Annotated in this window: 103 protein-coding genes, 6 tRNA genes, 2 other RNA genes and 2 pseudogenes (2 of these 113 running past the window's edge); 72 read left to right on the top strand and 41 right to left on the bottom strand. The window is 49.9% G+C overall.

The window, feature by feature from the left end; all coding sequences use genetic code 11:
• The 8 genes from nuoM to LVQ77_RS10465 all read left to right on the top strand — a co-directional run.
• Positions 1 to 607, top strand: partial view of an NADH-quinone oxidoreductase subunit M gene (nuoM, locus tag LVQ77_RS10500; protein WP_064512657.1) — the final stretch only. It extends 923 nt beyond the left edge of the window; 607 of the gene's 1530 nt are visible here — the last part of the coding sequence; its start codon lies off the left edge, out of view; its stop codon occupies positions 605 to 607.
• A gap of 6 nt (positions 608 to 613) precedes the next feature.
• The gene (nuoN, locus tag LVQ77_RS10495; RefSeq protein WP_232904401.1) at positions 614 to 2071 is read left to right on the top strand and encodes an NADH-quinone oxidoreductase subunit NuoN; all 1458 of its coding nucleotides are present in this window, start codon (positions 614 to 616) and stop codon (positions 2069 to 2071) included.
• A 110-nt stretch (positions 2072 to 2181) separates the two neighbouring features.
• Positions 2182 to 3618, top strand: a complete 1437-nt coding sequence (gene phrB, locus LVQ77_RS10490; RefSeq protein ID WP_232904400.1) for a deoxyribodipyrimidine photo-lyase — start codon at positions 2182 to 2184, stop codon at positions 3616 to 3618.
• Positions 3608 to 4351, top strand: a complete 744-nt coding sequence (locus tag LVQ77_RS10485; RefSeq protein ID WP_232867015.1) for a type 2 GTP cyclohydrolase I — start codon at positions 3608 to 3610, stop codon at positions 4349 to 4351. The genes phrB and LVQ77_RS10485 overlap by 11 nt, the downstream gene beginning before the upstream one ends.
• Positions 4352 to 4371: 20 nt before the next feature.
• Complete coding sequence (gene pxpB / locus LVQ77_RS10480) at positions 4372 to 5028, top strand: 5-oxoprolinase subunit PxpB (RefSeq protein WP_232904399.1); 657 nt, start codon at positions 4372 to 4374, stop codon at positions 5026 to 5028.
• On the top strand, positions 5022 to 5954 hold the full coding sequence (gene pxpC, locus LVQ77_RS10475) for a 5-oxoprolinase subunit PxpC (RefSeq protein WP_232904398.1): 933 nt from the start codon (positions 5022 to 5024) through the stop codon (positions 5952 to 5954). Before pxpB ends, pxpC begins: the two co-directional genes overlap by 7 nt.
• Before the next feature lie 17 nt (positions 5955 to 5971).
• Positions 5972 to 6763 (top strand): endonuclease VIII, encoded by a 792-nt coding sequence (nei, locus tag LVQ77_RS10470; protein WP_232867021.1) that lies wholly within the window; start codon positions 5972 to 5974, stop codon positions 6761 to 6763.
• 92 nt (positions 6764 to 6855) lie between these two features.
• Positions 6856 to 7650 (top strand): hypothetical protein, encoded by a 795-nt coding sequence (locus LVQ77_RS10465; protein WP_232904397.1) that lies wholly within the window; start codon positions 6856 to 6858, stop codon positions 7648 to 7650.
• A 55-nt stretch (positions 7651 to 7705) separates the two neighbouring features.
• Here the strand turns inward: LVQ77_RS10465 and LVQ77_RS10460 are convergent, their stop codons facing one another.
• On the bottom strand, positions 7706 to 8992 hold the full coding sequence (locus tag LVQ77_RS10460; RefSeq protein ID WP_064512639.1) for a citrate synthase: 1287 nt from the start codon (positions 8990 to 8992) through the stop codon (positions 7706 to 7708).
• A 337-nt stretch (positions 8993 to 9329) separates the two neighbouring features.
• Positions 9330 to 9488 carry a hypothetical protein gene (locus LVQ77_RS22470; RefSeq protein ID WP_502258295.1) on the bottom strand — a complete coding sequence of 53 codons (159 nt, stop codon included), beginning with the start codon at positions 9486 to 9488 and terminating at the stop codon, positions 9330 to 9332.
• Between the two features lie 279 nt (positions 9489 to 9767).
• Here LVQ77_RS22470 and sdhC point away from each other — a divergent pair, with 279 nt between their 5' ends.
• The 28 genes from sdhC to pnuC all read left to right on the top strand — a co-directional run bounded on the left by sdhC (position 9768) and on the right by pnuC (position 32494).
• On the top strand, positions 9768 to 10172 hold the full coding sequence (sdhC, locus tag LVQ77_RS10455; protein ID WP_064512637.1) for a succinate dehydrogenase cytochrome b556 subunit: 405 nt from the start codon (positions 9768 to 9770) through the stop codon (positions 10170 to 10172).
• A complete protein-coding gene (gene sdhD, locus LVQ77_RS10450) occupies positions 10166 to 10513 on the top strand; it encodes a succinate dehydrogenase membrane anchor subunit (protein ID WP_034458774.1) in 348 nt (115 codons plus the stop codon). Before sdhC ends, sdhD begins: the two co-directional genes overlap by 7 nt.
• On the top strand, positions 10513 to 12279 hold the full coding sequence (gene sdhA, locus LVQ77_RS10445; protein WP_120066214.1) for a succinate dehydrogenase flavoprotein subunit: 1767 nt from the start codon (positions 10513 to 10515) through the stop codon (positions 12277 to 12279). The genes sdhD and sdhA overlap by 1 nt, the downstream gene beginning before the upstream one ends.
• A gap of 15 nt (positions 12280 to 12294) precedes the next feature.
• The gene (locus LVQ77_RS10440) at positions 12295 to 13011 is read left to right on the top strand and encodes a succinate dehydrogenase iron-sulfur subunit (RefSeq protein ID WP_034458770.1); all 717 of its coding nucleotides are present in this window, start codon (positions 12295 to 12297) and stop codon (positions 13009 to 13011) included.
• Positions 13012 to 13226: 215 nt separating this feature from the next.
• Positions 13227 to 16034: a 2-oxoglutarate dehydrogenase E1 component gene (sucA, locus tag LVQ77_RS10435; RefSeq protein WP_151995323.1), complete on the top strand. Its 2808-nt coding sequence runs from the start codon at positions 13227 to 13229 to the stop codon at positions 16032 to 16034.
• A gap of 14 nt (positions 16035 to 16048) precedes the next feature.
• Positions 16049 to 17275 carry a 2-oxoglutarate dehydrogenase complex dihydrolipoyllysine-residue succinyltransferase gene (odhB, locus tag LVQ77_RS10430; RefSeq protein WP_232904396.1) on the top strand — a complete coding sequence of 409 codons (1227 nt, stop codon included), beginning with the start codon at positions 16049 to 16051 and terminating at the stop codon, positions 17273 to 17275.
• A gap of 107 nt (positions 17276 to 17382) precedes the next feature.
• Positions 17383 to 18549, top strand: coding sequence for an ADP-forming succinate--CoA ligase subunit beta (gene sucC / locus LVQ77_RS10425; RefSeq protein WP_034458764.1), 1167 nt, complete (start codon positions 17383 to 17385; stop codon positions 18547 to 18549).
• Positions 18549 to 19421, top strand: a complete 873-nt coding sequence (sucD, locus tag LVQ77_RS10420) for a succinate--CoA ligase subunit alpha (RefSeq protein ID WP_034458762.1) — start codon at positions 18549 to 18551, stop codon at positions 19419 to 19421. Before sucC ends, sucD begins: the two co-directional genes overlap by 1 nt.
• A gap of 1037 nt (positions 19422 to 20458) precedes the next feature.
• Complete coding sequence (gene cydA / locus LVQ77_RS10415; RefSeq protein ID WP_151995325.1) at positions 20459 to 22027, top strand: cytochrome ubiquinol oxidase subunit I; 1569 nt, start codon at positions 20459 to 20461, stop codon at positions 22025 to 22027.
• 15 nt (positions 22028 to 22042) lie between these two features.
• On the top strand, positions 22043 to 23182 hold the full coding sequence (cydB, locus tag LVQ77_RS10410; RefSeq protein ID WP_232904395.1) for a cytochrome d ubiquinol oxidase subunit II: 1140 nt from the start codon (positions 22043 to 22045) through the stop codon (positions 23180 to 23182).
• 14 nt (positions 23183 to 23196) lie between these two features.
• Entirely contained in the window at positions 23197 to 23310 is a 114-nt protein-coding gene (gene cydX, locus LVQ77_RS10405) for a cytochrome bd-I oxidase subunit CydX (RefSeq protein ID WP_064512614.1), read from the top strand.
• Positions 23310 to 23603, top strand: a complete 294-nt coding sequence (gene ybgE, locus LVQ77_RS10400) for a cyd operon protein YbgE (RefSeq protein ID WP_232904394.1) — start codon at positions 23310 to 23312, stop codon at positions 23601 to 23603. Before cydX ends, ybgE begins: the two co-directional genes overlap by 1 nt.
• Positions 23604 to 23750: 147 nt before the next feature.
• Positions 23751 to 24155: a tol-pal system-associated acyl-CoA thioesterase gene (gene ybgC, locus LVQ77_RS10395; protein ID WP_034458754.1), complete on the top strand. Its 405-nt coding sequence runs from the start codon at positions 23751 to 23753 to the stop codon at positions 24153 to 24155.
• Positions 24152 to 24838: a Tol-Pal system protein TolQ gene (gene tolQ / locus LVQ77_RS10390; protein ID WP_074391983.1), complete on the top strand. Its 687-nt coding sequence runs from the start codon at positions 24152 to 24154 to the stop codon at positions 24836 to 24838. The genes ybgC and tolQ overlap by 4 nt, the downstream gene beginning before the upstream one ends.
• A gap of 10 nt (positions 24839 to 24848) precedes the next feature.
• On the top strand, positions 24849 to 25280 hold the full coding sequence (gene tolR / locus LVQ77_RS10385) for a colicin uptake protein TolR (protein WP_064559844.1): 432 nt from the start codon (positions 24849 to 24851) through the stop codon (positions 25278 to 25280).
• Between the two features lie 86 nt (positions 25281 to 25366).
• On the top strand, positions 25367 to 26668 hold the full coding sequence (gene tolA / locus LVQ77_RS10380; protein WP_232904393.1) for a cell envelope integrity protein TolA: 1302 nt from the start codon (positions 25367 to 25369) through the stop codon (positions 26666 to 26668).
• A gap of 128 nt (positions 26669 to 26796) precedes the next feature.
• Entirely contained in the window at positions 26797 to 28089 is a 1293-nt protein-coding gene (gene tolB, locus LVQ77_RS10375; RefSeq protein WP_034458746.1) for a Tol-Pal system beta propeller repeat protein TolB, read from the top strand.
• A gap of 26 nt (positions 28090 to 28115) precedes the next feature.
• Positions 28116 to 28637, top strand: coding sequence for a peptidoglycan-associated lipoprotein Pal (gene pal / locus LVQ77_RS10370; RefSeq protein ID WP_064512605.1), 522 nt, complete (start codon positions 28116 to 28118; stop codon positions 28635 to 28637).
• Between the two features lie 9 nt (positions 28638 to 28646).
• Positions 28647 to 29441 (top strand): cell division protein CpoB, encoded by a 795-nt coding sequence (gene cpoB, locus LVQ77_RS10365; RefSeq protein WP_232904392.1) that lies wholly within the window; start codon positions 28647 to 28649, stop codon positions 29439 to 29441.
• A gap of 164 nt (positions 29442 to 29605) precedes the next feature.
• A tRNA-Lys gene (locus LVQ77_RS10360) sits at positions 29606 to 29681 on the top strand.
• Positions 29682 to 29695: 14 nt separating this feature from the next.
• A non-coding RNA gene (locus tag LVQ77_RS10355) (RtT sRNA) lies at positions 29696 to 29821 on the top strand.
• 44 nt (positions 29822 to 29865) lie between these two features.
• A tRNA-Lys gene (locus LVQ77_RS10350) sits at positions 29866 to 29941 on the top strand.
• Positions 29942 to 29956: 15 nt separating this feature from the next.
• Positions 29957 to 30082, top strand: a non-coding RNA gene (locus LVQ77_RS10345) — RtT sRNA.
• Between the two features lie 34 nt (positions 30083 to 30116).
• Positions 30117 to 30192, top strand: a tRNA-Lys gene (locus LVQ77_RS10340).
• 43 nt (positions 30193 to 30235) lie between these two features.
• Positions 30236 to 30311: transfer RNA gene (locus tag LVQ77_RS10335), tRNA-Val, on the top strand.
• A gap of 3 nt (positions 30312 to 30314) precedes the next feature.
• Positions 30315 to 30390 (top strand) — tRNA-Lys (locus LVQ77_RS10330).
• Between the two features lie 225 nt (positions 30391 to 30615).
• A complete protein-coding gene (gene nadA / locus LVQ77_RS10325; RefSeq protein ID WP_232867031.1) occupies positions 30616 to 31677 on the top strand; it encodes a quinolinate synthase NadA in 1062 nt (353 codons plus the stop codon).
• A 100-nt stretch (positions 31678 to 31777) separates the two neighbouring features.
• A complete protein-coding gene (pnuC, locus tag LVQ77_RS10320; protein WP_232904391.1) occupies positions 31778 to 32494 on the top strand; it encodes a nicotinamide riboside transporter PnuC in 717 nt (238 codons plus the stop codon).
• Here pnuC and zitB read toward each other — a convergent pair whose 3' ends face one another.
• Positions 32495 to 33427: a CDF family zinc transporter ZitB gene (zitB, locus tag LVQ77_RS10315; protein WP_232867034.1), complete on the bottom strand. Its 933-nt coding sequence runs from the start codon at positions 33425 to 33427 to the stop codon at positions 32495 to 32497.
• A gap of 121 nt (positions 33428 to 33548) precedes the next feature.
• Positions 33549 to 33920 (bottom strand): YbgS-like family protein, encoded by a 372-nt coding sequence (locus tag LVQ77_RS10310; RefSeq protein ID WP_151994519.1) that lies wholly within the window; start codon positions 33918 to 33920, stop codon positions 33549 to 33551.
• Between the two features lie 325 nt (positions 33921 to 34245).
• Here LVQ77_RS10310 and aroG point away from each other — a divergent pair, with 325 nt between their 5' ends.
• Positions 34246 to 35298 carry a 3-deoxy-7-phosphoheptulonate synthase AroG gene (gene aroG, locus LVQ77_RS10305; RefSeq protein ID WP_232866909.1) on the top strand — a complete coding sequence of 351 codons (1053 nt, stop codon included), beginning with the start codon at positions 34246 to 34248 and terminating at the stop codon, positions 35296 to 35298.
• A gap of 63 nt (positions 35299 to 35361) precedes the next feature.
• On the opposite strand, the gene gpmA is transcribed toward aroG, so the two are convergent.
• The 7 genes from gpmA to modE all read right to left on the bottom strand — a co-directional run bounded on the left by gpmA (position 35362) and on the right by modE (position 43155).
• Complete coding sequence (gpmA, locus tag LVQ77_RS10300; protein WP_064512586.1) at positions 35362 to 36114, bottom strand: 2,3-diphosphoglycerate-dependent phosphoglycerate mutase; 753 nt, start codon at positions 36112 to 36114, stop codon at positions 35362 to 35364.
• Positions 36115 to 36323: 209 nt separating this feature from the next.
• Positions 36324 to 37364 (bottom strand): galactose-1-epimerase, encoded by a 1041-nt coding sequence (gene galM / locus LVQ77_RS10295; RefSeq protein ID WP_232904390.1) that lies wholly within the window; start codon positions 37362 to 37364, stop codon positions 36324 to 36326.
• Positions 37358 to 38506, bottom strand: coding sequence for a galactokinase (gene galK, locus LVQ77_RS10290; protein WP_232904389.1), 1149 nt, complete (start codon positions 38504 to 38506; stop codon positions 37358 to 37360). The genes galM and galK overlap by 7 nt, the downstream gene beginning before the upstream one ends.
• A gap of 3 nt (positions 38507 to 38509) precedes the next feature.
• Positions 38510 to 39556 (bottom strand): galactose-1-phosphate uridylyltransferase, encoded by a 1047-nt coding sequence (gene galT / locus LVQ77_RS10285; protein ID WP_232866900.1) that lies wholly within the window; start codon positions 39554 to 39556, stop codon positions 38510 to 38512.
• Between the two features lie 9 nt (positions 39557 to 39565).
• The gene (gene galE / locus LVQ77_RS10280) at positions 39566 to 40582 is read right to left on the bottom strand and encodes a UDP-glucose 4-epimerase GalE (protein WP_232866898.1); all 1017 of its coding nucleotides are present in this window, start codon (positions 40580 to 40582) and stop codon (positions 39566 to 39568) included.
• Between the two features lie 235 nt (positions 40583 to 40817).
• Positions 40818 to 42287, bottom strand: coding sequence for a molybdate ABC transporter ATP-binding protein ModF (modF, locus tag LVQ77_RS10275; protein WP_232904388.1), 1470 nt, complete (start codon positions 42285 to 42287; stop codon positions 40818 to 40820).
• A 76-nt stretch (positions 42288 to 42363) separates the two neighbouring features.
• The gene (gene modE / locus LVQ77_RS10270; protein ID WP_232904387.1) at positions 42364 to 43155 is read right to left on the bottom strand and encodes a molybdenum-dependent transcriptional regulator; all 792 of its coding nucleotides are present in this window, start codon (positions 43153 to 43155) and stop codon (positions 42364 to 42366) included.
• 128 nt (positions 43156 to 43283) lie between these two features.
• Between modE and LVQ77_RS10265 the strand changes: the two genes are divergently transcribed.
• Positions 43284 to 43433, top strand: coding sequence for an AcrZ family multidrug efflux pump-associated protein (locus LVQ77_RS10265; RefSeq protein ID WP_064512573.1), 150 nt, complete (start codon positions 43284 to 43286; stop codon positions 43431 to 43433).
• Between the two features lie 32 nt (positions 43434 to 43465).
• On the opposite strand, the gene LVQ77_RS10260 is transcribed toward LVQ77_RS10265, so the two are convergent.
• On the bottom strand, positions 43466 to 44746 hold the full coding sequence (locus tag LVQ77_RS10260; protein ID WP_232904386.1) for a DUF445 domain-containing protein: 1281 nt from the start codon (positions 44744 to 44746) through the stop codon (positions 43466 to 43468).
• Positions 44747 to 44993: 247 nt separating this feature from the next.
• On the opposite strand from LVQ77_RS10260, the gene umuD reads away from it, so the two are divergent.
• Complete coding sequence (gene umuD / locus LVQ77_RS10255; RefSeq protein WP_232904385.1) at positions 44994 to 45350, top strand: translesion error-prone DNA polymerase V autoproteolytic subunit; 357 nt, start codon at positions 44994 to 44996, stop codon at positions 45348 to 45350.
• Positions 45350 to 46615: a Y-family DNA polymerase gene (locus tag LVQ77_RS10250; protein ID WP_232866911.1), complete on the top strand. Its 1266-nt coding sequence runs from the start codon at positions 45350 to 45352 to the stop codon at positions 46613 to 46615. Before umuD ends, LVQ77_RS10250 begins: the two co-directional genes overlap by 1 nt.
• Positions 46616 to 46706: 91 nt before the next feature.
• On the opposite strand, the gene LVQ77_RS10245 is transcribed toward LVQ77_RS10250, so the two are convergent.
• From LVQ77_RS10245 to LVQ77_RS10235, 3 genes are all read right to left on the bottom strand, one after another.
• A tRNA-Pro gene (locus LVQ77_RS10245) sits at positions 46707 to 46783 on the bottom strand.
• A 77-nt stretch (positions 46784 to 46860) separates the two neighbouring features.
• Positions 46861 to 48627 carry an LPS biosynthesis-modulating metalloenzyme YejM gene (gene yejM / locus LVQ77_RS10240; RefSeq protein WP_232904384.1) on the bottom strand — a complete coding sequence of 589 codons (1767 nt, stop codon included), beginning with the start codon at positions 48625 to 48627 and terminating at the stop codon, positions 46861 to 46863.
• A 19-nt stretch (positions 48628 to 48646) separates the two neighbouring features.
• On the bottom strand, positions 48647 to 48874 hold the full coding sequence (locus tag LVQ77_RS10235; protein ID WP_034458713.1) for a YejL family protein: 228 nt from the start codon (positions 48872 to 48874) through the stop codon (positions 48647 to 48649).
• 201 nt (positions 48875 to 49075) lie between these two features.
• On the opposite strand from LVQ77_RS10235, the gene yejK reads away from it, so the two are divergent.
• On the top strand, positions 49076 to 50083 hold the full coding sequence (yejK, locus tag LVQ77_RS10230; protein WP_151994509.1) for a nucleoid-associated protein YejK: 1008 nt from the start codon (positions 49076 to 49078) through the stop codon (positions 50081 to 50083).
• Between the two features lie 49 nt (positions 50084 to 50132).
• Here the strand turns inward: yejK and rplY are convergent, their stop codons facing one another.
• Both rplY and radD read right to left on the bottom strand, forming a co-directional pair.
• The gene (gene rplY, locus LVQ77_RS10225; RefSeq protein ID WP_034497069.1) at positions 50133 to 50417 is read right to left on the bottom strand and encodes a 50S ribosomal protein L25; all 285 of its coding nucleotides are present in this window, start codon (positions 50415 to 50417) and stop codon (positions 50133 to 50135) included.
• Between the two features lie 125 nt (positions 50418 to 50542).
• On the bottom strand, positions 50543 to 52303 hold the full coding sequence (gene radD / locus LVQ77_RS10220; RefSeq protein ID WP_232904383.1) for a DNA repair helicase RadD: 1761 nt from the start codon (positions 52301 to 52303) through the stop codon (positions 50543 to 50545).
• A gap of 185 nt (positions 52304 to 52488) precedes the next feature.
• Here radD and rsuA point away from each other — a divergent pair, with 185 nt between their 5' ends.
• The 3 genes from rsuA (at position 52489) to LVQ77_RS10205 (ending at position 55100) form a co-directional block, all read left to right on the top strand.
• The gene (gene rsuA / locus LVQ77_RS10215; protein ID WP_232904382.1) at positions 52489 to 53196 is read left to right on the top strand and encodes a 16S rRNA pseudouridine(516) synthase RsuA; all 708 of its coding nucleotides are present in this window, start codon (positions 52489 to 52491) and stop codon (positions 53194 to 53196) included.
• A 14-nt stretch (positions 53197 to 53210) separates the two neighbouring features.
• On the top strand, positions 53211 to 54407 hold the full coding sequence (locus LVQ77_RS10210; RefSeq protein WP_232866878.1) for a Bcr/CflA family multidrug efflux MFS transporter: 1197 nt from the start codon (positions 53211 to 53213) through the stop codon (positions 54405 to 54407).
• A gap of 345 nt (positions 54408 to 54752) precedes the next feature.
• The gene (locus LVQ77_RS10205) at positions 54753 to 55100 is read left to right on the top strand and encodes a YejG family protein (RefSeq protein ID WP_064512557.1); all 348 of its coding nucleotides are present in this window, start codon (positions 54753 to 54755) and stop codon (positions 55098 to 55100) included.
• 16 nt (positions 55101 to 55116) lie between these two features.
• Here the strand turns inward: LVQ77_RS10205 and yejF are convergent, their stop codons facing one another.
• From yejF to LVQ77_RS10160, 9 genes are all read right to left on the bottom strand, one after another.
• The gene (yejF, locus tag LVQ77_RS10200) at positions 55117 to 56706 is read right to left on the bottom strand and encodes a microcin C ABC transporter ATP-binding protein YejF (protein ID WP_232904381.1); all 1590 of its coding nucleotides are present in this window, start codon (positions 56704 to 56706) and stop codon (positions 55117 to 55119) included.
• Between the two features lies 1 nt (position 56707).
• A complete protein-coding gene (locus LVQ77_RS10195; protein WP_232904380.1) occupies positions 56708 to 57733 on the bottom strand; it encodes a microcin C ABC transporter permease in 1026 nt (341 codons plus the stop codon).
• Positions 57730 to 58827, bottom strand: coding sequence for a microcin C ABC transporter permease YejB (locus LVQ77_RS10190; protein ID WP_232904379.1), 1098 nt, complete (start codon positions 58825 to 58827; stop codon positions 57730 to 57732). The genes LVQ77_RS10195 and LVQ77_RS10190 overlap by 4 nt, the downstream gene beginning before the upstream one ends.
• A gap of 8 nt (positions 58828 to 58835) precedes the next feature.
• The gene (locus tag LVQ77_RS10185; protein ID WP_232904378.1) at positions 58836 to 60644 is read right to left on the bottom strand and encodes an extracellular solute-binding protein; all 1809 of its coding nucleotides are present in this window, start codon (positions 60642 to 60644) and stop codon (positions 58836 to 58838) included.
• A gap of 156 nt (positions 60645 to 60800) precedes the next feature.
• Positions 60801 to 62378, bottom strand: coding sequence for a cyclic di-3',5'-guanosine monophosphate phosphodiesterase PdeN (pdeN, locus tag LVQ77_RS10180; protein WP_232904377.1), 1578 nt, complete (start codon positions 62376 to 62378; stop codon positions 60801 to 60803).
• Positions 62379 to 62614: 236 nt separating this feature from the next.
• Positions 62615 to 63181 carry a bifunctional murein DD-endopeptidase/murein LD-carboxypeptidase gene (gene mepS, locus LVQ77_RS10175; protein WP_151994501.1) on the bottom strand — a complete coding sequence of 189 codons (567 nt, stop codon included), beginning with the start codon at positions 63179 to 63181 and terminating at the stop codon, positions 62615 to 62617.
• Between the two features lie 421 nt (positions 63182 to 63602).
• A complete protein-coding gene (locus LVQ77_RS10170) occupies positions 63603 to 64310 on the bottom strand; it encodes a phosphatase PAP2 family protein (protein ID WP_232904376.1) in 708 nt (235 codons plus the stop codon).
• A gap of 41 nt (positions 64311 to 64351) precedes the next feature.
• The gene (locus tag LVQ77_RS10165) at positions 64352 to 65332 is read right to left on the bottom strand and encodes a CobW family GTP-binding protein (protein ID WP_232904375.1); all 981 of its coding nucleotides are present in this window, start codon (positions 65330 to 65332) and stop codon (positions 64352 to 64354) included.
• A gap of 133 nt (positions 65333 to 65465) precedes the next feature.
• A complete protein-coding gene (locus LVQ77_RS10160; RefSeq protein ID WP_232904374.1) occupies positions 65466 to 66929 on the bottom strand; it encodes a mannitol dehydrogenase family protein in 1464 nt (487 codons plus the stop codon).
• Between the two features lie 210 nt (positions 66930 to 67139).
• On the opposite strand from LVQ77_RS10160, the gene uxuA reads away from it, so the two are divergent.
• Positions 67140 to 68333, top strand: coding sequence for a mannonate dehydratase (gene uxuA / locus LVQ77_RS10155; RefSeq protein ID WP_232866849.1), 1194 nt, complete (start codon positions 67140 to 67142; stop codon positions 68331 to 68333).
• Between the two features lie 141 nt (positions 68334 to 68474).
• Here uxuA and yeiP read toward each other — a convergent pair whose 3' ends face one another.
• Positions 68475 to 69047 (bottom strand): elongation factor P-like protein YeiP, encoded by a 573-nt coding sequence (gene yeiP, locus LVQ77_RS10150; protein ID WP_034497033.1) that lies wholly within the window; start codon positions 69045 to 69047, stop codon positions 68475 to 68477.
• A gap of 167 nt (positions 69048 to 69214) precedes the next feature.
• On the opposite strand from yeiP, the gene LVQ77_RS10145 reads away from it, so the two are divergent.
• Positions 69215 to 69469, top strand: coding sequence for a YkgJ family cysteine cluster protein (locus tag LVQ77_RS10145; protein ID WP_074391982.1), 255 nt, complete (start codon positions 69215 to 69217; stop codon positions 69467 to 69469).
• Here the strand turns inward: LVQ77_RS10145 and setB are convergent.
• On the bottom strand, positions 69466 to 70647 hold the full coding sequence (setB, locus tag LVQ77_RS10140) for a sugar efflux transporter SetB (protein ID WP_232904373.1): 1182 nt from the start codon (positions 70645 to 70647) through the stop codon (positions 69466 to 69468). The two genes, LVQ77_RS10145 and setB, sit on opposite strands and share 4 nt — an antisense overlap.
• Before the next feature lie 371 nt (positions 70648 to 71018).
• On the opposite strand from setB, the gene fruB reads away from it, so the two are divergent.
• From fruB to fruA, 3 genes are read left to right on the top strand one after another with little or no spacing between them, the layout of a single operon-like run.
• Complete coding sequence (fruB, locus tag LVQ77_RS10135) at positions 71019 to 72152, top strand: fused PTS fructose transporter subunit IIA/HPr protein (RefSeq protein ID WP_232904372.1); 1134 nt, start codon at positions 71019 to 71021, stop codon at positions 72150 to 72152.
• Positions 72149 to 73087: a 1-phosphofructokinase gene (gene fruK / locus LVQ77_RS10130; RefSeq protein WP_064554903.1), complete on the top strand. Its 939-nt coding sequence runs from the start codon at positions 72149 to 72151 to the stop codon at positions 73085 to 73087. The genes fruB and fruK overlap by 4 nt, the downstream gene beginning before the upstream one ends.
• A gap of 16 nt (positions 73088 to 73103) precedes the next feature.
• Positions 73104 to 74795 (top strand): PTS fructose transporter subunit IIBC, encoded by a 1692-nt coding sequence (fruA, locus tag LVQ77_RS10125; protein ID WP_232904371.1) that lies wholly within the window; start codon positions 73104 to 73106, stop codon positions 74793 to 74795.
• 48 nt (positions 74796 to 74843) lie between these two features.
• Here fruA and LVQ77_RS10120 read toward each other — a convergent pair whose 3' ends face one another.
• Positions 74844 to 75542, bottom strand: a complete 699-nt coding sequence (locus LVQ77_RS10120) for a transcriptional regulator YeiL (RefSeq protein WP_232866966.1) — start codon at positions 75540 to 75542, stop codon at positions 74844 to 74846.
• A 129-nt stretch (positions 75543 to 75671) separates the two neighbouring features.
• Here LVQ77_RS10120 and rihB point away from each other — a divergent pair, with 129 nt between their 5' ends.
• Positions 75672 to 76604 (top strand): ribosylpyrimidine nucleosidase, encoded by a 933-nt coding sequence (rihB, locus tag LVQ77_RS10115; protein ID WP_232866969.1) that lies wholly within the window; start codon positions 75672 to 75674, stop codon positions 76602 to 76604.
• Positions 76605 to 76718: 114 nt separating this feature from the next.
• On the top strand, positions 76719 to 77969 hold the full coding sequence (locus LVQ77_RS10110; protein ID WP_232904370.1) for a NupC/NupG family nucleoside CNT transporter: 1251 nt from the start codon (positions 76719 to 76721) through the stop codon (positions 77967 to 77969).
• Between the two features lie 81 nt (positions 77970 to 78050).
• Here the strand turns inward: LVQ77_RS10110 and nfo are convergent, their stop codons facing one another.
• Together nfo and LVQ77_RS10100 are read right to left on the bottom strand one after the other, a co-directional pair.
• Positions 78051 to 78908: a deoxyribonuclease IV gene (gene nfo / locus LVQ77_RS10105; RefSeq protein ID WP_064512821.1), complete on the bottom strand. Its 858-nt coding sequence runs from the start codon at positions 78906 to 78908 to the stop codon at positions 78051 to 78053.
• A 77-nt stretch (positions 78909 to 78985) separates the two neighbouring features.
• Complete coding sequence (locus tag LVQ77_RS10100) at positions 78986 to 80035, bottom strand: YeiH family protein (RefSeq protein WP_232904369.1); 1050 nt, start codon at positions 80033 to 80035, stop codon at positions 78986 to 78988.
• Between the two features lie 229 nt (positions 80036 to 80264).
• On the opposite strand from LVQ77_RS10100, the gene yieE reads away from it, so the two are divergent.
• From yieE to cirA, 5 genes are all read left to right on the top strand, one after another.
• Positions 80265 to 81131 carry a DNA-binding transcriptional regulator YeiE gene (yieE, locus tag LVQ77_RS10095; protein WP_232866977.1) on the top strand — a complete coding sequence of 289 codons (867 nt, stop codon included), beginning with the start codon at positions 80265 to 80267 and terminating at the stop codon, positions 81129 to 81131.
• Between the two features lie 150 nt (positions 81132 to 81281).
• The gene (locus LVQ77_RS10090; RefSeq protein ID WP_232866980.1) at positions 81282 to 81767 is read left to right on the top strand and encodes a hypothetical protein; all 486 of its coding nucleotides are present in this window, start codon (positions 81282 to 81284) and stop codon (positions 81765 to 81767) included.
• A 240-nt stretch (positions 81768 to 82007) separates the two neighbouring features.
• A complete protein-coding gene (locus LVQ77_RS10085; RefSeq protein ID WP_232904368.1) occupies positions 82008 to 83117 on the top strand; it encodes an SDR family oxidoreductase in 1110 nt (369 codons plus the stop codon).
• A 207-nt stretch (positions 83118 to 83324) separates the two neighbouring features.
• Positions 83325 to 84794 carry an amino acid permease gene (locus LVQ77_RS10080; RefSeq protein WP_232866985.1) on the top strand — a complete coding sequence of 490 codons (1470 nt, stop codon included), beginning with the start codon at positions 83325 to 83327 and terminating at the stop codon, positions 84792 to 84794.
• Between the two features lie 258 nt (positions 84795 to 85052).
• A complete protein-coding gene (cirA, locus tag LVQ77_RS10075) occupies positions 85053 to 87023 on the top strand; it encodes a catecholate siderophore receptor CirA (RefSeq protein ID WP_232866988.1) in 1971 nt (656 codons plus the stop codon).
• A gap of 576 nt (positions 87024 to 87599) precedes the next feature.
• Here cirA and fghA read toward each other — a convergent pair.
• Positions 87600 to 88430, bottom strand: coding sequence for an S-formylglutathione hydrolase (fghA, locus tag LVQ77_RS10070; RefSeq protein ID WP_232866991.1), 831 nt, complete (start codon positions 88428 to 88430; stop codon positions 87600 to 87602).
• 107 nt (positions 88431 to 88537) lie between these two features.
• Here fghA and LVQ77_RS10065 point away from each other — a divergent pair, with 107 nt between their 5' ends.
• From LVQ77_RS10065 to mglC, 7 genes are all read left to right on the top strand, one after another.
• Entirely contained in the window at positions 88538 to 89662 is a 1125-nt protein-coding gene (locus LVQ77_RS10065; protein WP_232904438.1) for a YbfB/YjiJ family MFS transporter, read from the top strand.
• A 125-nt stretch (positions 89663 to 89787) separates the two neighbouring features.
• The gene (folE, locus tag LVQ77_RS10060) at positions 89788 to 90453 is read left to right on the top strand and encodes a GTP cyclohydrolase I FolE (RefSeq protein WP_232904367.1); all 666 of its coding nucleotides are present in this window, start codon (positions 89788 to 89790) and stop codon (positions 90451 to 90453) included.
• Positions 90454 to 90472: 19 nt separating this feature from the next.
• Complete coding sequence (gene yeiB / locus LVQ77_RS10055; protein ID WP_232904366.1) at positions 90473 to 91630, top strand: DUF418 domain-containing protein YeiB; 1158 nt, start codon at positions 90473 to 90475, stop codon at positions 91628 to 91630.
• Positions 91631 to 91785: 155 nt separating this feature from the next.
• Complete coding sequence (galS, locus tag LVQ77_RS10050; RefSeq protein WP_064512461.1) at positions 91786 to 92808, top strand: HTH-type transcriptional regulator GalS; 1023 nt, start codon at positions 91786 to 91788, stop codon at positions 92806 to 92808.
• Positions 92809 to 93100: 292 nt separating this feature from the next.
• Positions 93101 to 94099 carry a galactose/glucose ABC transporter substrate-binding protein MglB gene (gene mglB, locus LVQ77_RS10045; protein ID WP_232866997.1) on the top strand — a complete coding sequence of 333 codons (999 nt, stop codon included), beginning with the start codon at positions 93101 to 93103 and terminating at the stop codon, positions 94097 to 94099.
• An 81-nt stretch (positions 94100 to 94180) separates the two neighbouring features.
• Complete coding sequence (mglA, locus tag LVQ77_RS10040) at positions 94181 to 95701, top strand: galactose/methyl galactoside ABC transporter ATP-binding protein MglA (protein ID WP_151994480.1); 1521 nt, start codon at positions 94181 to 94183, stop codon at positions 95699 to 95701.
• A gap of 20 nt (positions 95702 to 95721) precedes the next feature.
• Entirely contained in the window at positions 95722 to 96732 is a 1011-nt protein-coding gene (mglC, locus tag LVQ77_RS10035) for a galactose/methyl galactoside ABC transporter permease MglC (protein WP_064512455.1), read from the top strand.
• A gap of 69 nt (positions 96733 to 96801) precedes the next feature.
• On the opposite strand, the gene sanA is transcribed toward mglC, so the two are convergent.
• From sanA to ldtB, 5 genes are all read right to left on the bottom strand, one after another.
• Positions 96802 to 97521: an outer membrane permeability protein SanA gene (gene sanA, locus LVQ77_RS10030; RefSeq protein ID WP_034458641.1), complete on the bottom strand. Its 720-nt coding sequence runs from the start codon at positions 97519 to 97521 to the stop codon at positions 96802 to 96804.
• Between the two features lie 131 nt (positions 97522 to 97652).
• Positions 97653 to 98537: a cytidine deaminase gene (gene cdd / locus LVQ77_RS10025; protein ID WP_154154862.1), complete on the bottom strand. Its 885-nt coding sequence runs from the start codon at positions 98535 to 98537 to the stop codon at positions 97653 to 97655.
• Positions 98538 to 98667: 130 nt separating this feature from the next.
• Positions 98668 to 99363, bottom strand: coding sequence for a CidB/LrgB family autolysis modulator (locus LVQ77_RS10020; protein WP_232867003.1), 696 nt, complete (start codon positions 99361 to 99363; stop codon positions 98668 to 98670).
• Positions 99360 to 99761, bottom strand: coding sequence for a CidA/LrgA family protein (locus tag LVQ77_RS10015; protein ID WP_232867006.1), 402 nt, complete (start codon positions 99759 to 99761; stop codon positions 99360 to 99362). The genes LVQ77_RS10020 and LVQ77_RS10015 overlap by 4 nt, the downstream gene beginning before the upstream one ends.
• 195 nt (positions 99762 to 99956) lie before the next feature.
• The gene (gene ldtB, locus LVQ77_RS10010) at positions 99957 to 100877 is read right to left on the bottom strand and encodes a L,D-transpeptidase (protein ID WP_034458635.1); all 921 of its coding nucleotides are present in this window, start codon (positions 100875 to 100877) and stop codon (positions 99957 to 99959) included.
• A 228-nt stretch (positions 100878 to 101105) separates the two neighbouring features.
• Between ldtB and LVQ77_RS10005 the strand changes: the two genes are divergently transcribed.
• The gene (locus LVQ77_RS10005) at positions 101106 to 102701 is read left to right on the top strand and encodes an ABC-F family ATPase (protein WP_232865153.1); all 1596 of its coding nucleotides are present in this window, start codon (positions 101106 to 101108) and stop codon (positions 102699 to 102701) included.
• A gap of 49 nt (positions 102702 to 102750) precedes the next feature.
• Here LVQ77_RS10005 and LVQ77_RS10000 read toward each other — a convergent pair.
• Positions 102751 to 103580: pseudogene (locus LVQ77_RS10000) on the bottom strand (glycoside hydrolase family 31 protein); the annotation flags it as partial.
• Between LVQ77_RS10000 and LVQ77_RS09995 the strand changes: the two are divergent.
• Positions 103567 to 104126 (top strand): annotated as a pseudogene (locus tag LVQ77_RS09995) (substrate-binding domain-containing protein); the annotation flags it as partial. The pseudogenes LVQ77_RS10000 and LVQ77_RS09995 sit on opposite strands and share 14 nt — an antisense overlap.
• On the opposite strand, the gene moeB reads toward LVQ77_RS09995, so the two are convergent.
• Both moeB and moeA read right to left on the bottom strand, forming a co-directional pair.
• The gene (moeB, locus tag LVQ77_RS09990) at positions 104114 to 104875 is read right to left on the bottom strand and encodes a molybdopterin-synthase adenylyltransferase MoeB (RefSeq protein ID WP_232904365.1); all 762 of its coding nucleotides are present in this window, start codon (positions 104873 to 104875) and stop codon (positions 104114 to 104116) included. The pseudogene LVQ77_RS09995 and the gene moeB overlap by 13 nt on opposite strands.
• A gap of 2 nt (positions 104876 to 104877) precedes the next feature.
• Positions 104878 to 106110 carry a molybdopterin molybdotransferase MoeA gene (gene moeA, locus LVQ77_RS09985; protein ID WP_232865157.1) on the bottom strand — a complete coding sequence of 411 codons (1233 nt, stop codon included), beginning with the start codon at positions 106108 to 106110 and terminating at the stop codon, positions 104878 to 104880.
• A 394-nt stretch (positions 106111 to 106504) separates the two neighbouring features.
• Here moeA and LVQ77_RS09980 point away from each other — a divergent pair, with 394 nt between their 5' ends.
• From LVQ77_RS09980 to gsiD, 5 genes are all read left to right on the top strand, one after another.
• A complete protein-coding gene (locus LVQ77_RS09980) occupies positions 106505 to 107452 on the top strand; it encodes an isoaspartyl peptidase/L-asparaginase (protein WP_232904364.1) in 948 nt (315 codons plus the stop codon).
• Positions 107452 to 109302, top strand: coding sequence for a glutathione ABC transporter ATP-binding protein GsiA (gsiA, locus tag LVQ77_RS09975; protein ID WP_232904363.1), 1851 nt, complete (start codon positions 107452 to 107454; stop codon positions 109300 to 109302). Before LVQ77_RS09980 ends, gsiA begins: the two co-directional genes overlap by 1 nt.
• A 37-nt stretch (positions 109303 to 109339) precedes the next feature.
• Complete coding sequence (gene gsiB, locus LVQ77_RS09970) at positions 109340 to 110878, top strand: glutathione ABC transporter substrate-binding protein GsiB (RefSeq protein WP_232904362.1); 1539 nt, start codon at positions 109340 to 109342, stop codon at positions 110876 to 110878.
• 74 nt (positions 110879 to 110952) lie between these two features.
• Positions 110953 to 111873: a glutathione ABC transporter permease GsiC gene (gsiC, locus tag LVQ77_RS09965; protein ID WP_232904361.1), complete on the top strand. Its 921-nt coding sequence runs from the start codon at positions 110953 to 110955 to the stop codon at positions 111871 to 111873.
• Between the two features lie 2 nt (positions 111874 to 111875).
• The gene (gsiD, locus tag LVQ77_RS09960) at positions 111876 to 112787 is read left to right on the top strand and encodes a glutathione ABC transporter permease GsiD (RefSeq protein ID WP_232865162.1); all 912 of its coding nucleotides are present in this window, start codon (positions 111876 to 111878) and stop codon (positions 112785 to 112787) included.
• A gap of 97 nt (positions 112788 to 112884) precedes the next feature.
• On the opposite strand, the gene rimO is transcribed toward gsiD, so the two are convergent.
• Positions 112885 to 114198: a 30S ribosomal protein S12 methylthiotransferase RimO gene (gene rimO, locus LVQ77_RS09955; protein WP_232904360.1), complete on the bottom strand. Its 1314-nt coding sequence runs from the start codon at positions 114196 to 114198 to the stop codon at positions 112885 to 112887.
• A 207-nt stretch (positions 114199 to 114405) separates the two neighbouring features.
• Between rimO and LVQ77_RS09950 the strand changes: the two genes are divergently transcribed.
• Both LVQ77_RS09950 and LVQ77_RS09945 read left to right on the top strand, forming a co-directional pair.
• Positions 114406 to 114714, top strand: coding sequence for a hypothetical protein (locus LVQ77_RS09950; protein WP_232865163.1), 309 nt, complete (start codon positions 114406 to 114408; stop codon positions 114712 to 114714).
• Positions 114715 to 115343, top strand: the 5' portion of a protein-coding gene (locus LVQ77_RS09945) for a serine hydrolase domain-containing protein (protein ID WP_232904359.1). The gene runs 583 nt beyond the window's last position; 629 of the gene's 1212 nt are visible here — the first part of the coding sequence; its start codon is at positions 114715 to 114717; the stop codon falls past the right edge of the window.

Genomic DNA, 115343 nt, shown 5'->3' with positions numbered 1-115343 from the left:
AACCGATATCAAACGTCTGATTGCTTACACTTCCGTTTCCCACATGGGCTTCGTGTTGATTGCCATTTATACCGGCAGCCAACTGGCTTATCAGGGTGCGGTGATTCAGATGATTGCTCACGGCCTTTCTGCGGCCGGTATGTTCATCATCTGTGGTCAGATTTACGAGCGTTTGCACACTCGTGACATGCGTCTGATGGGCGGTCTGTGGAATAAAATCAAATGGCTGCCAGGTCTGTCGTTATTCTTTGCAGTGGCAACGCTGGGTATGCCAGGCACCGGTAACTTCGTTGGCGAATTCATGATTCTGTTCGGCAGCTACCATGTCGTGCCAATGATTACCATTATCTCGACCTTCGGTCTGGTCTTTGCCTCAGTTTATTCTCTGGCGATGATTCATCGTGCTTACTTCGGGAAAGCGAAAAGCGAAATCAGTGATAAACAACTGGCAGGCATGTCGCTGCGTGAGTTCTTTATCATCCTGTTGCTGGTGGTGTTGTTAGTCCTGTTGGGCTTCTACCCGCAGCCAATTCTGGATACTTCGCATGCCGCGATGAGCAATATTCAGCAGTGGTTTACCAGTTCAATTCCAACTACAAGGCCGTAATTCGCCATGACTATAACTCCTCAACAATTGATCGCGCTGCTACCGCTGCTCGTCGTCGGATTGACGGTGGTGGTTGTGATGCTCTCCATAGCGTGGCGACGCGACCATTTTGTCAATGCAACACTGGCAGTAATTGGCCTTAACGCCGCACTCGTTTCACTGTGGTTTGTGGGTCAGGCTGGCGCGATGGATGTCACGCCGCTGATGCGCGTTGACGGCTATGCGATGCTCTACACAGGACTGGTTCTGCTAGCGAGCCTTGCCACTTGTACGTTTGCTTACCCGTGGCTTCAGGGTTACACCGACAACCGCGAAGAGTTTTACCTACTGGTGTTGATTGCAGCACTGGGCGGTATTCTGCTGGCAAACGCCAATCACCTGGCAGCATTGTTCCTGGGTATTGAGCTGATCTCGCTGCCGTTATTCGGTTTGATTGGCTACGCCTTCCGCCAGAAAAGGTCGCTTGAAGCGAGTATCAAATACACTATTTTGTCTGCTGCAGCGTCTTCATTCCTGCTGTTCGGTATGGCGCTGGTGTATGCGGAATCTGGCGACCTGTCGTTTGTTAGCCTCGGTAAGAGCCTGGCAGACAACATGCTGCATGAGCCTCTGCTGCTTGCGGGTTTGGGGCTGATGATTGTTGGCCTTGGCTTTAAACTGTCACTGGTTCCATTCCACTTGTGGACACCTGATGTTTACCAGGGCGCACCGGCCCCTGTTTCCACTTTCCTGGCTACCGCCAGCAAAATCGCCATCTTTGGTGTGGTGATGCGTCTGTTCCTCTACGCGCCAGTTGGCGATAGCGAAGCAGTCCGTGTGGTACTGGGGATTATCGCCTTTGTCTCCATTATCTTCGGTAACCTGATGGCGCTGAGCCAGACCAATATCAAGCGTCTGCTTGGTTACTCGTCTATCTCACACCTTGGTTATTTGATGGTGGCGTTGATTGCACTGCAAAGCGGCAACATGTCGATGGAAGCGGTCGGCGTGTATCTGGCAGGTTATCTGTTCAGCAGCCTCGGCGCATTCGGCGTGGTGAGCCTGATGTCCAGCCCGTACCGTGGCCCGGATGCAGACTCGCTGTACTCCTACCGTGGTCTGTTCTGGCACAAGCCAATTTTGTCTGCGGTCATGACGGTGATGATGTTGTCGCTTGCTGGTATTCCAATGACGCTGGGCTTCATCGGTAAGTTCTACATCATTGCGGTAGGTGTGCAGTCTCACCTGTGGTGGTTGACTGGTGCTGTGGTGCTGGGCAGTGCGATTGGTTTGTACTACTACCTGCGTGTGACGGTGAGCTTGTACCTGAACGCACCGCAACAGCCAGGCCGTGATGCGCCAACTAACTGGGCGTTTACAGCTGGCGGTGTAGTGGTTCTGATCTCCGCCGTGCTGGTGTTGTTGCTTGGTGTTTACCCGCAGCCGCTGATTACGCTGGTGCGCATGGCAACACCGATGATGTAAGCCGTATTGGCATGAAATGAAAAGGCTACCTTTCGCGGTAGCCTTTTTTATTTCAATGAATTGCTACACTTAAGTACACTTTTAGCTTCGGCAAATAAAAATGGAGTTGTATGGCCACGCATCTGGTCTGGTTTCGTAATGATTTACGCATTAATGACAATCTGGCGCTGGCGGCAGCCTGCCGTGACCCTGGCGCTCGCGTGATGGGGCTGTTTATTGCCACACCTGAACAATGGCGACAACATGATATGGCGCCACGCCAGGCGCAGTTTCTTCATGGTCATTTAAATGCGTTACAAGCGTCACTTGCGGAGCGTGGCATCGAACTTTGTATCAGGCAAGTGCCTGATTTTACCGCTTCGATAGAGTGCCTTGCGCAGTTTTGTGAAAGCGAAAATATCGACGCACTGTTTTACAACTATCAATACGAGCTGAATGAGCGCCAGCGCGATCTGGCGGTTGAACGTGGCCTCGGTAAAAAAGTGATTTGCCAGGGTTTTGATGACAGCGTTTTGCTGGCGCCCGGAAGCCTCATGACTGGCAATCACGAGATGTACAAAGTGTTCACCCCGTTCAGCAAAGCGTTTATTAAAAGGCTGCGCGAAGGGTTGCCCGAATGCGTTGTGGCTCCGCGACCGCGTGGTGAGGCGCTTTCAGTGACGCCAACAGAGCCGTTTGATTATCCATGTGCGGAAATCGACTCCTCACTGTTTCCCATCGGCGAGCGGGCCGCTATTGCGAAATTACGTGAGTTTTGCCAGCATCCTGCGGCACTTTATCCCGAACAGCGTGATTTCCCTGCTATCGAAGGCACCAGCCGTTTGTCGCCGTATCTGGCGCTTGGCGTGCTTTCGCCGCGCCAGTGTTTGCACCGATTATTGAAAGAACATCCGCAGGTACTGGACGGTGGGAGCGGGAGCGTGTGGTTAAACGAGCTGATCTGGCGCGAGTTCTATCGTCATTTGCTGGTGGCGTATCCGAAACTTTGCCGCCATCAGCCGTTTATCCTATGGACAGACAACCTGTGCTGGCAACAAGATGAAATGCTGTTGGACGCGTGGCAGCAAGGGAAAACGGGGTTCCCGATTGTCGATGCCGCAATGCGCCAACTGAATACCACGGGCTGGATGCACAACCGCTTGCGTATGGTTGTCGCCAGTTTTCTGGTAAAAGATCTGCTTATCGACTGGCGATGCGGCGAACGCTACTTTATGTCACAACTGATTGATGGTGACCTGGCTGCTAACAATGGCGGCTGGCAATGGGCGGCCTCGACCGGCACTGATGCAGCACCTTATTTTAGAATCTTTAACCCAACCACCCAGGGCGAGCGATTCGATGGAAAAGGTGAATTTATCCACCAGTGGCTGCCAGAATTGAGTGATATACCTGATAAATACATCCATACCCCTTGGGTCTGGGCGGACAAACAACAATTGGAACTGGACTATCCGCGCCCGATTGTCGACCATAAACAAGCACGTATCGCGACACTCGCCGCTTATGAAGCGGCCCGTAAATCTGAAGAGAAAGATAATGAAAAATAGCGAACTGGAACGCCTGATTAACGAAAAACTCAACAGCGCTGCTATCAGCGATTACGCGCCGAATGGTTTGCAGGTCGAAGGGCGTGAAGAAGTCCGCAAAATCGTTACCGGTGTGACAGCAAGCCAGGCGCTGATTGACGAAGCGGTGCGCCAACAGGCCGATGCGGTGATTGTTCACCACGGGTATTTCTGGAAAGGTGAGTCGCCGGTGATTCGTGGGATGAAACGCAATCGCCTGAAAGCGCTGCTCAGCAATGACATCAATTTATACGGCTGGCATTTACCGCTTGATGCGCATCCACAGCTCGGTAATAACGCGCAGCTTGGAGCGTTGCTGGGGATTGAAACCAAAGGAGAAGTTGAGCCGCTGGTGCCGTGGGGGGAGTTTCCAACTCCGCTTTCGGGGGTAGAGCTGGCTTCGTGGATTGAGATGCGCCTTGGTCGTACACCGCTTTGGAGCGGTGATACTGGTCCTGAACAAATTCGCCGTGTCGCCTGGTGTACGGGCGGCGGGCAAAGTTTTATTGATAGCGCGGCTCGTTTCGGCGTTGATGCGTTTATTACTGGTGAAGTTTCAGAGCAGACGATTCATTCTGCACGTGAACAAGGTCTACATTTCTATGCGGCCGGGCATCACGCCACCGAGCGCGGCGGTATTCAGGCATTAAGTGATTGGCTGAATAGTGAGACAGATTTGGAAGTAACCTTTATCGATATTCCGAACCCGGCATAACGTCAGACTGAGGAGTAAAAGTGCAAAGAGCGCGGTGTTATCTGTTAGGCGAAAGTGCAGTAGTTCTTGAATTGGAACCACCTTTATCGCTGGAAAGCCAGCAACGAATCTGGGGATTAACCCAGCGTCTACTGGAATCTCCCGCTGTTTCAGAAGTTATTCCTGGGATGAACAACATCACTGTGGTGCTACGTGAACCGCAAAGCCTGGCGCTGGATGGTATTGAGCGGCTCCAGCGCTGGTGGGAAGAGAGCGAGGCCATGGTGGTTGAATCCCGCCGCATTGAAATTCCGGTCATTTATGGTGGCAGTTTTGGCCCTGATTTAGCCGAAGTCGCAGGGCATTGCGGCTTATCGGCAAGCCAGGTTGTGGAGCTGCACTCATCCGTTGATTACATTGTCTATTTTCTCGGTTTTCAACCTGGCTTTGCCTATCTTGCAGGCCTTGCTCCAACTCTTTCTATGCCGCGTCGAGCTGAGCCACGCCTGATGGTTCCTGCAGGCTCAGTAGGTATTGGCGGCAGCCAGACAGGTATTTATCCGCTGGCAACGCCTGGTGGCTGGCAGCTTATCGGCCAGACGCCCGTGAGACTCTTCAATCCGGCTGATGACGTGCCAACACTACTGGCTCCGGGAGATACCGTCCGCTTTGTGCCTCAAAAGGAGGGCGTGTGCTGAAAATAATCCGTGCTGGAATGCATATGTCGATACAAGACGCAGGGCGTTTTGGTTATCGGCAGTTGGGCGTTAGCCGCTGTGGTGCTCTTGATACTCCAGCGTTGAAAATTGCTAATTTGCTGGTGGGTAATGCACCCGATAGTGCCGCGCTGGAAATCACGCTAGGCCATTGCGTTGTTGAGTTCACCAACGATGGCTGGTTTGCATTGACTGGTGCAGGAAGTCACGCTGAATTGGATGGGCGTACAGTCTGGACTGGCTGGCGGCTACCGGTGAAAGCGGGCCAGCAATTAAGGCTAAAAGTGCCTGAACGAGGGATGCGTAGCTATCTTGCTGTTGCCGGTGGGTTGGATGTCCCGGAAATCCTGGGTTCTTATAGTACCGATCTTAAAGCGCAAATTGGCGGCATCGAAGGGCGTTTGCTCAAAGATGGCGATGAAATACCGCTATTACCGGCAACTCGACGGTTCCGGGAGTCGCGCGGTGTAAAGCAACTCTGGTGGGGGAACCGCATTCGTGCGCTGGCCGGCCCGGAATATCAGGAGTTTACACACACTTCGCAAGATGCATTCTGGCGTTTACCGTGGCAGTTAAGCCCACAAAGTAACCGCATGGGTTATCGCATGCAGGGGCAGCGGCTTGAGCGCACTACCGATCGCGAGTTGTTGTCGCATGGGCTACTGCCGGGAGTAGTACAGGTGCCACATAATGGGCAGCCTATTGTGCTTATGAATGATGCGCAGACGACCGGTGGGTATCCAAGAATTGCCTGCGTTATCGAAGCTGACATGTTTAATCTTGCGCAATTACGCTTAGGGGAGCCGGTTCATTTCGTGCAATGCACGTTGGAAGAAGCCCTGAAAGCGCGTCGTGAGCAGCAAATCTATCTTGAGCAACTGGCCTGGCGGCTGAATAACGAAGACTAATTTTCAAGGGCAAAGAGATGCCAGAAGGTCCAGAAATAAGGCGGGCGGCGGATAAACTTGAAGCCGCCGTTTTAGGTAAACCATTAACTGCGGCGTGGTTCGCCTTTCCTGAATTAAAAGTGTTTGAACAGGCGTTAGTCGGCCAGACAGTCGAGCGTATCGAAACGCGCGGCAAAGCTCTGTTGACGCATTTTTCCGGCGGTTTAACCCTTTATAGCCACAACCAGCTTTATGGCGTGTGGCGCGTGATTAACACCGGGGAAATGCCGGAAACCACGCGAGTCTTGCGCGTGAAATTGCAGACAGCCGATAAAGCCATTTTGCTCTATAGCGCTTCAGACATTGACATGCTCGACGCTGATGGTCTGGCGAATCACCCGTTTTTGCTGCGTGTTGGCCCGGATGTGCTGGATCTCACTCTCAGCGCGGAGCAGGTGAAAGAGCGTTTGTTGTCGACGAGATTTCGCAAGCGCCAGTTCAGCGGGCTGTTACTGGATCAGGCATTTCTCGCCGGATTAGGAAATTATCTGCGCGTTGAAATTCTCTGGGCGGTGGGGTTGCTGGCGCATCATAAAGCGCAGGATTTAACGGCTGAACAGCTCGAAAATCTTTCGCGCGCGTTGCTGGATATTCCGCGACATTCCTACAATACGCGTGGAAATGTGGATGAAAACAGACATCACGGGGCGATTTTTAGCTTCAAAGTCTTTCATCGGGCAGGGGAGAAGTGCGAGCGCTGCGGCGGGGTAATCGAGAAAACGATGCTTTCATCGAGGCCGTTTTATTGGTGCCCTGGTTGCCAGTATTAAATAATCGCGAAGATTGCGTTTATCTCACCGGGCAGAAATCGGGTATATTGGGACGCAGATCACAAAAAAACCTTACAGGAAGACGTTGCACTATGAGTTCTCGTTTCGCCCTGGCTGCTGTGGCAGCCGTTTTAGTCCTGACAGGATGCGCAAAATCGAAAACCGATGATCCGACGTCGGCTTTCGATTTCGGCTCCTCGCGCGTGACCGTGACGCATATCCCAACGAAAACCGACGATGGCACCACAATATACGTGACCGTGGATAGCAAGGATGCCGGTGCGCTGGGGACGGGTAAGAGTCTTGAGCTACAACTGCCAGAGGGCAAACATACAGTCGGCGGCTATGCCCGTACGTTAATTGGTCGCGTAACCATATCGCCTGTCGAAGTGTCGACATCGAGCGATGTTGTCAGCCACGTGACATATTCCATTGCGAATAGTAAACCGACATTTACCGTCCGCGCGTCAACTCCGGTTCCGAAACCTAAGTCAGAAACGATTCCGGTAGAATCTGTTCCGGTTATACAACAGCAAATTGAAGCGCCTGCCGCGACTGAACAAACGCAGGTTGCGCTACCTGCCACGGTCGAACAGACGCAGGTTACACCACCTGCCACGGTCGAACAGACGCAGGTTACACCACCTGCCACGGTCGAACAGACGCAGGTTACACCACCTGCTACGGTCGAACAGACGCAGGTTACACCACCTGCCACGACTGAACAGACGCAAGTGACAACACCTGCCGCGCCAGCAACGACGCAGGAAACTCAGTCGCCGAAAGTCACCGTACTGACGCCAACAACCCAGTCGCAGACCGAAACGCAAACATCGGCACCGCAGGGCGTGGACATCACCAATCTGACGGATAACCCGCAGGCATAACGCTGACCAAAAAAAACGCGCCTTTCGGCGCGTTCTTTAATTTCCAGAAACGAACTTATTTTTTCAAATCAGATTTGAAATCACGCTGTTCGTAGCCAGTATACAACTGACGTGGACGGGCAATTTTAATGCCGTCGTCGTGCATTTCATTCCAGTGTGCAATCCAGCCAACAGTACGCGCCATCGCGAAGATAACGGTAAACATGGAAGACGGAATACCCATTGCTTTCAGGATGATGCCTGAGTAGAAGTCCACGTTCGGGTAGAGTTTTTTCTCGATGAAGTACGGGTCGTTAAGCGCGATATGCTCAAGTTCCATCGCCACTTCAAGCAGGTTGTTATCTTTCAGATTCAGCTCTTTGAGAACTTCATGGCAGGTTTCACGCATTACTGTGGCACGCGGGTCGTAGTTTTTGTACACACGGTGGCCAAAGCCCATCAGGCGGAAAGAGTCATTCTTATCTTTCGCACGACGAACGAATTCAGGAATGTGTTCAACACTGCTGATCTCTTCAAGCATCTTCAGTGCTGCTTCGTTAGCACCACCATGTGCAGGTCCCCACAGGGATGCGATACCGGCTGCGATACACGCGAATGGGTTAGCGCCACTTGAGCCAGCAGTACGAACGGTTGATGTGGAAGCGTTTTGCTCGTGGTCTGCGTGCAGGATCAGAATTCGGTCCATTGCGCGTTCCAGAATTGGGTTAACTTCGTATTTCTCGCACGGCGTGGAGAACATCATGTTCAGGAAGTTACCGGCATAAGACAGGTCGTTGCGTGGATATACGAAAGGTTGCCCTATTGAATATTTGTAGCACATTGCTGCCATGGTTGGCATTTTGGACAACAGTCGGAACGCGGCAATCTCACGGTGGCGTGGGTTATTCACGTCCATGGAGTCATGATAAAACGCCGCCAGTGCACCGGTCACACCACACATCACAGCCATCGGGTGGGAGTCACGACGGAAACCGTGGAACAAACGTGTGATTTGTTCGTGGATCATGGTGTGACGGGTGACGGTGGTTTTAAATTCTTCGTATTGTTCCTGGGTCGGTTTTTCGCCGTTCAGCAGGATATAGCAGACTTCAAGATAATTGGAGTGTGTTGCCAGTTGATCTATCGGGAAACCACGGTGCAGCAAGATGCCTTCATCACCGTCGATAAAGGTGATTTTTGATTCGCATGATGCGGTAGAGGTAAAACCCGGGTCAAAAGTAAATACACCTTTAGAACCAAGACTACGGATATCAATTACATCCTGACCGAGAGTGCCTTTTAGCACATTCAGTTCCAGAGCATCATCACCGTTATAGGTGAGAGTTGCTTTTTTATCAGACATTTACGGTCTCCTTAGCGCCTTATTCATCAGACTGGGGGATGCCCGACTTGCCTATTCCCGTCATACTTCAAGTTGCATCTTTGTTGGCTTTCCTCGCTCACCCCAGTCACTTACTTACGTAAGCTCCTGGGGATTTGCTGCGTTGCCGCCTCGATGCCACTCGAATTATTTAGGAAATACATTCAAACCAAACGTGACGCATACCAGTTTTTTATTTGGCTCTCAGCTCTGTTTTGATATCAGTGTAACGCAGGGTACAGAGCAATGGGCGCTTGCAGGTAACACGAGCCACGCAGGTGAAAAAACAGCAAATCAGGGTGTTAGCAGTCCATATCATTCAAATCTGTGTACCACTAATAACGGTCCTGATTGATTGGGTCAATACCGATACACTGTTACATAACTTATTCTCAGGTGAAAGGCTGACCCTATAACTTTTGCGAATTATACGGCTTTTCTGGCATCGTTTGTAACAAGAATGTTTAACTTTTGTCAAATCAGATGATTAAAATTTAAAATAATGTTGTTATCGTGATCCTGCTCACTGTTCAGACCAAAAGCCCTTCAAACTATATGTAGGTTAATTGTAATGAATTTGTGAAGCGCCTATACTGCCGCCAGGTCTCCGGAATACCCTGCCACCGGGCGCCACCCAGCGTTGTAGCCAGCTTTTTGGCATCTGGATGTAGCTGTTTTTGCATGACGCACAGTTATAGAAAGTTCACGCTGTCTGACCCCGCCTGCAGATCCGGAGGAAGGAAACTATAAGAACAGCATGTGGGCGCTATTCATGATAAAAAATGCGAAAAAACAAAGACCTGTAAACCTCGATCTCACAACGATGAGGTTCCCCGTCACTGCAATCGCTTCCATCCTCCATCGTGTATCCGGCGTGATCACCTTTGTGGCTGTAGGCATCCTACTGTGGTTGTTAGGCCAGTCACTCTCGTCTCCAGAAGGCTTCCTTGTTGCGTCAGCAATAATGAGTAGCTTCTTTGTTAAATTCATTATGTGGGGCATCCTCACAGCACTGGCTTATCACGTTGTTGTGGGCATCCGCCACATCATGATGGACACCGGTTTGCTGGAAGAAACCCTGATAGCGGGCAAACGATCCGCAATGATTTCATTTGTTATTACTGTCGTGCTTTCACTTCTCGCAGGAGTCCTCGTATGGTAAGTAATGCCTCCGCATTAGGTCGCAATGGTGTGCATGACTATATTCTGGTTCGTGCCTCCGCCATCGTCATCACCCTGTACATCATTTATATGATCGGGTTCTTCGCTGTTACCGGCGATTTAACCTACGAGGTCTGGAGTGGTTTCTTCGGCTCCGCCTTCACCAAAGTGTTCACCCTGCTGACATTGTTCTCAATTTTGATCCATGCCTGGATTGGCATGTGGCAGGTGTTGACCGACTACGTTAAACCAGTGGCGATTCGTCTTGGCCTGCAACTTGTTATTGTTGTTGCACTGCTGGTTTACGTCATTTATGGATTCGTTGTGGTGTGGGGTGTGTAATGAGTTTACCAGTCAGAGAGTTTGATGCAGTCGTGATCGGTGCTGGTGGTGCAGGTATGCGCGCCGCACTGCAAATTTCACAAGGCGGCCAGACTTGTGCCTTGTTATCTAAAGTTTTCCCAACCCGTTCCCATACCGTGTCTGCGCAGGGTGGCATTACCGTAGCGCTGGGTAATACCCACGAAGACAACTGGGAATGGCATATGTATGACACGGTAAAAGGTTCCGACTATATCGGTGACCAGGACGCCATTGAATATATGTGCAAAACCGGCCCGGAAGCGATTCTGGAACTGGAGCATATGGGTTTGCCGTTCTCCCGTCTTGAAGATGGCACTATTTATCAGCGTCCGTTTGGCGGTCAGTCGAAAAACTTCGGCGGCGAGCAAGCGGCACGTACTGCGGCAGCGGCTGACCGTACCGGTCACGCATTACTGCACACGCTTTATCAGCAAAACCTGAAAAACAAAACCACGATCTTCTCCGAATGGTATGCGCTTGATCTGGTGAAAAATGCTGATGGTGCCGTGGTGGGTACCACCGCGCTGTGTATCGAAACCGGCGAAGTGGTTTATTTCAAAGCGAAAGCCACCATTCTGGCAACCGGCGGTGCAGGCCGTATTTATCAGTCCACCACTAACGCGCACATTAATACCGGCGACGGTGTTGGCATGGCGTTGCGTGCAGGTGTGCCAGTACAAGATATGGAAATGTGGCAGTTCCACCCAACCGGCATTGCTGGCGCGGGTGTACTGGTCACTGAAGGTTGTCGTGGTGAAGGCGGCTATCTGCTGAACAAACATGGCGAGCGTTTCATGGAGCGCTATGCGCCAAACGCTAAAGACCTTGCTGGACGCGATGTTGTTGCCCGCTCCATCATGATTGAAATCCGTGAAGGTCGTGGTTGCGATGGCCCATGGGGTCCACACGCCAAACTGAAACTTGATCACTTAGGTAAAGAAGTTCTGGAATCCCGTCTGCCGGGTATTCTTGAGCTGTCTCGTACCTTTGCCCATGTTGACCCGATTAAAGAGCCAATTCCAGTTATCCCAACTTGCCACTACATGATGGGCGGTATTCCGACCAAAGTGACCGGGCAAGCGCTGACGGTAAACGAGCAGGGCGAAGACGTTCTGATTCCTGGCCTGTTTGCCGTAGGTGAAATCGCCTGCGTATCGGTTCACGGTGCCAACCGCCTGGGCGGCAACTCGCTGCTGGATTTGGTGGTGTTTGGTCGCGCTGCGGGCATGCATCTGCTGGAGTCTATCCAAGAACAGGGCGAGCTGCGTGACGCAACCGAAGACGAAATTAATGCAGCACTTGAGCGCCTGAACCGTTGGAACGGCAACCGTAACGGCGAAGACCCAGTACAAATTCGTAAAGCGCTTCAGGAATGTATGCAGCACAACTTCTCGGTATTCCGCGAAGGTGATGCGATGGCCAAAGGCCTTGAGCAGCTGAAGCAAATCCGCGAACGCCTGAAAAACGCCCGTCTGGATGACACTTCAAGCGAGTTCAACACCCAGCGTGTTGAGTGCCTCGAGCTTGATAACCTGATGGAAACCGCTTACGCGACTGCTGTTTCCGCTAACTTCCGCACCGAAAGCCGTGGCGCGCATAGCCGCTTCGACTATCCGGAACGTGACGATGCAAACTGGCTGTGCCACAGCCTGTATCTGCCTGAGTCGGAAAGCATGACGCGCCGTGAGGTGAACATGCAGCCGAAACTGCGTCCGGCATTCCCGCCGAAAGTGCGTTCTTATTAATAGCGGAGCAAAGTGATGAAACTCGAATTCTCTATTTATCGCTACAACCCGGATGTTGACGATGCTCCGCGTATGCAGGAGTACACCCTGGAAGGGGAAGAAGGGCGCGACATGATGTTGCTTGACGCGCTGATGCAACTGAAAGAAAAAGACCCAACGCTGTCGTTCCGTCGCTCGTGCCGTGAAGGGGTTTGTGGCTCTGATGGTGTGAATATGAATGGCAAGAATGGCCTGGCTTGTATCACGCCAATCTCAGCATTGGGTAACGGAAAGCAGAAGATTGTCATCCGTCCACTGCCAGGATTACCGGTTGTGCGCGATCTGGTTGTGGACATGGGGCAATTCTATGCCCAATATGAGAAGATTAAGCCTTACCTGTTGAATAATGGGCAAAATCCACCGGCTCGTGAGCATTTACAGTCTCCCGAGCAGCGTGAGAAGTTGGATGGTTTGTACGAGTGCATTCTGTGCGCGTGTTGCTCGACCTCTTGCCCGTCGTTCTGGTGGAACCCGGACAAGTTCATCGGCCCGGCAGGGTTACTGGCGGCGTATCGCTTCCTGATTGACAGCCGTGATACAGAAACTGCAAGCCGTCTTGATGGTATGAGTGACGCTTTCAGCGTATTCCGCTGCCATAGCATTATGAATTGCGTCAGTGTTTGTCCTAAGGGATTGAACCCGACGAAAGCCATCGGCCACATTAAGTCGATGTTGCTGCAAAAGAGTGCCTAGCTTTTCGTTCCCTCTCCTTAAGGGGAGAGGGAAATAAATTGCAGGAAACCTTTAAAAACTGCCCTGTTGCGACAGTTTTTAAAGGTTCCTTCTCGAGTCGCCTGGAAAGGAAAAAGGCTCGTAGTTGTGAACCCCGGTAATGCGTACAACTTCTGTATTTTGTACGTAATAGTTATTCACGGCGAAATAAGCATAAAAATGCTTAAGGGATCACGATGCAGAACGGCGAAATGAAAGCCTGGCTGGATTCCTCTTACCTGGCAGGTGCAAACCAGTCCTGGATAGAGCAGCTCTATGAAGACTTCTTAACCGATCCTGACTCTGTTGATGCGCACTGGCGCTCAATGTTCCAGCAATTACCTGGAACCGGGGCCAGACCGGATCAATTCCATTCCAAAACACGTGATTATTTCCGTCGTCTGGCGAAGGATGCCTCACGTTATTCCACCGCAATCACCGACCCTGACACCGACGTCAAGCAAGTCAAAGTGTTGCAGCTGATCAACGCCTGGCGTTTCCGTGGGCATCAGGCTGCAAACCTTGATCCACTTGGTTTGTGGAAACAGGACGCGGTTCCAGATCTTGACCCCGCATTCCACAATCTGACTGATGCCGATCTTCAGGAAACCTTCAATGTAGGTTCTTTTGCCAGCGGCAAAGAGACCATGAAGCTTGCTGACTTGATTGATGCGCTCAAGCAGACGTATGGCGGTTCGATCGGTGCGGAATATATGCACATCACCAACACTGAAGAGAAACGCTGGATTCAGCAGCGCATTGAATCTGTGGTTGGGCACTCAACGTTTACCGTTGAAGAAAAGAAACGCTTCTTGAGCGAGCTGACCGCAGCAGAAGGCCTTGAGCGTTACCTGGGTGCGAAATTCCCAGGCGCGAAACGCTTCTCGCTGGAAGGTGGTGATGCACTGGTGCCAATGCTCAAAGAGATGATCCGCCATGCGGGCAAGAGCGGCACACGTGAAGTGGTTCTGGGCATGGCACACCGTGGCCGCCTGAACGTACTGATCAACGTACTCGGCAAGAAACCGCAGGAACTGTTCGACGAGTTCGCCGGTAAGCATAAAGAACATCTCGGCACTGGTGATGTGAAGTACCACATGGGCTTCTCATCTGACGTGGAAACCGAAGGCGGTCTGGTTCACCTGGCGCTGGCGTTTAACCCGTCGCACCTTGAAATTGTAAGCCCGGTGGTAATTGGTTCTGTGCGTGCACGTCTGGATCGTTTAGATAAACCAGGCAGCAACCAGGTTCTGCCAATCACCATTCACGGTGACGCAGCGGTTGCCGGGCAGGGCGTGGTTCAGGAAACGCTGAACATGTCCAAAGCGCGTGGTTACGAAGTGGGCGGTACCGTTCGCATCGTCATCAACAACCAGATTGGTTTCACCACCTCCAACCCTCTGGATGCGCGCTCCACGCCGTACTGTACCGATATCGGTAAGATGGTGATGGCACCGATTTTCCACGTGAATGCGGATGACCCGGAAGCGGTGGCGTTTGTGACCCGTCTGGCGCTGGACTTCCGTAACACCTTTAAGCGTGATGTGTTTATCGACCTGGTTTGCTACCGTCGCCATGGTCACAACGAAGCTGATGAGCCAAGTGCAACTCAGCCAGTGATGTACCAGAAAATCAAGAAACACCCAACGCCGCGTAAGATTTACGCCGACCGTCTGGAGCAGCAAAAACTGGCAACGCTTGAAGATGCCACCGAAATGGTGAATCTCTACCGTGACGCGTTGGATGCTGGCGAGTGTGTGGTGGAAGAATATCGCCCGATGAACATGCATTCATTTACCTGGTCGCCATACCTCAACCACGAGTGGGATGAGAGCTATCCGAACAAGGTAGAAATGAAGCGTTTGCAGGAATTGGCTAAGCGTATTAGCAGCGCACCAGAAACCGTTGAGATGCAGTCACGTGTAGCGAAAATCTACAGTGACCGTATGGAAATGGCGAATGGCGCGAAGAAATTCGACTGGGGTGCTGCTGAAAACCTGGCGTACGCCACACTGGTCGATGAAGGCGTTTCTGTACGTTTGTCCGGTGAAGACGTGGGCCGTGGTACGTTCTTCCACCGTCACGCCGTTATTCACAACCAGACTAACGGTTCGACTTACACACCGCTGCAACACGTTCACAACAGCCAGGGCGAGTTCAAAGTCTGGGACTCCGTGCTGTCTGAAGAAGCGGTGCTGGCGTTCGAATACGGTTATGCCACTGCGGAACCTCGTACACTGACCATCTGGGAAGCCCAGTTCGGCGACTTCGCTAACGGCGCTCAGGTTGTGATTGACCAGTTCATCAGTTCCGGCGAGCAGAAGTGGGGCCGTATGTGTGGCCTGGTGATGTTGCTGCCACACGGTTACGAAGGCCAGGGCCCGGAGCACTCCTCTGCACGTCTGGAGCGTTATCTCCAGCTGTGTGCGGAACAGAACATGCAGGTTTGCGTGCCTTCGACTCCAGCACAGGTTTACCACATGCTGCGTCGTCAGGCGCTGCGCGGTATGCGCCGTCCGCTGGTAGTTATGTCACCGAAATCTTTACTGCGTCACCCACTGGCGGTTTCCACTATGGATGAACTGGCTAACGGCACCTTCTTGCCTGCAATCGGCGAAGTTGACGAGCTGGATCCTGCTGGCGTGAAACGCGTGGTAATGTGTTCTGGTAAGGTTTATTACGATTTGCTGGAACAGCGTCGTAAGAACGGCCAGAAAGATGTGGCAATTGTGCGCATCGAACAGTTATATCCATTCCCGCATCAGGCGATGCAGGAAGTGTTGAAACCATTTGCTCACGTACATGATTTTGTCTGGTGCCAGGAAGAGCCGCTTAACCAGGGCGCCTGGTACTGCAGCCAGCACCATTTCCGTGAAGTAGTTCCATTTGGATCAGGTCTGCGTTACGCAGGTCGCCCAGCCTCCGCATCACCTGCGGTAGGGTACTTGTCCGTTCACCAGAAGCAGCAGCAAGATCTGGTTAATGACGCGCTGAACGTCGATTAATTAAAGGATAAAAAATGAGTAGCGTAGATATTCTAGTTCCTGACCTGCCTGAGTCCGTTGCCGATGCAACCGTTGCTACCTGGCATAAAAAACCGGGTGACACCGTGACCCGTGACGAAGTGCTGGTGGAAATCGAAACTGACAAAGTGGTACTGGAAGTACCGGCGTCTGCGGATGGTATTCTGGATGCTGTACTGGAAGATGAAGGTACAACCGTAACTTCTCGTCAAATTTTGGGCCGCCTGCGTGAAGGTAACAGCGCCGGTAAAGAGACTTCTGCGAAAACAGAAAGCAAAGAGTCTACCCCGGCACAGCGCCAGCAGGCTTCTCTGGAAGAGCAGAGCAATGACGCACTCAGCCCGGCTATTCGCCGCCTGATTGCAGAGCATTCTCTGGATGCTAACGCCATTAAAGGCAGCGGCGTCGGTGGCCGTATCACCCGTGAAGATGTTGATAAGCATCTGACCCAGGCGAAAGCGGCTCAACCTGCGGCAGCTAAAGCGGCTGTTGAAACTAAAGCTCCGGTTGCACCAATTGCTGGCCGTAGCGAGAAACGCGTTCCAATGACTCGCCTGCGCAAACGCGTTGCTGAGCGTCTGCTGGAAGCGAAAAACTCTACCGCCATGCTCACCACGTTTAACGAAGTGAACATGAAGCCAATCATGGATCTGCGTAAGCAGTACGGTGACTCTTTCGAAAAACGCCACGGTGTACGTCTGGGCTTTATGTCCTTCTACATCAAAGCGGTGGTTGAAGCGCTGAAACGCTATCCAGAAGTGAACGCTTCTATCGATGGCGAAGACGTGGTTTACCACAACTACTTCGACGTTAGCATCGCGGTTTCAACTCCACGTGGTCTGGTGACTCCGGTACTGCGTGATGTTGATACCCTGGGTATGGCTGACATCGAAAAACGCATCAAAGAGCTGGCAGTGAAGGGTCGTGACGGCAAACTGACCGTTGAAGATTTGACTGGCGGTAACTTCACCATCACCAACGGTGGTGTGTTCGGTTCCCTGATGTCAACGCCGATCATCAACCCGCCGCAGAGCGCGATCCTCGGTATGCACGCTATCAAAGATCGCCCGATGGCGGTTGACGGTAAAGTTGAGATCCTGCCGATGATGTATCTGGCGCTGTCTTACGATCACCGTTTGATCGATGGCCGTGAGTCAGTGGGTTATCTGGTAGCAATCAAAGAATTGCTCGAAGATCCGACTCGTTTGCTGCTGGACGTTTAGTTTTAAAGCATCACCTGCACTGTAGGCCGAAAGCTGCGCGCCATCTGGCATGAATAGCGCACCGGCCTACAGGTTTATAACGATTACCCTGAAGGATGATAGAACTCATGAACTTACACGAGTATCAGGCGAAACAGTTGTTTGCTCGATATGGCCTGCCGGCTCCAGTCGGTTACGCCTGTAATACACCGCGTGAAGCGGAAGAAGCGGCATCAAAAATTGGTGCAGGTCCGTGGGTGGTGAAATGTCAGGTTCATGCTGGTGGCCGCGGTAAAGCGGGCGGCGTGAAAGTGGTTAACAGCAAAGAAGACATCCGTGCTTTTGCTGAGCACTGGCTGGGCAAACGCCTGGTTACCTACCAAACAGACGCAAATGGCCAGCCGGTTCATCAGATTCTGGTTGAAGCTGCGACTGACATTGATAAAGAACTGTATCTTGGCGCGGTGGTTGATCGTAGCTCCCGTCGCGTAGTGTTTATGGCGTCTACCGAAGGTGGCGTTGAAATTGAGAAAGTTGCGGAAGAAACCCCGCACCTGATCCACAAAGTTGCACTGGATCCGCTGGCAGGCCCAATGCCTTACCAGGGCCGTGAACTGGCTTTCAAACTGGGTCTGGAAGGTAAACAAGTTCAGCAGTTCACCAAGATCTTTATGGGTCTGGCGAACATCTTCCTTGAGCGCGACCTGGCACTTATCGAAATCAACCCGCTGGTGATCACTAAGCAGGGTGACCTGGTGTGCCTTGATGGCAAACTGGGTGCTGACGGCAACGCGCTGTTCCGCCAGCCAGAGCTGCGCGAAATGCGTGACCCAAGCCAGGAAGATGCACGTGAATCTCAGGCTGCACAGTGGGAACTGAACTACGTTGCCCTGGATGGCAACATCGGTTGCATGGTTAACGGTGCGGGCCTGGCAATGGGCACCATGGACATCGTTAAACTGCACGGCGGCGAACCAGCAAACTTCCTGGACGTTGGTGGCGGCGCAACGAAAGAACGCGTAACCGAAGCATTCAAAATCATTCTGTCTGACGACAAAGTGAAAGCGGTTCTGGTGAACATCTTCGGCGGTATCGTGCGTTGCGACCTGATCGCAGACGGTATCATCGGTGCGGTTGCCGAAGTGGGTGTTAACGTTCCAGTGGTAGTACGTCTGGAAGGTAACAACGCGGAACTGGGTGCGAAGAAACTGGCTGATAGTGGCCTGAATATTATTGCAGCGAAAAGTCTGACGGACGCAGCGCAGCAGGTTGTTGCTGCCGTGGAGGGGAAATAATGTCCATTTTGATTGATAAAAATACCAAGGTTATTTGCCAGGGCTTTACCGGCAGCCAGGGGACTTTCCACTCCGAGCAGGCGATTGCATACGGTACGCAAATGGTTGGCGGTGTTACGCCAGGCAAAGGCGGCACTGAGCACCTCGGCCTGCCAGTGTTTAACACTGTGCGTGAAGCAGTAGAAGCAACTGGTGCGACCGCATCTGTAATCTACGTTCCGGCACCGTTCTGCAAAGACTCCATTCTGGAAGCAATCGACGCAGGCATTAAGCTGATTATCACCATCACCGAAGGCATCCCGACGCTGGATATGCTGACTGTGAAAGTGAAACTGGACGAAGCTGGCGTGCGCATGATTGGGCCAAACTGCCCGGGCGTTATCACCCCTGGCGAGTGCAAAATCGGCATTATGCCGGGTCATATTCATCTGCCAGGCAAAGTGGGTATCGTTTCTCGCTCTGGTACGCTGACGTATGAAGCGGTCAAACAGACGACTGATATCGGTCTGGGCCAGTCTACTTGTGTAGGCATCGGCGGTGACCCGATCCCTGGCTCTAACTTCATCGATATCCTGAAGATGTTCCAGGAAGATCCGAAGACTGAAGCTATCGTGATGATCGGTGAGATCGGCGGTAGCGCTGAAGAAGAAGCAGCCGCGTACATTAAAGAGCATGTCACCAAGCCAGTTGTTGGTTACATCGCAGGTGTCACTGCGCCGAAAGGCAAGCGTATGGGCCACGCTGGCGCCATCATCGCGGGTGGTAAAGGGACTGCGGACGAGAAATTCGCAGCGCTGGAAGCCGCAGGCGTGAAAACCGTTCGCAGCCTGGCTGATATCGGTGACGCACTGAAAGCTATTTTGCCTCAGTAAGCAGAACTAATAATAATTGTTCGACATGGTTGGCCGCTCAATGAGCGGCCTTTTTTATGGCCAAAATTTGTGGTCATCGATGACAGTATTTCCCAAACAGCCATTTATGGCCCCTTGAGTGATTTGGCTGCCTGAGCAGCTTAAAAAGCCGAAAGCCTCTCACTTCGACTTCTATCATCGCTACTGGAGCATGATTACTGGTGTGTAGAATATCAAAAAGTGACAATGGATGAAAATTCACTGTAACAACAATCGGCAAGGGGAGGGGGGCCAAACCTTTCTGCTCTCACATGCCGTCAGAATCGTATCTGGTAATGGCTAACGGAGCGGAATCTTACCGTTTTTTAAGGTTGGGGTTTTTAAGTAGTTTATGTTTTTAAGAACTACACTACTGAATACTAACCTTATCAAAAACAGCGTCTTGTTAAATAATGAAACATTAAAAGTAAATCAATTGTTAATTTTAGGTAAGAAAAGAAACAGCCTGATCAAAATAGCGCGTGAAGATAAAAAACCATCGCTGTTAACGTTCGGAATTTATTTTTTAACTTATCTGCAATAAATAGTTTTTGTTTATGGATATCATTTTCCCATTAACCTTAGTGATATCTTAAAAACATGTCATTAACATCAAATTTACTATTAATTTAAGTGGGAAACTAAATTAACAATCAGGGAATAAATTGCGCCAGATCAATATCTAAAACTGGCTAGTAGTATGCAAAACAGCGTAAATTGTTGCAGATCAAACTGGCTGTTAAGGGACATTTTCGCTATAAATTGATCACTGTCGAGAAACGTAAATAACACTAAGCAATTACCTATTTATTGTAGGGAAATTGCAGGGTAATATATTTGCGGATTATTTTTGGTTTTTATTAACGTGTTTGTAACCTTTCATCTTTCTTCGTTACATGCAAATAAAATGACGAAGGGATGAAGTCTGGAAGCTAATGTTTTTGTATTAGGGCATGCGTTGTGGTTTTCCTTACGGTTGGCCACGGTCGAAGTCTTCATGCGAAGAGCAAGGAGTCAAGATGTTGGATATTGTCGAACTGTCGCGCTTACAGTTTGCCTTGACCGCGATGTACCACTTTCTTTTTGTGCCACTAACGCTCGGTATGGCGTTCTTGTTGGCCATCATGGAAACAGTGTACGTTCTGTCAGGTAAGCAAATTTATAAAGATATGACCAAGTTCTGGGGCAAGTTGTTTGGTATCAACTTTGCTTTGGGCGTGGCTACCGGTTTAACCATGGAGTTCCAGTTCGGTACAAACTGGTCTTACTATTCACACTATGTGGGTGATATTTTTGGTGCCCCACTGGCCATCGAAGGCCTGATGGCATTCTTCCTTGAATCCACCTTTGTAGGTCTGTTCTTCTTCGGTTGGGATCGTCTGGGCAAAGTTCAGCACATGGCGGTAACCTGGCTGGTGGCACTTGGCTCCAACCTTTCAGCACTGTGGATTCTGGTCGCAAACGGCTGGATGCAGAACCCGATTGCTTCCGACTTCAACTTCGAAACCATGCGTATGGAGATGGTCAGTTTCTCCGAGCTGGTCCTTAACCCGGTTGCGCAGGTGAAATTCGTTCACACCGTAGCGTCTGGTTACGTATGTGGTGCGATGTTCATCCTCGGTGTGAGCTCTTACTACTTGCTTAAAGGCCGTGACGTTGCATTTGCGAAGCGTTCTTTTGCAATCGCTGCAAGCTTCGGTATGGCGGCAATCCTGTCTGTAATCGTGCTGGGTGATGAATCCGGTTACGAAATGGGTGACGTGCAGAAAACCAAATTGGCTGCTATTGAAGCTGAGTGGGAAACTCAACCGGCTCCAGCATCATTTACGCTGTTTGGTATCCCGGACCAGGACAAGCAGGAAAATAGCTATGCGATTCAGATCCCATACGCGCTTGGCATCATCGCCACCCGCTCTGTGGATAAGCAAGTTATTGGTCTGAAAGACCTGATGGTGCAACACGAAGAGCGTATTCGTAACGGTATGAAGGCTTATAGCCTTCTGGAACAGTTACGTGCAGGTTCTAAAGACCAGGCTGTTCGCGATAACTTTGAGTCAGTCAAGAAAGACCTGGGTTATGGTTTGTTGCTCAAACGGTATACCCCGAACGTCTCTGACGCGACGGAAGAGCAGATTCAGAAAGCAACTAAGGATTCTATTCCTCGTGTAGCTCCGCTGTACTTTGCATTCCGTATCATGGTTGGCTGTGGCTTCCTGATGCTGTTCATCATCGCGGCTTCGTTCTGGACTGTGACGCGTAATGCAATCGGCTCGAAAAAATGGCTGTTGCGTGCGGCGCTCTATGGTATCCCGTTGCCGTGGATTGCGATTGAATCTGGTTGGTTTGTTGCCGAATACGGTCGTCAACCATGGGCTGTTGGTGAGGTATTGCCAACTGCGGTTGCTAACTCCTCTCTGACCGTGGGCGATCTGATCTTCTCCATGGTACTGATTTGCGGCCTTTACACGCTGTTTATGGTGGCGGAACTGTTCCTGATGTTCAAATTTGCTCGCCTTGGGCCGAGCAGTCTGAAAACAGGTCGCTATCACTTTGAGCAGTCCAATGTGACCTCTCAGCCGGCACGCTAAGACAGGAGTCGTCAAATGATCGATTATGAAGTATTGCGTTTTATCTGGTGGCTGCTGGTTGGCATTCTGCTGATTGGTTTTGCAGTCACCGACGGCTTTGACATGGGTGTGGGCATGTTGTCTCGCATCATTGGCAAGTCTGACGTTGAACGCCGCATTATGGTGAACTCCATCGCCCCGCACTGGGATGGAAACCAGGTATGGCTCATCACTGCTGGTGGCGCATTGTTCGCTGCCTGGCCGATGGTTTATGCAGCTGCGTTCTCTGGTTTCTATGTGGCAATGATTCTGGTACTGGCTTCATTATTCTTCCGTCCGGTAGGTTTTGACTACCGTTCGAAGATTGAAGACATGCGCTGGCGTGGCATGTGGGACTGGGGCATTTTCATTGGTAGTTTTGTGCCGCCGTTGGTTATCGGTGTGGCGTTCGGCAACTTGCTGCAAGGCGTGCCGTTCCACGTTGATGAGTATCTGCGTCTGTACTACACCGGTAACTTCTTCCAGTTGCTGAACCCGTTTGGCCTGTTGGCTGGTGTCGTGAGCGTTTCCATGATCCTTGCTCAGGGTGCAACTTACCTGCAAATGCGTACTGTGGGTGAACTGCATCTGCGTGCTAAAGCCGCTGCGCAAATTTCAGCGCTGGTGATGATGGTGTGCTTCGCACTTGCTGGTGTTTGGGTGATTTACGGCATTGATGGTTACGCTGTGACTTCAGAGCTGAACCACCATGCAGCATCGAATCCGCTGACTAAAGAAGTCGCTCGTCAGGCTGGTGCCTGGATGGTGAACTTCAATAATATGCCGATTCTATGGCTCATCCCTGCTCTGGGTGTGATTCTGCCACTGTTGACTGTGCTGATGTCTCGTCTTGAGAAAGGCGCGATGGCATTCGTGTTCTCCTCACTGACTCTGGCTTGTGTCATTCTGACTGCCGGTGTGGCGATGTTCCCGTTCGTGATGCCTTCGAGCACCATGTTGAACGCTAGCCTCACCATGTGGGATGCAACATCCAGCCAGTTAACTCTGAATGTGATGACCTATGTTGCTGCGGTATTTGTACCGATCATTCTTATCTACACCACCTGGTGTTACTGGAAAATGTTCGGTCGAATCACCAAAGAGCATATCGAAAGCAACACCCACTCTCTGTACTAAGTAAGGAGCTGATTATGTGGTACTTTGCATGGATTCTGGGGACGCTTCTTGCCTGTGCTTTTGGCATCATTACCGCCCTGGCACTTGAGCATGTTGAAGCTGCTAAAGCCGGTAAAGAAGAAATTTGATGGAAGCAATTATCGCGAAGCTTTATGCGGTAATGGATAAGAGCCCTTTAAGGGCTCTTTCCTTGATAATGGCATTAGTTCTTGCCGTGTGTATATTTTGGGACCCGCCCCGCTTTGCGGCGAAAACCAGTAGTCTTGAAGTCTGGCATGGTTTTTTGCTGATGTGGGCTGTATGCACCGGCGTGATTCATGGCGTGGGTTTTCGCCCTCGTAAAGTGCTGTGGCAGGGGGTTTTTAGCCCATTACCCGCACAATTAGTCTTGCTGGCAGGACTGGCTATTTTCTTCTTCTGATGCTTCTTTAACCTCAGCGCATTTCACTTAAAATTTATGGGCTTTAACAAGCCCATAAATATTTACCTAACGTTTAATGCTACCCATTCCCAACCCCCATCCTCTTGCGTATAGTAGCAACGTTAAATTGCATTACCGGGATGTATTGTGAGTACAACGCTGTTTCGATGGCCGGTTCGTGTCTATTACGAAGACACTGACGCCGGTGGTGTGGTATACCACGCCAGTTATGTTGCTTTCTATGAAAGAGCACGCACTGAAATGTTGCGCCATCACCATTTTAGCCAGCAAGATTTGTTGGCAGAGCGCGTCGCCTTTGTTGTCCGCAGAATGACTGTGGATTATTTGGCGCCTGCCCGACTCGACGATTTACTCGAAATCCAAAGTGAAATTACATCGATGCGTGGTACCTCTATGGTATTTACACAGCGAATCGTCAATGCCGATAATCAGGTACTCAACGAAGCTGAGGTCCTGATCGTCTGTGTTGATCCACACCTAATGAAGCCTCGTGCGCTTCCCAAGTCTATTGTCGCGGAGTTCAAGCAGTGACTGACATGAATATCCTTGATTTGTTCCTGAAGGCAAGCCTTCTGGTCAAATTTATCATGTTGATTTTGATTGGTTTTTCCATTGCATCATGGGCAATCATTATTCAGCGAACGCGAATCCTCAATGCTGCTACTCGTGAAGCAGAAGCTTTTGAAGATAAGTTCTGGTCGGGCATTGAATTGTCCCGTCTCTATCAAGAAAGCCAGGGCCGCCGTGACAGTCTTGCTGGCTCTGAACAAATTTTCTATTCAGGCTTTAAAGAGTTTGCCCGACTGCATCGTGCTAATACGCACGCACCTGAAGCGGTCGTTGAAGGGGCATCTCGCGCCATGCGTATTTCCATGAGTCGTGAGTTGGAAACGCTAGAAACGCACATTCCTTTCCTCGGAACCGTGGGTTCCATCAGCCCGTATATCGGTCTGTTTGGTACGGTTTGGGGGATCATGCACGCATTTATCGCACTCGGTGCGGTGAAACAAGCGACATTGCAGATGGTTGCTCCAGGTATTGCAGAAGCACTGATTGCAACTGCAATCGGCCTGTTCGCTGCAATCCCTGCGGTTATGGCGTATAACCGCCTGAACCAACGTGTGAACAAACTGGAATTGAATTACGACAACTTCATGGAAGAGTTCACGGCTATCCTGCACCGTCAGGCTTTTACCAGCAGCGATAAGCAGTAAGGGGTAAGTCATGGCCAGACGTGGACGTGGGCGTGGTCGTCGGGAATTAAAGTCCGAAATTAACATCGTTCCTCTGCTGGACGTACTGTTGGTATTGTTGCTTATTTTTATGGCAACGGCTCCAATCATTACACAAAGCGTTGAGGTAGATTTGCCGGATGCGACAGATTCGCAGACGGTGAGCAGTAACGATGAACCGCCGGTCATTATTGAAGTGTCCGGGGTAGGGCAGTACAGCGTGGTGGTAGAGAAAGATCGTATGGATCAGTTGCCGTCAGAACAGGTTGTTGCGGAAGCACAACGTCGTTTGCAGGCAAATCCAAAAACGGTCTTTTTGATCGGTGGTGCTAAAGATGTTCCTTATGAGGAAATCATCAAAGCACTGAACATGCTGCACAGTGCAGGTGTTAAATCCGTCGGTCTGATGACGCAGCCAATCTGATCTATTCCTAAATAATTCATGTTGCAGCCAACGCCCCTGCAACTTGAAGTATGACGGATATATCTTGCTATATTTGGGAACCGATAGTGTCAAAGGCAACCATAGAAAACGATAAGCTCAAGCGCGCGATAATCGTCTCAGTGATCCTGCATATCATTTTGATTGCAATCCTGATTTGGAGCTCGTTTGACGAACACATCGACGCCAGTGCTGGCGGCGGTGGAGGTTCGGCTATTGACGCGGTCATGGTCGACCCAGGTGCAGTTGTTCAGCAGTACAATCGCCAGCAGCAACAGCAGGCGAGCAGTAAACGTGCGGCAGAGCAACGCGAGAAACAAGCGCAACAGCAGGCGGAAGAACTTCAGGAAAAACAGGCTGCTGAACAACAGCGTCTGAAGCAACTGGAGAAAGAACGCCTGGAAGCGCAGGAACAAGCGAAGCAACAAGCAGATCAGCAGAAGCAAGCGCAAGAAGCCGCGAAAGAAGCGCAGGAGCAACAGAAGCAAGCTGAAGCAGCGGCGGCGAAAGCCAAAGCAGATGCCAAAGCCCAAGCTGATGCTCAGGCCAAATCTCAGGCTGACGCTCAGGCGAAGGCTGCGGAAGAAGCGGCGAAGAAAGCTGCTGCAGATGCACAAAAGAAAGCGACTGAGGAAGCAGCTAAAAAAGCCGCTGATGCAGAGAAAAAAGCAGCTGCTGAAGCCGCTGCTGCGGCGAAAAAATCTCAGCAGGAAGCCGAGAAGAAAGCCGCAGATGCTGCAGCGAAGAAAGCTCAGCAAGATGCTGAGAAGAAAGCCGCCGCTGAAGCTGCTAAAAAGGCTGCTGATGCTGAGAAAAAAGCAGCAGCAGAAGCTGCCGCCGCCGAGAAAGCTGCGTCTGAAAAAGCCGCGGCCGATAAGGCTGCTGCTGCAAAAGGTGCTGCTGATAAGAAAGCTGCTGCAGATGCTAAGAAAAAGGCTGCTGCTGAGAAAGCCGCTGCCGATAAAGCTGCCGCTGCGGGCGTTGACGATCTATTTGGCGACTTGAGCTCAGGTAAGAATGCACCGAAAACGGGTGCAGGAGCAAAAGGTAATAGCGCAGCTCCGGCTGGGAAAGGGAATAATAAAAATAATGGCGCTTCTGGTGCTGAAATCAATGGTTACGCAGGTCAGATAAAAGCAGCAATAGAAAGTAAGTTTTACCAGGACCCTGCCTTTAGTGGTAAGACCTGTTCATTGCGCATAAAACTGGCTCCTGATGGTTTACTTCTTGATATCAAATCAGAAGGTGGCGACCCGGCCCTGTGTCAGGCTGCCATTGCGGCAGCACGTCTGGCGAAGATTCCGAAGCCGCCAAGCCAGGACGTTTATGAAGCTTTCAAAAACGCGCCTATCGACTTTAAGCCACAGTAAAATTTTCCTCGCGAAAGCGGGGAAAACTAACCAGGCTGTGTCACAGGGTTTTGGTAGTTTTGTGTATTTGAGTTTGTTAACATTCTGCTAAATTATCGTGGGCTTTGGGTCCAGATAAGGGAGATATGATGAAGCAGGCATTTCGAGTAGCTTTAAGTTTTTTAATGCTGTGGGCAGCAGTACTGCACGCAGAAGTCCGTATTGAGATCACCCAAGGGGTGGACTCAGCACGTCCAATTGGTGTTGCGCCATTTAAATGGGGAGGCCCCGGTGCCGCGCCAGAAGATATTGGTGGCATCGTTGCTGCAGACTTACGTAATAGCGGCAAATTCAATCCACTGGATCGTTCACGCTTACCGCAGCAGCCTGGCTCCGCTCAGGAAGTGCAACCGGCCGCGTGGACTGCTCTGGGTATTGATGCCGTTGTTGTAGGCCAGGTTACACCAAACGGTGATGGCAGCTATACCGTTGCTTACCAGTTGGTTGATACTTCTGGTGCACCTGGTACTGTGCTTGCGCAGAACTCCTACAAGGTGAACAAACAGTGGATTCGCTATGCTGGTCATACCGCAAGTGATGAAGTGTTTGAGAAGCTGACAGGCATTAAAGGTGCGTTCCGTACTCGTATCGCTTATGTGGTGCAGACTAACGGCGGCCAGTTCCCGTATGAACTGCGCGTATCTGATTACGATGGCTACAACACCAATGTTGTCAAACGTTCTCCTGAACCGCTGATGTCACCAGCATGGTCTCCAGACGGCAGCAAACTGGCTTATGTAACATTTGAAAGTGGCCGTTCTGCTCTGGTTATTCAGACTCTGGCGAATGGTGCAATTCGTCAGGTAGCTTCGTTCCCTCGTCATAACGGTGCGCCAGCATTTTCTCCAGACGGCAGCAAACTGGCCTTCACGCTATCTAAAACCGGTAGTATGAACCTGTATGTTATGGACATAGCTTCTGGTCAGATTCGTCAGGTAACTGATGGACGCAGCAACAATACAGAACCAACGTGGTTCCCGGATAGCCAGAATGTAGCTTATACCTCTGACCAGGCTGGGCGTCCGCAGATTTATAAAGTGAATATCAACGGTGGTGCTCCACAGCGTCTGTCCTGGGAAGGTCCTCAGAACCAGAATGCTGATGTGAGTTCCGACGGTAAGTTTATGGTGATGGTGAGCTCCAATAGTGGGCAGCAACACATCGCCAAACAGGATCTGGTAGCGGGTGGCGTACAAACTTTATCGTCAACGTTCCTGGATGAAACGCCAAGTCTGGCACCTAACGGCACGATGGTAATCTACAGCTCTTCTCAGGGGATGGGATCTGTGCTGAATCTGGTCTCAACAGATGGGCGTTTCAAAGCGCGTCTTCCGGCAACCGATGGTCAGGTTAAATCTCCTGCCTGGTCGCCGTATCTGTGATAATAAAATATTAAAGGATCAAAGAAATGCAACTGAACAAAGTGCTGAAAGGGCTGATGCTGGCACTGCCTGTTATGGCAATCGCTGCGTGTAGTTCTAACAAGAGCGCCAACAACGAGAGCGGCGAAGGTATGCTGGGCGCCGGCACTGGTATGGACGCTAACGGTAGCAATGGCAACATGTCATCTGAAGAACAGGCTCGCCTGCAGATGCAACAGCTGCAACAGAACAACATCGTATACTTCGGTCTGGATAAGTATGATGTTTCTTCTGACTTCGCTGCAATGCTGGATGCACACGCTAACTTCCTGCGTAGCAACCCATCTTACAAAGTGACCGTAGAAGGTCATGCGGACGAACGTGGTACCCCGGAATATAACATTGCCCTGGGTGAGCGTCGTGCTAGCGCTGTTAAGATGTACCTGCAAGGTAAAGGCGTTTCTGCAGACCAGATCTCCATCGTTTCTTACGGTAAAGAAAAACCAGCAGTACTGGGTCATGACGAAGCGGCTTACGCTAAAAACCGTCGTGCCGTACTGGTTTACTAAGAGAACTGCATGAACAGTAACCTCAGACATCACTTGTTGAGTCTGTCGTTACTGGTTGGCATAGCGGCCCCCTGGGCCGCTACTGCTCAGGCGCCAATCAGTAGTGTCGGCTCAGGCTCGGTCGAAGACCGTGTCACTCAACTCGAGCGTATTTCTAACGCTCATAGTCAACTTTTAACTCAACTCCAACAACAACTCTCTGATAATCAAAATGATATTGATTCCCTGCGTGGTCAAATTCAGGAAAGCCAATACCAATTGAATCAGGTTGTTGAGCGTCAGAAGCAAATTTTATTGCAGATAGACAGCCTTGGTAGTGGTGGTGCAGCAGCAGGACAAGCGGCTGGTAGTACCGATCAGGGGGCTGCAGCGGCAGCTACACCTGGTGCTGCAGCTGAAACACCAGCTGCAGCAGCCCCAGTGCAAGGTGGTGACGCTAACAGCGACTACAATGCGGCTATTGCCATGGTGCAGGATAAGTCCCGTCAGGATGAAGCCCTTGCTGCATTTCAGAGTTTTGTTAAAAAGTACCCAGATTCAACTTACCAGCCAAATGCAAATTATTGGTTAGGTCAGTTGAATTACAACAAGGGGAAAAAGGATGATGCGGCGTTTTATTTTGCCTCTGTGGTGAAAAATTACCCGAAATCACCTAAGGCTCCAGATGCAATGTATAAAGTCGGTGTGATCATGCAAGACAAAGGCGATACCGCAAAAGCGAAAGCTGTGTATCAACAAGTGATCAAACAGTTCCCAAATACCGAAGGCGCAAAGCAGGCTCAAAAACGTCTGAATGCGATGTAGTGTGTGCGGCCTGACCAGATATTGCTGCTTTTCTGGTCAAGCCGGACAAAACACAAGCCATTAGGTGATCTTGATCGAAATTCTTGTTGCGTCAAAATCTTAAATCAGTAATATATGCCGCCGTTGCCAAGGGATATCAAACAAACCGAAAGTGACACGAAATTGGGGCGTTAGCTCAGTTGGTAGAGCAGTTGACTTTTAATCAATTGGTCGCAGGTTCGAATCCTGCACGCCCCACCAATTTCGATGCAGTTTGAAAGAAGTGAACGTGAAGGGTTTGAACCTGCAGCAGGTTCGAGTTGAGCGAAAGCGAAACAGTGTTGCGTAGCAACGACCCGGAGGGTGAGGCCAAAGGCCGAATCATCCTGCACGCCCCACCAATTTCGATGCAGTAATTATTTGAAGAAGCAGTAAACCGCATAGCGGGGCGTTAGCTCAGTTGGTAGAGCAGTTGACTTTTAATCAATTGGTCGCAGGTTCGAATCCTGCACGCCCCACCAATATTTAAGTAGTGCGAAGTAAGTGAGTCGTGAAGGGTTTGAACCTGCAGCAGGTTCGAGTTGAGCGAAAGCGAAACAACGTTGCATAGCAACGACCCGAAGGGTGAGGCCAAAGGCCGAATAATCCTGCACGCCCCACCACTCCTCGAGTGAAATTAGCAGTAAACCGCATTGCGGGGCGTTAGCTCAGTTGGTAGAGCAGTTGACTTTTAATCAATTGGTCGCAGGTTCGAATCCTGCACGCCCCACCAATATTTAAGTAGTGCGAAGTAGTATGAAGTAGTACCGAAGTTTGGGTGATTAGCTCAGTTGGTAGAGCACCTCCTTTACACGGAGGGGGTCGGCGGTTCGAGCCCGTCATCACCCACCATTCGGGGCGTTAGCTCAGTTGGTAGAGCAGTTGACTTTTAATCAATTGGTCGCAGGTTCGAATCCTGCACGCCCCACCAAATTCAGAAAAAAGCGCCTTTGGGCGCTTTTTTCGTTTCTACAGCCCGAACGATTTCTTCCTTCTGCAGAAGGAAGGCATTGGGCTTAGGTAACTGTAAATTCCTCACGACAATCCCGCCATAATTCGCTATCTTGTTTAGCATACAAAACAACCGTGGCCATTTCTGGTAGGTCTTCGCCAGAATAGTGCTAATTTGGTTAAGTCAGTCAAACGAGAAAGCACTATGAGCGTAATGTTCGATCCAGAAGCAGCGATTTATCCCTTCCCACCTAAACCACAGCCTTTGAGCGCGGATGAAAAGCAATTTTACCGTGAGAAAATCAAGCGCCTGCTGAAAGAGCGGAATGCTGTGATGGTGGCTCATTACTACACTGATCCTGAAATTCAGGCTCTGGCTGAAGAGACGGGGGGCTGTATCTCTGATTCGCTGGAGATGGCGCGTTTCGGAGCCAATCATCCAGCAACCACGCTGTTGGTGGCTGGGGTGCGCTTTATGGGGGAAACCTCGAAAATCCTGAGCCCAGAAAAAACCGTTCTGATGCCAACTCTGAATGCAGAGTGTTCTTTGGACCTCGGCTGCCCAATCGAAGAGTTCAACGCCTTCTGCGATCAACACCCTGATCGCACAGTGGTGGTCTATGCTAATACTTCCGCAGCGGTAAAAGCGCGTGCGGATTGGGTTGTGACTTCCAGCATTGCAGTTGAATTAATTGAACATCTGGACAGCCTGGGCGAGAAAATCATCTGGGCACCGGATCGTCATCTGGGAAATTACGTTCAAAAGCAGACTGGTGCTGACGTGTTGTGCTGGCAAGGTGCGTGTATTGTGCATGACGAGTTTAAAACTCAGGCATTGACCCGCATGAAAGCACTTTATCCGGATGCAGCAGTATTGGTTCACCCTGAATCACCGCAAGCAATCGTTGATTTGGCCGATGCTGTCGGTTCTACCAGCCAACTGATTGCTGCAGCGAAAACGTTGCCCCACAAGAAACTTATAGTGGCCACGGATCGTGGCATTTTCTACAAAATGCAGCAGGCATGCCCGGATAAAGAATTGTTCGAAGCGCCAACCGCAGGAGAAGGTGCAACGTGCCGTACCTGTGCACATTGCCCATGGATGGCGATGAATGGCCTTAAAGCCATCGCTGAGGGATTGGAGCAAGGTGGAGCGGCACACGAGATCCATGTTGATGCTGCGCTGCGTGAGGGCGCGCTGGTGCCTTTAAATCGAATGTTAGATTTTGCCGCTGAGTTGCGACGCAACGTTAAGGGTAATGCGTAAGGATTTTATCCTGTCATATTTGAAGCTGCATCTATGTTGGCTACGTTCACGTACCCTCGATGCAGCTCCAATTATTTTGGGAATACCTTAAGGAGCGAATATGGACTTTTTTAGCACGCAGAACATTTTGGTTCACATACCCATCGGGGCTGGCGGGTATGATTTATCGTGGATTGAGGCAGTCGGGACAGTGGCGGGTTTATTGTGTATCTGGCTGGCAAGTCTTGAGAAAATCAGCAACTACGCATTTGGTTTAATTAACGTCACTCTATTTGCGATTATTTTCTTCCAGATTCAACTCTATGCGAGCCTGTTGCTACAACTGTTCTTCTTTGCAGCTAATATTTATGGCTGGTATGCCTGGTCGAGACAGACCAGTGACAATCAGGCTGCACTCCATATTCGTTGGTTACCGTTACCTAAGGCGCTGGCCTGGATTGTATTCTGCGTCGGTGCTATTGGGCTGATGACAATATTCATCGATCTGGTATTTGCTTTCCTGACTCGTACGGCGGTTTCCGTTATGCAGGCTTCAGGCATGAATGTAACGATGCCTGATCTTCAACCTGATGCTTTCCCATTCTGGGACTCTTGCATGATGGTACTGTCCATTGTGGCGATGATTCTGATGACTCGTAAGTACGTCGAAAACTGGCTACTTTGGGTGATCATTAACATGATTAGCGTGGTTATTTTTGCCCTGCAGGGCGTCTATGCAATGTCGCTGGAGTATTTGATCCTGACGTTTATTGCGCTCAACGGTAGCCGCATGTGGATCAAAAGTGCGCATGAACGGGGTTCACGCGCCTTTTCCTAATCAGTGGTGATGATGAGCATGGCCATGATGGTCATGCTCGTTTAAGTCGCAATCCTGCCCCTGGCAAAGCTGATACTCCATCTGCACCGTCGCATGCTCAATCTGATATTCCTCTTTTAAAAAATGGTGGATGCGTTCTAGCAGAGCATCGTGATCGTGCGGAGGTACCACCTGAACATGAAGAGTCATCAACGGTTTCTCACCAACTAACCAGATATGGACATGATGAACATTCCGTACTTCCGGGATGGTTCTGGCCAGTTTGCGCTTCAGTACCGGAATATCAAAAGCATGAGGTGCGCCTTCGAGAAGTTCATTGACGCTCTCTTTGAGCAAACTCCATGCGCTACGTAACACCAGGCACGAAACCAGGATGGAAAGGATAGGGTCAATAGGTGTCCAGCCTGTCCAAAGAATGATCAGTGCCGCAGCAATGGCTCCTACCGAACCTAACAAATCTCCCAAAACGTGCAGAGCTGCAGCGCGAACGTTAATATTTTTTTCTTCGTTTCCACGATGCAAAATCCAGAACGAAAATAGATTCGCCAGTAACCCGGCAAACGCAATAATCAGCATCGTCCAGCCGGCTATGGGTTGCGGATGATAAAAACGAACTACTGCCTCCCAGACAATCAGAATGGTTATCACCACCAGAGCAATGGCATTCACAAAGGCTGCAAGTGTCGTCAACCTTAACCAACCGAAGGTATGGCGAGTATTTGCTGGACGGCGCGCAAACTGTACTGCCAGCAAAGCCACCAGTAATGCCGCTGCATCTGTCAGCATATGACCCGCGTCAGCGAGCAGGGCAAGCGAGCCAGAAAGCACACCACCGATGACTTCGGCCACCATAAAGATTGCTGTGACGGCAAAAGCCCACAGAAGGCGCCTGGAGTTGGAATCACTCGGGGTATGTTGATGTGTATGCGCCATGGTTCCTCTGTATCCGTAAAGCAACAATGCGCTAATTATAACCACTAACATTGATAACTTGTTGAATAACGCTCATAAAAAAGGAGAGCCTAAGCTCTCCCCTTTATTTTCCGGGCTTAATTTACTGCGAGGTGCCGTCCACTTTCGTGTTCACGTCATCTCCGCTACCGGTTTCTACCTTTTTGTTCATATCCGGGCATTTCCCGTCCTTACACATCGAATTTTTATGGATTTCATCTTTGCTCATCCCATCGTTGGTCATACCGCTGCTGCTGGTTGAGCCATTAGGATGAAGCATAGTGCCGCCATTATTGATATTGCTATTATCGACGTTTTTGGGTGCGAGATTCTGATTCGCGTCGGGTGCAACCTGGCCTGCTTCGGCACTTGCGTTTGCCTGGCCGTTATTGCTCCCGCTGGTTTCAGCGGCCATTGCCAGACTGCTTGCTACAGAAAGGGTTGCTGTCAGGAAAAGTGCAGTTAATTTATTCATTTAATGCTCCTGTTATGGTCGTTATTGCTGGATAACTTCTTCCAACAGTGCACTGGCTTTATTCTGTGCCTGGTGCTTTTATCGGCTAAATATGTCAGCCATGAAAGCCGCATCAGAATACAATTTTGCTAATTGAGTGTTTTTCAGTGTTAACAATTAAAAATTGTAGCGGGAAACCGGGTTTTTACCATTTTTTGACGCTTTTTAGGTCGTTTCCAGGAATATTCTGCCTGAAGTGTAAAAGCCCGTTTACACTTCAGGTCTGAAGCGATAGATTGAAAGGATTGCAACTAAGCTAAATCTCAAGGCCATTCCCGGAAATATCATGAATTATCAGAATGACGACTTACGTATTAAAGAAATCAACGAACTTTTACCGCCAGTAGCGCTGCTCGAAAAATTCCCCGCCACTGAAAAAGCCGCCGCAACCGTATCTGGCGCGCGCAAAGCGATTCATAAAATTCTGAAAGGAAATGATGATCGCCTGCTGGTTGTCATTGGCCCTTGCTCAATTCACGATATCAAAGCTGCGAAAGAGTATGGCGCGCGCTTATTGACACTGCGTGAAGAATTGCAAGGTGAGCTGGAAATCGTTATGCGTGTCTACTTCGAAAAACCACGCACAACGGTGGGCTGGAAAGGTCTGATCAACGATCCGCATATGGACAGCAGCTACCAGATCAACGATGGCTTGCGTATTGCCCGTAAGTTATTGCTGGATATCAACGACTCTGGTCTACCAGCGGCAGGTGAGTTCCTGGATATGATCACCCCGCAGTATCTGGCGGACTTGATGAGCTGGGGTGCCATTGGTGCACGTACTACAGAATCTCAGGTTCACCGTGAGCTGGCGTCTGGCCTTTCATGCCCGGTTGGCTTCAAAAATGGCACTGACGGCACCATGAAAGTTGCGATCGATGCGATCAATGCAGCTGGTGCGCCACACTGCTTCCTGTCTGTGACCAAATGGGGCCACTCTGCCATCGTTACTACCAGCGGAAATGGCGACTGCCACATCATCTTGCGCGGCGGTAAAGAGCCAAACTACAGCGCAGCGCATGTTGCTCAGGTGAAAACCGATCTGCAAAAAGCTGGCCTGCCTGCCCAAGTGATGATCGACTTCAGCCACGCGAACAGCAGCAAGCAGTTTAAGAAGCAGATGGAAGTGTGCACAGATGTTTGCCAGCAAATTTCTGGTGGTGATGCTGCGATTACTGGTGTGATGATTGAAAGTCATCTTGTAGAAGGCAACCAGAACCTGGAAGGTAGCGAGCCGCTGGTTTATGGCAAGAGCGTGACCGATGCATGTATCGGTTGGGAAGATACCGAAACCGTACTGCGCCAGCTGGCTGATGCAGTAAAAGCACGCCGCGGCTAAGTTTTAACGCGATAACAATAAAAAAGGCGTGGTTCTCACCACGCCTTTTTCACATCTAACGAATTACTTCGCTTTACCCTGGTTTGCTACTGCTGCGGCTTTTGCTGCGATTTCATCAGCATTGCCCAAATAGTAACGCTTCAGCGGTTTGAAGTTCTCGTCAAACTCATATACCAACGGTACGCCAGTTGGGATATTCAGCTCAAGAATTTCGTCTTCGCTTAGGTTATCGAGGAATTTAACCAATGCACGCAGGGAGTTACCGTGAGCGGCAACAATCACACGCTCGCCGCTTTTCATGCGTGGCAGAATGGTTTCGTTCCAGTAAGGGATAACGCGATCGATAGTCAGCGCCAGGCTTTCAGTTACCGGCAGCTCTTTATCGCTCAGGCTTGCATAACGTGGATCATGGCCTGGGAAACGTTCGTCATCACGCGTCAGCTCTGGAGGTGTGATAGCAAAGCCACGGCGCCATTGCTTAACTTGCTCATCACCGTATTTCTCAGCAGTTTCAGCTTTGTTCAGACCCTGAAGTGCACCGTAGTGGCGCTCATTTAGCTTCCAGGATTTCTCAACTGGCAGCCATGCCTGGTCCAGTTCATCGAGGATATTCCACAGTGTATGGATGGCACGTTTCAGCACTGAGGTATAAGCAAAGTCGAAAGAGTAGCCTTCATCTTTCAGCAGTTTACCTGCAGCTTTCGCTTCAGTTTTACCTTTCTCAGACAGATCAACGTCATACCAACCGGTGAAGCGGTTTTCGTTGTTCCACTGGCTTTCACCGTGACGAACCAGAACCAGCTTAGTAACAGCCATAGTTTACTCCTTAATAAGCCTGCGATTAATGATAACGATTATCATTATATTGCCGAAAAGGGGCAAGCGGCAATGCTAAACGTTTAACATAGCGAAAAAGAGTGTGGAGTGTAAGGTGGATGTGAATGGTTGTTATATTTTTGTCGCTAAACGGTGGGAAATCCAGCGATCAGGATAAGATTCGCCCTCCATTGTGGAGGGCGAAAAATTTAAAGCGCAATAAACTCGTATTCTGTAATGCTTAAATACTCTTCATTTGGCTGTAACCAGCAATCGGGTTGTGGCCATTCAGGGTGATTTGGGCTGTCCGGCAGGAACTCGCTTTCGAGCGCCAGGCCCTGATAAGCACTATAGGTACCTTGCTCCCTTGCTGGTGTTCCTTCCAGGTAATTTCCGCTATAAAACTGCAGAGCAGGGGCGGTGGTATAGACCGTCATTTGCAGTTTATTATCGCTCGACCAGACATGTGCAGCGGGCAGGCTGGCATCACCTTGCGCCTGCAACAAGAAAGCGTGGTCGTAGCCTTTCACCAACACCTGGTCGTTGTCATGCAGGAAATCATCGGCGATAGTTTTTGCTGTGCGGAAATCAAAGCCTGTGTTCGTAACATCGGCAAGTCCAGCTTGCGGGATACCGTTGCTGTCGACGGGTAAATAGCTATCTGCCAGCAATTGAAGGCGATGTTGACGAATATCGTTTTGCTTACCATCGAGATTGAAATAAGCGTGATTAGTCAGATTTACCGGGCATGGTTTACTGGTTTTGGCACGGAATTCGACGGTGATACAGTTATCTTCGGTAAGGGCATAACGCGCAGTTGCGCGCAACTCACCGGGGAATCCCTGGTCGCCGTCTTGAGAATCAAGTGTATATAGCACCTCATGCTCATTCTGGCGCACAATCCGCCAGCGGCGTTTGTCAAAACCATCAGGCCCACCATGCAACTGATGTGCGCCCTGATTTGCTGTCACTTTAACAGTGACGCCATCGCGCTCAAACTGGCTGTTAGCAATGCGGTTGGCATAACGCCCAACGGTTGCACCCAGATAAGCGGATTGATTCAGATAATCTTCCGGCGTTTCGCAGCCAAGCAGCGTTTCACGCACGCTGCCGTCTTTCATCGGCACGCGGCACGAGAGCAGGGTAGCGCCCCAGTCCATTACTGTGACCACCAGCCCTGCGCTATTGCGCAGGGTGGAGATGCGGAAGGGTTGCCCGTCAGGTGCGAGCTGTGGAGTCTCTTTTAGCATTGACCAGCGCCCTCCGAAGGTTTGCAGACATAGAAGGTTTCTTTGATACCGGTTTTCGCTTCGTACTGTTTTTCGACAGCCTGTTTAACCGTTGGAACCAAATCTTCCGGAATCAGCGCCACGATACAACCACCGAAGCCGCCGCCGGTCATGCGCACGCCGCCTTTATCGCCGATAGTCGCTTTGACGATTTCAACCAAAGTATCGATTTGTGGCACGGTGATTTCAAAATCATCGCGCATAGAAGCGTGAGATTCAGCCATCAGCACGCCCATACGTTTTAAATCACCTTTTGCCAACGCATCAGCGGCCTCTACGGTGCGGATGTTTTCAGTCAGGACGTGGCGTACGCGTTTCGCAACAATCGGGTCAAGCTCATGAGCCACTTCATTAAACTTGGAGAGCTCAACGTCGCGCAGTGCTTTCTGCGTGAAGAAACGCGCGCCGGTTTCGCATTGCTGACGGCGGGTGTTGTATTCGCTGCCTACCAGAGTACGTTTGAAGTTACTGTTGATAATGACGACAGCAACGCCTTTCGGCATCGAAACCGCTTTAGTGCCGAGCGTGCGGCAATCGATCAGCAATGCGTGATCTTTTTTGCCTAACGCTGAAATCAACTGATCCATGATGCCGCAGTTACAGCCGACGAATTGGTTTTCAGCTTCCTGGCCATTTAAGGCAATTTGCGAGCCATCAAGCGACAGGTGATAAAGCTTCTGGAACACAGTACCTACCGCGACTTCCAGTGATGCCGATGAACTCAGGCCTGCACCTTGTGGCACGTTACCGCTAATCACTAAATCTGCGCCGCCGAAGTTTTTATCACGCTTTTGCAGATGTTTAACGACACCGCGAACATAGTTGGACCACTGTTGTGTGTCGTGGCTCAGAATTGGCTTATCGAGCGAAAATTCATCTGTTTGGTTATCGTAATCTGCAGCAATCACGCGCACCAGACGGTCGTCACGCTTCGCGCAACCGATCACCGTTTGGTAATCGATAGCACAAGGCAGCACAAAGCCATCATTGTAATCGGTGTGCTCGCCAATCAGGTTAACCCGGCCTGGAGCCTGAATTGTATGGGTCGCCGGATAACCAAATTGTTCGGCGAAGAGATGTTGGGTTTTATCTTTCAGACTCATTTTTTATTCTCCGGATTGGCGAAAGTGAATATCGGATACGGCACGCAAGCGTTCTGCGGCTTGCTCTGCGGTTAAATCACGTTGGGTTTCAGCCAGCATTTCATAGCCGACCATAAATTTACGCACTGTTGCGCTACGCAGCAGTGGCGGATAGAAATGAGCGTGTAACTGCCAGTGACCATTTTCCTCACCGTTAAACGGTGCACCGTGCCAGCCCATGGAATACGGGAATGAGCACTGGAAAAGGTTGTCGTAACGGCTGGTCAGTTTTTTCAGCGCCAGCGCCAAATCACTGCTTTGTTCGGCGCTAAGATCGGTAATACGCAGAATATGGGCTTTTGGCAGCAGCAGCGTTTCGAACGGCCACGCGGCCCAGTAAGGCACTACAGCAATCCAGTGTTCGGTTTCTACCACCGTACGACTGCCGTCTTTAAGCTCGCGCTGTGCGTAATCGACCAACATCGGCGAGCCATTTTTGGCAAAGTATTCACGCTGCAGCACATCTTCACGCGCCACTTCGTTTGGCAGGAAGCTGTTTGCCCAAACCTGGCCGTGCGGATGCGGGTTGGAGCAGCCCATTGCTGCGCCTTTATTTTCAAAAACCTGCACCCACGGATAGGTTTTACCCAGATCCGCAGTCTGTTCTTGCCAGGTTTTGACCACTTCTTCCAGTGCTGTTACGGAAAGTTGCGGCAGCGTTTTGCTGTGATCTGGGGAGAAGCAGATAACCCGGCTGGTACCGCGAGCGCTTTCACAACGTAAAAGTGGATCGCTGTTTTCAGGCGCGTCTGGGGTGTCCGTCATCAACGCGGCAAAGTCGTTAGTAAAAACAAAAGTGCCGGTATATTGCGGATTTTTATCGCCAGTGACGCGCGTATTTCCGGGACACAAGAAACAATCCGGATCGTGCGTCGGTAATGTTTCCTGTGATGGTGTTTCCTGGGCTCCTTGCCATGGGCGCTTAGCCCGATGTGGAGAGACCAGAATCCATTGTCCGGTTAGGGGGTTAAAACGGCGATGTGGATGATCCACCGGGTTAAACTGCTCCATCACATTTCCTTAGTCTGGATAACCTTGAGGATGGCGAGACTGCCAGCGCCAGGTATCATCTGCCATTTCTTGCAGAGTCCGGCTGACACGCCAGTTAAGTTCTTGATCGGCTTTGGTGGCATCTGCCCAATAAGCGGGGAGATCACCTTCACGGCGCGGGGCGAAGTGATAATTCACCGGCTTGCCGCAAGCGGTACTGAAAGCGTTGATCACATCCAGCACGCTGCTACCAACGCCTGCGCCGAGATTATAAATATGCACGCCAGGCTTGCCTTGTAGTGTTTGCATTGCTGCAACATGGCCATCGGCAAGATCCATAACGTGAATGTAGTCGCGCACGCCAGTACCGTCTTCGGTTGGGTAATCGTTACCAAAGACTGCCAGTGAATCACGACGTCCTACTGCAACCTGCGCGATGTACGGCATCAGGTTGTTGGGAATGCCTTGCGGGTCTTCGCCCATATCGCCTGATGGATGTGCGCCAACCGGGTTGAAGTAACGCAGCAGCGCCACGCTCCAGTTTGGCTGGGCTTTTTGCAAGTCAGCCAGAATCTGTTCAACCATTAACTTGCTGCGGCCATATGGGCTTGCAGGTGTGCCGGTTGGGAAACTTTCAACGTAAGGGATTTGCGGCTGGTCGCCATAAACTGTTGCAGATGAACTGAAGATGAAGTTGGTGACATTAGCCGCGCGCATGGCAGAAATCAGGCGCAAGGTGCCGGTAACGTTGTTGTCGTAATATTCCAGCGGCTTGTTAACCGATTCGCCAACGGCTTTGAGCCCGGCAAAATGGATTACGGCATCAATTTGATGATCGTGGAAAATTTCAGCCAGCAATGCTTCATCACGGATATCGCCGTCAATGAACAGAGGGTGTTTGCCGCCAAGACGTTCAATTACTGGCAGCACACTACGTTTGCTATTGCACAAATTGTCCAGAATGACGACATCGTGACCATTTTGCAGTAGTTGCACGCAGGTATGACTGCCAATGTAACCGCTACCACCTGTTACCAATACTCTCATTTTGCTCTCCATTACGCGTATGGTATGTATTAAACATAGCATAACAGAGATGGCAAAAGTGTGACATGGGATAAATTAGTGGAATCGCTTACACTAGTATTTCAACGGCGGCCTTTAGCAGTAAAAATGATTATAAAACAAATGGTAGCTACGAGGATGTTGCGGGTTGTCTGAAAGTAGGGTGGCAAAACGAAAACGTAGCCACCCCGGCGGAAAGGGCTTTATCTTTCAGGCGCTATAAATCTTCAAACTCGTAGCGATAAGCGTCGTCATTAGCAACGAAAGTCAGCCGCTTAGTGATGCATTCAGGCGCGTCTTCGGCATGGTGAGAGACAAACAGTAATTGCGTTTCCCCTTCACCAATCAAAATATCAATGAAACGACGCACTAACTGGCGGTTTAATGGATCGAGCCCTTGTAGTGGTTCATCCAGAATCAATATCGTTGGGTGTTTAACCAATGCACGGGCAATCAAGGCAAGGCGCTGCTGGCCCCATGACAGACTATGGAATGGCGCATCAGCGATGGCGTTATCCATACCGAGCATGTTCAGCCATTCGCGGGCAAGTTTATGCTGGCGGTCCGAAACAGCCTGATAAATGCCAATCGAATCAAAATATCCTGAAAGAACAACGTTTCTTACTGTGGTGCTCACGCGATAATCCAGATGTAAGTTACTGCTGACGTAACCGATATGCTTTTTGATATCCCAGATGGTTTCGCCGCTGCCGCGACGGCGGCCAAACAGTGTCAGATCGTTACTGTAGCCTTGCGGATGATCGCCAGTTACCAGGCTCAATAATGTTGATTTACCCGCCCCGTTGGGGCCAACAATTTGCCAGTGTTCACCAGGGTTTACCGTCCAGGAAAGCTTGTGCAGGATAGGCCGCTCATTATATTCCACCACACCATCACGCAAAATAATGCGCGGCTGATCGGCAGGCAGAGTGTAACGAGCACTTGGGTCATCAGCTTCTGGCAGCGCAACGCCTGTTAGTTTTTCGCTGTGGGCAAGCTGCGCAATTAACGCCTGTTCCAGCAGTTTTTGTTTTTCGCCCACTTCAATCAGCGCACAATCTGCCAGCACGCCAGCATGCTGTACAAAATCAGGGATTTCATCGAAGCGATTAAGCACCAGCACCACGGTGTAACCCTGTGTGCTTAGTTCACCTAATAGCCCTGCCAATTGTTCACGGGACTGCACATCCAGCCCGTCAAACGGTTCGTCGAGAATAAGCAAATCAGGCTGGGACATCAGCGCCTGGCAGAGCAGCGTTTTACGCGTCTCTCCGGTTGAAAGGTATTTAAAACGGCGAGTCAGTAACGGGGTAATGCCAAAAAGCTGCGCTAGTTTCTGGCAACGGTTTTCATCTTTGACTTCATCCTGAATAATTTCCGCCGTCGTGCGACCCGTGTCGTCTTCGTCCGGGCTCAACAGGTCAGTGTTATTGCGCTGCCATTCATCGCTGACCAGTTTTTGCAGCTGTTCAAAGGAAAGATGAGCAATACGAGAAAACGAGCACTGGCGCTCGCCTTTCTGTACGGGTAGGGAACCCGCAAGTGCGCGGGCGAGGGCTGATTTCCCACTACCGTTAGCGCCCACAAACGCCCAGCTTTCACCGGCGTTAATGGTTAAATCATTGAGGGCCAGAGTTCGGGTATCGCTAAGGTGAAATATCCCTTGCGAAATTTGCAACGTCGACATAGATCATCCCATTTTTTGCAGTCATTAAACTCAGATTTACGGATTGCCTGTCTTGTTGTCAATTCGCCAGGTTTTTTTAGCACAGAGTGGCGATAATCACTCGATCGGCATTAAAAAATGCTATGACTTCAGCACCTTCTACCAGTTTCTGAATTTCCACCACGTTATTCGGAACGGTCGCACATAACGTTTGTCCATCAGGCAATTGCACCAGAACTTCGCTTTGTTCCGCACCTTGCTGAATATTGCTGACAATGCCGGCGAGCTGGTTGTCTGCGTCGCTGGCACGTTTTGTATCGGTGGTGATTTCCACCCACGGCGCTTTAATCAAAACAAGGACTTCTTTGCCTTCGCTCAAACCCAGGCGTTCTGCGCTTTGACGCGTAATTGCTGCTTGCAAACGTGTGGTGCCATCAGCCAGTAAGATATCGACGTGCTGTTGTACTTGCTCGCTGTTGCGATGCAGAACAGTGCCAAAAAGCTGATTACGGGCGCTGGTTTGCAATGAGAATCGTGAAATTGCAGCGAGTAGACTATCGAGTGGTAGCGCGTCATCACGCAGCACATCAAAGGCTTTTTGTTGGATTTGCGCGAGCAGTTCATACAGTTGGATAAGACGTTCACCATAACGTGTAAGTATCGCGCCGCCACCGCCTTTACCGCCTGTTGCTCGTTCAACTAATGTCTCATCGCTTAACTGATTCATCTCATTGATGGCATCCCAGGCACTTTTGTAGCTGATGCCTGCAAGCTTCGCACCCTGGCTAATTGAGCCGGTATGTTGTATTTGTTTAAGTAGCGCGATACGACGTGGATCGGCGAACAGCCGCTGCTGGAGTTTCAGCGTCAGTAAAATTTCAGCTTGCATAACCGCTCCGTAATAAGGAAAACGCCATTTTCCCCTATTGCGCGGGGTTGGGCAAATCGCACAAAAGGAGAGTGCGTTTTTCTGTCAGGTCGTTAGAATAGCCGTTCTCACTTTTGTTGGAGGCATCCATGTTAGAGTTATTGAAAAGCTTGGTGTTTGCCGTGGTCATGGTGCCAATCGTTATGGCGGTGATCCTCGGACTTATCTATGGATTGGGTGAAGTCTTTAACGTCTTCTCAAAAGTCGGTCACAACGACCAACCGAAACAAAACCATTGATTCTCTAACGCCCGCTGATGCGGGCGTTTTCTTTAGAAGTTTAGCAGCGGTAGTACCGCCGGTATCTGCGATAGCAGGTACAACACCAGCCCGATTGATCCCCCAACTAGCGTGCCGTTAATGCGGATAAACTGTAAATCCTTGCCGATATTCAGCTCGATTTGCCGCGACATATCCTGCGCATCCCAGCTTTTCACCGTATCGCTAATATGACGGGTTAAAAACGTGGCAAACTCCGGTGCCATTTTTTGCACCGCTTGCTCCAGATGTTCATTCAGTGAAGTACGCAGCGCACTGTCGGCAACCAGCGTTTCCCCCAGCCACTGCCCGGCTTCTGCAATCCGTTGTTTTACCCGCGAATCCTCTGAGTTGATATCGACTTTCAGCCATTGGCGCAGGTCGCCCCACAACTCACCCAGATAGCGGTTAAACGCCTCATCCTCTTTCAAAAAACTCTTGATGCTGTCTGCTTTTTCCGCCATCTGCGGCGAGTGCTTAAGATTCTCGATAAGCTTTAATGTAGCGCGGTCGAATGCCTGGCGAATCTGATGGCCCTGATCGTGGCTGACATCATCGAGAAACGAGTTCACCGCATTGGAAACCAACTGGGCGCTATGTTCCCCCAGCCATTCTGTCGGCAGAATGCTGGCTTTACGTGGGTGCTCCGTTTCCAGCCAGCGCACAATCTGGTGGGCAATAAACGCCCGCGTACTGTCACGCTTAATCAGCGTGAGCATTTGAGCAATCACGGCGTCGAGCAATTCCTGATGGCGGTTATTTTTGGTCAGACTTTCCAGCAGCAGAGCACTTGAATGCGTTAAATCGACTTTATCAATTGCCTTATGTACCGCCTGGCGGATTAAACGCTGAATACGCGCATCGTCTGTTAAGTCCAAAAACGCGCTCATCACTTGCAGCAAATGCTGCCCAACGCGCTGCGCATTGTCGGGCTTGCTGAACCACTGGCCAATCATATGCGCCGGTTCATGGCGGCGAATCAGCGCTATGAGTGATTGAGTATCAAGAAACTTTTCCTGCACAAAGATGCCCAGGTTTTCACCAATGCGATCTTTGTTACGAGGAATAATTGCCGTATGACGGGAAATAAAAGGAATCGGCACGCGATGAAACAACGCAGTAACGGCAAACCAGTCAGCGAGCGCACCGACCATAGCGGCTTCGGCGATTGCCTTTAAGCCGCTAACCCAGAATCCCGGTGGCAAAAAGAGGGTTATCACAAAAGTCACAGCCGCAATCAGCAGCAAGGAAAGTGCAAGACGCTTGGTGCGTTTCAGTTCAGTCATTTTCTCCATCAACTAAGCATAGAACGGTGAGGACTGAAGCGGTAGGGCAAATTTGGGGTGAGATTCATCTCGATCGATTTCGATTAACTAAATTTCCCACCTCTTCAAATTGTTATAAAAATCTTTTTGCAAGCGACTTGCCTGGTGCGCTCATTTAACGATACTGTATATATATACAGTTATTCTTGTTGGGGGATTATATGGCAGCGCTGACTCTTTTTGTTTTTGGTTTATCAGCAAGTGATGGAGCATAACCATGGGCGCCTTTCCATCACCGGCGCTGGATTATGCCGAGCAGAGCATTAATCTTCATGACTTGCTGGTTAAACACCCTACAGCCACGTATTTCGTGCGTGCTTCGGATGATTCGATGATCAACGGTGGAATCGGTAAGGATGATTTACTGGTGGTCGATAGCGCTAAGACGGCGGTGCATAACAATATTGTGATTGCAGCAATCAATGGCGAATTTATTGTCAGGCAGTTACAGCTTCGGCCAGTGATTCAGTTAATGCCACTCAATCGTGCCTACAAACCTACCTTTATCGGAACCGATGAAGCGCTTGAGATATTTGGCGTCGTCACTTTCATTGTGAAATCGGCGAGTGAATGATGTTTGCTCTGGTGGACGTGAATAGTTTTTACGCGAGCTGTGAAGCTATCTTTCGGCCCGACCTGAAAGGCAAGCCAGTGGTTGTGCTAAGTAACAATGATGGCTGCATTATTGCGCGTAATGCCGAGGCTAAAAACTGTGGTGTGCAAATGGGAGGGCCGTATTTCAAGCAGAAGGATCTTTTCCGGCAAAAAGGTGTCGTTGCCTTCAGCAGTAATTACGAACTCTACGCCGATATGTCTTATCGGGTGATGACGACGCTGGAGGAAATATGCCCGCGTGTTGAGGTTTACTCCATTGATGAAGCTTTTTGCGATCTTTCTGGGGTGCGAAATTGTCGCAATCTGAAAGAATTTGGCCGGGAGATTCGTGACGTTCTTTTGCAACGCACGCATTTAACAGTGGGCGTGGGAATAGCCCAGACAAAAACTTTGGCGAAGCTTGCGAACCACGCAGCGAAAAAGTGGCCGCTAGAATCGGGTGGTGTTGTTGATCTGTCTGGTCGCGAGCGGCAACGCCAATTAATGGCGGCGTTTCCTGTTAGTGAAGTCTGGGGAATTGGTCGCCGAATCAGTAAAAAGCTTGATGCCATGGGTATTAAAACCACACTACAGCTGGCGGATGCGGATATTCGTTTTATTCGTAAACACTTTACTGTTGTGCTGGAGCGTACGGTACGTGAACTGCGCGGTGAATCTTGCCTGGGGTTTGAAGAGTTTGCGCCGACAAAACAGGAAATTATTTGCTCTCGCTCCTTTGGCGAGCGGCTTACCGAGTACGAACATATGCGTCAGGCTATTTGTAGTTATGCGGCACGCGCCGCAGAAAAACTCAGAGCTGAGCACCAGTATTGCCGACATATTTCTGCCTTCGTCAAAACATCACCTTTCTCTGCGAATGAACCCTACTATGGCAACCAGGCGATGGTGAAATTGCTGACGCCTACGCAGGATAGCCGAGATATTATCGCTGCCGCCACGCGCTGCCTGGAAGCTATCTGGAGAAGTGGCCAGCATTATCAAAAAGGCGGGGTTATGCTGGGCGATTTTTTTAGCCAGGGCATCGCGCAACTTACTCTGTTTGATGAAAACCCACCACGGGCCAACAGCGAAATGCTGATGCAGGTGATAGACGGCATTAATCAGAAGAAAGGTAAAGGGACTATCTATTTTGCAGGGCAGGGGATTGAGCAGCCATGGCAGATGAAAAGAGCGATGTTGTCACCGCGTTATACGACTCGAGCTTCAGATGTATTGAGGGTGTAATAAAGGGCGAGAAAGTGGCTGGAAAGTTTCCCTTAGCTCAAAATACAGACATAAAAAAGCAGCCATAACAGGCTGCTTTCTAAGAGGTTGCTGGTCGGCACGGAGAGATTCGAACTCTCGACCCTCGCCACCCCATGACGATGCGCTACCAGGCTGCGCTACGTGCCGAAGCATAAAAAATAATACTACTTATCTGGCGATCGTTTGCAAGACGGCTTATTGCTAACTGTTTCATAAATATACAATCAGTTGGCAATAAAGCGCTTCTCATCAGTTAGCACTTGCAGCAATAACCCAAGTTGAGGCTTGGTTTCTTTGATGCTTTCGCCTTTCAAATCGTACATCCGGTAGTTGCCATTGTTATCAAGCACCAGCGTCATGGTCGGCAAAGTAATCGCAAGACTGTTGTTATCAGCACCAACTACCCAGTTATTACGGCGTGTTGCGGCAAACAAGTCTTCACCTTGTGAATACTCATTCGCTGGGTTTTTGACATGAAGCAGGCGCTGCATCAGCGTTGTCATGACATCCTGGTGATCGGTGAGCTTCGTAATGGTCTGTGCAGGTGTGCCCGGCCAATGGATAACCAGTGGCACCTGAATTCGTGAACGTGACCATGCGAAGGAGTCTTGCTGCTCTTTGCCAAGAGGCACACCGTGGCCTGCGGTAATAATCACAACTGTATTCTGGAGCTTGCCTGAGGCTTCCAGCGCATCAAGCACACGTTTGATTTGCTCATCAACGTTACCAGCTGCACGCGCATAGCGGCGAGCAAAGGCTTGCTGATTAGTATCTGCCGTGATGCTGGTGCCGTTAAAGGCAACCCACGAGAACCAACGGTTGTCATCAGATGCGTACTGCGTCAGCCAGTTAATCCATTGCGAGGCTGTTTGTCCGTCAGATTGACTCTGCGCTGAAGGCAAAGAGAAGTCAGACAATAGAGCCTGGCGGTACATCGACGAGTCAAAACCATCGGAAGCGAACAGCCCCAATTGATAACCTTGTTGGTTCAATGCAGTAATTAATGCTGCTGGGATTCGGGCTGATAAAACACCGTCCATATACGCAGGCGAAATCCCATAGAACAGGCCAAAAATACCGCTGTCGGTACCGTTACCTGCACTCATATGTTGCTTGAAGTTAATGTTGCTGGCGGCAAATTCATTGAGATTCGGCAAGTTTTTCGGGGCGTATTCAGCGTTCAGACCATCGACGGTAATCAGCAATACATTGTGGCCCGCGCCCATATCACGGAATTGCAGATCGCTAAGCGGGTACTGTACCGATACAGCTTCAGGATTACCCTGTTCCACCAGGCGACGTTGGTACTCCTTCGCATCCAGCAGGCCATGTTTTTCGAGGAAACGACGGGCTGTCATTGGATAGGAGAGCGGCAAGTTGGCACGCTGCATGGTAATCGGGCGATAGAAATTCGCATCAGCCCAGATATACATAATATGGCTGCTGAAGAATGCGACGAAGAACAGCACAACAACAGGTTTTGCATAATGTTTACGACGCCCCAGGCTGCGCAGTTTCTGCCAGCTCCAGGTCGCAAACAGCATTTCAATCAATAAAATTACCGGTACGCTGATAAACATCAGCTGCCAGTCTCGCGCCATTTCACTCTGGTCGGGGTTAATCACCAGTTCCCAGACAATCGGATTAAGATGGAGATGGAAGCGAGTAAAGACTTCGCTGTCGATAAGCAGAAGTGTCATGCCTGCAGTAGCAAGCGCTGCCGAGATAAAGCGCATCAGGCGCTGTGACATGACAACGAAGGTCAGCGGGAAGAGAATCAGCAGGTAAGTGGCGAAAACCACAAAACTAAAATGACCGATAACACTCAACCAGGAATAAATACGACCCGTGAGTGTTGCCGGCCAGTCAGCGACAAATAGATAGCGGCTACCCAGCAGCGTTGCCAGCAGGATATTGAACAGGGCGAACCAATGTCCCCAACTGACCATCTGGGAAACTTTTTCGCGGTAGCGCTGACGATTAGTCACCATAACGTGTAACTACAATCCCTTAATGAGCTTTGTCTTCGCTCACGGAGGCTTGCAGTGCCTCTGCGAAAGAGCGAGCCAGCGAGCGGCGTTGAGCAGAAGCTACGCTGGTATTAATCAGGTTGGTGACCATGTTTCCCAGTACCATCAGGGAAAGATCGGTTGGCGTTTGGTGCTTTTCCAGCACGCTCGCCAGTTCACTCAACAGTTCTTCGACGCGTTCGTCACTATAACGGGATATTTGTGGCATAAATTAACAATCAATTAGATTCAGGAAAGGGCGTTATCTTACCGTAGAAGGACCTGTTTTTCTGCTTTTTTATCTTTCCCCCTTCATACTTCAAGCTGCACGTGCGTTGGCTGCCTTCTTGCCGCCCGAATTATTTAGGGGAGGTTGCACAAGGCTTCTGGCAATGGTTGAATACCGCCGAGTTTAAAAGGAGAGTTTATCATGAGTCTGGATATCAACCAGATTGCCTTACACCAGTTGATCAAACGCGGCGAACAGACACTTGAAGTCGTGCTGCGTGATTCTCTGTTGGCAACGAACGGCGCCGTAGAAGAAATGATGGCCGAATTGCACCGCGTATATAGTGCAAAAAATAAAGCATATGGTCTGTTCAGCGAAGAGAGTGAATTAGCGCAAGCCCTGCGTTCACAGCGAAAAGGTGATGAGGATTTCCTCGCCTTCAGCCGTGCTGCGACCGGTCGTTTGCGTGATGAGCTGGCAAAATATCCATTTGCTGATGGCGGCATTGTGCTGTTTTGCGAATATCGCTACCTGGCGGTGGAATATTTACTGGTAGCGGTGCTGAACAATTTAAGCAGCATGCGCGTCAACGAAGAGCTGGATATCAGTTCTACGCATCACCTGGATATCAACCACGCCGATATCGTGGCGCGTATCGATCTGACCGAATGGGAAACCAACCCGGAATCCACGCGTTACCTGACTTTCCTGAAAGGGCGAGTGGGGCGCAAAGTTTCTGACTTCTTTATGGATTTCCTCGGTGCTAGCGAAGGCTTGAACGCTAAAGCGCAGAACAAGGGCTTGTTGCAAGCGCTGGATGATTTCACCAACGAAGCGCAGCTGGATAAAAATGAGCGTCAGGCCGCGCGTCAGCAGGTTTATGCCTACTGTAACGAGCAACTCCAGGCGGGAGAAGAGATCGAACTTTCTTCCCTTGCAGACGAGTTACCCTGGGCTGTTGACGACAAAAACTTCCAGCAGTTCACTGCTGATAAAGGCTATGAACTTGAAGAAAGTTTCCCGGCTGACCGTGGAACATTGCGCCAGTTAACCAAATTCGCCGGTAGCGGTGGTGGGTTAACGATTAGTTTTGATGCGATGCTACTTGGTGAGCGTATTTACTGGGATCCAGCGACTGACACGCTGACCATTAAGGGCACGCCACCGAATCTGCGCGACCAGTTACAACGTCGCAGTTCTGGAAAATAGCCATAAAAAAACCCGCCGAAGCGGGTTTTTTTTCGAACTAAATTCGCGATTAAGCGCGAACGAAGTCGATGTGGCTCAGTTTTGGCTTGAACGGGTGACGCTGAACAGCCTGAACTTTAACCTTAACTTCTTTACCGTCTACAACCAGAGTCAGAACTTCTTCGTAGAAACCTGGTTTAGCTTGCAGGTTCATTACGTTGTCGTGATCCAGTTCGATAGAGATCGCAGCTTCGGAACCACCATAGATGATTGCCGGGAATTTGTTAGCTGCACGCAGGCGGCGGCTCGCACCCTTGCCCTGCTCTTTGCGTTCTACTGCATTGATAGTAAACATTAACTGTTTCTCTCTTAAATAATCCTGTTACAGGCGACCCAGCAACAGGTAAGTGATCTGCTTTGCGGATGCAAAAGCGGGCGCATTATAGCCATTCCACGCGACATCAGCAATTAAAAGAACCTTTAGCCACGTAATTCATTTGCCCGGCGGAAGCGTCCTTCGTAATCAAATACCTTTTCCCGCACATTCCAGAAGTTGCCGTTCTTGCGTGCGACGACAAAATCCGGGTGGCGAAGTGCTGATTGCTGAGCCACAACATCAGCGGCGTTTATCCAACGTAGCGTCACGCCTGGTGCACGGCTGTGTGGCCGAATAAATAGCTGCTCGAAAGCCATACGTTGGGCGGGTGTTTGCAGGCGGAAGCGCTCACTGACATCTGCGCCATCTTCATCAAAATAGGTAATCTTTAGCCAGTCACCTTTTTCGTCGCCGCCGTGTTGCAGCGTCATTCCGCCACAGCGCAGCACCAGGGCATCTTTCAATTTCAGTGCGGCTTTTAACATATCGTCGGGATCGACCAGAACATGGTCACACTGGTGGCAGCGACGGGCGGCAATATCGTTCTCTGCATTACATTGCGGACAATTTTTGAAACGGAAGCGGTAATCACATTGTTCGCGTGCGCCGTCGTCATCTTCAAACCAGCCCTGGCAGCGGCGGCCAAAGTGTTCAATCAATGTGCCGTCGCTGGTGGTCTTGCCCCAAAAGGTGTTGGCAAAACCGCATGAAGGGCAAAAGACCTGGACGGGCACATTGTCGCTTTTGCCTTTCACCGCGCCGACTTCGGGCGTGAACAGGTCATGGGGATTTCCAGCGTAATCCAGTATCAAGCAATCTTTTTTACCGGGAGCCAGGCGCAAACCGCGACCAACAATTTGTTGATAAAGGCTGACAGACTCTGTCGGGCGCAAAATAGCAATCAAATCGACATGCGGTGCGTCAAAGCCGGTGGTGAGCACGGAAACGTTAACCAGGAAACGGAATTGCTGGTTTTTAAACGCCTCTATTAATGTATCGCGTGCGGGCCCAGGAGTGTCGGCAGTAATCAGTGCCGCATCATTTGCGGGCAGCAGTGCTGTTACTTCTTTTGCGTGCTCGACTGTTGCGGCAAAAACCATCACGCCGCGCCTGTCGGCGGCAAACTCAACAATCTGGCTGATGATATGCGGGGTGATGCGCTTTTGTTGTTTCAGTTCACGGTTAAGATCAGCTTCGCTAAATAAACCGTTCGATTGCGCCTGCAAACGGCTGAAGTCGTACTGTACCACCGGCATATCCAGCCGCTCAGGTGGTGTTAAATAGCCGTGCTTAATCATGTAACGCAGCGGTAATTCGTAAATGCAGTCGCGGAACAGGGCGTTTTCATTGCCACGAACCATGCCGTGATAGTGAAAATGGTAGATCCAGCCTTTCCCCAGCCGATAGGGTGTTGCGGTCAGGCCAAGCAGACGCAGTTTAGGGTTCGCGGTGCGTAAATGGGCGAGAATTTGCTGATATTGGCTATCGTCAGAATCACCAATGCGGTGGCATTCATCGACAATCAGCAACGAAAACTCGCCGTGGAATTGCTCAAGATTGCGGGCTACAGACTGGACGCTACCGAAAACAACTTTGCCATTGCTCTCTTTGCGTTGTAGACCGGCAGCGAAAATATCGGCTTCCAGGCCAAGCGCGCAATATTTTGCATGGTTTTGCGCGACCAGCTCTTTAACGTGTGCAAGTACTAACACTCGTCCTCGCGCCACACGGGCAAGTTCGGCAATCACCAGACTTTTTCCCGCGCCCGTAGGCAGCACAATCACCGCAGGGGTGATGTTTTTACGGAAATAGTGCAGCGTGGCGTCTACTGCTTCTTGTTGGTAGGGGCGTAAGGTAAAGGACATTATTGATCAGGTCTGTGAAACATCAGCGGCGATTATGCCATGAAACAGGGTTTTAGCTTGAGAGACTTTTCTATCCGGCTATACTGGCAAACTAATTAACAGGCAAACGAATTTTACCCATATAAACGGGCTGATGCCCGGCCAGCTGTTTTGTACTGGTACCTCTTAGAAACAGGCAATATTTAATGCGACTCGATAAATTTATCTCTCAGCAGCTTGGCGTGAGCCGTGCTATTTCTGGCCGTGAAATCCGCGCAAACCGTGTCACCATTGATGGTGAAGTGGTTCGTGACGCCTCTTTTAAGCTGAACCCTGAGCACCAGGTTGAGTTTGATGGTCGCTCGCTGACACAGCAAGTCGGCCCTCGCTACTTTATGCTTAATAAGCCGCAGGGTTATGTTTGTTCGACAGAAGACCCGGATCATCCAACCGTGCTCTATTTCCTTGATGAGCCAATGGCGCACAAACTGCATGCAGCAGGGCGTCTGGATATCGACACTACCGGTCTGGTATTGATGACCGATGATGGTCAGTGGTCGCACCGCATTACTTCTCCGCGTCATCATTGTGAGAAAACCTATCTGGTGACACTTGAGAATCCGATCTCCGATGACACAGTAGAACAATTTGCAGCTGGCGTTCAACTGCATAATGAAAAAGATCTGACACTGCCAGCCACACTTGAAGTGATTACTCCGCTTGAAGTGCGTTTGACCATCAGCGAAGGCCGTTACCACCAGGTAAAACGGATGTTTGCGGCGGTAGGCAACCATGTGGTTGGCTTGCATCGTGAACGCATTGGCGCAATTGCTATGGATGCAGATCTCGCACCCGGCGAATACCGCACATTAACCGAAGAAGAAGTTGCCAGCGTTGGCATGCCGCCACGTTAATTCCAGGAGGAAGCTTGAGCAGTAAGCAAAACTCGTCAATTGGTATTGTGGTGATACTTGGCCTGCTGGCCATGTTAATGCCGTTATCAATAGATATGTATTTACCGGCCCTGCCGGTTATCGCCTCGGAATTTGGCGTGCCAGCGGGCAGCGCACAAATGACGTTAAGTACCTATATTCTTGGCTTTGCTATTGGGCAGCTATTTTATGGTCCGATGGCAGACAGCATTGGCCGTAAGCCAGTGGTGCTGGGTGGTACGCTTGTCTTTGCTGCGGCGGCAATTGCTTGCGCGCTCTCACAAACGATTGATCACCTGATTGCAATGCGTTTTCTGCATGGTCTTTCTGCTGCTGCGGCAAGCGTGGTGATTAACGCCCTGATGCGTGATATTTATCCAAAAGAAGAGTTCTCGCGCATGATGTCGTTCGTCATGCTGATAACCACTATTGCACCACTTGTAGCACCGATGGTCGGTGGGGCAGTGCTGGTATGGTTTAGCTGGCATGCAATCTTCTGGATCCTGGCACTGGCGGCACTACTGGCATCAGCGATGATTTTCTTCCTGATCCACGAAACGCTACCCGTAGAACGTCGGCAGAAATTTCATTTACGTACAACGATAGGTAACTTCGCGACGTTGTTCCGTCATAAGCGTGTGTTGAGCTATATGTTGGCGAGTGGTTTTAGCTTTGCAGCAATGTTCTCATTTTTGAGTGCTGGCCCATTTGTTTATATTGAACTCAATCACGTTGCGCCACAGCATTTTGGTTACTACTTCGCGCTTAACATCTTGTTCTTGATTGTGATGACGCTAATTAATAGCCGCTTCGTACGTCGTTTCGGCCCGCTGGCAATGTTCCGCTTTGGGTTGTTTGTCCAGTTTGCTATGGCTATCTGGCTGGTACTTAGTACGATGCTGGGGTTCGGTTTTTGGTCGATGGTGTTGGGCGTAGCGGCGTTTGTTGGGTGCGTTTCAATGGTGTCGTCAAACGCGATGGCGGTAATTCTTGATGAGTTTCCACATATGGCGGGAACAGCTTCTTCGCTGGCTGGCACGTTTCGTTTTGGTATCGGCGCATTAACCGGCGCGCTGCTATCTTTTGCGACTTTTAATTCTGCATGGCCAATGATTTGGTCGATCGCGGTGTGTGCTACATGCTCTATTGTGTTTTATCTCTACGCAAGTCGCCCTCGATTAGCCACTAAATAATCCTAAAGTATGTAAACGGGTATCGCCAGATGCCCGTTCTTTAATCCAAATCAACGAAAATTCCCCATTAGCGTCTACAATTTGTTTCTCAAATGTAAACGTATCAACAACAAAAAGTCACATTCTTGTAGTTAAAAAGGTTGAGTTACATCGCAGAAAGCGTTACATATAGCGCCGAAACGTGTGCAGCACCACAAAAATAAAACGTTAAATATGAAATGGTAGACAAATAATTACAACGGATGTAAGCGGTTTCTAGGTTGTTTACACACAAAGCATCAACATTGTGTTAACCTTTATGTAAACTGTTTGTGAAATATTTTTGGATTTTTTGGGGACACCACAGTGAATACGTTACAGCTTTCCATTGTTCATCGCTTACCACATAGATATCGCTGGTTGGCGGGTTTTGCAGGTTCCAGAGTTGAACCGATTCCGCAAAATGGTCAGAACGCTGAAAATTGTCTGATTGGCCTGAAATTACTAAGCGATAACAATAGTGATTCTGCCTGGCCGACCATGCACAAATTAAGCCTGGCGCTGAGAGATATCGAAGTGGATTCTGCCGTCGTGGAATGTGAAGGTCAGCCATGCCTGTTTGTTAATCGTCAGGATGAGCAAACTGCAACGTGCAGACTTAAGAACTTCGGCGTGGCTATTGCTGAATCTTTCTCCAGCACGAATCCCTTTTGATTCTTAAGCTTGCAAATCAAGCAAGCGCGAGTAACTGGCGTGTGTATTCCGCCTGAGGTGCTGCAAAAATTTGCTGGCATGCTCCTTGTTCAACTACTTCTCCCTGCCTCAGTACTACGACCTGATGGCATAACGACTTCACTACTCGCAAGTCATGGCTGATAAAAATGTAGGCCAACTGATGCTTTTCTTGTAACGACTTCAGCAACGCGAGTATTTGTGCTTGTACGGAGCGGTCGAGCGAAGAAGTCGGTTCATCAAGAATGATTAGCTCAGGTTGTAAAATCAGCGCTCTGGCAATGGCGATACGCTGTCTTTGTCCGCCAGAAAATTCTGCCGTATAACGATGCATTGTTTGCGGATCTAACCCCACCTCCTGCATAGCCACTATGACTCTTTGCTCACGTTCTGCCGCAGTTAACGCAGGCTGATGCACGCGTAAACCTTCTTCAATTATCTGCAAAACATCCAGACGTGGGTTCAACGATGAATTTGGATCCTGGAAAACGACCTGAATACGTCGACGCAGTGGTAGCAGCTTTTTGCGATTAAGCTCATGCAGTGGCTTGCCATCAAACCATATCTCACCGTTGGAATTAATTAGGCGTAGCAACGCAAGCCCAGTGGTACTTTTACCTGATCCTGACTCCCCAACCAGACCGATGCTTTCACCGGCACGCAGCGTAAAACTTAGGTCTTTTATTCCATAGTTATAACCGATGGTTTTCTTAAGCAACCCGCGGCGAATAGGGAAGGCAACCTGCAATCCTTGAACGGTCAATAGCGGCTTGCTGCTCTCATCTACGGGACGTGGGCTACCCGTGGGCTCGGCGTCCAGTAGTTGTTGCGTGTAAGGATGCTGCGGTGCAGATAACAGTTTAGTTGCGGAGTTTTGTTCAACACATTTACCGTTGCGCATGACAGCAACGTTATCCGCCAGCTTTTTGACGATATTCAGGTTATGGGTAATGAACAACAACCCCATATTCAGCTCTTGTTTGAGCTCTTTGAGTAATTGCAGAATTTGCGCCTGCACCGTGACATCCAGAGCAGTTGTCGGCTCGTCGGCAATAAGTAATTCTGGGCGAGTCAGCAGCGCCATGGCAATCATCACGCGCTGGCGCTCGCCACCAGAAAGCTGGTGGGGGAAATCAGTTAAGCGATTTGCCGCATTACGAATGCCAACCCGGTCCAGGCACGTAAGCATTTCAGCACGAGCGGCTTCACGGCGCATTCCACGATGCAGCGATAACACTTCATAAAGCTGCTTTTCAATATTGTGCAGCGGGTTTAGTGAAACCATCGGCTCTTGAAAAATCATGGCGATTTTGTTGCCACGTACGCTTCGAAGTGTGCGTTCAGGAGCATGTAATAACTCCTGCCCTTTAAAGAAGATCTCACCCGACGGATAAACAACTGGCGGCGCCGGTAACAGACGCAGCACCGATAACGCCGTGACGCTTTTCCCTGATCCTGATTCACCGACTAACGCGAGTGTTTCACCGGCATTCACCTCGAGCGATAAATCGTTCACCACTTGCGCAATGGTGTCGCCGCTTCGGAAAGCCACGGATAAATTCTTTATGGACAGCAGTGGAGTCGTCATATCAGTGCGCCTTGCTCGGATCGAAGGCGTCGCGCACTGCTTCGCCGATAAAAATAAGTAACGTCAGCAATACTGCCAGCGAGAGAAATGCGGTGATGCCAAGCCACGGAGCCTGAAGGTTATTTTTGCCTTGCAGCAACAGTTCACCCAGTGATGGTGAACCAAGTGGCAAACCAAAGCCCAGGAAATCCAGTGAGGTGAGGGTGGTAATCGAACCGCAAAGAATAAACGGTAAGAAAGTCAGGGTGGCGACCATGGCGTTGGGTAGCATATGGCGTGTGATTATCGACCTGTCGCTGACACCCATTGCCTGTGCCGCGCGAATGTAATCGAAGTTCCGGGTACGCAGAAACTCTGCACGAACCACTCCCACCAGACTCATCCAGCCAAACAGCACCGTAATCCCCAACAGCCACCAGAAATTAGGCTGGATGACGCTTGAAAGCAGGATTATCAGGAACAGTGTCGGCATTCCGGACCACACTTCGATAAATCTCTGCCCCCATAAATCTACTCGCCCGCCGTAATAGCCCTGAACCGCACCGGCAACTATCCCAATCACGCTGGAAAAGAGTGTCAGCATCAGGCCGAAAAGAATGGAAATGCGCGTGCCGTAGAGAATGCGTGCCAGTACATCGCCACCGTTGGCGTCAGTCCCTAGCCAGTTTTGGGAACTTGGCGGGGAAGGGAAGGGAACAGTGGTAGCAAAGTTAATGGCACTAGAGCCAAAGCGAATCGGTGCCCAGATTACCCAACCTTTTTGGTTCAGACGTTCTGCAAGCCACGGGTCCTGATAATCAGCAGGGGTTGCTAGAGGCCCGCCGAAATCACTTTCACTATAATTGGCAATAAATGGGAAATAGAGACGTTCCTGGTAGTGAACGACCAATGGACGATCGTTAGCAATAAGCTCTGAACCGAGACTAAGCACAAACAGAACAGCGAATATCCACAACGACCAGTAGCCGCGTTTATTTTGACAAAACCGAGCCCAACGGGCCTGAGTCACAGGACTTAAACGGCTCATCCACGCCCCTCAAAATCAATACGCGGATCGACCAGCGTGTAAGTGATGTCGCTCAAAATATTCAGTAGCAAACCAATGAGCGTAAATATGTACAGCGTGCCGAACATTACCGGGTAATCGCGTGAGATGGTTGAGTCATAGCCCAATAAACCCAGGCCATTTAGCGAGAACATCACTTCGATTAGCAGTGAACCGGTAAAAAACATACTGATGAACGTGGCAGGAAAACCGGCAATCACTAATAGCATGGCGTTGCGGAACACATGGCGATAGAGGATTTTCTTTTCACTCAGCCCTTTGGCGCGGGCTGTAACCACATATTGTTTACGAATTTCATCAAGAAACGAGTTCTTCGTCAGCATGGTTAAGGTCGCAAAGCCACCGACTACTGTTGCCAGCACCGGCAAGGTGATGTGCCAGAGGTAGTCAATAATTTTCCCGTACCACGGTAAGGTATCGAAATTGGTCGACACCAACCCGCGTAGTGGGAACCAGTCCAGATAACTGCCACCGGCAAACAATACAATCAGCAAAATTGCGAATAAGAATGCGGGAATGGCGTAGCCAATGATAATAAAAGTGCTACTCCAGATATCAAAACTGCTGCCATTGCTGACGGCTTTTCGTATGCCGAGTGGGATCGACACGATATAGATAATCAGAGTGCTCCATAGGCCAATTGAGATAGAAACCGGCAGGCTTTCTTTAATCAGATGGATAACGGATGCGCTGCGAAACAGGCTGTCACCGAAGTCAAAACGCAAATAATCGCCAAGCATTTTGAAGTAGCGTTCATGGATCGGTTTATCAAAACCATAGCGATGAGTGATTTCAGCAATCACTTCCGGGTCGAGACCGCGAGCTCCTCGGTACTGGCTGTCACCAACGTTACCCACGCCAACACGCGCATGGCCGCTGCCCATAGTGTCAGTGCTCATACCCGGCATACCCGAACCATGGCCAAACTGAATTGCTGCAATAGCCTGATCTACAGGGCCGCCAGGTGCTATCTGTACGATGAAAAAATTGATGGTGATAATTGCCCACAACGTGGGGATTATCAGCAACAAGCGACGTAACAGATAACTTCCCATATATTCCCTTAACGCCTGTTGGCTGGTAATTGTGCGGCTTTATTGACGTCGTACCACCAGGTATCAAACCCGGTTGCGTATAACGGATGAATAGCCGGTTTTGAAAACTTGTTCCACCAGGCGAAACGATCTGCGGCCATGTACCACATCGGGATCATGTAGTAATTCCATGTCAGTACGCGATCCAGAGCCCTGCCTAAGGGAAGCAGCTTTTGTTTATCGCCTTGATTAGCCACAATCTGAGAAATCAGTTCGTCAACCACCGGGCTTTTCACTCCGGGGGCGTTATATGTGGAATCAACGTATTCCGAAGCCCATGCGATTTGCACGTCAGCACTGGGATATGGCATGGCGCTATAAAGCGTTGGGATCATATCGTAATCCCTCTTGCGCATGCGGTTAGTAAGCTGCGAGTTGTCGACCTGGCGAATTTCCATCGTGATCCCCAGCCGTTGTAAATTATGCTGGAACGGTAAAACCCATTGTGTGTTACCGGTAGCCCCTATTAGCAATTCGAAGGTGAAGGGTTTACCTGTTTTAACATTGATGAGTTTCTGGTCTTTCAGCTCCCATCCAGCCTCTTTTAACAACGTCATGGCTTTGAGCAGGTTTTCTCGGTCAAAACCATTGCTGTTCGATTTTGGCGGGTTATAGATGCTGGTGAAAACTTCTGGCGGTAAATCCTTTTTCATGGGCGCCAGGAGGATGAGCTCATCTGCATGTGGGTAATCACGAGCGGCATATTCCGTATTCTGGAAATAACTGTTTGCCCGGCTGTAAGCGCCATAGAAAAGCGCTTTGTTCATCCATTCAAAATCAAAGGCCAGGCCAATCGCTTCGCGTACTTTACGGTCTTCAAAAATTGGGCGCTGAATGTTAAATGCCAGCCAGCGTGCATCCTGCGCCGCATCGTTGGGTTGTTCTTCTTTTACGATGAAATGGTTAGCAAAATTCTTTCCTGTGTAGCGCGTGGCCCAGTTTTTGGCTGAAACTTCATTACGAAAATCGAACGCACCGGCTTTGAAAGCTTCGAAAGCGACGTTGTCATCGAGGTAATAGTCGTACCGAATGGAGTCAAAATTCCAGCGCCCGCGGTTAACTGGCAAATTGGCAGCCCAGTAATCCCTGACACGTGAGTAGGTGATGTATTGCCCCATACGCCAGGCCGTTATTTTGTAGGGACCACTTGCCAGAGGGGGAGCAGACAGAGGATCGCTGAGTTTATGATTCTTCCAGAATTTTTCAGGGAACACAGGTAGTGAGAACAAACCTAACATTCGTTCTTTACTGGGTGTTGCCAGTTCAATGCGCACCGTTAAAGGGGCAATTGCTCTCACTTTTGCGCCCTTATAAACCAGACGAAATTGCGGTACGCCTTCGGTCATAAATTTATTGAAGGTAAAGGCTACATCGCTGGCTTTTATGGGCGTCCCATCATGAAAACGTGCCTGCGGATTAATTTCGATTTCAGCCCACGCAAAGTTATCTGGGTAGCGCGCCATCTCAGCGACCAGCGGGTAGTAGCTTCCCGGCTCGTCATCGGCGTTGGCAAAAAGCGTGTCATATAGGGTTTCGGTGCTTACACCCGGATTGCCGCGCAGAGCATAGCGGTTGAAGTTATCAAAGGTGCCAATTGCCGAGAGCGTGATATCCCCGCCTTTCGGTGCTGCAGGGTTAACATAATCAAAATGGGTGAAGTTGATGGCGTATTTAGGTTCCCCTAAAACGGCAAAGGAGTAGCTTTCCTTGATGTTCTCAGCAAGGCCTGGGGCTGCAATCAGGCAAAGACTCAGCAGGGTGAAAATGCGGGCAAACATCGTATAGATCAATCCTTGTTGGGGAGGAGCTTACCTAATTGTTTCATCCCGAAACAATATCAGTGTCCAGGCAACGCCCCGCCGCGTTATAACGCCATGATGATAAATCATAAGTTATAGCCGCCATACTTCAAGCAGCATCGGCGTTGGCTGGGCTCAATCAAGTTCATCGTAGGTTTTTTGCTGACCGCCCCATGACTGCAATTGTTCAAGAGTGAGTGGGCGGGCGAAATAGTAACCTTGTAAATAATTCACCCCTCGATCGATTAACCATTTGGCTTGCTCAGGTGTTTCCACGCCTTCTGCAACTGTCGTCATGCTTAGCTTGCGAGCAAGGGTTAATACGGCATCAAGTACTGGGGATGTTACAGTTTCTAAACCTATAGAATTAACAAAGCCGCGATCGATCTTCAGATAATCCAGCTTAAAGCGTTCAAGATAGATAAGTGCGCTGTGCCCCGTGCCAAAATCATCGACTGCAGTTTGAAATCCTTGCTCATTCATCCATGTAAACAGGCAGCTGGCTTCATTTTCTTTCACCATATCTCGTTCAGTGATTTCGAAAATTAACTGGAAATGATGAAGGGGCAATGAGGCGGCAAAGGCTTGAATATCTTCTTTAAAGGTTGGTGAGTGTAAATGGCTAGGAGCCAGATTAACGCCGAGGCGCGCACCAGCCGGTAAGATGTGCTGGAGCTTTTTGGCATCGCGTGCAATCAATTCAAACAAATGGCGGGTGAGGGGAACGATCAATTGCTGTGCTTCGGCGAATGCAATAAATGCATCGGGAGGAATAGGCCCTGCAATTGGGTGGTTCCAGCGCATCAATACTTCTACGCCTGACATTTTTAACTCTTTGGCATCAACTACCGGCTGATATACAACATAAAATTGCCCGCGTTTAATCCCCATCAAAATCTCTTTACCGGAACGTAGGCGCACCGTCAGGAAATAGGCGCATAGCGCACCACCCAGGATGCCGAATACGAGCCCGGTCAGAATCGAGATTTGAATGTCTTCTACAGGCCAGGTTTTGCCATACAACGCTATCTTGATGGGAAAGTCTTCCATGGCTATCACGCGCGTAGGATGCTTCGGTAGGCTCGCAGCATTCATCACATTGCTGGATATTGTGGTTAGCGCTTTATCGCCAGCGATGATCGCCATCGACACCATGTCGCTCTGGCGAGTAGTGAACAATAGATACGGTGTAAGATTTACGTTCAGGGTGGCGAAAACCCCACGCCCCTCAATTACCGGATTTTTAAACCATGCGGCAATAGTCGGCTTACCGGGCATCATTGGGGTACCGAGCATGATAATCAAATCGATATTTTTATTGATATCGATATCCGGCGAAAGCTGACGCATCTCCATCAACATGCTGCCCGTAGCGGAGGAACAGTAGGCATTGCCGTTACGAACTAATACAAAGGCGCGAACGTTAGCGTTAAAGGCTGCACGCGAGGTCAATTCGCCGGAAACTTGATGGCAGTCTGAAAGGGTTAACGGTTGAATGCCGCTGATAGTCGACTGGAGGTCCTGGAAAAAGGTGCTGAGATATTCACGCATATCTTCAGTTAGTGTGTCGTAGTTGGCTTCACGCTTGCTGTGCAATGTCAGGCTAGTTATTCCGCCAATCAATAGCGCGGCAAGCACGCCGGCCAAAATACTGAAGGCGGCTATTTGCCGGACAGAGGTAAAGTAACGTGAGAAAATATTTTTAGAAAACATGTATGAATGGTTCCTGCAGGCGCAAGAGACTGATTGTTTATTTGCGTTTTTTTGGACTATAACGCAAAAACGATCAATGCGTCATAAAGTTTCGAACGAAAACCATCATCATTTTAGAATTATTTAACTGGATGAATTTCAGGCAATAAAAAACGCTGCATAAGCAGCGTTGTTTTGTCTCGTCATATTGTTGTCTTGCAGAACAGCCAAGGGAGTAACTGTCTGCAAGGTGCGCATTAACTGCGGCTCAATACACGTCGCGCTTCGTTGTAACGCTTTTTCCAGTAAGGCTCATCCATGCTTGAAATCGTCACACCACTGCTGGTGGAAGCATGTACAAACTGGTTGTTACCGATATAGATTCCAACATGTCGACCCGTTGAACCCGCACGGAACAGAACTAAATCGCCAGTACGTAATTTACTACGTGAAATCGATTTACCTGAATCCTGCTGTTCAGAAGTTGAACGAGGCAACTCTAAACCAAATTGTTCACGGAATGTGCGCTGCACAAATGCAGAACAATCAATGCCGCTTCTATTACTGCCACCGAGGCGATAACGAACGCCTTTCCAACTTGCATATTGATCCATAAGACGTGATTTCACATCTACATTACGGACCATCTCTTCGAATTCATCCTGAGAAGCTTGCAGTAAAAAACCATCTTTATTGCCGACTGCATGCGTCTCAGAATGCATATTTGCGGTGTTTGTCGAACTACATGCTGACAGCAATACTGCCACAGCAACGGCGGGAATTACCCGCAAGATATATCTCAAAATAGGCTGAGACTTGACCATTATGTTTGTTATCCCTTGATGTCCTTTACGATAAATATCGTTATACAAAATACCAACGTGACGAGACTAATTACCTGCGCGCCATGAGACAAATGCTAATGAACAAAACTGTGGTTTGTCGCACAAAATTATTCACATAACAAATGAATTGGGCTTCAGCGCAAAACGTATTCGAGGTTACCTCATCAAATCAGGCATGGCGAGCGGTTTTCTCTGAAATTTTATAAGAAATTGTGATGTTAAAAGGTAAAAAGTAATATTGCATAGTTGTTAACCAGAACTGTTGCTTATCTGTGCAGGTACTTCATTTATCTAATGAAGATGGCAGGTTAAATATTAGTCGCCCTATGTGAGTGGCTAAAAAACAGACAGCAATCATTTCTGGTTTCTGATGATTGCTGAAAATAATGTTTATTTGTTGTTATTGAATTGTTCTTTTTTTGACGGGTAAATAACGATCCAGGAGATTAATTAACCCATCACTTAATGGGGTTAATAGAGCCCAGGGCAACCCAACGAGAGCAATAGATAACGAGCCGACGAAGATATCAGTGAACCAATGTGCGCCGATCATCATGCGCGGCATGATGAAAATCAGGAAAATAATTACAGCAATAGCAAACGCTTTTTTACCGAAATATCGCAGCATGAAGCCGGTGAAAATCAGCAGCATTAATCCATGATCACCAGGGAAACTGTCCTTAGACGCATCTTTAGTTGGGAAATGCAGCAATTCGCTGACACGGTGAATATCCGTGAAATAGAGCGTTGGGCTGACGTGAGATTCGGGAATCAAATGGCCAAGTTGATTGATAATAATTGCGCAAAATAACATCACAATACCCATGATGAACATGCGTCGGCGGCCTGTCGCTGACTCTTTGCGCCAGTAACAGAAAAACAGTAAACCCATTGCTAATAGTGAAATGCCATCGAACACCCGATTATTGGTCACGGCAACAAACACCAGGAAGGCGTGACTCTTAACCAGCTCGCGGTTAAAGAAATGGAAGATCCCGGAGTCCAGGGTAAACCAAAAACCGTGCCCTTCAGGCAGGTACCAACTAAAAAAAAGTGCTAACCCAAGTGCATTGAGCACAAGGATTAGAGGGAATCGAATATTATTCATACAAAATCATTAGATATTTTAACAAAGACGAAAGGGTAGGCTCACAAACTTAAACGTAGCTTCAACAATGAAGTTTGTAGCGCATTCCAGTCAACGTCACCGCTATGTATTAACTCTATGCGGCTGTCAGGTGGTGCGATATTCTGCGTTTCAATATGGAAATCATGGCCCTGACGGTTAATTCTTACCAAACCTTCCGCAATACGCAGCACACCTTTGACGCGGTCGACAGGTGCAAGTCTAGCCCATTCCAGAATACCTACAGTGTCAAATAGTGTCTCGGCATCAAAAATCCATCCGCAACCCACATAGCCCTGGCCACTGTTGATGCTGCGCCGCCAGCGTTGATGTTCAGGCAAACTTAGCGCCGCTAGCCCACGTGTTGCTGCATGACTGTGCTTGTGATCCGGACTGGATGGCATCTCGCGCAGGTTTTGGCGTGGTTTATCAAGAAGGCTAATATCGATATGACCATTTTGCGCGGTGATCATTTCCCGCCCAGTCCCCTCACGCAGCCACCACTCGTTAAGAGCCGTGCGGCTTTCATCGCTGGCACGGTCTTCTTTATTTGCAATGATGATATCAGCAGCAGCAAGTTGATCGCGGAAATTGTCATTATTGACTGCTCGCTCATCAAGCAACTGGCGTGGGTCAAGCAGACACAGAGTGGCGTTGAGTTCGATCCAGGGTTGGTAAACTTCGGCGGTCAACATATCGAGGATTTGTTTTGGGTGACCAAGCCCGGTTGGTTCAATGAGTAGACGGTCAGGTTTACCCTGACGAAGTAGAGTATTGAGCCCTACCTGCATCGGCAGTCCATTTACACAACACATGCAGCCGCCGGGGATTTCTTTCAGCAAAGCACCGCTGTCGGCTAATAACGCGCCGTCGATTCCGACTTCACCGAATTCGTTGACCAGCACAGCCCATTTTTCATGCTCGGGCTTGTTGGCAAGTAAATGCAGAATGGTAGTGGTCTTGCCGCTACCGAGGAAACCGGTAATCAGGTTGGTTTTAGTCACAAGTGCTCCGGACAGGTTGAGTGAACCTTACGTGATGTTCAATTATCACTATCCTGAACAACAATTACCAAAAAATGAAGTCCGGACGGCTCCACATCCTTGTGAAGCGGGTTTAAAGGCATTGATTGTTAAATTAATCGATCAGGTCTGCGACCGTTGCTCGCGCACCTTTGCTGCATAACTCATTCCATGCAGCGGTAATACGCGCGACGAATTGTTCATCAGCAGGCAGGTCGCTGCCAAAGATTTCATGCAGGCTGAGTAAGGCATTAACGCGTTCATTAACAGGGCTGTTTGCGACCAGCGTTTTAATTTTTTCAGCTAACGGATCGCGAATATCAATTTCGTTGCCCGCATCGTCAATACCGCTGACATAGCGCATCCAGGCGGCAACGCCTAATGCCAGGCATGGCCACTCATCACCTTGTTGCAGATGCCAGCGCACACTTTCTAGCATCCGTTGCGGCAGTTTCTGGCTACCGTCCATCGCAATTTGCCATGTGCGGTGCTTCAGCGCCGGGTTGTCAAAACGCTCGAGCAGGTTATGGGCATACTGCTGTAGATTTACGCCCGTAACGCGCAGTGTTGGCGCTTGTTCGCGCATCATCAAACGGTGCGCCGCCTTACGGAAATTCTCATCTGCCATGCAATCATTTATATGCTGATAGCCTGCGAGATAGCCGAGATAGGCGAGGAATGAGTGGCTGCCGTTCAACATGCGTAACTTCATTTGTTCCCATGGCATCACGTCGTTAACCATTTCGACGCCAACTTCTTCCCATGCCGGGCGGCCTGCAACAAAGTTATCTTCAATAACCCACTGGATAAACGGCTCGCCAGAAATCGCGCATGGGTCTTCAACACCCAGTGTGTCAGTGATTTCTTGCAGTGATTCAGGCGTGGCAGCAGGTACGATTCTGTCGACCATGGTGCTTGGGAAGGTGACATGTTCGCGGATCCAGTCGGCTAATTCCTGGCTGCGCGTTTCCGCCATGCCAATCACGGCGTTACGCACCACATGGCCGTTATCGGGAATATTGTCACAGGAAAGCACGGTAAACGGACGCAGGCCGCGTTCTCGGCGGCGGTTCAAAGCTTCAACCAAAATGCCGGGAGCGGAATGCGGTTCGGTCGGATTTTGCAGATCATGAATAATGCGCTCGTTATTGCCATCGAGCCTGCCGGTCGCTGGGTCGATGCAATAACCCTTTTCCGTCACAGTCAGCGAGACAATTGCCACTTGCGGTTCGCAGAACTTCTCAATAATCGCGTCCAGCCCATCGAGTTTTGCATTCAGGCATTCGTTAACCGCGCCGACAATAATCGCCTGATTACCTTCGCGACCTTTTTCCAGTACGGTATACAAATGGTCCTGTGCACGCAGCGCACTCATTAGTTTATCGCCGCTAAACAGACTAATTTCACAAATGCCCCAGTCTCCCCCCAATTTATTGAGTACCCGGTCGGTCAGCAGCGCCTGGTGTGCGCGATGAAACGCACCAAAACCAAAGTGGACGATGCGTGTTTTTAACGCCCGGCGGTCATAATTAGGCTGTTGAATATCGGCAGGTAACGCGACTGAAGCAATTGTGTTCATAAAATGCAAATCCTGATTAACGAATTGGTAACATTGCGCAGTCTAAAGTTATATGACAACAAATCAAATTGGTGTGCTGTCTTTATCCCTTTAATGTGAGCTGGATCAACCAATATCATTGCAAAATTTGACCGTAAGCGAGAATCCGGTATGGTAGTAGTCAATACAGCATTATAGAATTGGTATGACAACTTAACTGAGGAACTGTCGATGGAACAAACATGGCGTTGGTACGGCCCAAAAGACCCGGTATCTCTGGATGATGTGCGTCAGGCGGGCGCGACCGGTGTCGTTACTGCTCTGCATCACATCCCAAATGGTGAAGTCTGGCCAGTTGCTGACATCAAAGAGCGCCTGGCTGTGTTGGCGGAAAAAGGTCTGACCTGGTCTGTAGTAGAAAGTATTCCGGTGCACGAAGAAATTAAAACTCACTCCGGCGACTTTGATAAGCATATTGCAAACTACCAGCAGAGCATTCGTAACCTGGCTGAATGTGGCATCGACACCGTGTGCTACAACTTCATGCCGATTCTTGACTGGACACGTACCGATCTGGAATATGAATTGCCAGATGGTTCACGCGCTCTGCGTTTTGACCAGATTGCTTTTGCAGCATTTGAGCTGCACATCCTCAAGCGCGAAGGCGCTGAAGCTGACTACAGCGAAGAAGAGCAGCGCCAGGCGCTGGGCTACTTCAACAATATGTCTGATGCTGAAAAAGAAAAACTGACCCGCAATATCATTGCTGGTTTACCAGGTGCGGAAGAGGGTTACACCCTTGACCAGTTCCGTGCACGTCTTGCTGAATATGATGGCATCAGTAAAGAACAGCTGCGCGAAAACATGGCGTACTTCCTGCGCGCAATAGTTGCGGTAGCGGAAGAAGTTGGCGTTCGTCTGGCAGTGCACCCGGATGATCCACCGCGTCCAATCCTGGGCCTGCCGCGTATCGTTTCTACTATTGAAGATATGCAATGGCTGAAAGAAACTGTCGACAGCATTTATAACGGCTTCACTATGTGTACCGGTTCTTATGGCGTTCGCGCTGACAACGACCTGGTTCGCATGATTGAAACCTTCGGCGATCGCATTCACTTTACTCATCTGCGTGCAACTTGCCGCGAAGATAACCCGAAAACCTTCCATGAAGGCGCGCACCTGCAAGGTGATGTGAACATGGTTGCAGTGGTGAAAGCGATTCTGACTGAAGAACAACGCCGTAAAAACGCCGGCGATCTGCGCCCGATCCCGATGCGTCCGGATCACGGCCACCAGATGCTTGACGATCTGCACAAGAAAACTAACCCAGGTTATTCAGCGATTGGTCGTCTGAAAGGTCTGGCTGAAGTTCGCGGTGTGGAACTGGCACTGAAACAAACCATGTTCCCTGACTTGCTGAAGTAAGCTGAACATTATTGATGTAAAAAACGCGCCAGTTGGCGCGTTTTTTTATGCAGATTTTTGGTGGATGACGCTATCGCTTATCCGCCATACAACTGCTTTTCGTAGGTCGGATAAGCCTGCGCCATCCGACATGACTACAAATTAGTCTGCACGACCCATAGAGCGTTTTTCAGCAATATGGATGCGGATCTTCTCACCAGTCACCATATATTCAGGAACCTGAATGACCAGGCCAGTAGACATTGTTGCAGGCTTAGTACGGGAGCTTGCTGACGCGCCTTTAATGCCAGGTGCGGTTTCAACAATTTCCAGATCCACGGTTTGTGGCAGTTCAAGCGCCAGCAATTGGCCATCCCAGGTCAGAACCTGCATGTCCGGCATTCCACCTTCTGGAATGAATTGCAGCTCTTCTTCAATTTGGTCTTTGGTGAAGATATACGGGGTGTAATCTTCTTTATCCATGAACACGTATTCGTTGCCATCAATATAAGAGAAGTCAACGTAACGGCGGGTCAGAGTGATGGTGTCGACAATATCATCACCTTTGAAGCGCTCTTCAACTTTCTGGCCAGTACGGACATCAGAAAAACGCATTTTATAAAGCGTTGCTGCGCCACGGGCGCTAGGTGCCTGGATATCGATATCTTTAACAATCAGCAGCTTGCCGTTGTAGTTAAGTACCATACCCTTTTTGATTTCATTAGCTCTTGGCATCGGTGTTTCCTGTAAAAAATTGAGGAGCGAAAATATTGCGTCAAATTACTCGGGAGGCGTCTTTCAGGCAAGCGGATTTCATTGCAGATAGTGCATAAATCTACGTAGTAAAGCCGCACTGCTACTGCTAGAGTCCTGATCCTTGTCAGCCCACTGGAGTATTGTTGATGGACTGTCGTCCCGATTGCGGCGCGTGTTGTACCGCGCCTTCTGTATCAAGTCCTATTCCTGGCATGCCAGATGGCAAGCCCGCTGATACTCCATGTGTTCAGCTTGGCGCAGATATGCGCTGTAAAATCTTTCTTTCACCACTAAGACCAAAGGTTTGCGCAAACTTGCAACCGTCGCGGGAAATGTGCGGTACCACGCGCAAGCAGGCCATGGATTACCTGATCTATCTGGAAGCTGCGACTGCGCCCTAGATATCTTTAATTTTCACCATGCAATAAGCGGTGATGGCTATCATGCCAAGCGCGATATAAAACACCGTGTGGTAGTTCCAGATTTCTGCAACTACACCGGCCATCGAGCCTGCAATAATCCAACCGACACGCGTCGTATTGGTATATAGCGTGGTAGCCGCTCCTGCCTGTCCAGGCATTAAATCCTGAAAATACAACATCCCAATACCCGCCAGAATGCCGATGAAAATAGCGTTCAGCAGTTGTAGGCCCAGCAGCATGAATTCGTTATGTAACGTCAACATACCGATATAGAACAGCAGACCTGCGACTCCCGCAATACGCATTAGAAAACGCTTACCAAAACGTTTGGCGTAATAGCCTGCGATAAGCATGGTTGGGATCTCAAGCCCGGCTGCTGTCCCCATCATCACTCCTGCCAGCTTCTCCGGCAGATGTAATTCATTAATGATGTAAAGGGGCATATTAATAATGTAGAGACTGTTACAGCCCCACATCATGGTGCAGGCGACGAATAGCAGTAGGGCATCACGACGGTTACGGCGCGGAGCTTCAAGCGTGGTGGATTTAGTTACCACCTCTTTACGCATTGATGGCAGGAGCATCCGTACCATCACGCTGCAAACCACAAATGCGAAGGCCGCGCTCAGATACATGGTGGTAAAACCAAAACCTAAAGCCAGCGCGTAGGCGATAGGCGGGCCAATAACCCATGCAAGGGAGACCTGCGCACGCAAAATAGAGCTAAACATCACCGCTTCACGGCCCGTACGGTCAGCGTGTTCGCGCGCAAGGGCAAACATCTGCGGGTTGGCAGTGGAGCCAAAGCTGCTGAGGAAAACACCGACAAACAGCAACACAAAATAGTTACGGTTCCAGGCAAATAGCACGCAGGCTAATGCACCCAACAAGCAGCAAACAAAAATAAGCGATTTGCGATCGCCTTTCCTATCAGAACGCCCCGCAAGAAACTGGCTGACCAAAATACCGATGATGGCGCTACCGGTGAAAAAGAAACCCACCATCGCAGGACGAACATGGACTTCTTCCGTCAAAAACAGGCTCAGCGTTGGGGTTTGTAATGCCCCCGCAATCCCGGTTAAAAAAGCTACAATCAAAAAGGCTGAAGAAGTTAAGTCAAGGGGCTTGCGTGTTGCTGCTATGGGGGAGTTTTGCATGCTCTCAGTGTCGGCTGGTCAATGAACGCGCGGAGTTTACGCGCCTTGCCTGGAAATAAACAGTTGTTCAAATCAAAAGCGACACGAAAAGATAAAACGCTGTTCCTGGCTATGTTCAGCAAAAGCTGATGCTTATAAATTGTGTGCTGAACGTACCGTGATACTGCTCACTTTTTCGGCTTAGATGGGAGTGGAAATGTGCGTAACCTCTAAATTCTGGTAACGAAAATACAACATATCTTGCCTGAATCGCGGAGGATCTCCACACTACTTGAAACGTTTCAGCGTCGTCTTATTTAGTTTCAGGAGTGGGATGGCGCATTTTTTCTCATTGCAGCTGAATCGTTTCAATTCAGCAGGAGAGGAGAACCATGTTCCAGTTATCTGTGCAGGATATTCATCCGGGCGTTAGTGCCGGAAATAAAGAAGAAGCCATACGTCTGGTTGCTACTGCGCTCGCGCAGGCAGGCAATGTCAGTATTGGCTATGTAGAAGGTATGCTGGCTCGCGAGCTGCAAACCTCCACTTACTTAGGTAACGGTATTGCTATCCCACATGGCACTACTGATACCCGCGATTTGGTACTGAAAACCGGCGTTAAGGTGTTCCAGTTTCCACAAGGAATTGAATGGGGTGAGGGCCAGAAAGCTTACGTTGTGATTGGCATTGCAGCTCGTTCTGACGAACACCTTGGTTTACTGCGTCAGCTGACACATGTGCTCAGTGATGACGAAGTTGCTGAACAGCTCAAAACCGCGACTTCAGCAGAAGAGCTTCGCGCATTGCTGATGGGCGAAAAACAATCTGCATCTTTGCTGTTTGATAACTCATTATTGGCGTTAGATGTTACCGCCACCGACCTGATGACGCTTCAGGCATTAAATGCCGGTCGCATTAAACAGGCGGGTGCTGCCAACTCTGCTTTTGTAAGCCACGTAGTTTCCAGCAAACCACTCTATCTTGGACAGGGTATCTGGCTTAACGACAGCACCGAAGGCAACCTCGCGAGTGCTGTGGCAATCAGCCGCCCAGCATCAGTTTTTGAAGCAGACGGCCAACCGGTATCGCTGTTGATGACGGTTGCAGTGGCCGACGACCAACCCTTACAAGTTCTCAATCGCCTGAGCGATATGTTGATAAACAACAATGCTGAACGTTTGCTGAACGCAGATGCACCTGGGTTGCTGACGCTGCTGACCACTGATGTTCCAGCTGAACAAAATAGCCTGAGTGCAGATTTCCAGATTCGCAATGAACATGGTCTACACGCCCGTCCTGGTACGGTGCTGGTGAATACCATTAAACAATTTAATAGCGAGATTACCGTGACAAACCTTGATGGAACCGGGAAGCCAGCCAATGGTCGCAGCCTGATGAAAGTCGTCGCTCTGGGCGTGAAAAAAGGCCACCACCTGCGCTTTACGGCCGTAGGTGAGGATGCTGAACTTGCGCTGAAAGCCATTGGTGAAGCGGTTGCTGCCGGTCTTGGTGAGGGGGCAGCATGAGTCGTCGTGTCGCAACAATTACGTTAAACCCGGCTTACGACCTGGTCGGTTACACCCCTGAAGTTGAACGTGGTGAAGTTAACCTCGTGCGCACTACGGGTCTGCATGCCGCCGGTAAAGGGATTAACGTTGCTAAAGTTCTTAAAGACCTTGGCATCGATGTCACGGTAGGTGGATTCCTGGGAAAAGATAACCAGGATGGTTTTCAGCAACTGTTCAGCGAGTTGGGTATTGCCAACCGTTTTCAGGTGGTGCAAGGCCGCACCCGCATCAACGTAAAACTGACTGAGAAAGATGGCGAAGTTACCGACTTTAATTTCTCAGGCTTTGATGTAACTCCTGCAGATTGGGAGCGTTTTGTTGCTGATTCCCTGAGCTGGCTTGGTCAGTTTGACATGGTGTGTGTTAGTGGCAGCTTGCCTGCGGGCGTTTCACCTGATGCTTTCACTGACTGGATGAAGCGTCTACGTAGCCAGTGCCCTTGCATCATTTTCGACAGCAGCCGCGAAGCATTAGTCGCAGGTCTGAAAGCCGCACCATGGTTGGTTAAACCAAACCGCCGCGAGCTGGAGATCTGGGCTGGTCGCAAATTGCCAGAAATGAAAGATGTGATTGAAGCAGCCCATGCGCTACGTGAGCAAGGAATTGCGCATGTGGTGATTTCTCTGGGTGCCGAAGGTGCACTTTGGGTTAACGCATCGGGTGAATGGATAGCGAAACCGCCAGTATGCGAAGTCGTCAGTACCGTTGGTGCGGGGGATTCCATGGTCGGCGGGCTTATCTACGGCCTGTTAATGCGTGAATCCAGCGAACATACCCTGCGTTTAGCGACGGCAGTGGCTGCGCTGGCGGTAAGTCAGAGCAATGTCGGAATTACAGATCGTACTCAACTGGCGGCTATGATGGCCCGTGTTGATCTGAAACCATTTAACTGACAGCAGGAGAGGAACTATGAAAACGCTGCTGATTATAGAACCAGGTCTTGGGCAAGCTCGTGCGTACCTCGCGAAAACATTGCTGGGTTCAGCCGCGCAAAAAGCGCGCTTGCAGATTATCGACAATCCAAACGATGCTGAAATGGCAATCGTTGTGGGAACCGCTATTCCTGCCGATAGCTCGCTAAATGGCAAAAAGGTCTTTCTGGGTGATATTGACCGTGCAGTTCAGCACCCGGAACTGTTTTTAGGTGAAGCGAAAGATAAAGCGAAACCTTATACCGCTCCAGCTAGTGCTGCACCGGTCGAGCTGGCTAAAGGGCCAAAACGCATTGTTGCAGTAACTGCTTGCCCAACGGGCGTCGCGCATACCTTTATGGCTGCTGAAGCCATTGAAACCGAAGCGAAAAAACGTGGCTGGTGGGTAAAGGTTGAAACACGCGGCTCGGTTGGCGCAGGTAATGCAATTACCCCTGAAGAAGTAGCTGAGGCCGATTTGGTCATTGTTGCGGCCGATATCGAAGTTGACCTGGCAAAATTTGCTGGAAAACCGATGTATCGCACCTCAACAGGTCTGGCACTGAAGAAAACGGCACAAGAGCTTGATAAAGCTGTTGTTGAGGCTAAGCCTTTTGCAGCGACAGGGCAGAGTGCAGCCAGCGCGAATGAAGGAAAAAAAGAGTCGGTAGGTGCTTATCGCCATCTGTTAACCGGTGTTTCCTTCATGCTACCGATGGTGGTCGCGGGCGGTCTATGTATCGCGCTGTCGTTCGCTTTTGGTATCGAAGCATTTAAAGAGCCAGGTACATTGGCTGCGGCACTGATGCAAATCGGTGGTGGTTCAGCCTTTGCGCTGATGGTGCCGGTTCTGGCGGGTTACATTGCGTTTTCTATCGCTGACCGACCAGGCCTGACGCCGGGTCTTATCGGCGGTATGTTAGCCGTTAGCACCGGTTCTGGTTTTATCGGCGGGATTATTGCGGGCTTCCTCGCAGGCTACGTTGCTAAGATGATTAGCACCAAGCTGAAACTGCCACCAAGCATGGAAGCATTGAAACCAATCCTTATCATTCCACTGTTCTCAAGCCTGATTGTGGGTCTGGCGATGATTTATCTGATCGGTACGCCGGTTTCGAAAATCCTCGAAGGTCTGACTCACTGGCTGCAAACCATGGGCACCGCGAATGCGGTACTGTTGGGCGCAATCCTTGGCGGTATGATGTGTACTGATATGGGTGGGCCGGTTAACAAAGCGGCTTACGCATTTGGTGTCGGGTTACTCAGCACCCAAACTTACGCACCGATGGCCGCCATTATGGCAGCAGGTATGGTGCCACCGTTGGCGATGGGTCTGGCAACATTTATTGCGCGTCGTAAATTCGACAAAGCTCAGCAGGAAGGCGGCAAAGCAGCGATGGTTCTGGGTCTGTGCTTTATCACCGAAGGGGCTATCCCGTTTGCTGCTCGCGACCCAATGCGTGTGCTGCCGTGCTGTATCGTTGGTGGCGCGGTGACTGGTGCAATCTCCATGGCAGTAGGCGCTAAACTGATGGCTCCACATGGCGGCTTATTTGTTCTGTTAATCCCAGGTGCGATTACCCCGGTTGTGGGTTACCTGATTGCGATAGTCGTGGGGACGTTGTTGGCAGGTTTGTCTTATGCCTTCCTGAAACGTCCGGAAGCAGAAGTTGTCGCAAAAGCTGCATAAGTAAATGTGTATATTTAGGGCAGAGATTTCTCTGCCCTTTTTACTTATTTAATGTAATAAACTAGTAAAGTTATTATCTGGGTCCATCTCTAGCGCCAGCGCCATTAATCTCTTCTTATCTTTAATGCCATAGCCCATTTTTTGTTTTAACAGCAAACCATCTCGCGTAAATTGCGCAATCACAAATAACAAGTGACGATAACTGACCCCCATATATTCCGCAGCCTGCGTATGTTTTTCGTTATACAGATCACTATGCTGAGTCAGTAAAATAAATGCCGCCAGTCGGTTGACCAGTGGGAAAGATTGGTTTTGGGTAAGGGCGACAATATTTCGGTAATTCTTATGGCTGAGTTCTACACAAAGTTTGCGGAGGAAGGTCGCATCCTTTAATAATTGTGGCCGATATTGCTTCATCGGCAACGCCAGGCACCAGCACTCTTCAATGGCCTGGACGGCTCGCGGTTCGTGATCAACATCGACTAATTCAATTTCACCAATAAAACAGGGTGCGCCAAAAAAATCAATCAACGATACCCGCCCATTGGGTAATGTGGCATAGAGCTTGGCTCGTCCGCGAGCCAGATAGAACAGGTATCCTGGCTGATTTCCCTCCCGTACAATGTAGTCTCCGGCAGCAATATGAAGCAAACGGGTATCACGTGTGACATCAACTGAGAAGCTCTCTGTATAACCAGAATGGCTAATCAATTGCTGCCTGAGATCGTCATTTTGGATTTCTTTCATAATAGTTTTCCGGTATGAGATTTCTCATATTCAGCATACGTTTTCTGTCGTTATGATTCAATCATCGACCTGACCTAATCATCGTTGATAAGGCGAAAATAACGTAACAGTGAACAGGGGAAATAAGATATGGAAAAGAGAAAGATTATTCTGGATTGCGATCCAGGTCATGATGATGCGATTGCTATAATGATGGCTGCGAAATACCCGACGATAGATTTACTGGGTATAACTATTGTCGCCGGGAACCAGACTCTGGATAAAACATTAGTTAACGGGTTGAATGTCTGCCAGCAACTTAATATTAATGTCCCCGTTTATGCCGGGATGCCGCAGCCAATTATGAGAAAGCAAATTGTAGCGGATAATATTCATGGAGAATCTGGTCTGGACGGCCCGGTATTTGCACCGCTAACCCGTAAAGCGGAAAGTACTCATGCAGTTAAATATATTATCGATACGCTGATGGCAAGCGACGGTGAAATTACGCTGGTTCCTGTCGGGCCGTTGACCAACATTGCAGTAGCAATGCGGATGCAGCCTGCAATCTTGCCAAAAATCCGTGAGATTGTGTTGATGGGCGGAGCATACGGCACGGGTAACTTTACGCCATCGGCAGAGTTCAATATTTTCGCAGACCCCGAAGCGGCTCGCGTCGTCTTCACCTCTGGCGTGCCGCTGGTAATGATGGGATTGGATTTGACTAACCAAACCGTCTGTACCGCTGATGTCATCGCCCGCATGGAAAAAGCAGGTGGCCCTGCCGGTCAGTTGTTCAGCGACATCATGAACTTTACTCTCAAAACGCAATACGAAAACTACGGTCTGGCGGGCGGGCCGGTGCATGATGCGACCTGCATCGGCTATCTCATTAATCCTCAGGGTATCAAAACACAAGATATGTATGTCGAAGTCGATGTGAACCGTGGTCCGTGTTATGGCCGCACAGTCTGCGATGAACTGAGTGTTCTTGGAAAACCAGCGAACGTTAAAGTGGGTATTAGCATCGATACCGACTGGTTCTGGGATTTAGTAGAAGAGTGTGTGCGCAAGTATATCTAATCCCACATCTACGCATGCGCGGCAAACCTGGAAAGCTGCGCATGCCTGCTCAAACTTGATGGGCAGTCAGCGGTCGCCCGTTACGAGTTCAGACCTGGCTTGGTGGAAATCATTATGGATGTAATGAGAAGTGTTCTGGGAATGGCGGTATTACTGGCGATTGCTTTTGTGCTGTCGGTAAATAAAAAGCGCATTAGTCTACGTACTGTAGGGGCCGCGCTGGTGTTACAAATCGCAATCGGTGGCGTCATGCTCTATTTCCCACCGGGAAAATGGCTGGCGGAACAAGCTGCGCTGGGGGTACATAAAGTGATGACCTACAGTGATGCTGGAAGCGCATTTATTTTTGGTTCATTGGTGGGGCCAAAAATGGATCAGGTATTTGATGGTGCTGGATTTGTGTTTGCCTTTCGGGTGCTGCCAGCAATTATTTTTATTACGGCGTTAGTAAGCCTGCTTTATTACGTTGGCGTGATGGGAGTGTTGATTCGCATTCTTGGCGGTATATTCCAGAAAGCATTGAACATCAGCAAAATTGAATCCTTCGTTGCTGTCACGACTATTTTTCTTGGGCAGAATGAAATCCCCGCGATAGTAAAACCCTTTATTGATCGTCTTAATCGCAATGAACTGTTTACTGCAATTTGTAGTGGGATGGCCTCTATTGCAGGCTCAACGATGATTGGATACGCCGGATTAGGCGTGCCAATTGATTATCTGCTTGCAGCTTCACTGATGGCTATCCCCGGCGGGATTCTATTTGCGCGAATGTTAAGCCCGGCCACGGAAGAAACACAGGTTACCTTTGAGAATCTGTCATTCACCGAAACACCGTCAAAAAGTATTATTGAAGCGGCAGCAAGTGGGGCGATGACGGGACTGAAAATCGCAGCCGGTGTGGCGACTGTGGTGATGGCATTCGTCGCTATTATCGCGCTGATTAATGGCGTCATAGGCGGTGTTGGAGGTTGGTTTGGGTATGGCCACGCCACCCTTGAAGGAATCTTTGGTTATCTTCTTGCTCCACTGGCATGGTTAATGGGGGTGGACTGGAGTGACGCGACGCTGGCAGGAAGCCTGATTGGCCAAAAGCTGGCGATTAACGAATTTGTTGCGTACCTCCATTTCTCTCCGTATCTGCAAACCGGGAGCACATTGGATGTGAAAACCATCGCGATCATTTCCTTCGCGCTGTGCGGATTTGCAAACTTCGGTTCTATCGGCGTGGTGGTCGGTGCGTTTTCAGCCGTTGCGCCGCAACGTGCGTCAGAAATCGCTCAACTGGGAATCAGGGCACTGGCTGCGGCTACACTCTCTAACTTGATGAGTGCCACTATCGCAGGTTTCTTTATTGGTCTTGCCTGATATCAATGCGCGCCAGTGATCGCTGGCGCGCTTTCAGGATTTATGATGTGTGCCGTTACAGCATGCTGAGGCTGTTGATTGTTACGCCACGGCCTTTTCAGTTTGTTGAGCTTTCAACCAGGCTATCTCTTCAGCCCAGATATCCGGGTTCGTCGTCTCCAGAATTAGCGGAATCCCATCGAAACGGTTATCACGCATGATCCAGGCAAACGGCGTGTGGCCAATATTGCCTTCACCCAGACTGTTATGGCGGTCGACACGGCTCCCAAAAGCACTTTTCGCGTCGTTAAGGTGCATGCCACATAAATACTCGAACCCAACAATTCTCTCGAATTCAGCGAAGGTATTTTCGCAGTCTTCTTCGGTGCGCAGGTCATAACCCGCTGCAAAGGCGTGGCAGGTATCAATACACACGCCGACTCGGGATTTGTCTTCTACACCATCAATAATTGCGGCCAAATGCTCGAAACGAAAACCGAGATTGCTGCCCTGGCCCGCTGTATTTTCAATCACCGCAGTCACGCCTTCGGTTTTATCCAGCGCGATGTTTATCGACTGAGCAATGCGTGCAAGGCACTCTTCTTCAGGGATTTGCATCAGATGGCTGCCTGGGTGGAAGTTCAGCAGCGTCAAACCCAACTGCATGCAGCGTTCCATCTCATCAATAAAGGCTTCGCGAGATTTTTCCAGCGCTTCTTCAACCGGATGGCCAAGGTTAATGAGATAGCTGTCGTGAGGGAGGATTTGTCCCGGCCCGTAATGATACTTTTCACAGGCTCGTTTGAAATTGCTGATAACTTCGTCAGTGAGCGGAGCTGCACGCCACTGGCGTTGGTTTTTGGTGAACAGGGCAAAAGCAGTGGCTTCGAGTTCGTGCGCGCGAATTGCGGCATTTTCCAGACCACCTGCAGCACTGACATGTGCGCCAATAAACTTCATCATTCTTACTCCTGTCAAAACCCGCTATCGGGAAACGGACAATGATAGCGGGTTAGACAGGAATTTTCCGTACCTCTTTATGCCATCAGGTGATGGATACCAAGGTTAATTGCGCCACCGCCAACGATCAGCCAGATAAATAGCACCAGAGCCATCAGCAGCGGGCGTACACCGGCTTTTTTCAGCGCGCTAAAGTGAGTGGTTAAACCCAGAGCCGCCATCGCCATTGCTAGCAAGAAAGTATCCAGTGTTATCAACGCATTGACCGCCCAGGCTGGCAGTAAGTGCAGTGAGTTAAACATCGCAACCACAATAAACAGCACCGCAAACCATGGAATGGTGATTTTGCTTTTCTGCGCCTGGCCTGCCGGAGCCAGTTGTTTGACGCGAGCTGCCAGGAAAATCAGGAATGGAGCCAGCATCATTACGCGCAGCATTTTTGCGATTACTGCCGCATTTTCAGTTTCAGGGCTGATTGCGTGCCCCGCAGCCACTACTTGTGCAACTTCATGCATGGTTGAACCGGTGTAGATACCAAAGGCTTCCGGTGTGAACCATTGTGTGACATATGGATAAATCATTGGGTAAATGAAGATCGCAAGCGTACCGAAAATCACCACTGTTGCGACTGCTACGGTTACTTTGCTGGCCTCTGCTTTCACAACCGGCTCGGTTGCCAGAATCGCCGCAGCACCGCAAATACTGCTACCGGCACCAATTAACCAACTGGTTTGTTTATCCAGGCCAAACACTTTCTGACCCAGCCAGCAGGCGAGGGCGAAGGTGCTGCTTAATGTCAGAACATCAATGATGACGCCGCTGGCGCCGACATCCGCAATCTGCGAAAAAGTCAGTCGAAAACCATATAAAATGATCCCAAGACGCAGCAGGTGTTGTTTGGCAAACAGTACACCGCCATCACAGTGTTGCCAGATTTTCGGGTAAAGCGTGTTGCCAATCACCATCCCGCATAGAATCGCGAGCGTTAATGCACCGAGTCCCAGACCTGCCACGGAGGGAATATTCCCCAACCAAAGCGCCAGTGCAGTAATTGCACCTGCAAGCAGCAGTCCTGGCAGGAAATGCCACAATGTATGTCGATGAGTGGGAATTGATAACGTAGCCATAACCTTCTCCTTTGTGTAGCCGTCATACTTCAAGCCGTAGATGCGTTTGCTGCACGCGCTCACCCGAATCACTTACCGGCGTAAGCTCATCGGGGTTATCGCGCTTGCCGGCTTCCTACAACTCGAATTACTTTGGCTTTATTGACAAAAGAGTAAGTCCTGGTGGCTTAAAAATAAAATTGATTATATATTTATAATCAATCTGAATAAGTGTTAAGGCGTATCCACTATGCATATCACATTGCGGCAACTTGAAGTCTTCGCTGAAGTCCTCAAAAGCGGCTCTACTACTCAGGCTTCGCAAATGCTGGCGTTGTCTCAGTCTGCGGTCAGTGCAGCGCTGTCCGATCTCGAAGGGCAGTTAGGCGTGCAATTGTTCGATAGGGTAGGCAAACGCCTGGTTGTCAATGAACATGGCCGTTTGCTGTATCCGCGCGTGGTGGGTTTGCTTGAGCAGGCAATAGAAGTCGAACAACTGTTTAAAGAGGATAACGGTGCCATTCGCGTTTATGCCAGCAGCACTATAGGCAATTACATTCTGCCGGAAATGATTGCTCATTATCGCCGCGATTTTCCAAATCTCCCGCTGGAGATGAGCGTTGGTAATAGTCAGGATGTGATTAACGCGGTTGCCGACTTCCGGGTTGATATTGGTCTGATTGAAGGGCCGAGCCATATGACCGAATTGGTGACCGAGCCCTGGTTGGAAGATGAGCTCGTCGTATTTGCGCCACCTGACGCACCTTTATTGCAGCAGCCGGTCACTCTGGAAACTCTTGCACAGCAGTCGTGGATCCTGCGTGAAAAAGGTTCTGGCACACGTGAAATTGTCGACTACTTGCTGCTTTCTCATTTGCCGCAATTTCATCTCGGTATGGAATTGGGAAATTCGGAAGCAATTAAACATGCGGTGCGCCATGGTCTTGGCATCAGTTGCCTGTCGCGTAGGGTGATTGCGGAACAACTGGAAACAGGATCTTTGGTGGAAGTGCCAGTACCGTTACCGCGTCTGGTGCGCACTTTGTACCGGATTCACCATCGTCAGAAACATATTTCTAATGCATTACAGCGGTTTCTTCGGTACTGCAACGTGTAAGGCGTAACCCATTAATTGCGGCGATAGTGAATTAAAGAAGCAGATATGCTTAAAATCAATTCAAAAATTATGGTTTTGCGTATTCTTCAGTCCGATTTATAAAGTTTTTATATGTATCCCCTTGTAAGCAAATGCCAGAGACTATTTTGAATGGATATGAAAAACATCGCATTGGCCAGCTACACTGACAATCTGAATTTTTACCGACTTTGTGCAAATATCGCGGCGGCTTTAACCATTATAATTGGCGTTATCTATCTAATAGTACAAATCTATTCATTTCATGGCATCGCCCTGGAATGGGTGATGATCGCCGCGTCCTTTGGTACTACAGTCTTGTTGATCGGCAGGTACTTTTTCCCCAGGGTTTGTGCAGTATTGTTACTGGCAAAGTTTCACTTCTCTAACGCGTATCTGGCATTGTGCGGAGTCGAGGTGAACCCATGGTTTACGCTAATTAGCTCCACGTTCTTTGTCATGGGATGCGTTGAGTCAATTCAGTCGGCACGCGTTAAAAATGGGTTGAATTCCTTCTGGTTAGCTGCACCTCAAGTGCGTCCAACTTTATGCATTGTTTTGACTGGTACATTTTTGGCGATGATATCGAGTGGTTTTTTATATCGCTTATTTCACTAATAAATGAAAATCATGGCTTATTAGTTAATTGAGTGTTGTGTTTTTGCGGTGGGAATGCATTTGCGGCGGGTAAAATCAATATACCTTTTTTAAACGAACATGATTCAACCATTATTTAATGGTAAGTAAATACAGTGAGTTAAAAAATAAACCCAATCATCTTTTATGTTGCTCTCTCTATTGATGCGCTGTTTATAAATTGCCTCTTAGTATGGCATTTTTAAATCCAGAGTTTCTAAAATGAGCAATCTATTGATTACCGGAGCCACAGGTTTTCTGGGTGGTGCTGTATTAGCTCGAGCGCTTTCTGATTCTTCAATTAGCTCATACTTGTTATTAGTAAGGGCGAACTCACCTAAAGAAGGTGTTGAGAGGATAAGAAATAACCTTGCTAAGTTTGGGTGCAGTGCAGCCTTACTTAATAAAATTAATGAAGAAAATATCTTGCTCGGTGATTTAGCGGCTTCAGAAGATTTTTTGGATGATGCCAGGCTCTCTTTTGTAACTCACGTGATCAACTGCGCTGCTGTTGCTTCATTTGGTGATAATGCGCTTATCTGGAAAGTGAACGTAGAGGGTACGCTTAAATTCGTCAAACGGATGGCGGATGTATTGGGTTTGGTCCGCTTTGTTCATGTGGGAACCGCGATGTCATGTGTGCCGGACGCGGGGACGCTGGTAACTGAAAGCATGACGCGCAAGCCTGAAGAGGAGCATTTGGTTCAATATACGTGGTCTAAATCCACCATTGAGCAATTGATGGTAGAACATTGCCCGCAACTGCCTTTAGTTATTGCTCGCCCTTCAATTGTGGTAGGGCACAGTGAAGAGGGTTGCCGTCCATCCAGCAGCATTTTCTGGGTATTCCGCATGGTGCTGATGCTTGGGAAGTTCATGTGTTCAATGGAAGATAAAATCGATGTTATTCCTGTGGATTACTGCGCAGAGGCGCTTTTGTTATTAACAAAACGCTCAAAGCTAACCGAAAAGGTTTATCACATATCAGCGGGTGACACAGGTAGTACTCAGTTTGTCGATATAGATAAAGCGATGGCGGCGGCACTCAATCAAAAACCTATCTATTCTACATACCAGCAAGTGGATTACAGTGAACTGGTAAAGGAACGCAGGGGTTTCAAAACAATTTACGGCCCGTGTAATGAAAGGTTGATGCTCAGAGCCATGCGTTTATATGGCGAGTTTTCGATGCTGAATGTGCGTTTCTCAAATAAGAAACTGCTGGATTTAGGTATGTCACCGCCGCCGCGTTTTGTCGATTACATCAGCCGCTGCGTTGAAACGACACGTGATGTCACTATCCCCGAATTAATGACGGTCGATTTTAAATAGCAGTAACTGCTATTACCTGCAGGGGAAGGGACTCCCGCATCTCATTCAAATGTCGAAAAAAACCTCTCACCGACTCCCTGTCATAAGTGCGTTACTTATAATCCGCCGCCGATTATGAAGCTCTCTTATAACAGCGTATTTCTACTATAAGTCTCACTCTGGTTTGCTACAATCTCGCCTCATTTTTTGGACGGACCACAATTTTCTATGGTTTCTCAAGATAAAACAACACAAGCGCCTGGCTTACGCCGTGAGTTAAAAGCGCGCCACTTAACGATGATCGCCATCGGCGGTTCCATCGGTACTGGGCTATTTGTTGCCTCTGGTGCAACCATTTCTCAAGCGGGCCCTGGCGGCGCGTTGCTCTCCTACATGCTGATTGGTCTGATGGTGTACTTCCTGATGACAAGCCTGGGTGAACTTGCGGCTTATATGCCGGTTTCGGGCTCTTTTGCTACTTACGGGCAACAATACGTTGAAGAAGGCTTCGGTTTCGCACTGGGCTGGAACTACTGGTACAACTGGGCGGTAACTATCGCCGTTGACCTGGTCGCATCACAACTGGTGATGAACTACTGGTTCCCTGACACCCCTGGCTGGATCTGGAGTGCACTGTTCCTCGGCATCATGTTCTTGCTGAACTACATCTCCGTTAAAGGCTTTGGTGAAGCAGAATACTGGTTCTCACTGATTAAAGTGACCACGGTTATCATCTTTATCATTGTCGGCGTAATGATGATCCTGGGTATCTTTAAAGGCGCACAACCTGCTGGCTGGAGCAACTGGGCAATTGGTGATGCACCGTTTGCTGGTGGGTTCTCCGCAATGATTGGTGTCGCGATGATAGTCGGATTCTCATTCCAGGGTACCGAGTTGATTGGTGTTGCTGCGGGCGAATCTGAAGACCCAGGCAAGAACATTCCACGCGCTGTGCGTCAGGTGTTCTGGCGTATCCTGCTGTTCTATGTGTTCGCGATTCTGATTATCAGCCTGATCATTCCTTATACCGATCCGAGCCTGCTGCGTAACGATGTTAAAGATATCGGCGTTAGCCCGTTCACACTGGTATTCGAGCATGCTGGCCTGCTATCTGCAGCAGCGGTAATGAACGCCGTTATTCTGACTGCGGTACTGTCTGCAGGTAACTCAGGGATGTATGCGTCAACGCGTATGCTGTACACCCTGGCTTGCGACGGTAAAGCACCACGTATTTTCTCTAAGCTCTCCCGTGGCGGTGTGCCACGTAACGCGCTGTACGCAACCACTGTTGTAGCGGGTCTGTGCTTCCTGACTTCTATGTTCGGTAACCAGACAGTTTACCTGTGGCTTTTGAACACATCAGGCATGACCGGCTTTATCGCCTGGTTGGGTATTGCGATTAGCCACTACCGTTTCCGTCGTGGTTATGTGAAGCAAGGGCTTGATCTTAAAGATTTGCCATATGTTTCTGGCTTCTTCCCGCTGGGGCCAATCTTTGCCTTCGTGCTGTGTCTGATTATTACTCTTGGCCAGAACTACGAAGCGTTCCTTGCCGATAAAATCGATTGGGCAGGCGTAACGGCTACCTATATTGGTATCCCGCTGTTCCTGGCAATCTGGTGGGGCTATAAGATTACGAGAGGTACTCGTTTCGTGAAATATAGCGAAATGACCTTCCCGGAAACCTTTAAAAAGTAACTCTGAAGGGCGCGATTATCGCGCCCTTTTTTATCCCCTCTCACATTATCCCTCCGCATTATCCCCTTTCGATACATTACAAACTTTAACAATTTGATTGATAACCATTCTCGTTTAATTTATGGTGTCGCCACGCTTTACCTCGGCTGGATGTCGGTGAGTACAGCGCGCAGTTGTTTGCCAAAGTAGCCAGCAACGCAGTAAGGAATGTGAGCGCAATCCATCGTTTAGTTTGCCATTCACCTCATGGAGAAAGGAATGTTAAGGTTGAATCCCATCGTCCGGGGAGGACTTTGTGCGTCGATAATCAGTGCTGCGTTTCCGGTTTTTGCCGAAGAACGTGAAGACACTATGGTTGTTACTGCTTCTGCTACCGAGCAAAATCTCAAAGATGCCCCTGCCAGTATTAGCGTTATCACTCAAGAAGATCTGAAAAAGAAACCGATCCAGAACCTGAAAGATGTGTTGCAGGAAGTTCCTGGTGTGCAGCTCACCAACGAAGGGGATAACCGCCAGGGCGTCAGTATTCGAGGCCTGAGTAGCAGCTACACGCTGATTCTGGTGGATGGCAAGCGGGTGAACTCGCGCAATGCGGTATTCCGCCACAATGATTTTGACCTTAACTGGATTCCGGTTGATGCCATCGAGCGTATCGAAGTGGTGCGCGGGCCTATGTCTTCGCTCTACGGTTCGGATGCGTTGGGTGGTGTGGTGAACATTATTACGCGCAAAGTTGGCAAAGCCTGGCATGGCACCGTAACGGCGGATACCACCATTCAGGAAAAACGCGATCGCGGTGATTCCTATAACAGCAATTTCTTTGCCAGTGGCCCAATTATCGACGACCTGCTTGGGGTGAAAGTTTACGGCAACCTCGGCAAGCGTGAGAAAGATAAACAAGAGACTTCCAGCACCAGCGCAACAGGTGAAACGCCGCGTATTGAAGGTTTTACCACCCGTAGCGGCAGCGCTGAATTTGCCCTGACGCCAACAGAAAATCAGGACATGAGCTTTGGTTATGGTTTTGACCGCCAGGACCGTGATTCGGACTCGCTGAATAAAAACCGCATGGAGCGCCAGGATTACTCCATTTCCCACAATGGACGTTGGGATTACGGCAATACCGAACTGCGTTTTTATGGCGATAAGATTGATAACCTCAATCCAGGCAATAGCTCGCCAATCACCTCGCGCAATAACAGCCTGGACGGCAAACTGGTTCTGCCATTGGGTGAAATTAACCAGTTACTGACCTTCGGTGGGGAATGGCGACACGATAAGCTGTCAGACCCGGTAAATCTCACGGGTGGCAACAGTTCCGAAACGTCTGCCAGCCAGTACGCACTGTTCTTAGAAGATGAGTGGCGGATTTTTGAACCGCTGGCGCTGACTACCGGCGTGCGTATGGACGACCACGAAACCTACGGCGACCACTGGAGCCCACGCGCATACCTCGTATACAGCGCGACAGATACCATCACCATGAAAGGTGGCTGGGCGACGGCATTTAAAGCGCCATCGTTACTGCAACTTAGCCCGGACTGGACCAGCAACTCTTGTCGCGGCTCTTGTAAGATTGTCGGCAGCCCAGATCTGAAACCTGAAACCAGCGAAAGCTTCGAGTTAGGTTTGTACTACGCGGGTGATGAAGGTTTGCTGGACGGGGTTTCAGGCAGCATCACTACCTTCCAGAACAACCTCGACGATATGATTGATATCAATCGTACTTCGAGCATCAGCCAGGCACCGTCATATCCAAACTTTGTTGGTTTTGACAGCGCGGGCCGCCCTATCTTCAAATACTACAACGTCAACAAAGCGCGTATTCGTGGTGTTGAAACTGAGTTGAAAGTGCCGTTCAGTGAGCAGTGGAAACTCACTCTGAACTATACCTATAACGATGGCCGAGATTTGAGCGGTGGCGGCAACAAACCATTAGCCTCACTACCATTCCATACCGCGAACGGTACGGTGGATTGGGCGCCATTGGATGATTGGTCATTCTATGTATCTGCAAACTATACCGGTGAGCAACGCGCAACAACCGACGGCTCGCCAACACCTGGCGGCTACGTGGTGTGGAATACAGGTGCGGCATGGAAAGCGACAAAAGCTATCAAACTTCGTGCGGGCGTCATGAACCTGGGTGATAAAGATCTGAGTCGTGACGATTACAGTTACAACGAAGATGGCCGTCGTTACTTTATGGCAGTGGATTACACGTTCTGATTTGAGCTTTTGCCCTCACCCTAACCCCCTTGTCAGGGTGAGATCTATAAGATGAGATGTTTTTCCGTTCACCCGAACGTCTGGTTATCTCTGCAACCGTTGTTAACGGTGAACGAGCCAAGGAGAGAACGCCCTCTCCTTGGCAATCCTGGCGCCCGGCCATTAAATTGCCGCTACGCGGTAAACCCCAGCTTATCCCCAACGTTCAGGGTCGTTCGCGACTCGCTCCCGGCGATCGCTCTCTTTCGCTGCTCCCGGCAGCTCAACCCTGACTTATGGGGAACACTGGGGCAATTTATACCGGGAACAAGGTCAAAACCGGTTCGGCTTTTGACCTTAGCTTTTGACGTTGACCTTTGAGTCCGGCATAAATCGCCTCCGTTTTGACTGTAAGGCCGGGTCGAGCCGTCGGGAACCGGGATTATCAAGGGTGCTGCGGTAGCACCCTTGATACGTTCACTGGTTCGGTGAGTACAGATATCACTGAACCTTTAGTGAACGGAATCTACTCCGTATAGGCAGGAACCTCCCCTCAAAGTTGTGTATAAGAAACATCCTCGGGGTGAGGGCAATGAGTTACGCCAAATGCTCCGCGTGGAACCGCAAATGGTCCTCGATAAACGAAGCAATAAAGTAATAGCTATGATCGTAACCAGGCTGCACTCGCAGCGTTAGCGGCCAGTTTTTCTGCCGTGCTACTTCAGCAAATTGCGCTGGTTGCAGTTGATCTGCAAGGAACTGATCCGCATCACCTTGATCGATAAGCACAGGAATGGCATTGGAACTATCAGCCTGCATCAACAAGCAGCAGCTATCCCATTCGCGCCATTTCTCTTCGTTTGCACCTAAATAAGCATTAAAGGCTTTTTGGCCCCACGGCACGCGCGTTGGGTTCACGATCGGCGCAAAGGCCGAAACGGAGCAATATCGACCAGGGTTTTTCAATGCGATGCTTAGCGCACCGTGGCCACCCATAGAGTGCCCGAAAATAGAGGCTTTTTCACTGATGCTGAAGTTATCAGCAATCAACGCTGGCAGCTCATCATTAATGTAGTCATACATGCGGAAATGGTCGGCCCACGGCTGTTCGGTAGCGTTCAGATAGAAGCTTGCACCCTGACCAAGATCGTAGCTTTCATTATTCGGCACATTTTCACCGCGTGGGCTGGTATCAGGCATTACCAACACAATTCCCAGCTCAGAAGCGACTCGTTGCGCGCCCGCTTTGGTGGTGAAGTTTTCGTCATTACAGGTCAAACCGGAGAGCCAATAGAGCACCGGTGGGGGAGTCGTACGTGGCGTTGGCAGAAAAATACTGAACGTCATTGGGCATTTCAGTACCGCGGAATCATGGCGCCAGCGCTGCTGCCAGCCTTCAAAGCATCGGTGTTCTTCAAGCAGTTCCATCCAGAGGTTCCTCAAATATATTCAATATCAATGAATAACTTTCACTTCTCCCCAGTCTAGCCATGCGGCATCATACTGGCAACGAAATCGCAACATTTGGGGTGATAGTGGCGGCACGTATCGCGTTGACTGGGTTTCTGGTGTTGGTGGTTGCAATGGGCATTGGCCGATTTGCATTCACACCACAAGTCCCATTAATGATAACTGAAGGGCAACTTACCTTAACCAGTGCGGGTTTGGTAGCAGCGATTAACTACCTCGGTTATCTGGCTGGCGCATGGGATGCCATGCGAGCCCATCGGCGAGTAGAGTTGCGTTTGCATGCTGGTGTCTGGGGAGCGGTCATACTGACGCTGCTTTCTGCTACCGTGGATTTAGCCCTGTGGCATGCGTTGATTCGTTTTCTGATTGGTTGCGCCAGCGGCTGGGCGATGGTGTTAATTGCGGCCTGGAGCAATGAGCAACTGGCGCATTTAGGTAAACCAGGATTAAGTGCTGCGGTGTTCGCAGGTCCAGGTGCTGGAATATTTATCAGTGGTTTGATGGCGGTGGCAATCCACAGTTATGGGTTATCAGCAAGCCATGCCTGGCTGGTTTATGGTGCTTTGGCGCTGCTGTTTATTGCGTTAATTGCCCGAAACTTGCCACGCAAAGGGGAGCTGCATCGCCCGGAAACCGCGCCAGAGCCGCTAATATTAACGCCACAACTCAAACGTCTGGTGTGGAGTTACAGCCTGGCAGGATTTGGATATATTCTGCCCGCCACATTTTTATCGCAGATGGCGAGCGCACGTTTTCCTGGCAGTGCGTTTGCGCAGTTTGTCTGGCCGATATTTGGCGGTGCGGCGGTTTGCGGTATTTTGCTCGGCATTGCCGCGCGGCATTTGTTACAAAGCCATCAACGCCTGGCGCTGGTTCTCTGGTTGCAAGCACTTGGTGTATTCGCCTCAGATATGATTCCCGGCATGGTCGGGCTGGTTTTAGGCTCGTTGTTGGTGGGTGGTGGCTTCTTATGTGCGGTGCAATTATCGTTGCAATATGGGCGCGAACTGGCGCCAAAGCATACCCGTTACATGGCAGGATTACTCACTACCGGTTATGCCATGGGGCAACTAGTGGGGCCGATGCTGTCAGCATTATCGACTTCGCTTACCGGGCAACTTGAGCCTGCGTTATACGTAGCCGGTCTGGCATTATTGATTGGCGGCGGCCTCGTCTGGCGTAAAGAGTAAAGGTATTGACGATTTCAATAATTATCGTTCGCACTACTGGATTATGCGACCGCGCTCACGCACAATGAGCACACACTTTGCCCCATGTAGGGCCGAGGTCAGTCACACCTGCAGGAGAAAACAACATGCCATCACTAAGTCCAGAAGCCGCATTGGTTCATGAAGCATTGCTTGCACGCGGCCTGGAAACGCCACTGCGCCCACAATTGCGTGAGCTCGATAACGAAACCCGCAAACGCGAGATTGCCGGGCATATGACGGAAATCATGCAGTTGCTGAATCTTGATCTCAGCGACGATAGCTTGATGGAAACCCCGCATCGCATCGCTAAAATGTATGTCGATGAGATTTTCTCCGGCCTTGATTATGCCAACTTCCCAAAAATCACCGTCATTGAGAATAAGATGAAGGTTGATGAGATGGTGACGGTGCGCAACATTACGCTCACCAGCACCTGTGAACACCATTTCGTGACTATCGACGGTAAAGCGACAGTCTCTTATCTGCCGAAAGATACCGTGATTGGCCTGTCAAAAATTAACCGCATTGTGCAATTCTTTGCGCAGCGCCCGCAGGTTCAGGAACGCTTAACCCAGCAAATCCTGATTGCACTGCAAACCTTGCTTGGCACCAACAATGTGGCGGTATCTATTGATGCAGTCCATTATTGTGTTAAAGCGCGTGGCGTGCAGGATGCGACTAGTGCGACGACAACCACGTCTTTGGGTGGATTGTTTAAATCCAGCCAGAATACACGCCAGGAATTCCTGCGTGCAGTGCGTCATAACTAACATTAATTAGGTAGGGTGTATGAGTAGAAACGTTACGCTGGATTTTGTCCGTGGCGTCGCTATTCTCGGCATCCTGCTGCTTAATATCGTGGCCTTCGGTTTGCCGAAGGCTGCGTACCTCAATCCAGCCTGGTCCGGTTCTGCTACAGCTCACGATGCCTGGACGTGGGCAATTTTAGATCTCTTTGCTCAGGTAAAATTCCTCACCTTATTTGCTCTGTTATTTGGCGCGGGCTTGCAGATGTTGTTACATCGCGGCAAACGCTGGATTCAGTCACGTCTGACGTTATTAGTTCTGCTCGGTTTTATGCACGCTATTTTCCTTTGGGATGGCGATATTTTGCTGGCCTACGGTTTAGTAGGGTTGGTGTGCTGGCGTCTGATTCGTGATGCACCGGGTAATCGCTCATTGTTTAATACGGGCGTTATCTTGTATCTCACCGGTATTGGCGTGCTGTTGTTGCTGGGTTTTATTTCCGGCGATGCACCGAACCGCTCATGGATCCCCGATGCCGCAAATTTGCAGTACGAACAGTGGTGGAAGCTTAACGGCGGGACGGAGGCCATTAGCAATCGCATCGATTTGCTCTCATCAAACCTTGTAGCTTTGGGTGCGCAATACGGTTGGCAACTGGCGGGGATGATGCTGATTGGCGCGTCATTAATGCGCAGTGGCTGGCTGCGAGGGGAATTTAGTCTGCATCATTATCGCCGCATTGGCGTGTGGCTGATTGTGGTTGGGTTGCTAATTAATATTCCTGCGATTTATGCCCAGTGGCACCTTGGCTGGATGTATCGCTGGTGTGCTTTCTTGCTGCAAGCGCCGCGTGAACTGAGTGCCCCGTTTCAAACTATTGGCTATGCCGCACTCGCATTTGGCTACTGGCCGCAGTTGTCGCGCTTGCGCCTGGTGAATGCGATAGCGCATGTCGGGCGAATGGCATTGTCGAACTATTTACTACAGACAGTGATTTGCACCACCTTCTTCTTCCGCATGGGCTGGTTCATGAAGTTTGACCGCCTTAGCCTGTTGGCAATTGTGCCTTTTGTATGGGTAATCAATATCTTATTCTCTATGCTCTGGCTGCGTTACTTCCGTCAGGGGCCTGTTGAGTGGCTCTGGAGACAACTAACCGCACGTGCTGCGGGGGTATCACTGAAGCATCCGGCAAGATAATGATATACATCACAAACGTTAACGATATGTATGTAACCGTTTTCATTGATGTGATCATCCTCACGTAGTCATTCCCAAGTCGCTGCCAGAATAGCCACCTTGCCATATACAGGGTGCATTCATGAGACTAATTCTTCCTTCGCCAGGTGATAAATATGATCACCATTCGTGACGTTGCCCGAATCGCCGGCGTCTCCGTGGCGACGGTATCCCGTGTACTCAATAACAGTGCGCTGGTCAGCGCTGATACCCGTGAAAGTGTGATGCAGGCGGTGGCGCAATTGGGCTATCGCCCGAATGCGAACGCCCAGGCTCTGGCAACGCAGGTCAGCGATACAATCGGTGTAGTGGTGATGGATGTGTCCGATCCATTTTTTGGCGCACTGGTCAAAGCGGTGGATGTCGTGGCGCAGGAGCACAACAAATATGTGCTCATTGGCAACAGCTACCATCAGGAAGAAAAAGAGCGTCATGCCATTGAGGTATTGATTCGACAACGCTGTAACGCATTGATTGTTCATGCTAAAGCTCTTTGTGATAAAGAGCTGGCCGAGTTCCTCGATCACATTCCAGGCATGGTGCTGGTTAACCGCATAGTGCCGGGGTACGAGCATCGATGTGTCGGGCTTGATAATGTCAGTGGCGCTTTGATGGCGACAAGAATGCTGTTTAATCAAGGTCATCAGCGCATCGGATATCTGGCATCGAGCCATGCCATTGAAGACAATGCGCAGCGGCGCGAAGGATGGCTGCGTGGCATGAGTGAGCAGGGGATTGTACCGCCCGAAAGCTGGGTGGGCGTGGGATCACCCGATATGCAGGGTGGTGAAGCGGCAATGGTCGAGTTGTTAGGCCGCAATCTGCAACTCAGTGCGGTATTTGCCTATAACGACAGCATGGCAGCAGGTGCGTTAACTGCGTTGAAAGATAATGGCATTGTCGTGCCACATCATGTCTCAGTGATTGGTTTTGATGACATTCCGATAGCGCGTTACACCGATCCACAACTTACAACGGTGCGTTACCCCATTGTTTCAATGGCACGCCTGGCGACCGAACTGGCGTTACAAGGGGCGGCAGGAACGCTCGATAATGGTGCAACACACTGTTTTATGCCGACTTTAGTTCGTCGCCATTCTGTTGCTCCACGGCAAATTGCGGCACCGATCACTCTCTGAAAAAAGTCTTTTATGTAACCGGTTTCAATTTGTGAGTAAATTCACAGTTAATTAACAATGCGATGACTATGATGTCAGCGTCTTATCAGCTGAAACTATATGTAACGGTGACTAATCAGTTTACTTATAGGTATTCGGCAAAAAACTACCAATAAAAGCTGTTATGGAATGTTATTGAACACGGAAGAGTTTTTTAGAACAGAAAAATTTTCGGCATTCAGTAACGTTTTTGTAACAACGCTGCCTGCCTGAATACCCCTAAGAACTACCCTGCAAAAAAACCGGAGATACCATGAATAAGAAGGTTTTGACCCTGTCCGCCGTTATGTCTTGTATGTTGTTTGGTGCAGCCGCTCATGCAGCTGATACCCGTATTGGCGTGACCATTTACAAATACGACGATAACTTTATGTCAGTGGTTCGCAAAGCGATTGAGAAAGACGCAAAAGCTTCGCCAGACGTAGAACTGCTGATGAACGACTCACAGAATGACCAGTCCAAGCAGAACGATCAGATTGACGTACTGTTGGCAAAAGGCGTGAAAGCACTGGCAATCAACCTGGTTGACCCGGCTGCTGCTGGCACCGTTATCGAAAAAGCGCGCGGCCAGAACATTCCAATCGTGTTCTACAACAAAGAACCTTCTCGCAAAGCGCTGGATAGCTACGACAAAGCTTACTACGTCGGTACTGACTCTAAAGAATCAGGCATCATTCAGGGCGACCTGATTGCAAAACACTGGGCGGCTAACCCGGCGTGGGATCTTAACAAAGATGGTCAGGTTCAGTTCGTACTGCTGAAAGGCGAACCAGGTCACCCGGATGCTGAAGCGCGTACGACCTACGTTATCAAAGAGTTGAACAATAAAGGTCTGAAAACCCAACAGCTGCAGTTAGATACTGCAATGTGGGACACCGCTCAGGCGAAAGATAAGATGGACGCATGGTTGTCTGGCCCGAACGCTAACAAAATCGAAGTGGTTATTGCCAACAACGATGCGATGGCAATGGGTGCAGTTGAAGCGCTGAAAGCGCACAACAAATCTTCTATTCCAGTATTTGGTGTGGATGCCCTGCCAGAAGCGCTGGCACTGGTTAAATCTGGCGCAATGGCCGGTACCGTTCTGAACGATGCTAACAACCAGGCAAAAGCAACCTTCGACCTGGCTAAAAACCTGGCCGCTGGTAAGCCTGCCGCTGATGGCACTAAGTGGAAAATCGAAGACAAAATCGTTCGTATCCCTTATGTAGGTGTTGATCAGAGCAATCTGGCTGAATTTACTGGTAAATAAGTAATGTAGTTGGTTTATACCGGGCGTATTTATGCGCCCGGTTCAAAACTTACGCTCAGTGACACTATTGGAACCGTAATTATGGTCGACAATATTACAAATCAGTCGTCGGAATATTTGTTGGAAATGACCAACATTAATAAATCATTCCCCGGCGTTAAGGCACTGGATAATGTTAATTTAAAAGTCCGTCCTCATTCTATTCACGCATTAATGGGTGAAAACGGGGCTGGTAAATCAACGTTATTAAAATGTCTTTTTGGGATCTACAGCAAAGATTCCGGCAGCATTCTTTTTCAGGGACAAGAAGTAAATTTTTCCAGCACTAAAGAAGCGCTGGAGAACGGTATCTCGATGGTACACCAGGAGTTAAACCTGGTATTACAACGTACCGTTATGGATAACATGTGGCTGGGGCGTTACCCAACCAAAGGTATGTTTGTCGATCAAGACAAAATGTACCGTGATACCAAACATATATTTGATGAGCTGGATATTGATATTGACCCTAAAGCACGCGTGGGCACTTTGTCGGTATCACAAATGCAGATGATCGAAATCGCTAAAGCGTTCTCTTACAATGCTAAAATTGTCATTATGGATGAGCCAACATCCTCATTGACAGAAAAGGAAGTTAACCACCTTTTCAAAATCATTCGTAAATTAAAAGAACGTGGCTGCGGCATTGTTTATATTTCTCACAAAATGGAAGAGATCTTCCAACTGTGTGATGAGATAACCATCTTGCGTGACGGACAATGGATTGCCACCCAGCCATTAGAAGGGCTGGACATGGATAAAATCATCTCCATGATGGTAGGGCGCTCTCTGAACCAACGCTTCCCGACAAAAGAGAACGTGCCGGGTGACGTGATTTTGGAAGTGCGTAATTTGACTTCGTTGCGTCAGCCTTCAATTCGTGATGTCTCCTTCGATTTGCATAAAGGGGAAATCCTCGGTATTGCCGGTCTGGTCGGTGCGAAGCGTACTGATATCGTTGAAACGTTATTTGGTATCCGCGAAAAATCGGCCGGAACCATTAACCTGCACGGTAAAAAAATTAATAACCATTCGGCCAATGAAGCGATTAACCATGGTTTTGCGTTAGTAACTGAAGAGCGTCGCTCAACAGGGATTTACGCCTATCTGGATATTGGTTTTAACTCGCTGATTTCTAATATTCGCAATTATAAAAACAAAGTTGGCTTATTAGATAATTCACGCATGAAAAGTGATACCCAATGGGTAATTGACTCAATGCGTGTAAAAACACCTGGTCACCGTACTTCTATTGGTTCTTTATCTGGTGGTAACCAACAGAAAGTTATTATCGGGCGTTGGTTGTTAACACAGCCTGAGATCTTAATGCTGGATGAACCAACTCGCGGGATCGATGTTGGTGCTAAGTTCGAAATTTATCAGCTGATTGCTGAACTTGCTAAGAAAGGGAAAGGAATCATTATTATTTCGTCCGAAATGCCGGAGTTGTTAGGGATTACAGACCGTATTCTGGTGATGAGCAATGGTCTTGTTGCCGGAATTGTAGACACTAAAACAACCACGCAGAACGAAATATTACGTCTTGCGTCAGTGCATCTTTGATAATTTAGGGGCTATTGAAAATGAGTGCGTTAAATAAGAAAAGTTTTCTAACTTATCTGAAAGAAGGCGGCATTTATGTCGTTTTACTGGTGCTACTGGCAATTATTATTTTCCAGGATCCGACGTTTTTAAGTTTACTCAACTTAAGTAATATTCTTACCCAATCCTCGGTGCGTATTATTATTGCATTGGGCGTGGCGGGGCTGATTGTGACCCAGGGTACTGACCTTTCTGCTGGTCGTCAGGTGGGGCTTGCGGCGGTAATCGCGGCTACACTGCTGCAATCAATGGATAACGTCAATAAAGTTTTCCCTGAGATGCACAGCCTTCCTATCCCGGTGGTACTGCTTATCGTGTGCTCTATCGGTGCAGTCATTGGTCTGGTAAACGGAATTATCATCGCCTACCTGAACGTGACGCCGTTTATCACCACCTTGGGTACCATGATTATCGTTTACGGTATTAACTCCCTGTATTACGACTTTGTCGGAGCATCGCCGGTTTCTGGTTTTGAATCGCATTTCTCGACATTTACCCAGGGCTTTATTGCGTTAGGTAGTTTCCGGCTATCCTACATTACCTTCTATGCACTATTTGCTGTGATGTTCGTATGGGTGCTGTGGAACAAAACTCGCTTTGGTAAGAACATCTTCGCCATCGGTGGTAACCCGGAAGCGGCGAAAGTTTCAGGCGTTAACGTTGCACTGAACCTGATCATGATTTATGCGCTGTCCGGTGTGTTCTATGCCTTCGGCGGGATGTTAGAAGCAGGTCGTATCGGTTCTGCAACCAACAACCTCGGCTTTATGTACGAACTCGATGCGATTGCGGCATGCGTGGTAGGCGGTGTGTCATTCAGCGGTGGCGTGGGTACGGTTGTAGGCGTAGTGACCGGTGTAATCATCTTTACGGTCATCAACTACGGTCTGACTTATATCGGCGTGAACCCTTACTGGCAGTACATTATCAAAGGCGCGATTATTATCTTCGCAGTAGCCCTGGATTCTCTGAAGTACGCTCGTAAGAAGTAATCTCAACGGTTTTACCAAGACCCGCACAGGAAGATATGTGCGGGTTTTTTTATACGCTTTTTCTAGCCTCTATTTCTTATCTTTCTTCTGCAATTCCAGCAACTGCTCTGGCGTCACAGCCGGATAAGCTTGTGCATCTTCGGGGACTTCATGCATGGCGGGAATAGGGACTAGCGGCCCTAGGAAACGTGGCTCTCGCTTGAAGATATACAAATCTGCCAACGCACCCAGACGCGCACCAAATTCTCTGATACGTACAGTCATCATATTTTTCGGTGAAGGAACGGCGTAACACTGCGCCTGAATCCCCATATGCAGGGCGATAAAGAGTGCTCGTTCGCAATGGAAACGCTGAGTGATAATAATAAAATCATTAGTATCAAACACTTTGCGAGTACGCACGATGGAATCAAGTGTTCGGAAACCGGCGTAATCCAGCACGATATCGGCAGGGTCAACGCCACCGGCAATCAGATCTTTGCGCATGGTCATCGGTTCGTTGTAACTCTGCAGGGCATTATCTCCACTTAATAGCAGATAGTTCACTTTGCCGCTGTTATAAGCATTTAAAGCGCCCTGAATACGGAATTGATAGTACTGATTAATCACGCCAGTGCGGTAATACTTGGCGGTTCCCAGCACCACACCGACCTGGCGGTACGGCAGATCCTGAAGTTCGTCGTAGACGTAAGGCGCTGTTTTCCAGCTTATCCAGCGGTCAAGACACAGCGCAGCTATCACAGCCAAGCCGATGATGACCAACAGGCTATAAAACAAGCGCTTCAACATGGACTTGCGGCTCAATAAAGGGATGAAATTTTATTCAAGGCTACTTTACCTGGTGGTTAAGAGCAAGATTCGTGGAGTTGGTTGAATTAAAATTCGCCAGAACGGGCGCATTTACGCCCGTTCTGTGAGTTTTAGCTCAGAAGTGCGCGGTCGATATTCAGGCAGCCCAAAGCTTTCAGGGTCGCGGCAGTGGCATCCCATTGCGTCAATGGCGCATCGGCTTTCTCTGCAAGGATCGCTCGCTGAATTTCATTGTAGTCATAGCCTGAGAGGCTAAGCAGATTCAATGCAGCTTGCAGTGGCGGCAGGGAAGGGTTGAATGCTGCGTTTTCAGCATAACTTCCTTTGAAAATAGTTCCATCGCGCATTTCCAGTGCCACACCAGAAGGCGCGTTACTGTATGGCGCATGGCTGCGGTTAGCTGCCGCAATAGCCGCCTGACTTAGTTCATCACCGTGCGATGCAAAGCCATGGTCCATTGCATCAAGCAGTAATGTTTTGATTTCTAAATCGCGAGGGCCAAAGGCATCAGGCAAATAGTCGCCCAGGGTTGCAGGTTTGCGGCCTGGAAGGTTAATGCGCAATGCCACCCCGCTGTTCAGTTCATTCATAAACTGGCGGCAGTGTCCACAAGGCGTGTAGTTAACGGTAATTGCAGCAAGAGCTTTTTCCCCGCGCATCCACGCATGGGTAATCGCGCTTTGCTCGGCATGAACGGTCTGCTGCATGGTGGAGCCAAGAAACTCCATATTGCCGCCAAAATAGAGATTACCGCTTACACCACGAGCCACGGCACCAACATAGAACTGAGATAAATCAGCACGAGCACAGGCGGCTGCAAGCGGTAGCAAAGCGAATGCTAGTGCGTCGTCATCCAGTCCAGTCTGGGCTTTCAGTGAATCTACTTCCGTTGCACTAAACATTGCCGGGAAGTGAGAATCAGCAATCAGAGGTTGCAAAGCGGCTTGCAGAGAAGCCGGGAGCTGTGCGAGAGCAGCCTGAAAACGTGAGCGCATAAGTAGTAGCCTCATAACAAGTAATTGAACCGCAGTTTACGGATCTGTATGGGCTTTATATGTGATCTTTATCTAAATACAAATGCAACATATGAAATAAAGAACGAAATTGCGCGATCTCTCGCAAGTTTTAACCAAACATAGCTAAAAGCACCGGGAATAAGAACGGGGCAATAAGTGAGGTCATGATGCCGCAAATGACCAGAGCCAGAGAGCTGAACGCACCTTCCTGGAAATCCATTTCAGCGCAACGAGCAGTCCCCAGAGCATGAGATGCCGCTCCCATTGACAGGCCGCGTGAGGCTTTGGTTGAGATACGCATCAAGTTTAAAAGAGTGTGGCCAAATACTGCGCCAAGAATACCGACGAAAATCACGCATACGGCGCTAATTGCGGGGATACCGCCGATGCTGCCACCAACCGCCATCGCAATCGGCGTGGTGACGGACTTAGGCAAGATTGACGCGGCGATTTGCGGTGTTGCGCCCATTAATAATGCAACGGATGTTCCGGTCACCATCGCCACCATGCTGCCAATAAAACAGATGGTAATAATGGATTTCCAGCGCGCGCGAATCTGATGAAGCTGTTCGTAAAGCGGGAAGGCGAGGGCAACAACCGCCGGTTGCAGTAAATCGTTCAATACTTTACTGCCCGAAAAATAGTGATCGTATGGCGTACCGGTAAACACCAGAATGGGGATTATCACAATCATTGAAACTAATAATGGGTTCAGCAGCGGCGACTTATAACGCATTCCGATTTGGCGGGCGAGGAAGAAAGTCACCAGCGTTAAAGGTAAAGACCACCAGATATGATGCATCATTTTGTTTCGCCCTCGTTTTCACCGACTACTTTGCGCTCACCGTGCACTAAATGAGAACTCCAGCTTACGACCACTAATACCACTAAGGTACTGATAAAACAGGAAACCACCACCGGACCAAATTGTTGTCTTATGATATCGACATACTGCATAACGCCCACGCCAATCGGTACAAACAACAGCGCCATATAACGAATAAGCAGATGGCAGCTTGGCTTAACCCACTTGGCTGGCAGGATTTGCAGAGACAGCAAAACAAACAGAATTAACATGCCAATAATACTGCCGGGAATGGTGATTGGTAGCAACGAAGAGATTGCAATGCCTGCATATAAGCATATGTAAATTAATATAAAAGATCTCAGGTACTGCCAAATTACGGTGAGCAAGTTACGCATGGTGATTACCCTTTAAGAAACGCATTCATCATACAATTAAAGCTTAAAATGTGCTACCGATCACATCATGAATTATGAGCATACCAAATATTCCTCGAAGGAACTTTCCAGAATGTTTTGGGCAATCTCACAGCACCATGTTTTGCAGGTATAAAAAAAGCGACCCGCAGGTCGCTTTTTTGCTCAAGCAACAGATTAGTTCAGGCGAACCGGCATACCGGAACGGCCCAGAATAGCCTGGTCTACTACGGCGCTATCAACATCAGGCTGAGCGGTAATCGCAGTCACATTGCTTTTCAGCGTGATTGGCACGATTTCAGTCGAGTTGAACTGCTCTTCAGTCGTAGACAGTGGGTTGTGTACTTCAATGTAGCGCGAACCATCAGGCTCAACAGTTGCTTTCACTGGTTCATTGATGAACTGAACACGCGTACCGACTGGCACTTTCTCGAACAGGAACTTAATGTCTTCATTACGCAGGCGCACACAACCGTGGCTTACACGCAGGCCGATACCAAAGTTCGCGTTGGTACCGTGAATTGCATACAGGCGGCCAATGTACAGTGCATACAGACCCATAGGGTTGTCTGGGCCAGCTGGAACAACGGCTGGTAATGGCGTACCGGCAGCGATGTACTCCGCATGCATTTTTGCAGTCGGCGTCCAGGTCGGGCCTGCTTTCTTACGTTCTACTTTGGTCGTCCAGTTCAGCGGGGTGTCTTTACCCAACTGGCCGATACCGATTGGCAACACGATTACAGTGTTAGTACCCGCAGGGTAATAGTAGAGGCGCATTTCAGCACTGTTGATGACAATGCCTTCATGAACGGTATCCGGCAGGATGAGCTGCTGAGGAATGTTCAGGATGGTGCCTGGTTTTGGCAAATACGGGTCAACGCCTGGGTTTGCTTCCAACATGTTGGAAAGCCCCATTTGGTAACGCGCTGCATATTCTTCCAGCGGTGCGGTGCTACCTTCAGGAATTGTAACAACCTGGTTTTGACCAATCAGACGGCTGCCATCGGTTGGCAGAGGATAGGTCACGGCAGAAGCTGTTTTGCTAAAAGCCACAACAGCCACAAATGCCAGTAAAATTGTGCGTAGTTTCATATTCATGTTATGCAATGTATTTATGGCCATGCAGGCTAGTTAGTGAAGAAACGGAGCGATTTGAGCGCGCATTATATGTGCATTCCCTCAGCCTGGGAAATCAGATGTGGATTAAATCACACTTTTTTGCATATTGATTATTTTATCACCAGCGCACAAGCAGAGCGATCTGCACGTTGAGTTATGGCATAATGTGCCCGATCTCACATATTACAATTTTACCAGGACATCTCTGTGCTAGTTTCCAGTAACGTCACAATGCAGTTCGGCAGTAAGCCGTTGTTTGAAAATATTTCTGTCAAATTTGGCGGCGGCAACCGTTACGGCTTGATCGGCGCTAACGGTAGCGGCAAGTCTACCTTTATGAAGATCCTCGGTGGCGATTTAGAGCCAACGCTGGGTAACGTTTCACTTGATCCGAACGAACGCCTCGGTAAGTTGCGTCAGGATCAATTTGCCTTTGAAAAATTCACCGTTCTCGACACGGTAATCATGGGCCACGCTGAACTCTGGGAAGTAAAAGAAGAGCGCGACCGTATTTACGCGTTACCAGAGATGAGCGAAGAAGACGGCTACAAAGTGGCCGACCTGGAAGTCCTTTACGGCGAAATGGACGGTTACACCGCTGAAGCACGCGCGGGTGAGCTGCTGTTAGGCGTAGGCATTCCTGTAGAACAACATTACGGCCCGATGAGCGAAGTTGCTCCAGGCTGGAAACTGCGCGTGTTGCTGGCGCAGGCACTGTTCTCGAACCCAGAAATCCTGCTGCTTGATGAACCGACGAACAACCTGGACATCGACACCATTCGTTGGCTGGAAACCGTGCTCAACGAACGTAACAGCACCATGATCATCATTTCGCACGACCGTCACTTCCTGAACATGGTGTGTACTCACATGGCGGATCTGGACTACGGCGAACTGCGTGTTTATCCAGGCAACTACGACGAATACATGACAGCGGCAACACAAGTGCGTGAACGTCTGTTGTCTGATAACGCGAAGAAAAAAGCGCAGATTGCTGACCTGCAATCCTTCGTTAGCCGCTTTAGTGCCAACGCCTCTAAATCTCGCCAGGCGACTTCTCGTGCTCGCCAGATTGATAAAATCAAACTGGACGAAGTTAAAGCATCCAGCCGTCAGAACCCATTCATTCGCTTCGAGCAGGACAAGAAACTGTTCCGTAATGCGCTTGAAGTTGAAGGTCTGGCTAAAGGCTTTGATAACGGCCCGTTGTTCAAAGGCGTTAACATGCTGCTGGAAGTGGGTGAGAAACTCGCCATTCTGGGTACCAACGGCGTGGGTAAAACTACTCTGCTTAAAACTCTGGTCTCTGAACTGACGCCAGATGCAGGTACTGTGAAGTGGTCTGAGAACGTGCAAATCGGCTATTACGCACAGGATCACGAATACGAATTTGAAAATGACCTGACTGTGTTCGACTGGATGAGCCAGTGGATGCAAGAAGGTGACGACGAGCAAGCGGTGCGCAGCATCCTTGGCCGTCTGTTGTTCAGCCAGGACGATATCAAAAAGCCTGCGAAGGTGCTGTCCGGTGGTGAAAAAGGCCGCATGTTGTTTGGTAAATTAATGATGGAACGTCCTAACGTTCTGGTCATGGATGAACCAACCAACCACCTGGATATGGAATCTATTGAATCGCTGAACATGGCGCTGGAAATGTACCCGGGCACGCTAATCTTTGTTTCTCATGACCGTGAATTTGTTAGCTCGCTGGCAACCCGCGTGATTGAGATTACGCCAGAGCGCTTGATTGACTTTACCGGTGGCTACGAAGATTACCTGCGTAGTAAAGGTATTGACGGCTAATTTAGCGTTAAAAGAAAAAACCGCCGAATTCGGCGGTTTTTTTTATGTTTCAGATCTTCCAGCTATCCTGTTCTTTCCCATCAACGATCAAACGGCGCTTCTCACCCACCGGCAACGTTAACGTCATCTCTTTCCACGCTGGGATGTAATCACCTTTGCGGGTGAACTCCACGCGGATATCGTCTGCCGTACAGCGAATTTCCCAGTTCAGCCACAGCGCGTTGCCTTGCTGATAACCCCATGACTCGCCGTCATCTTCAAACAGGCTACCGTGAGAAACGCCGCTACCTTGCAGCGGATACACTTTCAGTTCGCGAACATTGTCAGCGCTCGCTAACACATGCGTAATACGTGCAGAATGCGGCAGGGCAGCACCAGCGCGAACATCCCGGCGCAACCGGAACGTGAGATCAAGTATGGGCGTTTTCCGGGAGCAAACTTCTGCTGTGCTTCCAAAGAGGCGCGCATCATCAGCAGTGGCATCACGGGGCGGATATTTTTGATAGCAATCTCTTCGCCAAAACCGTGGCAGCGCGCTTCGCCATCCCACACTTCGTATTCGTTATTATCGTTCCAGGTAGAATCGATACCCATTTCCAGCAACTGCGTGGTGACACCGTTCTGCCACCATTTCACCGTTGCCGGATTGGTGAAGTCGAGATGTGAACCTTCATCGTCCCAGAAGATTGAACGTTCCGGGCTATCTTGCTCGGAGTCTTGAATAAACAGACCTTGCTCCACCACTTCCTGGTAGCGCGGGTGATCCTGCAACAGGCACGGCTTAATATTTGCCGCCAGTTTAATGCCTGCGTCGTGGAACGCCTGGCTCATTACTTTCGGCTGCGGCACTTTGTCGTAGTTCCAGTTGATCAACTGTCGCGACCGCAAAATGCGCCTTCCCGGCGTTGCACCCGATCACCAACTGATTGGCGACTATGCGGCAAGCTACTTATTTGAGCAGGGGCACAAAGCTGTGGTCAATTTGCTCTGCCTGCGCAGCATCTGATTACCGCGCAAAATTTCAGTGCTAAAGAGAGCGAAAGATTAATCAGTGAGTTTCTGGAAAAGACGCCTCGTCATCAGCTACCAACCGCCTTGTTAGTGGGTGGTGATTTTATGGCTGCAGGGGCTGTAAGCGCACTTCAAAATGCGGGACTACGCGTGCCGCACGATATTTCAGTGATGAGTATCGACGGCTTTAACCTGGCCGCTATTCATGATGTGCCGCTGACCTCGGTTCATGTACCGCGTGACCAGCTTGGCGAAGAGGCCGTGCATATACTCCAGCAACGTTTAATTCGTCCGGATGCACCGGTCGGGAATTTACTGCTCAATGGCATGCTGGTAGTGCGAGAGTCAGTGCGCCGTATTCGCCCAAACAAGAGCCATACGGCGGTCAGTAGTGTAGGGCTTTATGACGAGTGAGTTCCGCACACTTCACATTGCGGGTTACGCGGCAGTTTCATTTCGCGGAATTGGCAGGTCATCGCATCGTACATCACGATTTTCCCGCTCGCAGGTGTACCGTAATTGGCCAGTAGCTTGATGGCTTCCATCGCTTGCAATGAACCAATTATCCCGACTAGCGGGGCCATCACGCCCGCTTCCACACAGGTCAGCGCATTCTCGCCAAACAGGCGGCTCAGGCAGCGATAACAAGGTTCGCCATCCTGATAAGTGAACACACTGATTTGCCCTTCCATACGAATCGCCGCGCCGGAAACCAGCGGTTTTTTCAGCGTAAAACAGCACTGATTCAGCTGATTACGAATCGCCACGTTATCGGTGCAATCCATCACCAGGTCGTGCTCAGCAATCAATTCCAGCAACTGCGCTTCGTCTAACAGCGCATTGATAGCATCAATCTGAATATGCGGATTAATTGCCGCCAGCGCATCCCTTGCAGAATCGACTTTTGGCTGCCCGATAGTGGCATCACGATGCAGCGTCTGGCGCTGCAAATTCGACAGCGCCACGGTATCAAAATCCAGCAATGTCAGGTGCCCGACACCCGCAGCGGCAAGATACGGGGCGGCAGCACAACCCAGCCCGCCAAGCCCAACAACCAATGCACGCGCAGCTTTCAACGCTTCCTGCCCGTCGAAATCAAAACCGCGCAGAATAATCTGGCGGTTATAGCGCAGCATTTCCTGGTCGCTTAATTCAGCGCTCATCTTTAGCCCCCGAACAGGTGATTGAATGGTTCAACCTCAACCCAATCGCCTGCATCAACATTGCCACGCTCGCGTTCCAGCACGATAAAACAGTTGGCCTGGCTAAATGAGCTGAAAATATGCGAGCCCTGGTGGCCGGTGCTCAGCACTTCTAATTGCCCGTCTTCACCGGTGCGCATGATGCCGCGTTGGAAATCGAGGCGGCCCGGAGACTTTTTCAGGCGTCCGACCGTGCGAGCACGCTGGCGTGGTGGCAGGGCATTTCCTTGCTGACCACTTAATTTGGCTAATAACGGCTGCACGAGTTGATAGAAAGTGAGTGCCGCAGAAACCGGGTTACCCGGCAGGCCGCAGAACCAGCTGTTTTTCAGGCGGCCAAAGGCAAAAGGTTTGCCCGGTTTAATTGCCAGTTTCCAAAAACCAACTTCGCCTAACTCTTCGAGCAATTGCTTGGTGTAATCCGCTTCACCGACGGAAACACCGCCGCTGCTGATAACCACATCGGCCTGGCTGTCTGCTTCGATAAATGCGGCGCGCAGGGCTTCGGGGTCATCACGAATAATCCCTAAATCGATAACGTCACAGCCCAACTGCTCCAGCATGATATGCACAGCAAGGCGGTTGGTGTCGTATATTTGACCGTCGCCAAGTGGTGTGCCCGGTAGTTGCAGTTCATCGCCGGTTGAGAACACTGCCGCGCGAACTTTGCGTAATACCGCGACTTCAGGAATACCCAACGAGGCAATCAGCGGTAATTCCGCCGCCGTCAGCTTTTTACCCGCAGACAACACGCTGCCGCCCTGGCGAATATCTTCACCGCGCAGACGCACGTTTTGCCCGTTTTTCACCGCTTCGTTAAAGCGCACGCCGCTTTCAGTCACGGTAGCTTCTTCTTGCATCACAACGGCATCGGTTCCTTGCGGCACAGGCGCGCCAGTCATAATACGAATGCAAGTGCCTTGCGGCCATTCGTCGGCAAAAGGCTGCCCGGCAAAGGCTTTTCCTGCTACCGGCAACGCTGTTCCCAGAGCCAGGTCTTTCAGACGCACCGCATAACCGTCCATTGCTGAATTATCAAAACCCGGAACATCAATTGGAGAAGTGACAGGGTGCGACGTAATGCGCCCACACGCCTTCAGCAAAGGGATAGACTCAGATTCGGTGACAGGAACAATACGCGAAAGCATCTGTTCCATTGCGGTTTCAAGCGGGATAAGCCCGGCGGTAAATTCCATGAAAGCTCCTGCGGCGCGGGAAAAATATGTCGGACATTATGGCAGAGAAACGCCGCTGGCTGATATACCCGTCATACTTCAAGTTGTGGGGGTGTTGGCTGCACTCACTTACCCCAGTCACTTACTCAAGTAAGCTCCTGGGGATAAGCTCCCTTGCCGCGTTACTCGGCGAAGCCTCGCCCCTTTGGGGCCAGCGCAAGCGCTGTTCAAAAGGCTGAAGCCTTTTGTCCCACAACTCGAATTATTTAGGGTAAGAGGAGTAACCCAAGGCACCATTTACCTTTACATCACATTTACATCTTTCTATATTCAAAAATCGTCTCAAGCCGGTTCGACTAATCTGATATTTATAGAGAAAGTAAAACCGGACTTCACATGACAGGGCTACGTCGATATGACCAAAGCAGTAATTGCTATCCACGGTGGCGCAGGAGCCATCACTCGCGCGCAACTCAGCCCCGAAAAAGAGCTGCTTTATATCAAAGCATTATCGGACATTGTTGAGGCGGGCCAGGCATTGCTGGCCGCCGGCGGCACTGCGCTGGACGCGGTGACCGAAGCGGTGCGTATGCTCGAAGAATGCCCGCTGTTTAACGCCGGGATCGGCGCGGTCTTTACCCACGACGGCACCCACGAACTCGATGCCTGCATTATGGATGGCAACACCCTTGAAGCCGGTGCGGTGGCGGGTGTGAGCCATATCCGCAACCCGATTCTTGCCGCGCGCCAGGTGCTGGAACACAGCCCGCACGTTTTGCTGATTGGTAAAGGTGCCGAAAACTTTGCCGAACAGCAGGGGCTTGAGCCGGTTTCGCCCGACATCTTCTTTACTCAGCAGCGCTGGGATCAGTTACAGCTCGCCCGAGCAAGCCAGCAAACCGTGCTGGATCACGACGAGCCGATTAACCCCAGCACCAAATTTGGCACCGTCGGTGCCGTCGCGCTCGATCAATATGGCAATTTGGCGGCGGCTACCTCAACGGGTGGCATGACCAACAAAATGCCAGGCCGTGTTGGTGACTCACCGATTATTGGCGCTGGCTGTTACGCCAATAACGCAAACGTTGCGGTCTCATGCACCGGAACCGGTGAAGTGTTTATGAAGACACTGGCGGCCTACGATATAGCGGCTCTGATGGAATATGCAGGTCTCAGCCTGCATCAGGCGACAGAACGTGTGGTGATGGAAAAACTCCCTGCGCTAGAAGGCAGCGGCGGAGTGATTGCCATTGATAGCGAGGGCAATGTGGCACTGCCTTTTAACAGCGAAGGAATGTATCGCGGCTACGGTTACGTGGGTGATGCTCCGAGCGTCGGAATCTATAGCAGCCAGGAGCATTGATGCCCCATAGTCACGAACTGCCCGATGATGAAGTGCTATCTGTCAGTGCACTCAACGTTAGCTTTCGCCAGGAAAAAGTCGATACCCAGGCGGTGTCAGACCTGTCATTAACGCTAAAGCGTGGTGAAACACTGGCGATTGTCGGGGAGTCTGGCTCAGGGAAATCAGTCACTGCTTTGGCGTTAATGCGCCTGCTCGACAAGTCAGCGAGCATTGTCGAAAGCGAAAAAATCCTGCTGCGCCGCCGCAATGGCCAGGTAATTGAACCCGCAGAGTTAAGCTCCTCGCAAATGCGCCATGTGCGCGGTGCGGATATTGCGATGATTTTTCAGGAGCCGATGACATCGCTAAACCCGGTGTTTCCGGTTGGCGAGCAAATCGCCGAGTCTATTCGTTTGCATCAAGGGCTCGATAAACATGCGGCGATGGAGGAAGCTCGCCGTATGCTCGAACGGGTACGTATCCCAGAGGCGAAAGCCATTTTAGGGCGCTACCCGCATCAGCTTTCAGGAGGCATGCGCCAGCGTGTGATGATTGCCATGGCGCTCTCATGCCGCCCGGCGGTGCTGATTGCCGATGAACCGACAACGGCACTGGACGTCACCATCCAGGCGCAAATCCTCCAGCTTATTCGCGTCCTGCAAGATGAAATGCAAATGGGGGTGATTTTTATCACTCACGATATGGGCGTGGTGGCGGATATTGCGGACCGCGTGTTGGTGATGTATCGCGGTAAGGCGGTTGAAACGGGGACTGTGGAGCAGATTTTTAATGCACCGCAGCATCCTTACACCAAAACATTACTGGCTGCGGTGCCACGCCTTGGTGCGATGAATGGGCGCGATTTGCCCTGCAAATTCCCGCTGATTGATCCAGATAATCCAGAGCAACAAGAACCGGAAACGGAGCAAGACACCGTCGCCCCCTGTTCCGTTCCCATTTTGCAAGTCAGCGATTTAGTGACACGTTTTGATATTCGCAGTGGCATTTTTAACCGCGTCACCAGCCGTGTTCATGCGGTGGAAAAAGTGAGTTTTGATTTATGGCCTGGCGAAACGTTAGGACTGGTGGGAGAGTCGGGTAGTGGCAAATCCACCACCGGGCGGGCGTTATTGCGGCTGGTAGAAAACCAGGGTGGCAGCATTCACTTTAACGGGCAGCGCATCGACACGCTGTCAAACGCGGACATGCAGCATGTACGCAAAGACATCCAGTTTATCTTCCAGGACCCGTACGCCTCGCTCGACCCGCGCCTGACGGTGGGCTATTCGATTATGGAACCATTACTGGTACATAACGTGATGCCCAAAGAGCAGGCTCAGCAACGTGTAGCCTGGTTGTTGGAGCGTGTTGGTTTGCTGCCTGAACACGCCTGGCGTTATCCGCACGAATTTTCTGGCGGGCAACGCCAGCGTATTTGCATTGCACGAGCGCTGGCACTTAATCCCAAAGTGGTGATTGCCGATGAATCCGTCTCGGCGCTGGATGTTTCAATTCGCGCGCAAATCATCAACTTATTACTCGACCTACAGCGCGAATTTGGCATTGCCTTTTTGTTTATTTCTCATGATATGGCGGTGGTGGAGCGTATTTGCCATCGCGTTGCGGTGATGTATCTCGGGCAAATTGTTGAAATAGGCCCGCGACGCGCGGTGTTTGAAAACCCGCAACACCCGTATACCCGAAAATTAATGGCGGCGGTTCCGGTTGCAGATCCCGCACATCGTCGTCCAAAACCGGTTTTGCTTTCTGATGACATCCCCAGTAGCACGCACAAACTGGGGAGTGAACCGAAGGTTGCAACGCTTGTAAATGTGGGACCGGGGCATTTTGTCGCCCGGCCCCAGTAAAAATAATATTCCGGCCAAGGATAAACAGGGGAACACAATGACCATATTTGAGAATAAAAAATGGCTGCTGGCAGCGGGTCTGGCGACCAGCGTCATCGCTACACCGGCATTTGCTGCAAAGGATGTTGTCGTCGCTGTTGCATCCAACTTCACTACGCTTGACCCGTATGATGCCAATGACACGCTTTCACAGGCGGTAGCAAAGTCGTTTTATCAGGGGCTGTTCGGCCTTGATAAAGAGATGAAACTGCAAAATGTGCTGGCGGAAAGCTACACCGTTTCTGACGATGGACTGGTTTACACCATCAAACTGCATCCGGGCGTTAAATTCCAGGATGGCACCGACTTCAACGCCGACGCGGTGAAAGTGAACCTTGATCGCGCCAGCAATCCGGAAAACCATCTCAAGCGCTATAACCTGTATAAAGCGATTGCAAGCACCGAAGCGGTTGACGCCAACACCGTGAAAATCACGCTGAAACAGCCATTCTCGGCGTTTATTAATATTCTTGCCCACCCGGCAACGGCGATGATTTCCCCGGCGGCGCTGAAAAAATACGGCAAAGAAATTGGCTTCCACCCGGTGGGCACCGGCCCGTATCAGCTGGATACCTGGAACCAGACCGATTTTGTGAAGGTGAAGAAATTCGACGGTTACTGGAAACAGGGCCTGCCAAAACTCGACACTATCACCTGGCGCCCGGTAGTTGATAACAATACCCGCGCGGCCATGCTGCAAACCGGCGAGGCGCAGTTTGCCTTCCCAATCCCTTACGAGCAGGCAGGGGTGCTTGAGAAAAACGACAAGCTGGAACTGGTGGCTTCACCTTCCATCATGCAGCGCTATCTCAGCATGAACGTGACGCAAAAGCCGTTTGATAACCCTAAAGTACGTGAAGCGATTAACTACGCGATTAATCGCCAGGCACTGGTGAAAGTGGCGTTTGCCGGATATGCGACCCCAGCCGAAGGCGTTGTGCCGCCATCAATCGACTTCGCGCAAAAATACAAACCATGGCCGTATGATCCGGCAAAAGCGCGTGAACTGCTGAAAGAAGCGGGTTATCCGAACGGTTTCGAAACCACCTTGTGGTCATCGCACAACCACAGCACCGCCCAGAAAGTATTGCAGTTCACCCAGCAGCAACTGGCGCAGGTCGGCATTAAAGTGAAAGTCACGGCGATGGATGCCGGGCAGCGTGCCGCTGAAGTAGAAGGCAAAGGACAGAAAGAGAGCGGTGTGAGAATGTTCTACACCGGCTGGTCGGCCTCGACCGGCGAAGCAGACTGGGCACTGTCGCCATTGTTTGCCTCATCAAACTGGCCGCCAACACTGTTTAACACGGCTTTCTACAGCAACCCACAGGTGGATAAAGATTTGAGTGAAGCGCTGAAAACCACCAATCGTGATGACAAAGCGAAGTTGTACAAAGACGCGCAGGACACTATCTGGAAAGAGTCTCCGTGGGTGCCACTGGTGGTTGAAAAACTGGTTTCTGCACACAGCAAAAACCTTAGCGGTTTTTATGTGATGCCGGATACCGGATTTAGTTTTGATGATGCGGATTTGAAATAACAACGGACTGTGCTGTTGTAAGGTGGATTAGCGTAAGCGACATCCACCGCAATACTTAACCCGATGGAGCGCCATTGTTTAACTACTTCCTCAAACGTCTGCTGGGTCTTATCCCTACACTGTTGATTGTCGCGGTGCTGGTGTTTTTGTTCGTCCATATGTTGCCTGGTGACCCGGCTCGCTTGATTGCCGGGCCGGAAGCAGACGCCACAGTTATCGAGATGGTGCGTAAACAGTTAGGACTGGATTTGCCGCTGTGGCAGCAGTTTTTGCATTACATCGGTAATATTTTGCAGGGCGATTTCGGCACATCAATGGTCTCGCGCCGCCCGGTTTCCGAAGAGATCGCCAGCCGCTTTATGCCGACCTTCTGGCTGACTATCACCAGCATGGTTTGGGCAGTGATTTTCGGCCTGTTCACTGGCATTGTTGCTGCCGTCTGGCGCAACCGCTGGCCAGACCGGCTAAGCATGACCATTGCCGTATCCGGTATCTCTTTCCCGGCATTCGCCCTTGGTATGTTGCTGATGCAGGTTTTCTCTGTCGAACTGGGCTGGTTGCCGACCGTAGGAGCCGATAGTTGGCAGCACTATATTCTGCCCTCGGTGACGCTTGGCGCAGCGGTAGCGGCGGTAATGGCGCGCTTTACACGAGCCTCGTTCGTTGATGTGTTGCAAGAAGATTACATGCGTACCGCACGCGCTAAAGGCGTGAGCGAAACGCTGATAGTTATCAAACACGGGCTGCGCAACGCGATGATCCCGGTTGTCACCATGATGGGCCTACAGTTCGGCTTCTTGCTTGGCGGCTCAATTGTGGTCGAAAAGGTGTTTAACTGGCCGGGCCTTGGGCGCCTGCTGGTGGATTCGGTTGAGATGCGTGATTACCCGGTGATTCAGGCGGAAGTGTTGCTGTTCTCGCTGGAATTTATTGTTATCAACTTAGTGGTGGATCTGCTCTACGCCGCCATTAACCCAGCTATCAGGTACAAGTAAGGATGCGACTCTTTAACTGGCGCCGCCAGGCGGTACTGAACGCGATGCCGATAGTTCGGCCACAGCAGGTGCGCACGCCCTGGCACGAATTTCTGCGCCGCTTGCGTAAGCAACCTGTGGCAATGTTTGCTGGGATGTTCGTACTGTTTTTGATTGTTATTGCTCTGATTGCACCGTGGATTTCCCCATTCGATGCGGAAAACTATTTTGATTACGACCGGCTCAACGATGGCCCGTCAATGCTGCACTGGTTTGGCGTGGATTCCCTCGGGCGCGATATCTTCAGCCGCGTGCTGGTTGGCGCCCAAATTTCGCTGGCAGCGGGCGTATTTTCTGTATTAATCGGCGCGTTGATTGGCACGTTCTTCGGTTTGCTGGCCGGTTATTACGAAGGCTGGTGGGACAGGGTGATTATGCGCATTTGCGATGTGCTGTTTGCCTTCCCTGGGATTTTGCTGGCGATTGCCGTCGTCGCGGTGATGGGCAGCGGCATGTCGAACGTGATTATCGCGGTGGCGATTTTCAGTATTCCGGCCTTCGCCCGCCTGGTGCGCGGCAACACGCTGGTACTAAAACATCAAACCTTTATCGAATCAGCACGCAGTATCGGTGCCTCGGACGCGACCATCATCTTTCGCCATATTCTGCCGGGTACGGTTTCGTCGATTGTGGTCTATTTCACCATGCGCATTGGCACGTCGATAATTTCTGCGGCGAGTTTGTCGTTTTTGGGTTTAGGTGCACAGCCGCCGACGCCGGAGTGGGGCGCGATGCTCAACGAAGCGCGAGCGGACATGGTGATCGCGCCGCATGTGGCGATCTTCCCGAGCCTGGCGATTTTCCTGACGGTGCTGGCGTTTAATTTGCTGGGGGATGGGCTGCGCGATGCGCTTGATCCGAAGATAAAAGGGTAGTCAGAGGATAAAAAAAGGTGGATGTCGCTTGCGCTAATCCACCTTACAACGTCTTTTCGTATGCCGGATAAGCGTAGCGCCATCCGACATTCAGAAATTAAACCACTGAACCCCACAGGTCATATTCGTCCGCGTTTTCAACCTTCACGCGCACCACATCACCTGGTTTCAATTTGGATTCGCCATTCAGGTAAACCGCGCCGTCGATTTCTGGAGCATCAGCCATACTGCGGCCAATCGCGCCTTCTTCGTCAACTTCATCAACGATAACCAGAATTTCGCGACCCACTTTTTCTTGCAGACGTTCAGCAGAGATCTGCTGTTGTAGCTGCATGAAACGGTTCCAGCGTTCTTCTTTTACTTCTTCTGGCACAGGATCGGCCAGTTCGTTGGCGGTAGCACCTTCAACCGGGCTGAACTTAAAGCAACCGACGCGATCCAGACGCGCTTCTTTCAGGAAGTCGAGCAGCATCTGGAAATCTTCTTCGGTTTCGCCAGGGAAGCCAACGATAAATGTAGAACGCAGAGTCAGATCCGGGCAGATCTCGCGCCATTGCTTAATGCGCTGCAACTGGCGATCAACGCTGCCTGGGCGCTTCATCAGCTTCAGAATACGTGGGCTGGCGTGCTGTAGTGGGATATCCAGATACGGCAGGATTTTGCCTTCCGCCATTAATGGGATCACATCATCAACGTGCGGATATGGGTAAACGTAGTGCAGACGCGTCCAGACGCCGAGTTTAGCCAGTTGCTCACACAGGCTAACCATGCTGGTTTTCACCGGCTCACCGTTGTAGAAACCGGTGCGGTGCTTAACGTCCACGCCGTAAGCTGAGGTATCTTGCGAAATCACCAGCAGCTCTTTCACGCCCGCATCAACCAGACGTTTCGCTTCAGACAACACATCGCCAATCGGACGGCTGTCCAGATCGCCACGCATTGAAGGGATGATGCAGAAGGTACAACGGTGGTTACAGCCTTCGGAAATTTTCAGGTAAGCGTAGTGACGCGGGGTCAGCTTCACGCCTTGTTCCGGCACCAGGCTCAAGAACGGGTTGTGTTTTGGTTTCGGCACATAGTGGTGAACGTGCTGCAAAACTTGTTCGTAGCTATGCGGGCCGGTGATTTCCAGAACTTTAGGGTGCACTTCGCGGATTTGATCTTCTTTGGCCCCTAAACAGCCGGTCACAATCACTTTGCCATTTTCGTTCAGCGCTTCACCGATCGCTTCGAGCGACTCTTGTACGGCACTGTCGATAAAGCCACAGGTGTTAACGATAACCATATCGGCATCATCATAGCTAGGCACTACATCGTAACCTTCGGTGCGCAGCTCAGTCAGAATTCGTTCAGAATCGACGAGGTTTTTTGGGCAGCCGAGGGAGACAAAGCCAATACGGGGTTGTTGCATGGGTTTTACGCTCACAAATTAAACAGAAATAAAAACCGGGCGATTCTACACGGGTTTGGGGCGTGGCTCTACTGGTTGTTTTTTTCCAGCGCACAAGATGAAATTTCAGAATCATTGAAGTGCCTTAGTTTTTGCTTACCAGGGGCGCTGGTTCTATTATCTTCCCGCCTTGTTTTTTCTTAACGTCCCGCTTAAAGAGATAATCACATGATGAGAAAAATTATAGCCCTTTCCGGGATGCTGGCCGGTGCCTTGCTGTTATCCGGCTGCAACATTATTCCTACTCCGCTGAACACCCCGCCAGCCACGGCGCAGAAGTTTGTTTGCGGTGGTGAGAAACTGGCAATTGATGGCGATTATGCCTGGTACAACGGCGACCGTTATTCTTACCAACGCATGAGCGGCGGTCAGGCGTTTTACCGTTACCACAGCAGCAATTTCGGCCTGAAGAAAGTCGGTGAAACCCGCACCATGTTCATCGGCCTTGATGCCAAACCTTGTGTGGCGGCAAACTAATTGAAGAATGCATCCCGTCGCCTGAGTACGCTGCTGCTCGGTTTTATGTTGGCGGGGTGTGGAACGCTGTCGAACGTCGCTCCTGAGGCTGAAGTGCCGCAAAAAGCGCAGCGAGCCTGTGGGAAGCCTGCAACTCGTGATATCGAACAATGGTTGCCTGCCATGGTTGAGGAGCAATCACCCGGCATGGTGGTTGGAGTGATTGATGCCAGTAATCAACGCCATTACTGGCATTTTGGTATCACCGATACAGAGCACAAGAAGCCGGTCAATGAACATACCTTGTTCGCCGTGGGTTCGTTGAGTAAAGGCATGACTGCTGAGGCGACCGCGATGTTAGTGGCGCAGGGGCGCTTGCACTGGTCAGATACGCTCGAAACCTTGCTGCCGCCATCGGTGGCGTTAAGCCGTGATGCGAAAAAAATCACGCTGCTTCAACTGGTCACGCACACTTCTGGCCTGCCACGGCAAAATATGGATTTGCCAATGTTGACGGCCTTTATTCGTTATCTTGGCAACGGTGAGAATTTCTATTCGCATCTTGATAGTGACGATGTTGTTGCAGACCTGGCTGACTTCAGCAAACCTGGCAATGCCGAACCGCGTTACTCAAACCTGGGTTATGCGGT

Origin of the sequence: Buttiauxella cochleicola (assembly GCF_021282435.1) — a bacterium.
Lineage (GTDB): Bacteria > Pseudomonadota > Gammaproteobacteria > Enterobacterales > Enterobacteriaceae > Buttiauxella > Buttiauxella massiliensis.
The sequence above is the reverse complement of the archived record's forward strand: the minus strand, read 5'-3'. Positions and strand labels throughout refer to the sequence as shown.

Coding starts and splice junctions, on each gene's coding strand:
- sucA (WP_151995323.1), top strand. CDS start 13,227: ATGCAGAACGGCGAAATGAAAGCCTGGCTGGATTCCTCTTACCTGGCA.
- galE (WP_232866898.1), bottom strand. CDS start 40,582: ATGAGAGTATTGGTAACAGGTGGTAGCGGTTACATTGGCAGTCATACC.
- phrB (WP_232904400.1), top strand. CDS start 2,182: ATGGCCACGCATCTGGTCTGGTTTCGTAATGATTTACGCATTAATGAC.
- yeiB (WP_232904366.1), top strand. CDS start 90,473: ATGAGTAGAAACGTTACGCTGGATTTTGTCCGTGGCGTCGCTATTCTC.
- yejF (WP_232904381.1), bottom strand. CDS start 56,706: ATGACGACTCCACTGCTGTCCATAAAGAATTTATCCGTGGCTTTCCGA.
- galT (WP_232866900.1), bottom strand. CDS start 39,556: ATGGAGCAGTTTAACCCGGTGGATCATCCACATCGCCGTTTTAACCCC.
- nadA (WP_232867031.1), top strand. CDS start 30,616: ATGAGCGTAATGTTCGATCCAGAAGCAGCGATTTATCCCTTCCCACCT.
- moeA (WP_232865157.1), bottom strand. CDS start 106,110: ATGGAATTTACCGCCGGGCTTATCCCGCTTGAAACCGCAATGGAACAG.
- cydX (WP_064512614.1), top strand. CDS start 23,197: ATGTGGTACTTTGCATGGATTCTGGGGACGCTTCTTGCCTGTGCTTTT.
- LVQ77_RS10250 (WP_232866911.1), top strand. CDS start 45,350: ATGTTTGCTCTGGTGGACGTGAATAGTTTTTACGCGAGCTGTGAAGCT.
- tolR (WP_064559844.1), top strand. CDS start 24,849: ATGGCCAGACGTGGACGTGGGCGTGGTCGTCGGGAATTAAAGTCCGAA.
- pdeN (WP_232904377.1), bottom strand. CDS start 62,378: ATGTTTTCTAAAAATATTTTCTCACGTTACTTTACCTCTGTCCGGCAA.
- sdhC (WP_064512637.1), top strand. CDS start 9,768: ATGTGGGCGCTATTCATGATAAAAAATGCGAAAAAACAAAGACCTGTA.
- sucD (WP_034458762.1), top strand. CDS start 18,549: ATGTCCATTTTGATTGATAAAAATACCAAGGTTATTTGCCAGGGCTTT.
- sucC (WP_034458764.1), top strand. CDS start 17,383: ATGAACTTACACGAGTATCAGGCGAAACAGTTGTTTGCTCGATATGGC.
- mglA (WP_151994480.1), top strand. CDS start 94,181: ATGGTCGACAATATTACAAATCAGTCGTCGGAATATTTGTTGGAAATG.
- modE (WP_232904387.1), bottom strand. CDS start 43,155: ATGCAAGCTGAAATTTTACTGACGCTGAAACTCCAGCAGCGGCTGTTC.
- nfo (WP_064512821.1), bottom strand. CDS start 78,908: ATGAAGTTTATTGGCGCACATGTCAGTGCTGCAGGTGGTCTGGAAAAT.
- folE (WP_232904367.1), top strand. CDS start 89,788: ATGCCATCACTAAGTCCAGAAGCCGCATTGGTTCATGAAGCATTGCTT.
- LVQ77_RS10310 (WP_151994519.1), bottom strand. CDS start 33,920: ATGAATAAATTAACTGCACTTTTCCTGACAGCAACCCTTTCTGTAGCA.
- galK (WP_232904389.1), bottom strand. CDS start 38,506: ATGAGTCTGAAAGATAAAACCCAACATCTCTTCGCCGAACAATTTGGT.
- ybgE (WP_232904394.1), top strand. CDS start 23,310: ATGGAAGCAATTATCGCGAAGCTTTATGCGGTAATGGATAAGAGCCCT.
- LVQ77_RS10110 (WP_232904370.1), top strand. CDS start 76,719: ATGGATGTAATGAGAAGTGTTCTGGGAATGGCGGTATTACTGGCGATT.
- ldtB (WP_034458635.1), bottom strand. CDS start 100,877: ATGAATATGAAACTACGCACAATTTTACTGGCATTTGTGGCTGTTGTG.
- nuoN (WP_232904401.1), top strand. CDS start 614: ATGACTATAACTCCTCAACAATTGATCGCGCTGCTACCGCTGCTCGTC.
- LVQ77_RS10090 (WP_232866980.1), top strand. CDS start 81,282: ATGGATATGAAAAACATCGCATTGGCCAGCTACACTGACAATCTGAAT.
- LVQ77_RS10460 (WP_064512639.1), bottom strand. CDS start 8,992: ATGTCTGATAAAAAAGCAACTCTCACCTATAACGGTGATGATGCTCTG.
- rplY (WP_034497069.1), bottom strand. CDS start 50,417: ATGTTTACTATCAATGCAGTAGAACGCAAAGAGCAGGGCAAGGGTGCG.
- rimO (WP_232904360.1), bottom strand. CDS start 114,198: ATGCAACAACCCCGTATTGGCTTTGTCTCCCTCGGCTGCCCAAAAAAC.
- modF (WP_232904388.1), bottom strand. CDS start 42,287: ATGTCGACGTTGCAAATTTCGCAAGGGATATTTCACCTTAGCGATACC.
- umuD (WP_232904385.1), top strand. CDS start 44,994: ATGGGCGCCTTTCCATCACCGGCGCTGGATTATGCCGAGCAGAGCATT.
- fruK (WP_064554903.1), top strand. CDS start 72,149: ATGAGTCGTCGTGTCGCAACAATTACGTTAAACCCGGCTTACGACCTG.
- nei (WP_232867021.1), top strand. CDS start 5,972: ATGCCAGAAGGTCCAGAAATAAGGCGGGCGGCGGATAAACTTGAAGCC.
- galS (WP_064512461.1), top strand. CDS start 91,786: ATGATCACCATTCGTGACGTTGCCCGAATCGCCGGCGTCTCCGTGGCG.
- LVQ77_RS10465 (WP_232904397.1), top strand. CDS start 6,856: ATGAGTTCTCGTTTCGCCCTGGCTGCTGTGGCAGCCGTTTTAGTCCTG.
- LVQ77_RS10160 (WP_232904374.1), bottom strand. CDS start 66,929: ATGAACACAATTGCTTCAGTCGCGTTACCTGCCGATATTCAACAGCCT.
- LVQ77_RS10080 (WP_232866985.1), top strand. CDS start 83,325: ATGGTTTCTCAAGATAAAACAACACAAGCGCCTGGCTTACGCCGTGAG.
- LVQ77_RS10440 (WP_034458770.1), top strand. CDS start 12,295: ATGAAACTCGAATTCTCTATTTATCGCTACAACCCGGATGTTGACGAT.
- gsiB (WP_232904362.1), top strand. CDS start 109,340: ATGACCATATTTGAGAATAAAAAATGGCTGCTGGCAGCGGGTCTGGCG.
- galM (WP_232904390.1), bottom strand. CDS start 37,364: ATGCTAAAAGAGACTCCACAGCTCGCACCTGACGGGCAACCCTTCCGC.
- LVQ77_RS10145 (WP_074391982.1), top strand. CDS start 69,215: ATGGACTGTCGTCCCGATTGCGGCGCGTGTTGTACCGCGCCTTCTGTA.
- LVQ77_RS10265 (WP_064512573.1), top strand. CDS start 43,284: ATGTTAGAGTTATTGAAAAGCTTGGTGTTTGCCGTGGTCATGGTGCCA.
- LVQ77_RS10260 (WP_232904386.1), bottom strand. CDS start 44,746: ATGGAGAAAATGACTGAACTGAAACGCACCAAGCGTCTTGCACTTTCC.
- fruB (WP_232904372.1), top strand. CDS start 71,019: ATGTTCCAGTTATCTGTGCAGGATATTCATCCGGGCGTTAGTGCCGGA.
- rsuA (WP_232904382.1), top strand. CDS start 52,489: ATGCGACTCGATAAATTTATCTCTCAGCAGCTTGGCGTGAGCCGTGCT.
- gsiA (WP_232904363.1), top strand. CDS start 107,452: ATGCCCCATAGTCACGAACTGCCCGATGATGAAGTGCTATCTGTCAGT.
- rihB (WP_232866969.1), top strand. CDS start 75,672: ATGGAAAAGAGAAAGATTATTCTGGATTGCGATCCAGGTCATGATGAT.
- LVQ77_RS10015 (WP_232867006.1), bottom strand. CDS start 99,761: ATGCGTAACTTGCTCACCGTAATTTGGCAGTACCTGAGATCTTTTATA.
- LVQ77_RS10485 (WP_232867015.1), top strand. CDS start 3,608: ATGAAAAATAGCGAACTGGAACGCCTGATTAACGAAAAACTCAACAGC.
- cdd (WP_154154862.1), bottom strand. CDS start 98,537: ATGCGCTCACGTTTTCAGGCTGCTCTCGCACAGCTCCCGGCTTCTCTG.
- fruA (WP_232904371.1), top strand. CDS start 73,104: ATGAAAACGCTGCTGATTATAGAACCAGGTCTTGGGCAAGCTCGTGCG.
- gpmA (WP_064512586.1), bottom strand. CDS start 36,114: ATGGCTGTTACTAAGCTGGTTCTGGTTCGTCACGGTGAAAGCCAGTGG.
- yieE (WP_232866977.1), top strand. CDS start 80,265: ATGCATATCACATTGCGGCAACTTGAAGTCTTCGCTGAAGTCCTCAAA.
- LVQ77_RS09980 (WP_232904364.1), top strand. CDS start 106,505: ATGACCAAAGCAGTAATTGCTATCCACGGTGGCGCAGGAGCCATCACT.
- odhB (WP_232904396.1), top strand. CDS start 16,049: ATGAGTAGCGTAGATATTCTAGTTCCTGACCTGCCTGAGTCCGTTGCC.
- gsiD (WP_232865162.1), top strand. CDS start 111,876: ATGCGACTCTTTAACTGGCGCCGCCAGGCGGTACTGAACGCGATGCCG.
- cydB (WP_232904395.1), top strand. CDS start 22,043: ATGATCGATTATGAAGTATTGCGTTTTATCTGGTGGCTGCTGGTTGGC.
- pal (WP_064512605.1), top strand. CDS start 28,116: ATGCAACTGAACAAAGTGCTGAAAGGGCTGATGCTGGCACTGCCTGTT.
- moeB (WP_232904365.1), bottom strand. CDS start 104,875: ATGAGCGCTGAATTAAGCGACCAGGAAATGCTGCGCTATAACCGCCAG.
- yeiP (WP_034497033.1), bottom strand. CDS start 69,047: ATGCCAAGAGCTAATGAAATCAAAAAGGGTATGGTACTTAACTACAAC.
- yejM (WP_232904384.1), bottom strand. CDS start 48,627: ATGGTGACTAATCGTCAGCGCTACCGCGAAAAAGTTTCCCAGATGGTC.
- LVQ77_RS10190 (WP_232904379.1), bottom strand. CDS start 58,827: ATGGGAAGTTATCTGTTACGTCGCTTGTTGCTGATAATCCCCACGTTG.
- LVQ77_RS10120 (WP_232866966.1), bottom strand. CDS start 75,542: ATGAAAGAAATCCAAAATGACGATCTCAGGCAGCAATTGATTAGCCAT.
- uxuA (WP_232866849.1), top strand. CDS start 67,140: ATGGAACAAACATGGCGTTGGTACGGCCCAAAAGACCCGGTATCTCTG.
- sdhD (WP_034458774.1), top strand. CDS start 10,166: ATGGTAAGTAATGCCTCCGCATTAGGTCGCAATGGTGTGCATGACTAT.
- tolB (WP_034458746.1), top strand. CDS start 26,797: ATGAAGCAGGCATTTCGAGTAGCTTTAAGTTTTTTAATGCTGTGGGCA.
- cpoB (WP_232904392.1), top strand. CDS start 28,647: ATGAACAGTAACCTCAGACATCACTTGTTGAGTCTGTCGTTACTGGTT.
- yejK (WP_151994509.1), top strand. CDS start 49,076: ATGAGTCTGGATATCAACCAGATTGCCTTACACCAGTTGATCAAACGC.
- aroG (WP_232866909.1), top strand. CDS start 34,246: ATGAATTATCAGAATGACGACTTACGTATTAAAGAAATCAACGAACTT.
- LVQ77_RS10185 (WP_232904378.1), bottom strand. CDS start 60,644: ATGTTTGCCCGCATTTTCACCCTGCTGAGTCTTTGCCTGATTGCAGCC.
- zitB (WP_232867034.1), bottom strand. CDS start 33,427: ATGGCGCATACACATCAACATACCCCGAGTGATTCCAACTCCAGGCGC.
- mepS (WP_151994501.1), bottom strand. CDS start 63,181: ATGGTCAAGTCTCAGCCTATTTTGAGATATATCTTGCGGGTAATTCCC.
- LVQ77_RS09950 (WP_232865163.1), top strand. CDS start 114,406: ATGATGAGAAAAATTATAGCCCTTTCCGGGATGCTGGCCGGTGCCTTG.
- mglC (WP_064512455.1), top strand. CDS start 95,722: ATGAGTGCGTTAAATAAGAAAAGTTTTCTAACTTATCTGAAAGAAGGC.
- cydA (WP_151995325.1), top strand. CDS start 20,459: ATGTTGGATATTGTCGAACTGTCGCGCTTACAGTTTGCCTTGACCGCG.
- mglB (WP_232866997.1), top strand. CDS start 93,101: ATGAATAAGAAGGTTTTGACCCTGTCCGCCGTTATGTCTTGTATGTTG.
- cirA (WP_232866988.1), top strand. CDS start 85,053: ATGTTAAGGTTGAATCCCATCGTCCGGGGAGGACTTTGTGCGTCGATA.
- pnuC (WP_232904391.1), top strand. CDS start 31,778: ATGGACTTTTTTAGCACGCAGAACATTTTGGTTCACATACCCATCGGG.
- fghA (WP_232866991.1), bottom strand. CDS start 88,430: ATGGAACTGCTTGAAGAACACCGATGCTTTGAAGGCTGGCAGCAGCGC.
- LVQ77_RS10100 (WP_232904369.1), bottom strand. CDS start 80,035: ATGGCTACGTTATCAATTCCCACTCATCGACATACATTGTGGCATTTC.
- sdhA (WP_120066214.1), top strand. CDS start 10,513: ATGAGTTTACCAGTCAGAGAGTTTGATGCAGTCGTGATCGGTGCTGGT.
- radD (WP_232904383.1), bottom strand. CDS start 52,303: ATGTCCTTTACCTTACGCCCCTACCAACAAGAAGCAGTAGACGCCACG.
- setB (WP_232904373.1), bottom strand. CDS start 70,647: ATGCAAAACTCCCCCATAGCAGCAACACGCAAGCCCCTTGACTTAACT.
- LVQ77_RS10170 (WP_232904376.1), bottom strand. CDS start 64,310: ATGAATAATATTCGATTCCCTCTAATCCTTGTGCTCAATGCACTTGGG.
- LVQ77_RS10235 (WP_034458713.1), bottom strand. CDS start 48,874: ATGCCACAAATATCCCGTTATAGTGACGAACGCGTCGAAGAACTGTTG.
- LVQ77_RS10020 (WP_232867003.1), bottom strand. CDS start 99,363: ATGATGCATCATATCTGGTGGTCTTTACCTTTAACGCTGGTGACTTTC.
- sanA (WP_034458641.1), bottom strand. CDS start 97,521: ATGTTGAAGCGCTTGTTTTATAGCCTGTTGGTCATCATCGGCTTGGCT.
- LVQ77_RS10195 (WP_232904380.1), bottom strand. CDS start 57,733: ATGAGCCGTTTAAGTCCTGTGACTCAGGCCCGTTGGGCTCGGTTTTGT.
- LVQ77_RS10085 (WP_232904368.1), top strand. CDS start 82,008: ATGAGCAATCTATTGATTACCGGAGCCACAGGTTTTCTGGGTGGTGCT.